The 115,343-nt window shown below is 71.6% G+C and carries 88 protein-coding genes and 1 pseudogene; 43 read left to right on the forward strand and 46 right to left on the reverse strand.

The window, feature by feature from the left end; all coding sequences use genetic code 11:
* Window positions 1-66 precede the first annotated feature (66 nt).
* The 3 genes from J4557_RS38250 to J4557_RS52560 all read left to right on the forward strand — a co-directional run bounded on the left by J4557_RS38250 (window position 67) and on the right by J4557_RS52560 (window position 3,011).
* The gene (locus J4557_RS38250) at window positions 67-462 is read left to right on the forward strand and encodes a DUF302 domain-containing protein (RefSeq protein WP_208271698.1); all 396 of its coding nucleotides are present in this window, start codon (window positions 67-69) and stop codon (window positions 460-462) included.
* A 168-nt stretch (window positions 463-630) separates the two neighbouring features.
* Complete coding sequence (locus J4557_RS38255) at window positions 631-2,790, forward strand: MMPL family transporter (RefSeq protein WP_208271699.1); 2,160 nt, start codon at window positions 631-633, stop codon at window positions 2,788-2,790.
* Window positions 2,791-2,843: 53 nt separating this feature from the next.
* Entirely contained in the window at window positions 2,844-3,011 is a 168-nt protein-coding gene (locus J4557_RS52560) for a DUF8730 family Cys-rich protein (RefSeq protein WP_504740041.1), read from the forward strand.
* Between the two features lie 106 nt (window positions 3,012-3,117).
* Here J4557_RS52560 and J4557_RS38260 read toward each other — a convergent pair whose 3' ends face one another.
* The gene (locus tag J4557_RS38260; RefSeq protein WP_208271700.1) at window positions 3,118-3,336 is read right to left on the reverse strand and encodes a hypothetical protein; all 219 of its coding nucleotides are present in this window, start codon (window positions 3,334-3,336) and stop codon (window positions 3,118-3,120) included.
* A 153-nt stretch (window positions 3,337-3,489) separates the two neighbouring features.
* The gene (ctaD, locus tag J4557_RS38265; RefSeq protein WP_208271701.1) at window positions 3,490-5,139 is read right to left on the reverse strand and encodes an aa3-type cytochrome oxidase subunit I; all 1,650 of its coding nucleotides are present in this window, start codon (window positions 5,137-5,139) and stop codon (window positions 3,490-3,492) included.
* Between the two features lie 365 nt (window positions 5,140-5,504).
* Between ctaD and J4557_RS38270 the strand changes: the two genes are divergently transcribed.
* A complete protein-coding gene (locus J4557_RS38270; RefSeq protein WP_208271702.1) occupies window positions 5,505-5,747 on the forward strand; it encodes a hypothetical protein in 243 nt (80 codons plus the stop codon).
* Here J4557_RS38270 and J4557_RS38275 read toward each other — a convergent pair.
* A complete protein-coding gene (locus tag J4557_RS38275) occupies window positions 5,744-6,532 on the reverse strand; it encodes an alpha/beta fold hydrolase (protein WP_208271703.1) in 789 nt (262 codons plus the stop codon). The genes J4557_RS38270 and J4557_RS38275 overlap by 4 nt on opposite strands.
* Window positions 6,533-6,659: 127 nt before the next feature.
* On the opposite strand from J4557_RS38275, the gene J4557_RS38280 reads away from it, so the two are divergent.
* From J4557_RS38280 to J4557_RS38295, 4 genes are all read left to right on the forward strand, one after another.
* Window positions 6,660-7,535, forward strand: coding sequence for a LysR family transcriptional regulator (locus J4557_RS38280; RefSeq protein WP_208271704.1), 876 nt, complete (start codon window positions 6,660-6,662; stop codon window positions 7,533-7,535).
* A 267-nt stretch (window positions 7,536-7,802) separates the two neighbouring features.
* Window positions 7,803-8,789, forward strand: coding sequence for an aldo/keto reductase (locus J4557_RS38285; protein WP_208271795.1), 987 nt, complete (start codon window positions 7,803-7,805; stop codon window positions 8,787-8,789).
* 368 nt (window positions 8,790-9,157) lie between these two features.
* Window positions 9,158-10,378, forward strand: a complete 1,221-nt coding sequence (locus J4557_RS38290; protein ID WP_208271705.1) for a hypothetical protein — start codon at window positions 9,158-9,160, stop codon at window positions 10,376-10,378.
* A 28-nt stretch (window positions 10,379-10,406) separates the two neighbouring features.
* On the forward strand, window positions 10,407-11,132 hold the full coding sequence (locus tag J4557_RS38295; RefSeq protein WP_243777020.1) for a hypothetical protein: 726 nt from the start codon (window positions 10,407-10,409) through the stop codon (window positions 11,130-11,132).
* Between the two features lie 156 nt (window positions 11,133-11,288).
* On the opposite strand, the gene J4557_RS51240 is transcribed toward J4557_RS38295, so the two are convergent.
* Window positions 11,289-13,760, reverse strand: coding sequence for a LuxR C-terminal-related transcriptional regulator (locus J4557_RS51240; RefSeq protein ID WP_279576329.1), 2,472 nt, complete (start codon window positions 13,758-13,760; stop codon window positions 11,289-11,291).
* Here J4557_RS51240 and J4557_RS51920 point away from each other — a divergent pair.
* Window positions 13,753-14,205 carry a dihydrofolate reductase family protein gene (locus J4557_RS51920; protein WP_208271707.1) on the forward strand — a complete coding sequence of 151 codons (453 nt, stop codon included), beginning with the start codon at window positions 13,753-13,755 and terminating at the stop codon, window positions 14,203-14,205. The genes J4557_RS51240 and J4557_RS51920 overlap by 8 nt on opposite strands.
* A 342-nt stretch (window positions 14,206-14,547) precedes the next feature.
* Here the strand turns inward: J4557_RS51920 and J4557_RS38310 are convergent, their stop codons facing one another.
* The gene (locus J4557_RS38310) at window positions 14,548-15,438 is read right to left on the reverse strand and encodes a carbohydrate kinase family protein (protein ID WP_208271708.1); all 891 of its coding nucleotides are present in this window, start codon (window positions 15,436-15,438) and stop codon (window positions 14,548-14,550) included.
* A 25-nt stretch (window positions 15,439-15,463) separates the two neighbouring features.
* Window positions 15,464-16,498 carry a class I mannose-6-phosphate isomerase gene (locus J4557_RS38315; RefSeq protein WP_208271709.1) on the reverse strand — a complete coding sequence of 345 codons (1,035 nt, stop codon included), beginning with the start codon at window positions 16,496-16,498 and terminating at the stop codon, window positions 15,464-15,466.
* Window positions 16,499-16,771: 273 nt separating this feature from the next.
* Here J4557_RS38315 and J4557_RS38320 point away from each other — a divergent pair, with 273 nt between their 5' ends.
* The gene (locus tag J4557_RS38320; protein WP_208271710.1) at window positions 16,772-17,746 is read left to right on the forward strand and encodes a LacI family DNA-binding transcriptional regulator; all 975 of its coding nucleotides are present in this window, start codon (window positions 16,772-16,774) and stop codon (window positions 17,744-17,746) included.
* A 117-nt stretch (window positions 17,747-17,863) separates the two neighbouring features.
* Here J4557_RS38320 and J4557_RS38325 read toward each other — a convergent pair whose 3' ends face one another.
* Complete coding sequence (locus tag J4557_RS38325) at window positions 17,864-19,108, reverse strand: M24 family metallopeptidase (protein ID WP_208271711.1); 1,245 nt, start codon at window positions 19,106-19,108, stop codon at window positions 17,864-17,866.
* A 107-nt stretch (window positions 19,109-19,215) separates the two neighbouring features.
* Here J4557_RS38325 and J4557_RS38330 point away from each other — a divergent pair, with 107 nt between their 5' ends.
* Window positions 19,216-21,966, forward strand: a complete 2,751-nt coding sequence (locus J4557_RS38330; RefSeq protein ID WP_208271712.1) for an ATP-binding protein — start codon at window positions 19,216-19,218, stop codon at window positions 21,964-21,966.
* 112 nt (window positions 21,967-22,078) lie between these two features.
* Here the strand turns inward: J4557_RS38330 and J4557_RS38335 are convergent, their stop codons facing one another.
* Complete coding sequence (locus J4557_RS38335) at window positions 22,079-23,527, reverse strand: sialidase family protein (protein ID WP_208271713.1); 1,449 nt, start codon at window positions 23,525-23,527, stop codon at window positions 22,079-22,081.
* Window positions 23,528-23,840: 313 nt separating this feature from the next.
* On the opposite strand from J4557_RS38335, the gene J4557_RS38340 reads away from it, so the two are divergent.
* On the forward strand, window positions 23,841-24,302 hold the full coding sequence (locus J4557_RS38340; RefSeq protein ID WP_208271714.1) for a DUF1003 domain-containing protein: 462 nt from the start codon (window positions 23,841-23,843) through the stop codon (window positions 24,300-24,302).
* A gap of 69 nt (window positions 24,303-24,371) precedes the next feature.
* On the opposite strand, the gene J4557_RS38345 is transcribed toward J4557_RS38340, so the two are convergent.
* The gene (locus J4557_RS38345) at window positions 24,372-25,142 is read right to left on the reverse strand and encodes a phosphotransferase enzyme family protein (RefSeq protein WP_208271715.1); all 771 of its coding nucleotides are present in this window, start codon (window positions 25,140-25,142) and stop codon (window positions 24,372-24,374) included.
* Window positions 25,143-25,585: 443 nt separating this feature from the next.
* Here J4557_RS38345 and J4557_RS38350 point away from each other — a divergent pair, with 443 nt between their 5' ends.
* The 3 genes from J4557_RS38350 to J4557_RS38360 all read left to right on the forward strand — a co-directional run bounded on the left by J4557_RS38350 (window position 25,586) and on the right by J4557_RS38360 (window position 31,721).
* Window positions 25,586-29,830, forward strand: coding sequence for an NACHT domain-containing protein (locus J4557_RS38350; RefSeq protein WP_208271716.1), 4,245 nt, complete (start codon window positions 25,586-25,588; stop codon window positions 29,828-29,830).
* Between the two features lie 126 nt (window positions 29,831-29,956).
* Complete coding sequence (locus tag J4557_RS38355; RefSeq protein ID WP_307800448.1) at window positions 29,957-31,456, forward strand: serine/threonine-protein kinase; 1,500 nt, start codon at window positions 29,957-29,959, stop codon at window positions 31,454-31,456.
* A gap of 82 nt (window positions 31,457-31,538) precedes the next feature.
* Complete coding sequence (locus J4557_RS38360) at window positions 31,539-31,721, forward strand: hypothetical protein (RefSeq protein WP_208271718.1); 183 nt, start codon at window positions 31,539-31,541, stop codon at window positions 31,719-31,721.
* 186 nt (window positions 31,722-31,907) lie between these two features.
* On the opposite strand, the gene J4557_RS38365 is transcribed toward J4557_RS38360, so the two are convergent.
* Complete coding sequence (locus J4557_RS38365; protein ID WP_208271719.1) at window positions 31,908-32,270, reverse strand: SH3 domain-containing protein; 363 nt, start codon at window positions 32,268-32,270, stop codon at window positions 31,908-31,910.
* Between the two features lie 446 nt (window positions 32,271-32,716).
* Window positions 32,717-34,786, reverse strand: coding sequence for a DNA translocase FtsK (locus tag J4557_RS38370; protein WP_208271720.1), 2,070 nt, complete (start codon window positions 34,784-34,786; stop codon window positions 32,717-32,719).
* A 609-nt stretch (window positions 34,787-35,395) separates the two neighbouring features.
* Here J4557_RS38370 and J4557_RS38375 point away from each other — a divergent pair.
* Window positions 35,396-37,165, forward strand: a complete 1,770-nt coding sequence (locus tag J4557_RS38375; RefSeq protein WP_208271721.1) for a glycoside hydrolase family 15 protein — start codon at window positions 35,396-35,398, stop codon at window positions 37,163-37,165.
* The gene (locus J4557_RS38380) at window positions 37,162-37,644 is read left to right on the forward strand and encodes a hypothetical protein (RefSeq protein ID WP_208271722.1); all 483 of its coding nucleotides are present in this window, start codon (window positions 37,162-37,164) and stop codon (window positions 37,642-37,644) included. The genes J4557_RS38375 and J4557_RS38380 overlap by 4 nt, the downstream gene beginning before the upstream one ends.
* Window positions 37,645-37,708: 64 nt before the next feature.
* Here the strand turns inward: J4557_RS38380 and J4557_RS38385 are convergent, their stop codons facing one another.
* From J4557_RS38385 to J4557_RS38405, 5 genes are all read right to left on the reverse strand, one after another.
* On the reverse strand, window positions 37,709-38,581 hold the full coding sequence (locus J4557_RS38385; protein WP_208271723.1) for an alpha/beta fold hydrolase: 873 nt from the start codon (window positions 38,579-38,581) through the stop codon (window positions 37,709-37,711).
* A complete protein-coding gene (locus J4557_RS38390) occupies window positions 38,581-39,942 on the reverse strand; it encodes a dihydrolipoyl dehydrogenase family protein (protein WP_208271724.1) in 1,362 nt (453 codons plus the stop codon). The genes J4557_RS38385 and J4557_RS38390 overlap by 1 nt, the downstream gene beginning before the upstream one ends.
* A gap of 149 nt (window positions 39,943-40,091) precedes the next feature.
* Entirely contained in the window at window positions 40,092-40,859 is a 768-nt protein-coding gene (locus J4557_RS38395; protein ID WP_208271725.1) for an SDR family NAD(P)-dependent oxidoreductase, read from the reverse strand.
* A 7-nt stretch (window positions 40,860-40,866) separates the two neighbouring features.
* Complete coding sequence (locus tag J4557_RS38400; protein ID WP_208271726.1) at window positions 40,867-41,892, reverse strand: alcohol dehydrogenase catalytic domain-containing protein; 1,026 nt, start codon at window positions 41,890-41,892, stop codon at window positions 40,867-40,869.
* A complete protein-coding gene (locus J4557_RS38405; RefSeq protein ID WP_208271727.1) occupies window positions 41,889-42,506 on the reverse strand; it encodes a VOC family protein in 618 nt (205 codons plus the stop codon). Before J4557_RS38405 ends, J4557_RS38400 begins: the two co-directional genes overlap by 4 nt.
* Window positions 42,507-42,678: 172 nt before the next feature.
* On the opposite strand from J4557_RS38405, the gene J4557_RS38410 reads away from it, so the two are divergent.
* Genes J4557_RS38410 through J4557_RS38420 form a run of 3 tightly spaced genes read left to right on the forward strand, consistent with a single transcriptional unit; the run spans window position 42,679 to window position 45,598 of the window.
* Window positions 42,679-43,329: a muconolactone Delta-isomerase family protein gene (locus J4557_RS38410; protein WP_208271728.1), complete on the forward strand. Its 651-nt coding sequence runs from the start codon at window positions 42,679-42,681 to the stop codon at window positions 43,327-43,329.
* A gap of 41 nt (window positions 43,330-43,370) precedes the next feature.
* On the forward strand, window positions 43,371-44,882 hold the full coding sequence (locus J4557_RS38415) for an MFS transporter (protein WP_208271729.1): 1,512 nt from the start codon (window positions 43,371-43,373) through the stop codon (window positions 44,880-44,882).
* Window positions 44,879-45,598, forward strand: a complete 720-nt coding sequence (locus tag J4557_RS38420) for an SDR family oxidoreductase (RefSeq protein ID WP_208271730.1) — start codon at window positions 44,879-44,881, stop codon at window positions 45,596-45,598. The genes J4557_RS38415 and J4557_RS38420 overlap by 4 nt, the downstream gene beginning before the upstream one ends.
* Before the next feature lie 4 nt (window positions 45,599-45,602).
* Here J4557_RS38420 and J4557_RS38425 read toward each other — a convergent pair whose 3' ends face one another.
* From J4557_RS38425 to J4557_RS38435, 3 genes are all read right to left on the reverse strand, one after another.
* Complete coding sequence (locus J4557_RS38425) at window positions 45,603-48,410, reverse strand: AAA family ATPase (RefSeq protein WP_307800449.1); 2,808 nt, start codon at window positions 48,408-48,410, stop codon at window positions 45,603-45,605.
* Between the two features lie 111 nt (window positions 48,411-48,521).
* A complete protein-coding gene (locus J4557_RS38430; protein ID WP_208271732.1) occupies window positions 48,522-48,938 on the reverse strand; it encodes an STAS domain-containing protein in 417 nt (138 codons plus the stop codon).
* Between the two features lie 131 nt (window positions 48,939-49,069).
* Window positions 49,070-50,113, reverse strand: coding sequence for an alpha/beta fold hydrolase (locus tag J4557_RS38435; RefSeq protein ID WP_208271733.1), 1,044 nt, complete (start codon window positions 50,111-50,113; stop codon window positions 49,070-49,072).
* 396 nt (window positions 50,114-50,509) lie between these two features.
* On the opposite strand from J4557_RS38435, the gene J4557_RS38440 reads away from it, so the two are divergent.
* Window positions 50,510-53,272: an ATP-binding protein gene (locus J4557_RS38440; RefSeq protein ID WP_208271734.1), complete on the forward strand. Its 2,763-nt coding sequence runs from the start codon at window positions 50,510-50,512 to the stop codon at window positions 53,270-53,272.
* A gap of 290 nt (window positions 53,273-53,562) precedes the next feature.
* A complete protein-coding gene (locus J4557_RS38445) occupies window positions 53,563-54,906 on the forward strand; it encodes an epoxide hydrolase family protein (RefSeq protein ID WP_208271735.1) in 1,344 nt (447 codons plus the stop codon).
* Window positions 54,907-55,168: 262 nt separating this feature from the next.
* Here the strand turns inward: J4557_RS38445 and J4557_RS38450 are convergent, their stop codons facing one another.
* Entirely contained in the window at window positions 55,169-55,555 is a 387-nt protein-coding gene (locus J4557_RS38450; protein ID WP_208271736.1) for a cupin domain-containing protein, read from the reverse strand.
* A 324-nt stretch (window positions 55,556-55,879) separates the two neighbouring features.
* Window positions 55,880-56,575, reverse strand: coding sequence for a type 1 glutamine amidotransferase domain-containing protein (locus tag J4557_RS38455; RefSeq protein ID WP_208271737.1), 696 nt, complete (start codon window positions 56,573-56,575; stop codon window positions 55,880-55,882).
* A 626-nt stretch (window positions 56,576-57,201) separates the two neighbouring features.
* On the opposite strand from J4557_RS38455, the gene J4557_RS38460 reads away from it, so the two are divergent.
* Window positions 57,202-58,203: a DUF8094 domain-containing protein gene (locus tag J4557_RS38460; RefSeq protein ID WP_208271738.1), complete on the forward strand. Its 1,002-nt coding sequence runs from the start codon at window positions 57,202-57,204 to the stop codon at window positions 58,201-58,203.
* Window positions 58,204-58,393: 190 nt separating this feature from the next.
* Here J4557_RS38460 and J4557_RS38465 read toward each other — a convergent pair whose 3' ends face one another.
* Window positions 58,394-58,540: a hypothetical protein gene (locus J4557_RS38465; RefSeq protein ID WP_208271739.1), complete on the reverse strand. Its 147-nt coding sequence runs from the start codon at window positions 58,538-58,540 to the stop codon at window positions 58,394-58,396.
* A gap of 424 nt (window positions 58,541-58,964) precedes the next feature.
* On the opposite strand from J4557_RS38465, the pseudogene J4557_RS38470 reads away from it, so the two are divergent.
* The 6 genes and pseudogenes from J4557_RS38470 to J4557_RS38490 all read left to right on the forward strand — a co-directional run.
* Window positions 58,965-59,681: pseudogene (locus J4557_RS38470) on the forward strand (aldo/keto reductase); the annotation flags it as partial.
* A gap of 58 nt (window positions 59,682-59,739) precedes the next feature.
* Entirely contained in the window at window positions 59,740-59,862 is a 123-nt protein-coding gene (locus tag J4557_RS52285; protein WP_372442579.1) for a hypothetical protein, read from the forward strand.
* Window positions 59,863-59,984: 122 nt separating this feature from the next.
* Window positions 59,985-61,775 carry an IlvD/Edd family dehydratase gene (locus J4557_RS38475; RefSeq protein WP_208271741.1) on the forward strand — a complete coding sequence of 597 codons (1,791 nt, stop codon included), beginning with the start codon at window positions 59,985-59,987 and terminating at the stop codon, window positions 61,773-61,775.
* Complete coding sequence (locus tag J4557_RS38480) at window positions 61,762-62,772, forward strand: C-terminal binding protein (protein ID WP_208271742.1); 1,011 nt, start codon at window positions 61,762-61,764, stop codon at window positions 62,770-62,772. The genes J4557_RS38475 and J4557_RS38480 overlap by 14 nt, the downstream gene beginning before the upstream one ends.
* 53 nt (window positions 62,773-62,825) lie before the next feature.
* Window positions 62,826-64,655, forward strand: coding sequence for a glycoside hydrolase family 15 protein (locus tag J4557_RS38485; protein ID WP_208271743.1), 1,830 nt, complete (start codon window positions 62,826-62,828; stop codon window positions 64,653-64,655).
* Window positions 64,652-66,019, forward strand: coding sequence for a glucose-6-phosphate dehydrogenase (locus tag J4557_RS38490; RefSeq protein ID WP_208271744.1), 1,368 nt, complete (start codon window positions 64,652-64,654; stop codon window positions 66,017-66,019). The genes J4557_RS38485 and J4557_RS38490 overlap by 4 nt, the downstream gene beginning before the upstream one ends.
* A 17-nt stretch (window positions 66,020-66,036) precedes the next feature.
* Here the strand turns inward: J4557_RS38490 and J4557_RS38495 are convergent, their stop codons facing one another.
* Window positions 66,037-66,858, reverse strand: coding sequence for an SMP-30/gluconolactonase/LRE family protein (locus J4557_RS38495; RefSeq protein ID WP_307800457.1), 822 nt, complete (start codon window positions 66,856-66,858; stop codon window positions 66,037-66,039).
* Window positions 66,859-67,202: 344 nt separating this feature from the next.
* On the opposite strand from J4557_RS38495, the gene J4557_RS38500 reads away from it, so the two are divergent.
* The 4 genes from J4557_RS38500 (at window position 67,203) to J4557_RS38515 (ending at window position 72,204) form a co-directional block, all read left to right on the forward strand.
* Window positions 67,203-68,459, forward strand: a complete 1,257-nt coding sequence (locus tag J4557_RS38500) for a M20 family metallopeptidase (protein ID WP_307800450.1) — start codon at window positions 67,203-67,205, stop codon at window positions 68,457-68,459.
* Window positions 68,452-69,339, forward strand: a complete 888-nt coding sequence (locus tag J4557_RS38505) for a GNAT family N-acetyltransferase (RefSeq protein WP_307800451.1) — start codon at window positions 68,452-68,454, stop codon at window positions 69,337-69,339. Before J4557_RS38500 ends, J4557_RS38505 begins: the two co-directional genes overlap by 8 nt.
* Window positions 69,336-70,448: an o-succinylbenzoate synthase gene (gene menC, locus J4557_RS38510; protein WP_208271747.1), complete on the forward strand. Its 1,113-nt coding sequence runs from the start codon at window positions 69,336-69,338 to the stop codon at window positions 70,446-70,448. Before J4557_RS38505 ends, menC begins: the two co-directional genes overlap by 4 nt.
* A gap of 91 nt (window positions 70,449-70,539) precedes the next feature.
* Window positions 70,540-72,204, forward strand: a complete 1,665-nt coding sequence (locus J4557_RS38515; RefSeq protein ID WP_208271748.1) for a PucR family transcriptional regulator — start codon at window positions 70,540-70,542, stop codon at window positions 72,202-72,204.
* Here the strand turns inward: J4557_RS38515 and J4557_RS51925 are convergent.
* From J4557_RS51925 to J4557_RS38555, 8 genes are all read right to left on the reverse strand, one after another.
* Entirely contained in the window at window positions 72,151-74,259 is a 2,109-nt protein-coding gene (locus J4557_RS51925) for a prolyl oligopeptidase family serine peptidase (protein WP_208271749.1), read from the reverse strand. The genes J4557_RS38515 and J4557_RS51925 overlap by 54 nt on opposite strands.
* Window positions 74,256-75,509 carry an erythromycin esterase family protein gene (locus tag J4557_RS38525; protein WP_208271750.1) on the reverse strand — a complete coding sequence of 418 codons (1,254 nt, stop codon included), beginning with the start codon at window positions 75,507-75,509 and terminating at the stop codon, window positions 74,256-74,258. The genes J4557_RS51925 and J4557_RS38525 overlap by 4 nt, the downstream gene beginning before the upstream one ends.
* Before the next feature lie 29 nt (window positions 75,510-75,538).
* Complete coding sequence (locus J4557_RS38530) at window positions 75,539-77,398, reverse strand: ABC transporter substrate-binding protein (protein ID WP_208271751.1); 1,860 nt, start codon at window positions 77,396-77,398, stop codon at window positions 75,539-75,541.
* 189 nt (window positions 77,399-77,587) lie between these two features.
* A complete protein-coding gene (locus tag J4557_RS38535) occupies window positions 77,588-78,511 on the reverse strand; it encodes an ABC transporter permease (RefSeq protein ID WP_243777023.1) in 924 nt (307 codons plus the stop codon).
* Window positions 78,508-79,458, reverse strand: a complete 951-nt coding sequence (locus J4557_RS38540; protein WP_208271752.1) for an ABC transporter permease — start codon at window positions 79,456-79,458, stop codon at window positions 78,508-78,510. The genes J4557_RS38535 and J4557_RS38540 overlap by 4 nt, the downstream gene beginning before the upstream one ends.
* A 64-nt stretch (window positions 79,459-79,522) precedes the next feature.
* Window positions 79,523-81,622: a dipeptide ABC transporter ATP-binding protein gene (locus J4557_RS38545; RefSeq protein ID WP_208271753.1), complete on the reverse strand. Its 2,100-nt coding sequence runs from the start codon at window positions 81,620-81,622 to the stop codon at window positions 79,523-79,525.
* Window positions 81,623-81,794: 172 nt separating this feature from the next.
* The gene (locus tag J4557_RS38550; protein ID WP_307800452.1) at window positions 81,795-82,838 is read right to left on the reverse strand and encodes a dipeptidase; all 1,044 of its coding nucleotides are present in this window, start codon (window positions 82,836-82,838) and stop codon (window positions 81,795-81,797) included.
* Window positions 82,835-84,220 (reverse strand): serine hydrolase domain-containing protein, encoded by a 1,386-nt coding sequence (locus J4557_RS38555; RefSeq protein ID WP_208271754.1) that lies wholly within the window; start codon window positions 84,218-84,220, stop codon window positions 82,835-82,837. The genes J4557_RS38550 and J4557_RS38555 overlap by 4 nt, the downstream gene beginning before the upstream one ends.
* Before the next feature lie 442 nt (window positions 84,221-84,662).
* Between J4557_RS38555 and J4557_RS38560 the strand changes: the two genes are divergently transcribed.
* The 3 genes from J4557_RS38560 (at window position 84,663) to J4557_RS38570 (ending at window position 87,920) form a co-directional block, all read left to right on the forward strand.
* A complete protein-coding gene (locus J4557_RS38560) occupies window positions 84,663-85,112 on the forward strand; it encodes a hypothetical protein (protein ID WP_208271755.1) in 450 nt (149 codons plus the stop codon).
* Window positions 85,112-86,818 carry a tetratricopeptide repeat protein gene (locus J4557_RS38565; protein ID WP_208271756.1) on the forward strand — a complete coding sequence of 569 codons (1,707 nt, stop codon included), beginning with the start codon at window positions 85,112-85,114 and terminating at the stop codon, window positions 86,816-86,818. Before J4557_RS38560 ends, J4557_RS38565 begins: the two co-directional genes overlap by 1 nt.
* A gap of 523 nt (window positions 86,819-87,341) precedes the next feature.
* Window positions 87,342-87,920: a GNAT family N-acetyltransferase gene (locus tag J4557_RS38570; protein ID WP_208271757.1), complete on the forward strand. Its 579-nt coding sequence runs from the start codon at window positions 87,342-87,344 to the stop codon at window positions 87,918-87,920.
* A gap of 44 nt (window positions 87,921-87,964) precedes the next feature.
* Here the strand turns inward: J4557_RS38570 and J4557_RS38575 are convergent, their stop codons facing one another.
* Window positions 87,965-88,105 (reverse strand): hypothetical protein, encoded by a 141-nt coding sequence (locus J4557_RS38575; RefSeq protein ID WP_208271758.1) that lies wholly within the window; start codon window positions 88,103-88,105, stop codon window positions 87,965-87,967.
* A 228-nt stretch (window positions 88,106-88,333) separates the two neighbouring features.
* Window positions 88,334-88,750: a winged helix-turn-helix transcriptional regulator gene (locus tag J4557_RS38580; RefSeq protein WP_208271759.1), complete on the reverse strand. Its 417-nt coding sequence runs from the start codon at window positions 88,748-88,750 to the stop codon at window positions 88,334-88,336.
* Window positions 88,751-88,835: 85 nt separating this feature from the next.
* On the opposite strand from J4557_RS38580, the gene heR reads away from it, so the two are divergent.
* Window positions 88,836-89,627: a heliorhodopsin HeR gene (heR, locus tag J4557_RS38585; protein WP_208271760.1), complete on the forward strand. Its 792-nt coding sequence runs from the start codon at window positions 88,836-88,838 to the stop codon at window positions 89,625-89,627.
* A gap of 394 nt (window positions 89,628-90,021) precedes the next feature.
* Here the strand turns inward: heR and J4557_RS38590 are convergent, their stop codons facing one another.
* From J4557_RS38590 to J4557_RS38605, 4 genes are all read right to left on the reverse strand, one after another.
* A complete protein-coding gene (locus J4557_RS38590; protein WP_208271761.1) occupies window positions 90,022-90,948 on the reverse strand; it encodes a hypothetical protein in 927 nt (308 codons plus the stop codon).
* 331 nt (window positions 90,949-91,279) lie between these two features.
* Window positions 91,280-91,456: a hypothetical protein gene (locus J4557_RS38595; protein WP_208271762.1), complete on the reverse strand. Its 177-nt coding sequence runs from the start codon at window positions 91,454-91,456 to the stop codon at window positions 91,280-91,282.
* 212 nt (window positions 91,457-91,668) lie between these two features.
* Window positions 91,669-92,094, reverse strand: coding sequence for a PH domain-containing protein (locus tag J4557_RS38600; RefSeq protein WP_208271763.1), 426 nt, complete (start codon window positions 92,092-92,094; stop codon window positions 91,669-91,671).
* A 581-nt stretch (window positions 92,095-92,675) separates the two neighbouring features.
* Window positions 92,676-93,299, reverse strand: coding sequence for a TetR/AcrR family transcriptional regulator (locus tag J4557_RS38605; protein WP_208271764.1), 624 nt, complete (start codon window positions 93,297-93,299; stop codon window positions 92,676-92,678).
* A gap of 76 nt (window positions 93,300-93,375) precedes the next feature.
* Between J4557_RS38605 and J4557_RS38610 the strand changes: the two genes are divergently transcribed.
* Together J4557_RS38610 and J4557_RS38615 are read left to right on the forward strand one after the other, a co-directional pair.
* On the forward strand, window positions 93,376-94,203 hold the full coding sequence (locus tag J4557_RS38610) for an SDR family oxidoreductase (RefSeq protein WP_208271765.1): 828 nt from the start codon (window positions 93,376-93,378) through the stop codon (window positions 94,201-94,203).
* 19 nt (window positions 94,204-94,222) lie between these two features.
* Window positions 94,223-95,416 carry an NADH:flavin oxidoreductase gene (locus tag J4557_RS38615; RefSeq protein ID WP_307800453.1) on the forward strand — a complete coding sequence of 398 codons (1,194 nt, stop codon included), beginning with the start codon at window positions 94,223-94,225 and terminating at the stop codon, window positions 95,414-95,416.
* Between the two features lie 114 nt (window positions 95,417-95,530).
* On the opposite strand, the gene J4557_RS38620 is transcribed toward J4557_RS38615, so the two are convergent.
* Both J4557_RS38620 and J4557_RS38625 read right to left on the reverse strand, forming a co-directional pair.
* Complete coding sequence (locus tag J4557_RS38620; RefSeq protein ID WP_208271766.1) at window positions 95,531-96,640, reverse strand: glycoside hydrolase family 5 protein; 1,110 nt, start codon at window positions 96,638-96,640, stop codon at window positions 95,531-95,533.
* Window positions 96,641-97,322: 682 nt separating this feature from the next.
* Window positions 97,323-98,921 (reverse strand): MFS transporter, encoded by a 1,599-nt coding sequence (locus J4557_RS38625; protein WP_208271767.1) that lies wholly within the window; start codon window positions 98,919-98,921, stop codon window positions 97,323-97,325.
* A 78-nt stretch (window positions 98,922-98,999) separates the two neighbouring features.
* On the opposite strand from J4557_RS38625, the gene J4557_RS38630 reads away from it, so the two are divergent.
* On the forward strand, window positions 99,000-99,641 hold the full coding sequence (locus tag J4557_RS38630; RefSeq protein ID WP_208271768.1) for a TetR/AcrR family transcriptional regulator: 642 nt from the start codon (window positions 99,000-99,002) through the stop codon (window positions 99,639-99,641).
* Window positions 99,642-99,902: 261 nt separating this feature from the next.
* Here the strand turns inward: J4557_RS38630 and J4557_RS38635 are convergent, their stop codons facing one another.
* Complete coding sequence (locus J4557_RS38635) at window positions 99,903-102,227, reverse strand: thiamine pyrophosphate-binding protein (RefSeq protein ID WP_208271769.1); 2,325 nt, start codon at window positions 102,225-102,227, stop codon at window positions 99,903-99,905.
* Window positions 102,228-102,356: 129 nt separating this feature from the next.
* Here J4557_RS38635 and J4557_RS38640 point away from each other — a divergent pair, with 129 nt between their 5' ends.
* Complete coding sequence (locus J4557_RS38640) at window positions 102,357-102,833, forward strand: Lrp/AsnC family transcriptional regulator (protein ID WP_208271770.1); 477 nt, start codon at window positions 102,357-102,359, stop codon at window positions 102,831-102,833.
* 142 nt (window positions 102,834-102,975) lie between these two features.
* Here the strand turns inward: J4557_RS38640 and J4557_RS38645 are convergent, their stop codons facing one another.
* From J4557_RS38645 to J4557_RS38655, 3 genes are read right to left on the reverse strand one after another with little or no spacing between them, the layout of a single operon-like run.
* Window positions 102,976-103,362 carry a Rid family detoxifying hydrolase gene (locus J4557_RS38645; RefSeq protein ID WP_208271771.1) on the reverse strand — a complete coding sequence of 129 codons (387 nt, stop codon included), beginning with the start codon at window positions 103,360-103,362 and terminating at the stop codon, window positions 102,976-102,978.
* 44 nt (window positions 103,363-103,406) lie between these two features.
* Window positions 103,407-104,906 carry a carboxylesterase/lipase family protein gene (locus tag J4557_RS38650; protein WP_208271772.1) on the reverse strand — a complete coding sequence of 500 codons (1,500 nt, stop codon included), beginning with the start codon at window positions 104,904-104,906 and terminating at the stop codon, window positions 103,407-103,409.
* On the reverse strand, window positions 104,903-105,853 hold the full coding sequence (locus J4557_RS38655; protein WP_208271773.1) for an MBL fold metallo-hydrolase: 951 nt from the start codon (window positions 105,851-105,853) through the stop codon (window positions 104,903-104,905). The genes J4557_RS38650 and J4557_RS38655 overlap by 4 nt, the downstream gene beginning before the upstream one ends.
* Window positions 105,854-106,061: 208 nt before the next feature.
* Here J4557_RS38655 and J4557_RS38660 point away from each other — a divergent pair, with 208 nt between their 5' ends.
* Window positions 106,062-108,872: a helix-turn-helix transcriptional regulator gene (locus tag J4557_RS38660; protein WP_208271774.1), complete on the forward strand. Its 2,811-nt coding sequence runs from the start codon at window positions 106,062-106,064 to the stop codon at window positions 108,870-108,872.
* Here the strand turns inward: J4557_RS38660 and J4557_RS38665 are convergent.
* Entirely contained in the window at window positions 108,817-110,976 is a 2,160-nt protein-coding gene (locus J4557_RS38665; protein ID WP_208271775.1) for an FUSC family protein, read from the reverse strand. The two genes, J4557_RS38660 and J4557_RS38665, sit on opposite strands and share 56 nt — an antisense overlap.
* Before the next feature lie 352 nt (window positions 110,977-111,328).
* Here J4557_RS38665 and J4557_RS38670 point away from each other — a divergent pair, with 352 nt between their 5' ends.
* Window positions 111,329-112,690, forward strand: a complete 1,362-nt coding sequence (locus J4557_RS38670) for a wax ester/triacylglycerol synthase family O-acyltransferase (RefSeq protein ID WP_208271776.1) — start codon at window positions 111,329-111,331, stop codon at window positions 112,688-112,690.
* Window positions 112,691-113,614: 924 nt separating this feature from the next.
* Here J4557_RS38670 and J4557_RS38675 read toward each other — a convergent pair.
* Both J4557_RS38675 and J4557_RS38680 read right to left on the reverse strand, forming a co-directional pair.
* Window positions 113,615-114,286 carry a DUF4389 domain-containing protein gene (locus J4557_RS38675; protein ID WP_208271777.1) on the reverse strand — a complete coding sequence of 224 codons (672 nt, stop codon included), beginning with the start codon at window positions 114,284-114,286 and terminating at the stop codon, window positions 113,615-113,617.
* A complete protein-coding gene (locus J4557_RS38680) occupies window positions 114,276-115,175 on the reverse strand; it encodes a universal stress protein (RefSeq protein WP_208271778.1) in 900 nt (299 codons plus the stop codon). Before J4557_RS38680 ends, J4557_RS38675 begins: the two co-directional genes overlap by 11 nt.
* Window positions 115,176-115,343 lie beyond the last annotated feature (168 nt).

Consider the following 115,343-nt stretch of genomic DNA (forward strand, 5'->3'; position numbering starts at 1 on the left):
AGGGCGGGTGCACGAGCGTTCGCGACCGCCTCACCGGTTCACTGACGAGAACAGGGAGCAGCGTCCATGTCCTACGAGCGGTCCGTGAAGCTGGAGGCGTCCTTCGAGGAGGCGGTGAACGCCGTCCGGGCGGCTCTGGCCGAGCAGGGCTTCGGCGTCCTGAGCGAGATCGACGTCCAGGCCACACTCAAGGCGAAACTCGACCAGGCCATCGAGCCGTACCTGATCCTCGGCGCGTGCAACCCGCCGCTCGCCCACCGTGCGCTGGAGGTCGACCGCTCGATCGGGCTGCTGCTGCCCTGCAACGTCGTCGTCCGCGCCGAAGGCGACCACGTGATCGTGCAGGCCATCGACCCCGGCACCATGGTCACCCTCACCGGCCTGGACGCCCTGACCCCCGTCGCCGACGAAGCCGCTCAGCGCCTCGAAGCGGCCCTCGACTCCCTGAAACGGAGAGGGTGACCGACCGCCGGCCCTGGCGGTCGAGATCTCCCTCGGGTCCTGTTCCATGGGGCCTCGCTCGCAGGGAGCCTTTCATGGGCCTGACCTGCGCTTTTGTATACCCCCCTGGGTATCTTGTAGGCTGCGGAGTGCCGGGTACCCCCGGGGGTATATGCGAAGGAGATGAGCATGCTGACTGCCCGATCGGCACCGCGACCCGCGGATGCCTCCACCGCCGGCGCACCGCCCGGAGCGCTCGGCCGGCTGGGGACCTGGGCCACGACCCATCTGCGCGTGGTGCTGGTGCTGTGGCTGATCCTGATCGCGGTCCTCGGCGCGTTCGCGCCCAAGGTGACCTCCTCACTGGCGGGCGCCGGCTGGCAGGCCAACGGGTCGGAGTCGGTCCAGGTCCGCGAACTGGCCCAGCGGCACTTCGGGGGCAACGCCTCATCGGCGCTGCAGGTGGTCGTCACCGCGGACAGGCCGGTCTCGGATCCGGCGGCGCAGAAGGTGATCGCGAAGGCGACGGATCTGCTGGAGAGGGACCCGCGGATCTCCGGTGTCGTCGCCCCCCAGCAGGGTGCCACCATCAGCCGTGACGGAAAGGCGGCGATCCTCCTGGCGGGGGCCGGCGCCGGCCCCAACGACATGGTGCGCGCCGCCGACGACCTGAAGAAGCCCCTCGCGGCCCTGTCGGGCGGCGGAGTCACGGTCAACGCGACGGGCTCATCGGTCATGTGGGGCGACTTCAACACCGCCAACCACGACGCGATGATGCACTCGGAGATGGTCTCGTGGCCGGTGACGATGGTCATCCTCGTGCTGGCCTTCGGCTCCCTGGTCGCGGCCGGGCTCCCGCTGCTGCTGACCATCGCCGGGCTGGCGGCCTCCTCGGGCGCCCTCGTGCTGCTCAATCATCTGACGCCGACGTCGATCTGGGCGATGAACTTCGCCATGATGTTCGCTCTCGCCCTCGGCATCGACTACGCGCTCTTCCTCGTCGTCCGGTTCCGTGCCGCGCTCGCACGGCACGGCGACCCGGTCAAGGCCGTCGCCGAGACCATGGACACGGCGGGCAAGGCCGTGGCCCTGTCCGGTCTCACCGTCCTGGTCAGCCTTTCGGCGGTGATGCTCGTGCCCGCCCCGGCCTTCCGGTCGATGGCGCTCGGCATCATGCTGGCCGTGGTCTTCGTCCTCGGCGCGACCCTCACCCTGCTGCCGGCCGTTCTGGGCCGTCTCGGGAAGCGCGTCAACGCCGCGTCACTGCCCATCGCGCGGCCCGGCGGCGACGGATCCTCCCCTCGCTTCACCGCCTGGGGCGAGCGCCTGTGGCGTCACCCCTTCCGCTACGGTGTGCCCGCCCTGCTCGTCCTCGTCGCCCTCGCGGCTCCGGTCATCGGGCTGCGCACCGCCATGCCCTCCATCACGGTGGTGCCCGAGGGCGACTCCTCCCGCGCCGGCTACGTGGCCGTCCAGAAGGCGTTCGGCGACGGCGCCCCCGGCACCCTGCAGATCCTCACGCCGACCGCCGACGCCCCGCAGACCGCCCGGCAGGTCGCCGGCCACGGCGGCATCGCGGGCGTCATGCCGCCGGTGCAGGCCGCCGACGGCAGCGGGCTCACCATGATCCAGGCCGTGCCCTCGGCGGACCCGTCCGATCCCGCGCTGGCGGGCACCGTCGACGCCCTCCGCCACGACCTGCCCGCCTCGGCGCAGGTGGGCGGCGCCGCCGTCGAGAACCTCGACCTCCAGAAGACCCTGAACGACAAGACACCGCTCGTCATGGGGGTCGTCCTCGTTCTCGGCTTCCTGCTGCTCCTGGTCACCCTCCAGGCGCCGCTGGTGGCACTGCTGGGGACCGTGACGAACCTCCTCGCCACCGCGGGAGCCTTCGGAGCCGCGCGCCTGATCTTCCAGGACGGCCACGGCGCCGGCCTGTTCGGCTTCACGCCGCAGGGCTTCCTCGACGGCTGGGCACCGGTGTTCTTCTTCGCCATGATCTTCGCGATCGCCATGGACTACACCGTCTTCCTGCTGTCCACGGCGAAGGAGCACTACGAGAGGACCGGCGAGCCGCGCGCCGCCGCGATCGGCGCGATCGGCCACTCGGGCCGCGTCATCTTCGCCGCGGCCGCCGTCATGGTCGCCGTCTTCTTCACCTTCGCCCTGTCCGGCCCCCTGCCCCCCAAGGAGATGGGCATCGTCCTCGGTGTCGCCGTCCTGCTCGACGCCGCGCTCGTGCGCCTGATCCTGCTGCCGGTGCTGCTCCGGCTCACCGGCCGCGCGGCCTGGCACACACCGCGCTGGCTCAAGCGGATCCTGCCCGACATCCACTTCAGCCACGGGTAGAACCGGGCTCCGACCACCAGCGATTCACCTCGACACAGCAAGGAGAGAACACCATGTGCCAGAAGGCCGTGTGCCCCAAGTGCCGGAAAGCCACCTACCGCGGCTGCGGAAGGCACGTCGAGCAGGTGCTCGCCGGAGTTCCCGAGTCCCAGCGCTGCACATGCACCAAGGGCACCGCACCTGCCGGGAGCCTCTGGAAGCGGCTCACCGGCCGTAGCTGACCCGGCGCATCGTCCGCCGGCAACTGCCCGACATCGAAAGAAGGCCGGACGCGCCCCCACGGCACCCGTGGGGGCGCGTCCGGCCTTCTGCCCCGTCCCGCCGGAGTCAGGTGAAGGCGATACCGAGCACGAGAACCACCAGGGACACCGCGATCAGGAGCGGCGCCCAGCTCCCGAGGCGCGCACCGTCCCAGTGCACGCCATCCCACGGGGCGGCGTGGCCCGCCGGGTGACGGTCCTCCCGCCCGCGCAGCAGCGTCAGCCGGACCCGCGCCACCACCAGGACGACGGGGGCGGTCAGGGTGATCAGCGCGACGGCCCTCACCCAGCTCCCCGCATACGCCGCGGCCACACATTCCAGGGCAAGGAACGCAATAGAGCACATCCAGAACGCCGGCATTGTTCTGAACATTCGTCGCCCTCCGGGAATAGAGAATCGAGATCGCCTCGGCGACCCTGCACCGTGCGGACAGCGGGGTCAGACGCGCTGGATCTCGGGCACGCTGTGCGGATGATGCAGATCGAACGCCGGCCGCTCGGACCGGATCTGCGGGATCGAGTTGAAGTTGTGGCGCGGAGGAGGGCACGAAGTGGCCCACTCCATGGAACCTCCGTAGCCCCACGGGTCGTCCACCTCGACGAACCTGCCCCGCTTGTAGGTGATGTAGATGTTGAACAGAAACGGAATGATCGAGATGCCGAGCAGGAAGGAGAATATCGACGACGCCGCGTTCAGCCCTTGGAATTCACTGGGATAGTCGGCGTACCGGCGCGGCATTCCCTCGACACCCAGCCAGTGCTGGACGAGGAACGTGCCGTGGAAGCCGATGAACAACATCCAGAAGTGCACCTTGCCGAGCCGGTCGTCGAGCTTCTTCCCGGTGAACTTCGGCCACCAGAAGTAGAAGCCCGCGAACATCGCGAACACCACGGTGCCGAAGACGGTGTAGTGGAAGTGCGCGACCACGAAGTAGGTGTCCGACAGCTGGAAGTCCATCGGCGGGGAGGCGAGGATGACGCCGGTCAGGCCGCCGAACAGGAACGTCACCAGGAAGCCCAGCGACCACAGCATCGGCGACTCGAACGTCAGCTGCCCTCGCCAGATCGTCCCGACCCAGTTGAAGAACTTCACCCCCGTGGGCACGGCGATGAGGAAGGACATGAAGGAGAAGAACGGCAGCAGCACCTGGCCGGTGACGAACATGTGGTGCGCCCAGACGGTGACCGACAGGCCCGCGATGGTGATGGTCGCGAAGACCAGGCCGATGTAGCCGAAGACGGGCTTGCGGGAGAACACCGGCAGGATCTCCGTCACGATGCCGAAGAAGGGCAACGCGATGATGTAGACCTCCGGATGCCCGAAGAACCAGAACAGGTGCTGCCAGAGCAGCGCGCCGCCGTGCGCCGGGTCGAACACGTGCGCGCCGAGCTTGCGGTCGGCCTCCAGGGCCAGCAGCGCGGCGGCGAGCGGCGGGAACGCCAGCAGGACCAGGATCGAGGTCAGCAGGACGTTCCAGGTGAAGATCGGCATCCGGAACATGGTCATGCCCGGGGCGCGCATGCACAGGATCGTCGTGATGAAGTTGACCGCGCCCATGATGGTGCCGAAGCCCGACATGGCCAGGCCCATCACCCACATGTCGCCGCCGACGCCCGGCGAGCGGACCGCGTCCGAGAGCGGGGCGTAGGCGGTCCAGCCGAACGACGCGGCGCCGTTCGGGGTCACGAAGGCCAGCACCGCGATCAGGCTGCCGAGAAGGTACAGCCAGTACGCCAGCATGTTCATCCGGGGGAACGCCACGTCCGGCGCGCCGATCTGCAGCGGCATGATCACGTTCGTGAAGCCCGCGAACAGCGGCGTCGCGAACATCAGCAGCATGATCGTGCCGTGCATGGTGAAGGACTGGTTGTACTGCTCGTTGCTGAACATCTGGAGGCCGGGCTCGAGCAGTTCGGCGCGGATGGCCATGGCCAGCAGTCCGCCGAGCAGGAAGAAGCAGAACGACGTGATGAGGTACAGATATCCGATCTTCTTATGGTCGGTCGAGGACAACCAGTCGGCGGCCAGCCGGCCTTTGCTGGTCCGGTGGACCGGAGCAGCCGTGGGGGCAGTTTCTATTGTCCTCATATCCTCGCCAGGTCCCTTGACGGAAATCTGTCTCTTCGGCCGGGAGGCGGTACTCGCGAACCGCGTGTTCACCGCGGACGAACCCGCGCCCGGCGGAACCGCCGCGGCGGCTCACGGTCCCGCTGATCAGTTCCGCGCGCTTCCTGCCACAGATTTACCAGATGGGGACTCGAAGGCAACGCCCCGGCAGGTAAACAGTCATGCTCGATTGAGCATGGACCTGCCTTGCGACATATTTCGCAATTGGTGGCACAGCGGATCGCGCAGCCGGGGTCGGGCGGCCGGCGATGGTCAGGTGCGGGATACCGCGGACCGGGCGTTGTCACACCATCCGTGACTTCCTGCACCCCGGGAGCCAGCCGCCGATGCGCGCCCACCCGACCCGCCCGAACGGCTGCTCGGCGACGTCGACGGTGCCGACCGCCTACGTCCTTCTCCACGCCGCCGCCTTCGAGGCGACCGTGAGCACCCTGGAACTGCTCGAAGTCGTCGCGCTGACCATGGTGGACACCTTTGCGGCCGGCGGGCCGGCGGGCCGACCGCGGGCGGGTGGGCGACAAGCCGCCTATCACCTGACTGTCACCAAGATCGTGATTGAGTACGGCTAGCCCAAGGCCGGAGCCATCTCGCTCAGGGCGGTGCGAAGGACCGTGTTGAACGCCTCCGGGCGTTCCTCGTGGGGCATGTGGCCCGCGCCGTCGACGACGTAGAGGCGGCCCTGGGGCGCCAGGCCGGCGAGGGTCCGCGAGACCTCCAGCGGGAACTGCGTCTCCAGGCCGCCGTGGACGAACGCGGCGGGCAGGTCGAGGCCGGTGACGATCGGCCGGGGATCGAACCCGCCCACCTCGGTGAACAGGGCGTCGATGAACGTCCCGGAGGCAAGGATCCGCTCGACGGTCCGGGCGTGGACCCGCGGGCCCGCCGCCGGGCCGTACCAGGTGGGCACCCACTCGGCGGCGGTGGCCGCGCGGTCGGCCGCGAGCCGGACGCGCAGGTCGGCCAGCTCGGCGGCCATGCCGAGGGTCGGCCAGTGGCCCGGTCCGTCGACGGAGACGATCCCGCCGAGCCGCCCGGGCGCCGCCTGTGCGGCGAGGACGACGAAGTGGGCGGCCACCGAGCTGCCGACCAGGACCGGCGTGTCCAGCCCGAGGGTCTCGACCAGGGCGAGGACGTCGGTGGCGTTGCCGGCCAGCGTGTTACCCGACCGCGGGCGATCCGAGCGCCCGCAGCCGCGCCAGTCGACGGTGATGGTGCGGTGGTCGGCGGCCAGGTCGGCGACCTGGGCGTCCCACACCCGTCCGCTGGTGCCCCAGCCGTGCAGGAACACCAGGGGGCGGCCCGTGCCGCGGTCCTCGTAGTACAGGCGGCTCCCGTGGACGGTCGCGTACGGCATGACGTGCTCCTCGCTGCGCGGTGGTGATCGCGTTGACGTGCCCAGTCCACCGCGGTGGACCGTTCCGACCAAGACGCGTTCCGCTCGTACACTCATCAAGGATCGTTATGGGTCGGGGGGTGGTGGGATGGAGCTGCGGCAGATCCGGTACTTCCTCGCGGTCGCCGAGGAACTGCACTTCGGGCGGGCGGCGGAACGGCTGCGGATCGTCCAGCCGACCGTCAGCCAGCAGGTGCGCCGCCTCGAGCGCGAGTTCGGCATGGAGCTGTTCGACCGCACCACCCGCTCCGTCGCGCTGACCGCCGCAGGCGCCGCCTTCCTCCCGCACGCACGGGCGATCCTCGCGGCCGAGCAGGCCGCCGCCGAGACGATGGCCGGGCTGCGCGCCGAGCGGAGGCCCGTGTTGCGCATCGGCACCAACGTCGGCCTGGGGGCGCGACTGGAACGGGTGCTCGCCGCACTCGCCGACCGCGCCCCGCACATCACCGTGGACCTGGTCAGCGCGGCCCCCGCCGAGCGGCTCCAGCGGGTCCGCGACGGCGAGCTGGACGCCGCCTTCGTGCGCGGCGCGGACCGCAGCCCAGGGCTCGACCTCGTCCCCGTCTGGCACGACCCGCTCGTAGCGGCGCTGCCCGCCGCGCATCCGCTGGCCGGACGGGACACGGTCGCGATCGCCGGTCTCGCCGCACTGCCGCTGCGCCTCACCACCCGCGAGGCCAACCCGCACCTGGTCGACCTCGTCATCGGCGCCTGCCGTGACGCGGGCTTCGAGCCGATCATGGGCCCGGTCTTCACCACCGACCAGGACACGCTCGCCGCGATCGCGACAGGCAGGCCGAGCTGGACGGTCTTCTACGCCGCCCAGGCCGAGATCCTGCCCGCCCCGCGCATCGCGTTCCGCCCCCTCGACCCGCCGCTGAGCGCGCAGACCTACCTGGCCGTGCGACCGGCCGCGTCCGCACGCCGGCTCGCGCCGCTGCTGGAAGCCTGCCAGGGCCTCTGAAGGCCCGCGGACGGTCGCCGGCATCGCGCCCGAATACGGCCGCCGGACCACCGGCCCGTGCCGGGGGTGATCGACGTCGGAAGGTCACCGCAGCGGCCTGTCACCCGGCGTCCGGCGCCATCGAGCGTGCACGCCGCCCCGGCCGATCGCCGTGGACACGGCGAGCGCAGGCCCACCGGGCCGCGCAACCGGCGAACGGCGGTTGACCTGGAGCGCACACCAGGTCACAGAATCCCCGTGAACACGATGGTGGAAGGAATCACGCGCATGAAATACCGGATGATCGGAACGGACCCGGCGACACGTCGTGAGGTGAGCGCCCTGAGCCTGGGGGCGATGCGGTTCGGCACGTCCACCGACGAGGCGACGTCACTGGCGATCCTCGATCGCTATGTCGAGGCCGGAGGCACCTTCATCGACACCTCCAACAACTACGCGTTCTGGGCCAACGGCGGCCAGGGCGGAGACAGCGAGGCGCTGCTCGGGCGGTGGCGGCGGAGCCGCGGTGTCGGCGACGAGATCGTCATCGCCACCAAGCTGGGCGCCCGCCCGCTGGCCCCCGGCACCAGCTTCACCGACAACCCGGAGGGTCTGTCGGCCAAGGCGATCCGCGAGGCGTCGGAACGCAGCCGTGAGCGGCTCGGCGTGGACAAGCTGGACCTGCTGTACGCCCACATCGAGGACCCGCGGGTGCCCTTGCGGGAAACGGTGGAGGGCTTCGCCGACCTGGTCGCCGAAGGCACCGTCGGGCTCCTGGGAGCCAGCAACCACTGGACCTGGCGGGTGGAACGCGCCCGCGCCCTGGCCGCGTCGGCCGGCCTGCCCGGCTATGAGGTCCTTCAATACCGGCACAGCTACCTGAGGCCGCGGACCGACCTGCCCAGCATGTTCTCGGCCGACGGAATGCCGGGCGGCGCCGGCGGCGACCTGCTCAGCTACCTTCGGGAGGAGCCCGGTCTCACCCTGGTGGCCTACTCCCCGCTGCTGGTCGGCGCCTACACCCGCCAGGACAAACCGCTGGACGCCGAATTCGACCACCCGGGCACGCCCGCGCGGCTGGCGGCCTTGCGCGAGGTGGCGGAGGAGACCGGAGCCTCACTCAACCAGGTGGTGCTGGCCTGGCTGATCGGCGGGGACCTCCCCGTGATCCCGCTGGTCGGCGCGTCCTCGGTGGCCCAACTCGACGAGAGCCTGGCCGCAGTCGACCTCGAACTGACCCCTGAACAACGCACCAGGCTGAACACGGCAAGGTAGCGGCAGGCCGCCCATCGAGAAATCCTCGTGGCCACCCCAGCGGCGGCGCTTCGACCTCACGAAGACGCAGTGGACGGTGCGGGCGAAAGGGCAGCTCATTGCTCTTCGGATGTTCAGTTGGGCGGTCTGGTCCGGTCGGGTGATCGGCGGAGGCGGCGGCTTCCGAGCCCCCGTGAGCGCGATGGTCTGCAGGAAGTCGCAAGCCTCCGAGAAGCGCACACCGTTCGGCCAAGGCGCTGCCGACTGAAGGGTGATAATCTTTCGTGCACTATCGTCGGGAAGGTCATGGAACGGGGCGAACGGACCGGCAGGCATCCGGTCGGCTCTGCGGGTTCGCGTCCCAGAGCGTGAATGGCGGGTACAGCTCAATGTACACGACAGGACCAGCAGAGGCCTGCCTCGAGGATGCGAACAACATCCTGGTCGCTCCTTCAACGTTGCGAGACCATGACTTGATCCGGGACTTTTTCGGTTCCACGATCACGCACAAGGACCTTGCTTCCGGTTCCCACGACCTCGCACATAAGAACGTCTACCTGTGTGGCGATGTATCGGGGATGAACGGCCGCCAGTTGCATGCCGCGGCCCGGGTGTTCGTTATCCGGGAGCTTTCACACGGATACGACGATGAACCTTGGACGTTCGTCGACCCCGGCCAGGTTCCCATCCGGGTCCACGGCGCCGGCGTGTACTATCGCCGCTTCTTCGGCCTCGACTCCGATCATTTCGACCGGATCCGCGCGGAGCATGCGTTCCAGTCCCTGACGGAGTCCACCAAGCCTGGAACAGCCCATCGCAGCGGAATCTATCTGACGCCGGTCACGCGAAACGGCGACGAGCTGCATTTTCGCCTGCTCCGGTGCTCCACGAACCTCTCGGGGCCGACCGAGGGCTTTCGCCCGACCGACACGCGCATCGTCGAGGCGCTGAACCGCGAGGCCGCCGCCGTCTTCCGGAACCATGCGCCGCTCAATCACGTCCTCGCTCAGATCTACCACAACACCCCCGCCACGGAGGAGCGCAAGCAATCCAAGGCCAAGATCTCGGCCCATGCCGACAAGACCAAGGACATGCCCGTCAACGGCATCATGGCCTTCTGCACCTTCTACGACCGGCTCGACAAACTGGAACCCATGCCCGAAGACGCCTTCGACTACGGCGTAAAGGGTGTCAGCGGGCTGACCAAGCTCCACTTCCGCCTCAAGAATCCGACCGGAGAACGCGATGCCGTCGCGTTCCCCTCGCAGTTCACCGTGACTCTGCATCCCGGCTCCGTGTTCTTCATGCCGCTGTCCACCAACCGCCTGTACACGCACGAGATCCGGGCCTCGATGCTGGACGCCGACCTGCTCCCGACCCGCATGGGCTACGTGGTGCGCTGTTCGAGTGCCGAAGCCGTCCACAAGAACGGCTGCACGTTCCTCAAAGTGGACGGAGATCTGGTGAGGCTGGAGCCGCCCACACCGGCGGGCATGAACGAACTGCGTCGACTGTACGCCGAGGAGAACAAGACCTCGTCCTTCATTGATTACGGCGACGCCTTTTTCTTCAGCATGAACACGGGAGACTACATTGCCCCCCGGGCCTAGCATCTCGAATGAGATCCTCTCGTACGCCTTGCCGGCCGAGGAGGACCTCTTTGCGGAGCTGACCGCGTCGGCTCGCTTGGAGGATGTGGGGAAGGGCCGGCGTGGCGCCGTGCTCGCCAGGACCGACGAGGCGAATTGCGTGCCTCTCGTCCGCACCACCACCCGATACGGCAACCCGACGCAGCGTTTCCGGGCGGTGCACGAACGGCTGGCGCAGCGGATTCAAGAGCACGCGGCGCTTCCGGTCGGCTTCAACAACGCTCTCATCGAGAGCTACACGAACGCCTACAGAACCATGGGCAGCCATTCCGACCAGGCCCTCGATCTGGCCGACGGGTCGTTCATCGCCGTCTTCTCGTGCTATCAGCATGCCGAAGCGAAACCGCCGAGAAAGCTGATCTTCGAATCAAAGGGCGCCGGCGGAGAGAAGTTCGAGATCCCCCTTGCCCACAACGGTATCGTGGCGTTCTCCACCGACTCGAATCGGCGACTCAAGCACAAGATCGTGCTGGACCCGTCCGCCCAGACGACGGGCAACCAATGGCTGGGCGTGACCTTCCGGACGTCGAAGACCCTCATTCGGTTTCGCAACGGGCAGGCCTACCTCCCGCAGAGTGCGCGCCTCACGCTGGCCGACGATGAGCAGAAGAGCGAGTTCTACCGGCTACGGCGCCGTGAGAACAATGAAACGGACTTCGTCTATCCCGTGCTGACGTACACCATCAGCGGGAGCGATCTGGTGCCGCCCGTCTGACCTTGATCGTCAGGAACGGAAGTCGGGCTGCTCGGCGCGGTCTACGGCGAACTCGGCGTCCGCCCGGTCGAACGCTACCGCCGCGCCCTCGGCGATGCCCGACCTGCTCGCGGTCGTCCGGGCGCTCGCAAGGCCGCCGTCCGGGCGAGGCAGGGATCAGCGGTCGAGGAGGCCGCACTCGCGGGCGCGGGCGGCGGCCTCCGTCCGGGTGGCCACGCCGAGCTTGGTGAGGATGCGCGCCACGTGGGTGGCCACGGTGTTGGCGGAGATGAAAAGCTCCGCGGCGATCTGCGGGTTCGACCGGCCGCGGGCGAGCACCCTCAGCACGTCCAGCTCCCGGCGGGTCAGACCGTGGCCGTTGCCCGGGGCGTCCGCGACGTCGCCGAGGCGCCCCCGGGACGCCAGGTCGTCAATGCGGGCCAGCAGCGGCGCGGCGCCCAGCCCGGCCGCGAGGGCACGGGCCTCCCGCAGCCGGGACCGGGCGCCCGGACGGTTGTTGGACGCGAGCGCGGCGGCCGCGCCCTCCGCCAGCACGACGGCCGTCTCGTAGGGGTTGCGCAGAGCGCGCCACGCGTCCGCGGCCCCGTCCCAGGCAGACAGCTCACCGGGCGAGGTCAGCGCGTGGAAGGTGCGGCGCTGGGCACTGATCACCGGGGTTGCGGCCGGCAGGGAGTCGAGCATGCGGGCCAGTTCCCCGAGCCGGTCCGCGGTCTGGTCCGCGACCTGCCGGTTCCGCGGCGCCGCCGTCCGCCGGAGCCGCTGCGCCCGCGCCCCGAGCACCGCGAGCCGCGCCGTGTCGTGCGGCGGCCAGACCTCCGCCGCCGGCAGGTGCTCCCCCACGATCCGGTCGGCGGCCTCCGGGTCGTCCCGGCCGAGCGCGTGGGCGATGCGCAGCAGGGCGAACCAGGACGTCGCCTCGACCGCGCCGGACGTGTGCCGCACGAACTCGGTCAGCTGGCGCAGCAGCGTCTCGAACCGGCCGGTCTCGCCCCGCCAGTGCATCACGTCGGCGGTGACGAGGCGCAGGTAGGCCGTGTAGAGCGGGGGCGGTGCCAGGGCGAGGGCGTCGCCGACGACCTCCAGCGCCTCGTCCCAGCGTCCGAGCGAGCACAGCGGGACGGCGCGGACGGTGGCGAGCATGCTGCCGCGCGACCGGCCCTGGCCGAGCCGCTCGGCCGCCCGCTGCCCGGTGCGGGCGAGCGCGGCCGCCTCCTCGTAGTGGCCCGCGCCCGCGAGGTGGCTCGCCTCCCATTGGAAGGTGGTCAGGAACGTGTGCGCGTCCCCCGCGGCCTCGGCGGCGCGGCGCGCCTCGGCGAACGTGCGGCGCGTCCGCTCCTGGTGACCGTCCAGGCCGTGCAGCGCCGCCAGGACGAGCAGCGCGGGTGCGCGCAGCGCGTCGGCGCCGAGGCGTTCGGCGATGTCGAGGGCCTCGGCCGCCTGGCGCCGGGCGTCGCCGGCGTCGCTCGCCATGAAGTCGGCGAACGCCGAAGCCGACAGCAGGCGGCTGCGCAGCGGATCCGCCGACCCTGGCGGCACCAGCTCGACCGCCCGGCGCAGATCCTCGCGCCCCGTTCCGTCGAGCCGGCTCCGCAACCGGCCGCGCAGGCCGAGCAGCCGCGCGACGCGCTCCGGTTCGGCCGCCGGGTCCAGCTCGTCCAGCGCGGCGGTGCCGTACGCCACGCCCGCGGCGGACCTGCCCGCCGCGAACGCCGCCGCCGCGGCGCGCTCCAGCACGGCCGTGCGGTTCGCGCCGACGAGCCCGGCCGCGTCCGGCACCTTCTCCCACTGCTTCAGGACCAGCTCCAGCAGGTGGAGCTCCTCGTCGTAGGCGTTCTGCCGCGCCGCGAGGCCGGCCGCGTCCCAGGCGGCGGGCAGCGCCCGCGCGAACTCGCCCGCGGCCGTCCAGTGCTCCGCCAGGGCCGTGCCGCCGCCGGCGCGTTCGGCGAGCTCCTCGGCGCACCGGGCGTGCATGCGGCGCCGCCGGTCCGGCGGCAGCGCCTCGTACACCGCCTCGCGGATGAGGTCGTGCCGGATCGCGTACCCGTCCTCCCGCGCCACCACCAGGTCGCGCCCGGTCAGCTCGTCGAGGGCGGCCCGGAGGCGGTCCCCGGACTCGCCGGCGACGTCGCGGACCAGGTCGTCGGGGAGGTCGGCACCCGCGACCGCGAGGGCCTCCAGCGCCTCCCGGGCCGGCCCCGGCAGATCGGTGATCCGGGCCAGCAGCAGGCTCCGCAGGTCGCCGGACGGTGCCTCGCCCGCGTTGCTCAGCGCCTCGACGAACAGCGGGTTCCCGCCGCTGCGCCGGTGGATCCGCGCGCTGCGCGCCGTGTCGGGCGCCCTCCCGTCCACGGCCGCGAGCAGCGCGGCGACATGCCCCTGCTCCAGCGGGCCGAGGACGATGCGCTCCACCGCGCCGCCGCGGCCGAGCTCCGCGAGCATCCGCCGGTTCGGATGCCCCGCGGCCGGCTCTCCCGTGCGGACGGTCCCGACCAGCAGGACGGCGCCGTCCGCGAGGTTGCGGGCCAGGTAGGCGAACAGCTCGCGGCTCGACGCGTCCGCCCAGTGCAGGTCCTCCACGACGACCACGACGGGCCGCGCCTCGGCCACCCGGCACAGCAGGGTGAGCATCTCCTCCAGCAGCCTGGTCGGCCCCTACCGCGCGGGCGCCGGCCCGAGGTCGGGCAGCCAGTCGCCGAGCGCGGTGCCCGCCGGCGGCAGCAGCGCCGCCACCGGCGCCAGTCCGAACCGGCGCACCAGACCCCGCAGGACGGCGACGAACGGCACGTACGGGGCACCCTCCGAGCCCAGCTCCAGGCACCCGCCCCACACCACCAGGGGACTGCGCGCTCAGGAGGGCGGCGACATCATCGTCCTGGCCAGCACCAGCGTCATCCGCGCCCTGATCGAGGCCGACGAACTGGACCGGCTCAGCATCACCCTCTGCCCCGAGCTCGTGGGCGGCGGCGCCCACCTGTTCAACGACGCGACGCCCCGCTCGTCCTGGTCCCTGACCAGCACCGCCGCCACCGAGAGCGGCGCCCTCTGCCTCATCTACGACCGCGTCGACGCCTGACGGGCGGAGACGGTGGCCTGCGAAGGCAGATCGGGAATGGAGGAGCCCCGCGATGTTCGGTCATCGCGGGGCTCCTCGCCCGCGGAGGGTGCATCCCGTCGACGGAGCCGACGTTTGTCAGGTGCGGTGGCCGGCCGTGGGGTTCAGGAGCAGGGGCGACGCCGAGTTCGTGGCCGGCCCAGGGTCAGGCGCGTCGCCCGCCGTCGATCGACATCGCGATCCCGGTGACGTAGGTCGCGGCGTCCGAGCAAAGCCAGACCGCCGCCCCCGACACCCCCGAACGCGCGGGCCGAAAGGACGGCCCGCGCTCTCGTGCCGGCCGCCCGCCGGCGCGGGCCCGCCTCACAGGAACGCTTTGAGCTCTTCCTTGGTCGGGGGGTCCGCGCCGGGGCGGGTACAGGTGATGGCGGCCGAGGCCAGCGCGTCCGCGAGGGGGCCTGACAACGTTGTCTCGTCGGCTCGGGTCAGGGCGCCGGGTTCCAGCAGGCCCGCGGACAGGAGGCCCGACAGCAGGCCGGACATGAACGCGTCGCCCGCGCCCACCGTGTCCGCGACCTCGACCGGCGGGGCCGGGCGCTCGAACCGGCCGGACGCGGTGACGGCGACACAGCCGCGCGCGCCCCGCGTGACGACGACCAGCGCCGGGCCGAGGCCGCGCCACCGGTGCGCGACCTGCACAGGGTCCTCCGCGGGATAGAGCCAGGCGAGATCCTCGTCGCTGGCCTTGACGACGTCGCTGAGCCCCACCTGGCGTTCGACCCGCAGCCGCTCGCACGCCCGGTCGCCCAGCAGCCGCGGCCTGATGTTCGGGTCGTAGCTCACCACGGGCGCCGCGGCCATCGCCGCCTCGACCGGTGCGGCGGCCATCGCCGCGGCCAGGGACCCGGCGTGCAGGACGGCCGTGTCCGGCGGCAGTTCCAGGGCGGGCACGTCCCAGGAGATCGCGAAGTCGTAGGACGGGACGCCCGCGCCGTCCACCGTCACGACGGCGAGCGGCGTGAACGGCGCCGGATGCACGGACGGCGCCACCCCGGCGGCCGTCAGGTGCCCGGTGACCAGGCGACCGAAGGCGTCGCCGCCGAGGGTGGTCACGAGCGTCACGGGGCTGCCGAGCCGGCCGAGCCCGACGGCGATGTTGGCGGGACCGCCGCCGGGATCCGCGCGGAAGCGCCGCCCGCCGGACTCCGCCACGAGATCGACGAGAGCCTCGCCGACCACCACGATTCCAGTCATCACGCCTCCTCGGCGACACGAGCGATCACGGCGCCGAACCGTCCGCCACCGGAGGCAGGCACCGCAGGACCTCGACGTCGCCGTGCACCGTCGCGGGCCCTGCCCCGTAGGGGACGAGGACGGTCCGCCCGGCGCCTAGCGGGACCATGCCGTCCGCGCCGCGCAGTTCGCCGGAGCCGTGCAGCACGATCAACACCGCGAAGCTCGGATCCAGTTCCGCGCCCGCGCCGACGAGCTCGGCGCGGAAGAACGGGTCGGCGCCCTCGGGCCACACCCGCCGCACGCCGGGCCGCGCCTCGGGCAGCTCGGACGGACGCCGGACGAGCCGTCCGACCTCCTCGGCGCCGTGGCCGCGACCGTCGACGCACCGCACGGCGGTGTCCCAGCCGAGCCGCAGGTCGGCGTCCGCGCCCGCAGGCAGGAAGCCCTCCCACTCGATCACGATGCTGAAGTCGGTCGGCTCCTGGACCTCCACGAGGAAGACCCCGGCGTCGATGGCGTGCGGGAGCCCGGCCGGGATCAGCACGGCATCGCCCGGACGGACCGCTACCTCGTTCATCGCGCCCAGCAGCGCCGCACCGTTCTGCGTGCGGATCCACTCGCGCAGGCGGTCGTCCCCGACGTCCTCCCGGAAGCCGAGGTGGACACGCCCCTCACCGCCGTCCGGCACGTCCATGACCAGCCACGCCTCGGTCTTGCCGAACACGCTGCCGAGGTGGTCGCGCGCGAACTCCCGGGTCGGGTGGACGTGCACCGGAAGCCGCTGCCCCGCGTCGAGCAGCTTCACGAGCAGCGCCGGAGACTCCCCCCACGCGCGCACATGCTCCGGCCCCAGCCATCCGGCCGGGTCCTCGGCGATCGCCGTGCGCAACGACCGCCCGTCGGGCAGGACCGTCAGCCCCGCGTCGCCGCCGAACCGGCTGGTCGCCGAGCCCACCCAGTCCTCGGGACGGTACTCGTCGGGCGGCGGCGCACCACGGAAACGACCGATACCGGCGCCGCCCCGGTAGAAGTGCCGGGGCTGGTTGGCGGGCAGGGCAACGGGGCGGAGCTCAGGCATTCGTCCTCATCCGGGGGGCGGCTGGCGTCACGCCTACGATCTCCGCGACAAGACAACGTTGTCAAGAATTCAGGAGGGCAGATCGGCGAGTCGGCCGAACCAGCACCGCTGACACGCACTCTGGCTCGCAAGCAGGCTGATAACGTTGTCGCGGGCGCTGCGATCGCGCGGTGAGCCGCCAGGCGAGCCGGAACGACGCAGCACCCGTGGAAGGAAGGCCGCCAGGGCCTGACGCCAAGGGCGGGTGCGATGAAGAGACCTACGATCTCGGATGTGGCGGCCGTCGCCGGGGTCAGCCCGAAGACGGTGTCCCGCGTGATCAACAACGAGCCGAACGTGCGTCCGGAGCTGGCCGAGCGGGTGCTCGCCGCCATCGGCGAGCTGGGATTCCGGCGCAACGCGATGGCGAGTTCGCTGCGGTCGGGCCGGGAGACCGCGACGATCGGGCTGATCATCGAGGATCTGGCCAACCTGTTCTACTCGACGATCGCGGCGGAGGTGGCGCGGGTCGCGCGGGCGCACGACACCCATCTGATCACCGTCAGCTCGGAGGAGGACCCCGAGCTGGAGCAGCGCCAGTTCGCGCAGCTCTGCCAGCGCCGGGTGGACGGGCTGGTCATCGTCCCTGCGGGCGCCGACCACTCCTACACGCGGCCCGAAGCGGAGATGGGCATGCGGATGGTCTTCCTGGACCGTCCGCCGTCGGGCGTCCTCGCCGACAGTGTCCTCGTGGACAACGAGGCGGGCGCTCGGGCGGGGATCGCGAGCCTGCTGGCGGACGGGCACCGCCGGATCGGCGTGGTCGTCGACTCTCCGGCGATCCACACGGCGCGGGAGCGGCTTGCCGGGGTGCGGACGGCGCTGGCGGGCGCCGGCGTCCCCTACGACGACTCCCTGGTGCGGGTCGGTGTCAGCGATCCGGACGGAGCAGCCCGCGCGGTCGCCGCCATGCTGGACGCGAACGATCCGCCGACCGCGTTCTTCACCGGCAACAACCGGATCACCGTCGGCGCCGTGCGGGAGCTGTACCGCCGGGGTTCCGGCGCGGCGCTGATGGGTTTCGACGACTTCGAGCTGTCCGCGCTGATGCCGCGGCCGCTGACCGTGATCGCCTATGACGTGCGGGAGCTCGGCCGCGCCGCCGCCGTCCGGCTCTTCGAGCGGATCGGCGGCGACGCGTCCTGGCCGTCCGAGATCACGATCCCCACCCGCCTCGTCCAGCGGGGCGTCGAGCCGGGCGCCACCTAGGGGCGCCCACCCGGGACGCAATGGGAGACGCCGGTGCGTTGCGGCTGGACGGACCGCACTTCCCCGACTGATGCGCCGGCGTCTCCCATCGGCCCGGGTCGGTGAGTCCCGCCCCTCCTACCTCGCGCTGTGCAGCAGGGTGGTGGTGAGGGAGTTCAGCTCGACGGCGCCGTCCGGGCCGACCACGACGGTGCCGCCGAGGTTGGCCAGGCGGCCGTTGATGACGCAGTTCGGTTCGAAGGCGAACGCCATGCCGGGAGCCAGCGGCAGGTCGCTGCCGATGGTGGGCACCTCGCCGATCAGGCCGTACTCCGCCGCCTCCGGCAGGTTGCGCATGCCGCTGCCGAATCCGCAGACGGTGCCGTACGGGTCGAGGCCGTGGACGAGCGGGTGCACGTTCCAGCCGCCCGCCGCCTCCATGGGCTGTTTCATCGCCTCGACGACCTGGCCGAAGGTGTTGCCGGGCCGCAGCGCCTTCAGCCCCGCCTCGTAGGAGGCGCGGGCGACCTCGGCGGCCTCCTCGACGTCGGGATGCACGTCGCCGACGGCGATCGCGACCTGGTGCTGGGACTCGCGCATGCCGTACGTGCAGAAGACCTCGGCCATGATCACGTCGCCGTCCTCGATGACGCGCGGGGCCTGCGGCCGGTAGGACCACGCCGGCGGCCCCCAGCAGGCATAGCCCGGTCCGGACTGGATCAGCATGCCGGGCGCCGCCGCTCCGAGCCGGAACCCGGCGGCCATCCCCGCGGCGTAGACGTCGGCCTCGGTCACGCCCGGCCGGGCCTCCTCCAGCATCGCCCGCGCCATCGCCTCGCCGATGCCCGCGGAGTGCCGCAGCACGGCCAGCTCCTCGTCGGACTGGGCGATGGTGCGCAGCAGGAAGCTCAGCCATACCGGCTTGAACGTCGCCTGCGGCAGCTGCTCCAGCACGCTCGACCACAGCCCGTACGGCATGATCGGGTTGAAGTGGAACGGCGGGTACGGCTCCAGGCCGATCACTCCGACCCTGGCGCGCTCCAGGCCGTGCTCCTTCAGCACCTCGACCACGCCGGGCGCGTGCTTGGCGACCCGCATGTCGCGCGGCGCGGTCCAGCACGCCTCGCCGCGCCGCCGCGCCTCGATGTGGTCGGCGACGTGCATCGGCGACCAGACGAGCGAGATCGGGTCGGCGTCCCGGGGGAAGACCACGATCGCGCCGGGCCGCTCGTTGGTGAAGTACACGTCCGGCGCGAACGGGGCGGGGCCGCTCGACTCGTGCTCGCCGTACACCACGAGCGCGTCGACCTGCTCGGCGTCCATCAGCTCGCGCGCCAGCGCCCATCGCCGGTCCCGCTCGGCCAGGGAGTAGGTGGGGATCATCGTTGGCCTCCTTGTCGTCACCGGTCCGACGGTAGGAAGCGGAGCGAGCGGAGGAATCGGTCATCTGACTGGACCGGGGATCAACCGGTCTAGGTATGTTGACCTCCATGCTCTACGGGCGGGCCGAGGAACAGGCCGCGATCGAGAAGCTGGTGGCCGGCGCCCGGGACGGGCGGAGCGCGTCGCTGGTCGTGTCCGGACCGGCGGGGATCGGCAAGTCCGCGCTGCTCGAACACGCGGCGACGGCGGCGGACGGGCTGCGGGTGATCCGCGCTCAGGGGGTGGAGTTCGAGGCCGAGCTGCCCTTCGCGGGCCTGCACCTGCTGCTCGCACCGGTCCTGGACCGGATCGGACGGTTGCCGGGCCCGCAGGCCGGTGCGCTGGCCGGCGCGTTCGGGCTCGCCGCCGAGGCACCGAGCGACCGCTTCCAGGTCGGGCTGGCGGTGCTGTCGCTGCTGGCCGAGCTGGCGGAGGACGGTCCGGTGCTGTGCCTGGTCGACGACGCCCAGTGGTTCGACCGCGCCTCCGTCCAGGCGTTGACCTTCGCGGCCCGGCGGTTGCACCACGAGGGGGTGCTGCTGCTGTTCGGGGTCAGGGACACCGGCGTCCCGCCCGAGCCCGCCGGGCTGCCCGCCCTGCACCTGTCCGGGCTGGACGGCGACGCCGCCACGGCGCTGCTCGACGACCGCGCCCCCGGCCTGGCGTCCCGGGTGCGGGCGCGCATCCTCGCCGAGACCGAGGGCAACCCGCTCGCCCTCATCGAGCTTCCGCGCGCGCTCACCCCCGAGCAGCGGGCCGGGGAGCTGCTGCCGCTGTCGTACAACTTCGGTGCGCTGCCGCTGACCGAGCGGGTGCGGGCCGCCTTCAGCGCGCAGGCGTCCCGGCTCGGCGAACCGGCGTCGACGCTGCTGCTCGTCGCGGCCTGCGAGGAGACCGGCGAGCTCGACGTCGTGTTGCGCGCCGCGCAGTCCCTCGGCGCCGGCCCCGCGGCTCTGGAGGAGGCCGAACGGTCCGGGCTGCTGGTGGCCTCCGGTGCCATGCTGGTGTTCAGGCATCCGTTGGCGCGGGCCGCCGTCCTGCAGGGCAGCCCGCTGGTCCGCCGGCTCGCCGCGCACAGCGCGCTGGCCGAGGCGCTGGCCGTCTCCGCGCGGCCCGACGCCGGCGACCGGATGGCGTGGCATCGGGCGGCGGCGGCCACCGGCCCGGACGAGCAGGTCGCGGCCACGTTGGAGCGGGCCTCGCACCGGGCCGCCGGCCGCACCGGTTACATCGCCCAGGCCGCGGCGCTGGAGCGCGCCGCCGAGCTGACGCCCGGCGCCTCCGCGCGGGCCCGCCGCCTGCTCGCCGCCGCCGAGGCCGCGGTCGCCGCCGGGGATCTGAGGCGGGCCGCCGCCATCGGGCGCCGGGCGGCCGCCGAGCCGGGCGAGGACACGCTCGGCCCCAGGATCGGCCGGCTGCGGGCGGCGGTCGAGTTCGAGCTCGGCTCACCGCGGACCGCGGCCCGCGTCCTCCTCGACGCCTCCACCGGAACGTCCGGTCCCCTGGCGGTCGAGATGCTGATCGACGCCGTGCGCAACGGCTACTTCGGCGGCGATCCCGACCTCGCCCTGGAGGCGGCGGCCCGGCTGCGCAGGGCCGCCGGGGAGTCGCCGTTCGCCCTTGGCCTGGACGGGCTGGCCCGGCTCATGACCGGCGACGTCGCCTACGCCGTCCCGCGCATGCGCGCCCTGACCCACCACGCCCTCAGCGGACCGGATCCGGCACTGGGTCCGGGACAGCGCCTGGTCGCGGGCGCGATGGCGCTCATCACCGGCGACGACGACTCCGCCATGGAGGTGTTCGGGCCGCTGGTGTCCGAGGCGCGCGATCAGGCCGCGCTCGGCTTGCTCCCCATCGCGCTGGAGCACCTGTCGATCGCCGAGTTCTTCGCCGGCCGCCTGCGCGACGCCGGGGCGCACGCGCAGGAGGGCCTGGTGCTGGCCGACACCACCGGGCAGACCCACCGCCTGGACCATCTGCACTGCATCCTGGCCTGGACGGCCGCGCTGAGCGGCGACGAGGACCGGTGCCGCGACCTCGCCGACGCCGCCATCGGCCGCGCCCTGGAACGCCGGAACATCCGCTCCGCCGCGTGGGGGACCCTGGCGCTGGGCCTGCTCGACATGGGGCTGGCGAAGTACGGGCAGGCGCTGGACCGGCTGGACGCCGCAGCCCAAGGGCCGGTGGGCACCCACTACGCCGCGACGTACTTCGCTCCCGACCAGGTCGAGGCGGCCGCGCGCACGGGTCGTCCCGACCGGGCCGCCGGACCGCTGCGGCGGTTCCAGGCCTTCGCCGCCGCGTCGCACCGACCGTGGGCGCTGGCGGTAGCGGAGCGCTGCACCGCCCTGCTCACTCCGGGCGAGGCGGCCGAGGAGCACTTCACCGAGGCGGTGCGGCTGCACGGGGACGGCGGGCGGCCCTTCGAGCACGCCCGCACGGAACTGCTGTACGGGGAGTGGCTCCGCCGAGCCCAGCGCAAGGCCGAGGCCCGCGCCCGGCTGCGGTCGGCGCTGCGGACCTTCCAGCGGCTCGGCGCCCGTCCCTGGGCGGCCCGTGCCGGTGCCGAACTGCGGGCCACCGGCGACGCCGAGGCCACCGCGGCGGGCGAATCACCGCTGGACCGGCTCACCCCGCAGGAACTCCAGGTCGTCCGGCTCGCCGCGCAGGGAATGACCAATCGCGACATCGCCGCGCAATTGTTCCTCAGCTCTCGCACCATCGGTCACCACCTCTACAAGGCCTACCCCAAGCTCGGCGTCGCCGGCCGGGGCGAGCTGGCCCGGCTCGTGCACGCCGAGGAATCCCCCGGCCGATGAACGAGAACCGGGCCGGCGGGTGCGGGCCGGGACGTCCCATGAGCCCTGATCACGGCCGGACCGCGGGCGACCCGCCGGTGGCCGGGGCCTCCGGCGGGTCGCGTCGGGCGGGTCAGTTGTAGAAGGTCGCGCTGTGGATGTCCACCGGGTTGGCGGTGTCGCCGGTGGCCACGCCGTAGACGGCCACGAAGGCGGAGCCGGTCGAGACCAGGCCCGTGTAGTCACCGAGCATCCGGCCGGAACTCGTCGACGGGACCGTCCGCGCGTCGAACGGGCCCTCGACGTGCCGCTCGCGCCACGCCCCGGGCTTCGTGCAGTCGCTCGCGCAGGTCACAGCCCAGACGTCGGTGGGCAGCGTGGCGGCCGAGGTGTTGTTGCGGAAGTCGTAGTACGTGACCGCCAGGGTGCCGCCGGGAGACACGGCGATCGCCGGGACCGCGGCCGAACCGGTGGGGGTCTTGTCCACGCGGACCGGACTGGACCAGGTCTTGCCGTCGTCCGCGGACCGGGCGTACGCGACGTGGAAGGTGCCGTCGGCGTCCTGGGTCGGCCAGACCGCGTTCACCACCTTGCTGTTCGGCTGGGCCGCCAGCAGCGGCAGCGTCGCGTTGCGCACCGGGTCGCCCGAGTTGTCGGGGTCCGGGATCTTGGTGCCCACCGCGAAGGGGGCCGCCACGTCCAGCGTCGGCGCCGACCAGGTGCTCCCGCCGTCGGTCGAGCGGACGACCTGGGTCGCGGCGGTGGTGTTGGTCTCCTGGTGCAGGCCCATCACCAGCGTCCCGTCGGCCATCGGGACCAGCTCGGTGCCGATGGCGCCGCTGTTGGTGGGGAAGTCGTACACCTTCTTCGTCGTCCAGGTGCGGCCGTCGTCGGTCGACTTCGCCATGTAGACCGGCTGGACCCAGTCTCCGTTCGACTGGGTGTCGACCCGGTCCCACACCGCGTAGACGACGCCCGGGTGGTACGGGTCGGCGGTGATGGACGGACGGTCGTTGAAGAACTCGGGGTTGTCGTCCCGCTGCAGCGTCGCGGGAGCCTCCCAGTGCTTGCCGCCGTCACCGGACCGCGACACGAGGATGGCCGTCACCTCGCCGGTGCGCGACAGCGAGAACGACGCGGCGATCGCCGCACCCGACGGCGTAACCGTGATCCAGTGGTCGGTGGTCACGTCGTAGTCTCCGCCGTTGGCCGCGGTTCCGCCGTTGCAGCGGGAGAACGCGGGCTGGTCGGCCGACGGGTGCCAGGTCGCGCCGTAGTCGTCGGACACGGCGGTGACGGCCCCGTTGCTGCCGTACCGGTTCCACCTGTCCTGCTGGTACACCGTGACGAGATGCCACGGCCGCTTCGGGTCCCGCGCCACCATGGGCTGGACCTCGGTGTTCGGGTTGAGCACGTAGCCGTCGCCCGCGGGCAGGCCGCAGCCCGCCGGCAGCGCGCTGGTGCCCGAGACGGGCACCACGCTGGCGGGGTCGGAACCATCGGCTAAGGCGGGCTGAGCCGCAGCGATGCAGGCGAGCACGGTGGCCACCGCGGCCACCACCGACCTGGGACGTCGTTTCAACGGTGCCTTCCTCACTTCGGGGGTGTCGCCGCAGGGGGCGCCGGGACGCGCGGAAGCCGCCACCGGCGCGTTCCCAGCGGCGCCAAACGGCACGACCGACCCTACAGTTACAAGATCAAAAATGTGGCGCGGTCGGCAGACCCGGCGGCGCCTCCGCACCGCCTGTCCGGATCCGCGGCCCACGCCTTCGAGGCGATGGCGGGCATCCGGACCCCCTGCCGGATGGCGGTCATACGGCGCCGGTTTCGGACAGAATGCCCGTCTTTATGGGATAGTTCGGCGTCGGTAGGGGGTCGTGATCGGGGAGGGTGCGATGGCCGGTGCCAAGGACTCCAGGACCGGTCTGCGTCACGAGCGGGTCGTCTTCTCCAGGACCAGGCAGCGGCTCCAGGACCGCGTCGCCGACCGGATCACGGCGTTCGCCGGATCGATGCTCTTCGTGTACCTGCACGTCGCCTGGTTCGCGGTCTGGATCGTGCTGAACGTCGCGGGATGGAGGTTCGATCCCTTCCCGTACGGGCTGCTGACCCTCGTGGTGTCGCTGGAGGCGATCTTCCTGTCGACGTTCGTCATGCTCAGCCAGAACCGGGAGGCCGCGCGCTCCGACATCCGTTCCGAGATCGACTTCGAGACGAACGTGCTGTCGGAGGTGTGGCTGGAGGCGGTCGCCGACAGGCTCGGCATCGACGTGGCCGACGTCCACGCCACCGCTCGGGAACGCATCGCCGAGGCCAAGGCGCGCCAGGAGCAGGCGGTCGAGAAGACCGCCACCTAGCGGTACTCGGTCATGACGTCGGCGTCGTGCAGCCTCCGATGCACGGCCGGGGCGGACGGTATGGGACCGCTATTCGAACAGATGGCGGTTCGAACGGCTCCAGGCGAGTCGGCGGTCGAGTTCTTCTAGCAGGCCTTCGCGGACCCACGTGGCCTGTGGCTCGTGTCCTTGGGAGGCCAGCCGGCGCACGAGGTCGATGTTCTGCCGTTGTCTGTCGATCACTGCATCCACGATGCCGAGGGGCGTGGTGAGGCCGTAGGCGGTGCAGAACCGCTCCAAGCGCCGGCGCCGATCGGGCACCTGTGGGAAGTGCAGCCATCGCAGGCATTCGGCGTCATCGCGGAACGGGGCGACGTATTGCAGCGCGTAGGCCACATCGTGGAGGCGTGGTGCGGGGCCGACGAAGTCCCAGTCGATGATCCCCACCGGGTGATCGCCCCGCCACACCACGTTCCACGGACCGAAGTCGCCATGGCAGACGACTTGGCCCTCACCGAGGGCGCTCGGGCCGGAAGCCCAGACCGCCTGTTCCGGCGGCGAGAAGCCCACGGTCGCGTCGTGGTAGTCGCGCAGCAGCCGGGCGAAGACGGACAAGCCCCGGTCATCGGCCACCTTGGCCCAGCCCTGGGGCCCGGAGTCGCCGTCGATGAAGGTGAGGACCTCCCGCCCCTGCTCATCCACCCCTAGGGGCCTGGGTGCGTAGGGAAAGCCCACCGCTTCCAGATGTTCGAGCAGGGCGTGCACCGTCGCGGTCCAGGGCTGCACCGGCCGACGAACGGTGTCTCCGACCCGTACCACCTTCCGATGGGGACCGTCCTGCAACACGTCCTCACTCACCATGCGCGGGACGTTACCGCCTTACTGCAACCCCCAAGGCTGTTCCGTAACGCGGACTGCCTACCTGGCAGCACGAGTTCAACACCGTCCACAATCGGGTGGGCGCCCGCCTCGGCAATCTGGCGCTGAGCGGCAGCCCCGGCCGCACTTCTCCATCATTACGGGACAACCTTTAGAGTCCCATCACACCGCGTGTCGCCAGGCAAACTCGAACCCAGAACACGGGTGTCCCCAGAGTGGCTCGCCGGAGGAGTCCGCATCGCCTGACACAATGGCTGGGGCCGTCTCCTTTTAACAGAACAGCGATGGGCGCCGACCGCGAGAGGAATGTCCATCACGGCGGCTACGATGACGCACCGATATCGTCGTCATTTCCCTGACGGACGCCTGCTGGCCAGTTGCGGAAGAACGCCCTGGCCGCGGCGGATTCCTGCCAGCATGAGGGAATGAATCGGTCGTTGTGGCTCGTCGCGGTGACGGGCGGGGCCCTGGTCGTTGCCAGCACCGCGTACCTGCTGACGGGCGGTTTCTCCCTCGGCGACGCGGACAAGGTGTCCAGCGTCGTGGGCGCAGCGGCGGGCGTGGTGTCGCTTGCCATGGCCTTGGCGGCGCTGAGGCTCCCGCAGCGACGGCAGAGGGATCCGACTGAGACGCTCGACATGCTGGCGAACGTGGTCCGCAAGCAGTGGACGTCGGAGTTGGCGAGATTCGGGCGGGACGTCAGGGAGCCGATGGCCATCCCGCTGTCGGTGCGCGGTTCTCATGGGGAGCCCCTGCGGGAGGCCGGCCCCGCGGCGCTCGGCGACCTTTCGGATATCGGAGAGATCTTCCAGCGCCGGGTGCCGCCGCGTTTCGTCATCACCGGGCCGCCGGGATCCGGCAAGACGACGGCCGCGATCCTGTTGCTGCTCGATCTCCTGGAGCGCCGGGAGCGGTCCGGGCCGGTCCCGGTACTGGTCTCCATGGCGACCTGGGACCCTGCTCGGCCGTTCGAGGACTGGCTGGCCGTGCAGATCTCCCGCACGTACGCCCTCTCCCCCGAAGCCGCCCGCGAGCTCGTCGGCAGGCGGATGGTCGTCCCGATCCTGGACGGGTTCGACGAGTTGCCCGCGCAGAAGGCCGGTCAAGCCCTGCGCCGGATGAACGCGGGACTGCACGGGGACGACCCACTGGTGATCACCGCGCGGGAAGGCGCTCTGGAACGGGCCGCCCGCAGCAGGCAGGGCGAGGTCCTCCAGCACGCCACCGTCCTCCGGCTGGAGCCGGTCGGCCCTGCGCAGCTCGTCCGGCATCTGGAGCGCGTCCTCCCGCAGGAGCGCTACCCCGGCTGGGTCCGGTGGCGCGAGCAGCTTCTCGGCGAGTCCGGCGGCGCGCTCGAGCGTGCGCTGAGCCGGCCGGGGAACGTCGGCCTCGTCCGCCGGGCGTACCTGGACGCCCGGCGTCCGCTGCCCGACCTCGGCGCCCTGACCGAGTCGGAGATCATCGAGCGGCTGCTCTCCGACTGGATCGACCGGCTCTACCCGCGCGCGGGGCGGGAGCGGCCGTGGCTGAGCACGGTCGCCCGGGAATGGAGTGACGGATTCGCCTGGTGGCGCCTCTACCAGTCGGTGCCGCGCTGGGCACTGGTCGTGCCGGTGGGCGTCCTCCATCTGCTCGTCCTCGGTGTTTTGCGAGCCTGCTTTGGGGCGTCGGCCGCGACCGGTGACCTCGTCTCGGGCGCGGCGTCGCTGGAGTGGCTGGCCCTGCTGGTCGCAGCGGGCTTCTGGGACGAGTTCGCCGACGTCAGACGCCCCGCGCCGGAGACCACCCGGCCGGTCGCACGGCTGCGCCGGGAGGTTCTGGTCCGAGGCGTCGCCGCGATCGTCATCGGCGTCGCCGTCGGGCTCGTGACCGCATTGTTGGGGGCGGACGCCGGCGTCCGAGGGGGCGTCTTCCTGGGGGTCGCAACGGCCTCCTTCGTGATGGCGGTCTCCTCCGTCGGGCTCTACGCGGTGGCCGTCGCGCTCCTCGCCGTCGAAGCGAAGCTGCCGTGGCGGCCGCTGGCGCTCCTGGAGGGGGCCCGACGGCTGGATGTGATGCGCGCGGCGGGCGGCGCCTACAGGTTCCGGCGGCAGGAGGTCCAGGACCTTCTCGCCGCTACCGGGCCGGAGCAGCGGCGGGGAGCGGAGTTCGAGGGCCGGCCGGACGAACCCACAGAAACGTCCAACGGGGCAGGGGCCACCGCGACACAGCCGGACGGCCCCGCCTCCGCGGGCAGGGAGCATCCGAGTGCGCAGCCGCGACACTCCGGACCGGCCGCGGGAACGCTCGACCGGCCGGCTCCCGACGTGCCGCCCCAGTCTTCGGCCGGACCGGCGCAGGAGACCCCGCACGTAGGGGAACGTCCGGGCCCGCGGGCCTACGAGACTGAGAGGCCGCCGGTTCCACCGCCGCCCCCGGATGGTGACCGTCCGGTGTCGCGGCGCGAGCGCCTCGACGTGTTCGCGCGCGAGGCCGTCCTGCGTGAGATGCTCGTCCTGCCGGAGATGCTGCGCCGCGTCGACCAGCGCAACCCCGTCGCCTCCCGGGCGAGGCTGCGGACGCTGGCCGCATCGCTGCTCGACCACGACCCGCTCGCCGTGGAGGCACCCGCCCGCGATCGCGGGCAGCGGTTCGACGAGGCGCTCGATGCCTTCGAGAAGGCGGCGGCCCTGCCGTTCCTCAGCCGGTTCGTCACCGCCTACGTCATCGCCGCAGGGGCGGCGGGCGCCGCATTGGTCGGGTTGTTCGCGGCCCAGCACTGGTGGTCGTGGGCACCCGACGCGACCTTCGCCTCGTCGGTGGTCCTGCTTCTCTCCGTGTTCCTGTGGCTGTCGTTCCGCAGGAACGCGGCGCAGCGCCGGGCACTGCGGTCGCGCGATCCGGCCGAGTGGCTCCAGTTGGACGAGCTACCGCACCTGAGGCTCGCTCTGGACCGCACCTACAGGGACTGGATCCGGGCCATGGCCCGGGACGGCCTGCTGCCGATGCTGACCGAGCGGCTCGGCGAGGAGCCGCCCGCGTACACGACCGAGCTGCACGGCCTGGAGCTCGAACCGCTCAGCGGAACCGACGACCGCGACGATCATTTCGTCGAGACCGACGCCAGCCGCCGCGTCTCCCTGCTCATCGACGAGCTGAGCAGCGCCAGCATCGGACTGAGCGGCGCTCGCGGCGCGGGCAAGAGCACGGTGCTCCGACACCTGTGCGACCCGGAGCGGCATCCGGACAACGATCTGCGGCTCCTCGTCCACGCTCCGACCGCCTACGACTCCCGCGAGTTCCTGACGCACCTGTTCGTCCGCGTATGCGAGCGGGTCGTCGGGAGCCAGGGCCCTCCGCCCGCGCCCCTCCGGCGGCTCCGGATGCTGGTGATGCGCGTGCTCCCCTGGGTCTGCGCCGGCGCGGGACTCGCACTGATCGTCGGGACGCTCTACCGAGGGCGGATGCGCGCCCTGGCGGACCGTCTGCCCGACAGTGCGCGGACATATGTGCTCGCGGGCGGCGGCCTGCTGATCCTGTCGGGCCTGGCCGTCGCACTGGTGGTGAACCGCAGGCCGCAGCTGCGGAGAATGACACGCGCGCAGGTCGCCGCGCACGCCCACCTGCGGCGGCTGCGCTACCAGCAGGCGGTGACCCGGACCGCGGTCGGCGAGACGGCGATCCCGGGAGGCTCCAAGATCGGCGGGCAGCTCGCGGTGCAGCAGACCGAGCAGGCCCAGAGCCTGCCCGGCCTCGTCGCCGGGTTCCAGGAGCTGCTCACGATGGTCGGCACCGAGCGCCGGGCCGGCCGCAACAAGGTCGTCATCGGGGTGGACGAGCTCGACAAGATCGCCACGGCGGGCGAGGCGGAGCAGTTCCTCAACGACCTCAAAGTGATCTTCGGGGTGCCCGGCTGCTACTTCCTGGTGACCGTCTCGGAGGACGCCCTGGCCGCGTTCGGACGGCGCAGCCTGTCGGTCCGCGACACCTTCGACAGCGCCTTCGACACGGTCGTGGAGATCCCGCCGCTGCGGGGCAGGGAGGCTCTGGACCTGCTGAGCCGGCGCGGCGTCCCGCTCCCGGTGCCGTACGTGTGGCTCTGCCATGTCATGACCGCGGGGCTGGCCCGCGACCTCGTCCGGTCGGTGCGCGGTCTCGCCGCCGTGGCGGCCGAGTGGCGTGAGGAGCCGTCGCCGGACGGGTCCCGGCAGGAGCTGGAGCACCTGGCCCGCCAGATGATCGCCGAGGACGTCGCGGCCGTCATGGAGGCACAGCTGCGCGGGGCGGCCGCCGATGCCGAGGGGACGGTCGCCCTGCTGGAATGGCTGGCCGCGTGTGCCGACATGCCCATCACCTCAGCCGACATCGAGACGGGCATCGCCGCGATGCCGACGGGCGAGCTGAGCTTCGCGGCGCGGACCTTCGCCGCGCAGACGAGGACGTACCTGGCGATCACCGCGATCCTCGTCCGGCTGTTCGTCGAGCACCCGAAGAAGACGGCGGAGTGGTTGCGCGACCAAGCCGAGCGGCCGCGGGACCAGCATCCGCTCGATCGGCTCGCCGAGATCAGGGGGCTCATCGCGAACCACCCGCAACTGGCCTGGCACGCGGTGCTCAGGCTCCGCCGCGAGGTCGCGTGGCCGGTCCCGCAACCGCCCCTCGACCTGGCCGCCGCCCCGCCGCCAGAGTGAGCGTGAACCGGCAGTCGTTCTGCCGCACGACGAGAGCACCCTCGGCAAGCGCCCCCTTCCACCGAGCCTGCGCACGCGGGATCATCGGATCGACGACTCGGTGCACCATGCCGGCAAGGACTCAGAGTGGATCCTCTCGCCCCTGACGACCCGCGGACCATCGGCCGATACTCACTGACCGCGCGGCTCGGATCGGGCGGGATGGGAACCGTCTACCTCGGCCTCTCACCAGGCGGACGCCCCGTGGCCGTGAAGGTCATCCGTGCCGAGTACGGCAACGATCCCGAGTTCCGGCGCCGGTTCGCCACGGAGATCACCGCGGCCCAACGCGTGGGCGGGTTCTACACCACCCACGTCGTGGACGCCGACCCTTACGGCGACCCGCCCTGGATGGTCACCGCCTACGTCGACGGCCCCTCCCTCTACCGGACGGTCATCGACCAGGGCCCGCTCTCGCCGGAGCGAGTGGCGCGCCTCGGCGCCGGCCTGGTCGAAGCTTTGGGCGCCATCCACGGATGCGGCCTCGTCCATCGTGACCTCAAGCCCAGCAACATCTTGATCGCATCGGACGGCCCCCGGGTCATCGACTTCGGCATCGCCCGCGCGCTCGAGGTCACCTCCGCTACCACCACCAGCGCGATCGTAGGCACCCCTGCCTACATGTCCCCCGAGCAGATACTCGCCGACCGGCAGATCGGCCCGCCCAGCGACGTCTTCTCCCTGGGATCGGTCCTGGCGTATGCCGCGACCGGGACGGTTCCCTTCGGCGTCGGCCACCCTCAAGCAGTGCTGTTCCGGATCGTGCAGGACGAGCCGGCCCTGTCCCAGGTCCCCCTCGGCATCAGGGACATCGTCGCCGCCTGCCTCGCCAAGCGACCAGCGTCGCGCCCGACTTTGGGCGAGTTGCTGACCGCCTTGAGCGCCGATGGCGACACCGTCACGGCGAACCGGCCGCCACGTCCGGCCGCAGAAACGATCGACCGGTACGTCACGCCGACCAGTACCCAGCCCAGCGGCGAACCTTCCCGCTTCGCCATCCCAGGAGACAGCGAACTACCGGCCGATCTCCGCAACCTCGTTCGGCGGGCCCGCAGCCGCACCATCGACGCCATCGACCGCCGCCGAGCAGCACTTGAGGTGGCCGAAAGAGATTCGGCGCTCGGAGTCGCACTGCTCGGCGAACTTGCTAAAGATCGCTCCGTTGAGCCCTTCCATCGCCGGCTGGCCGCCAAGACAGCGAGCGACTGGGACCTGCGGCAGGGCATCGCGCTACTCACCGAACAGGCCCGCGACAAGCGCGATGAAAGCCACGACCGGCTCGAAGCGGCCGGCGAGGTGGCCGGTGTCGACCAGGCCATAGGAGTCGCGCTGCTCCTCGAGCAGTGCCGTGACCCGGCACTCTCACCCAGCGCCAGGCGTGAAATCGCCAAGAAGCTCGCCATATTCGACATGGACGCGGCGATGACGATTCTCACCGAGCAGGCACTGGACGCGGCCTTCGACCGAGACGACCGCATTCGTGCTGTCGCCGAGGCCCGAGCCTTGGACTACACCCGCGGATCGGCACTGTTGGAGCGGTTGACCGACAACCTTCGCGACGGAAAAGACGGCCCCCACCGCACATGAGGCATGCGTCGGCCGTGGTGGCCGAGCCCGAGGAGAAGCCTGGCCCGGCGCCGCGGTTGAGCAGGAGCTGGTCGGCAGGCTGGTGGCCCAGGCCCGGGAGCAGCGCCTCGGCCTGACCGGCGAGGGCGGGTTGCTGCGGCAGCCGACCAAGCGGGTGCTGGAGTCCGCGCTTGAGGGCGGGACCAGCGGCCATCTGGGCCGGCCCCGGGACGCCACGTTCGAGCCGAAGATCGTCCGCAAGCGGCAGCCGACGCCGCGCGGCTGACGGTCAGAGAAGCGTCGCAAGACGACTCGACTCTCAGCGCGACGCTGCGCACCGCAGGAACGTGCAGGGGACGACGCTGGAGGCCCGCCGGACACGCGGTCCGTTCGGACCCCGTGTCCGGCGAGCCTCCGCTAGTTCGACCCGTTGTGATGAGTTCGGCGCGGCCGCCGAGAGCCGGGTGCGGCGTCAGCAGTGGCGCGGCTTGGCGCCCAGGAGCTTGATGTAGTGCGCGGACACGTAGCCGACCCCGTCCCAGTTGGCATTGTGGGTCGGGTCCAGCCGGTACCAGGTGGTGTTGCCGAAGACGCCCTGCCCCTTGACGTAGCACTTGAGCGCGAGGACGGCGCCCTTGTTGTAGTAGCCCTCCCGGAACGACTTGGTGCTGGGCTTGCTCCGGATCGCCAGGTGCGGCGAGGCGGTGACCCTGCCCTTCACGTAACCGGGTCCCCCGCCGGCCGGTGTGAAAGTCTCGGCGTGCGCGGCCGACAGCACGGCGCCCCCGGCGAGAACCGCGCTCGCGGTGGCCGCCACCGTCACCAAACGCTTCATCGTGATCCCCCTCGACCTCTGGCGGTGGCCCCCCTGGCCGTCCGCCTCTCAGTAGGACCAACTGGCTGGCGTAAAAGTTCGGGCGACATCGCAACTGGCCGAGTGGAAACGCCAGCCTCCAGCGATTACGCCGGGCCCGTAACCGTCACATCGGCCTGCCGGATTCCAGGCTGCCGCCTCGCCCCGCCAGGGCCTCCTTTCAACGAATCAAGCATCCGCGCCGTCGGTGTGTCGACCAGCCACTGCAAAGGACCGGGCGCATCCTCTGTCAATTCCAGAAGTGCCCTGCATAGAGGTCGGAAGGACTCCGTACGAACCAGGCGCTGGAGCGGACGGCGTGAGCCGCGTGGTAAGCCGGTGTGTCGTTGCGGTTGTGACCGCCATTCATGTAGCCCGGGTCCGGGGCCGGCATGTCCAGTCAGCTTCCGGCGCGCTGTTCAGGTCTATCAGCCGTTCCGCCTTGGTGAACCTGAGAGGATGTCCTCCCGGTAGACGGGGGACGCCTGGTTCTTACAGTGCTCGACGATGCCGTGGATCTCCTTCTCCGACACGTGAGCGTTCTGGATGCGCATCGGATTGCTCGCGCCCATCGGCAGGAACAGCGCGTCGCCCTGCCCGACGAGCCTCTCGGCGCCCGGCTGGTCGAGGATCACGCGGCTGTCAGCCAGGGACGACGTCGCGAACGCCAGCCGGGACGGCAGGTTGTTCTTGATGAGCCCGGTGACGACGTCCACCGAGAGGCGCTCCGTCGCGAGGACGAGGTGGATGCCGGCGGCTCGGGCGAGCTGGGTGATGCGGACGACCGAGTCCTCGACGTCGCGCGGCGCGACCATCATCAGGTCGGCGAGCTCGTGGACGATCACCAGCATGTAGGGGTAGGCGGCGTAGACCCGGTCGCTGCCGGGCGGCGCGATCACATCTCCGGCCTTCACCGCCTCGTTGAAGTCGTCGATGTGCCGGAACCCGGACGCGGCGAGGTCGTCGTACCGGCGGTCCATCTCGCCGACCACCCACTCCAAGGCCTCGGCGGCCTGGTTCGGATCGATGATGATCGGCGTGATCAGGTGCGGGATGCCCTGGTACGTCGTCAGCTCGACGCGCTTGGGGTCGATGAGGATCATCCGCACCTCGTCCGGCGTCGCCCGCATCAGCACCGACGTGATCAGCCCGTTGATGCACGTCGACTTGCCCGCGCCCGTCGCACCCGCGATCAGGATGTGCGGCATCTTCGCCAGGTTCGCCACCACGGTGCGGCCCTCGACGTCCTTGCCGAGCCCCACCACCATCGGGTGGTGCTCGTTGGTCGCCGCCGGGGAGCGCAGCACGTCACCGAGGCTGACGATGTCCCTGTCGGTGTTCGGGATCTCCACGCCGATCGCCGACTTGCCGGCGATCGGGGAGATGATCCGCACGTCCGCGCTCTTCACCGCGTACGCGATGTTCCTCGTCAGCGCGGTGAGCTTCTCGACGTTCACGGCCGGGCCGAGCTCGATCTCGTAGCGGGTGATCGTCGGGCCCCGGGTGAACCCGGTGACCTGCGCGTCGACGTCGAACTGCTCCAGCACGCCGGTGAGCGCGTTGACCACCGTGTCGTTGGCCTTCGTGCGCGGCTTGGTACCCGGGCCGCGAAGCAGCAGGGAGGCCGGGGGCAACTCGTAGCTTCTCTCGTCGGGCAGGAGGCCGAGTGCGCGTTGAGCGAGGCTCCGGAGCCGGGCAGGGACGGTGTGGGCGAGCGGTCTGGCGGAGGGGTCTTTGGCCAGCAGAGTGAACAGGTAGTCGTCCACGCTGTGGGGGATGGCGGGCCGCAGGCCGCTGGCGGCGGGCGGAGGTTTGTGCAAGTGCTGGCCCATGATGGCGAGCAGGTTGTCTCCGGGGAACAGCACGCGTCCGGTGAGCAGGCGGAACAGGGTGGCGCCGAGGGCGTAGACATCGGCCGCGGGGCTGGTGGTCTGCCCGTTGGCCTGTTCCGGTGCCATGTAATGAGGGGTACCGAGCACCAGCCCGGTCGCCGACAGACCGGCGGTGGCCCCTTCCAGACGTGCTATGCCGAAGTCGCACACCTTGACCCGGCCCTGCTGGTCGAGGATGAGGTTGGCGGGTTTGACATCGCGGTGGATCACCCCGGCGGCGTGCGCGGCCGCCAGGCCGTCCGCGGCTTGGGCGCAGTACTCCAGCGCCTGCTGCACCGGCAGGCCGCCGGGGTGCTGTTCCATCAGCGTGGCCAGGTCCGGACCGGGCAGCAATGGCAGCACCAGGAACGGCTGCCCGTGATGGTCACCGATGTCGTGGACGTCGGCGATGTGCGGGTGGCTGAGCCGCGCGGCGGCCCTGCCCTCTCGGCCGAATCGGGCCAACGCGAGCCGCGCCGCTTCGCCGGTCCCGTGCACCAGCATGGCCTTCACTGCGACGTGCCGGTCCAGACGCAGATCCCTCGCCTGCCACACCTCGCCCATCGCCCCCTGGCCCAGACGTCTGACCAGCAGGTACCGACCCGCCAGTTCCTCACCGGCCCGCACCCGGCCCCCTTATCAGCGCGCGTCGGGCACCGGGCCCAGACCTTCGAGCGTCGACCAGGTTTCCCCAACCTGCATACCGGAGCCCCCGAGGGGCGGATTCCGTGTGAGGAAGGCGGCACCCGAAAAGACGAGTAAAGCAGTATGCGCACCGTACTGGGGCCACGACATCGCCTTCGAAGGCCGTCTTACCGCCGCCCCCGATCGACCGCAGCAAGACCGACACGCCGTTGCTCGGCACACCCCCCAGCGCTCTCCCGCTGCGGCAAATCTTTGGCCGGGGCGGCGGCAGCCTGCTCACGCAGATCGATGTTGGAGGGTGTCCAGCCGAGATCTCGTCCAGAGGACGTGTCCGGTGGGTCATGCGTCGGTGAGCACCACGCCGTGTCTGCAGGAAGACGGCCCTAGTGATGCTGGCGAGCCTGGGTATGTCGCTGATGAAGGCGGTGCTGTGGGGTATGGGGCGAGCATCGGCCCTCTGCGTCTGCGCCGGGGGCGTGGCGGCGCCAAAGCATGTCGGTGGGCGAGTTGATGCTTGGGGGGAAGGTGGTGATGGGCGCGTCTCCAACGCGGCGAGGCACCATCCGGTCGCCGGGGCGCCGTGAAGACTACGTGCCGCTGCGTGACTACGCGGCGATCGGCGATGGCCGAACCGTCGCTCTGGTAGCGACCGACGGGTCGGTGGACTGGCTGGCGATGCCGGACCTGGATTCGCCCACGGTGTTCGCCGCCGTCCTGGACGCGCGCCGCGGAGGGCGTTTCGCGCTGGAGCCGACGGTGGCGTACCAGGCCGAGCGCCGCTACCTGCCGGAAACGAACGTGGTCGAGACGACGTTCACGACCGATCGAGGGGTGGCCCGGATCACCGACGCGATGGCGCTGCCCGATACGAGCCTCTCCCCGCTTCGCGAACTGCAGCGCCGGATCGAGGGGTTGTCGGGAAGCGTGCCGATGCGCTGGTGCCTGTCGCCGCGTTTCGGTTACGGCGCGGGTGCGCGCATAGGTCGGCGGTCAGGTGTACCCGTGGCCTCGTCAGGAGCGGATGCGCTGGCGGTGCGCGCGTGGGAGGCCGGGGAGCCGTCCTGCACCGAGGAGACGATCAGCGGCGGTTTCGAGACCCGGCCCGGATCCCACGCGTTGATCGACGTGTCGTTCGCCCACCAGGATCCGCTGGTCTTTCCCGCACGGGCCGAGTGTGAGGCGCGCCTGGAACGTACGTGTGCGGAGTGGCGGCGATGGCTGGACGGGCGCGCCTGCCGCGGGCCCTGGCGGGAGGCGGTCGCGCGCAGCGCGCTGGCGCTGAAGCTGCTGGTGTTCGCCCCGTCCGGCGCGGTCGCGGCGGCGGCGACGTCCTCGCTTCCCGAGCAGATCGGCGGCGAGCGCAATTGGGACTACCGCTTCTCCTGGATCCGGGACTCCGCGTTCACCTTGGACGCCTTCCTGGGACTGGGGTGCCCGCGCGAGGCTCGCGCCTACTTCTGGTGGCTGATGCACGCCACGCAGCTGACCCACCCGCTCCTGCGCGTGCTCTACCGGCTGGACGGCGGCGCGCACGTACCCGAACGGACGCTGCCGCTGGAGGGCTATCGCGGGTCGGCGCCGCCTCGGGCCGGGAACGCCGCCGCCGGTCAGTTGCAGCTGGACACCTACGGGGAGCTGCTGCAGACCGCGTGGCTGTACGCGACGGCGGCCGGACGGCTCGACACCGACGTCGCGTGGCGCCTGGCCGAGATGGCCGACCTGGTGTGCCGCACCTGGCGCTCGCCGGACGCCGGGATCTGGGAGGTGCGCAGCCCGCCGCGGCATTTCACCCAATCGAAGATGATGTGCTGGGTGGCGCTCGACCGTGCCGTGCGCCTGGCCGACAAAGGACTGATCCCCCGCGGCCACGCCGACCGCTGGCGGCGGCAACGGCAGGCGATCAGGGACTTCGTCGAAGCCCACTGCTACAGCGACCGCCGGCGCAGCTACGTCCGCGCCGCCGGCGGTGAGGACGTGGACGCGAGCCTGCTGCTCGGCCTGCTGCACGGCTATGCCGACCCGCGCCAGGCACGGATGCGCGGCACGATCGAGGCCATCGGCCGCGACCTCCTCCACGGCCCCTATGTCCAGCGCTACGGCGGCGAGGACGGCCTGCCCGGCACCGAAGGCGCGTTCCTGGCCTGTTCCTTCTGGTACGCCGAGGCGCTGGCCCGCTGCGGCCGCCTCGAGCAGGCCGCAGAGCTGATGGACCGGCTCGTCGCCCTCGCCAACGATGTCGGCCTCTACAGCGAGGAGATCGACCCGGTCACCGGCGCGTTCCTGGGGAACATGCCGCAGGCGCTCAGCCACCTCGCCCTGATCAGTGCCGCCTGCGCGATCAACGAGCAGGACCAGCGGTGAGCGTGTGGGCCGCCCTGGCGGGCGGGTTCGCCGGCACCTTCGTCCTGACCACCATGGTGCGGGCGGGCAGCGAGCTGAGGCTCACCCGGATCGACCTCCCGTTCCTGCTCGGCAGCGCCTTCACCACCGACCGCACCCGCGCGAAGGCACTCGGCTACCTGTTGCACTTCGTCTCCGGGCAGCTGTTCGCCCTCGGCTACTACGCGCTGTTCGTCGCCATCGATCACAGCGGCTGGTGGCTTGGGGCGATCTTCGGGGTCGCGCACGCCCTGTTCGCCGGCACCGCACTGGTCAGCATCCTGCTGCCCCTCGTCCACCCCCACATGGCCACCGACGTCACCAGCGCCCCCGACGTGGCGCTGCTGGAGACACCCGGCTTCCTCATGCTCAACTACGGCCTCGCGACACCCGCGGTCAGCCTCGTCGCCCACATCGCCTACGGCACCCTGGTCGGCGGCTTCGTCTCGCTGTCCCAGTAGGGCAGGGAACCTTCCGCTCGTAGCCGCCGCCGGTGCCCGCCTCCGGGACGTACGCCACGTGGCTTCACAACCGCGGGTCGTCGTCCACCAGCTCCTCCAGGAAGGCCCTGATGTGCCCGGCGGCCTCGTCGGCGCAGGTGTCGAGGACGAAATGGCCGCCGTCGAGCAGGTGCACCTGGGCGTCCGGGAGGTCGGCTCGGTAGTTGTCGGTCTCCTGCACCTGGAACGACGCGTCGTGACGTCCCCAGAGGACCAGCGTGCGGGGGCGGTGCTCGCTCAGCCACCGCTGCCAGACGGGATACGCCGCCACGTTCGTGCGGTAGTCGTAGAACAACTCCAGCTGGATCTCTGCCTGCCCCGACCGGCTCAGGAAGGCGTGCTCATCGGTCCACAGATCCGGGTCGTAGCGGTCGATCGCGGGATCGGTGCCGATGTGCCGAGTCCGGGTGGCCGCGAGGGAGAGGAAGTTCTCTCGCAGCGCCGGTTCGTTCGCGGCGCGGTCGTCCCAGAACGCGCGCCGGGTCCGCCACAGCGGGCCCAAGCCGCCCTCGTGCGCGACGGCGTTCTGGATGATGAGCGCGTCCAGCCGGTCGGGGCGGGCCAGGGCCATCCGGAACCCGACCGGGCCACCGTAGTCCTGCACGTAGAGCGTGTAGTGCTCGATGCCCAGGGCGTCGACGAACCGGGCCGTCACGTCCGCGAGGTGGTCGAAGGTGTAGGCGAAGTCGGCGGGCGCCGGTGCGCTGCTGTGCCCGAAGCCCGGATAGTCGGGCGCGATCAGCCGCCACCGGTCCGCCAGGCACTCCAGCAGCGGCTCGTACATCCGCGACGAGGAGGGAAAGCCGTGCAGCAGGAGGAGGACAGGGGCTCCGGCCGGGCCGGCCTCGCGGTAGAAGACGTCGAGGCCGGCCACGGTCACCGTGCGGTAGCGGGGCATCAGGGTGCTTCCTGCTGGTTCGTCCGTCCGGCCGCGGCGATCCGGCCGTGCAGGCCCTTGACGGCGGCGACGTAGATCTCCGAGAAGGTGGGGAACGGCTGGATGGTGTCGCGCAGCACCTCGACCGGGACCCGGGCGCGGATCGCCACGGTCGCCTGCTGCAACCACTCCCCCGCCTCGGGGCCGAGCGCGTAGGCGCCGGTGAGCACCCGGCCGTCGCTGAGGAGCGTGAGGAAGCCGTTGGCCTCCGCGTAGGCACGGGTGTAGGTGGCGGTCTTGGCCACCTCGGAGATCGGGACGGTGGCGCTGAACCGTGCCTCGGTCGCGCCCACCGACGCGGCCTGCGGGTCGGTGAAGACGACGCGCGGCACCGCCGTGTAGTCGGCCTCGCGGGGGTCGCCGAGGATGTTGTCCGCGACGACCTCGCCCTGGTACTTGCCGACGTGGGTGAGCATCCAGAGGCCCGTGGCGTCGCCGACGACCCAGATCCCCTCGGCGGCGCGCAGCCGCGCGTCGACCGGTATGCCGTGGTCCCCGGCGCTCACTCCGACCGTCTCCAGGCCGATGTCGTGCACGCGCGGGCGCCGGCCGGTGGCGACGAGCAGCTTGTCGCCGCGCAGTTCCCGGCCGTCGTCGAGGGTGAGGACGTAGTCCTCCCCCTCCCGCCGGGCGCCGACGGCCGCCGGGCCGAGCACGACCTCGATCCCGTCGCGGCGCAGCACCTCGCCGAGCGCCTCCCCCAGCGGTGCGGGCTCGCGCGGCAGGACGTGCCCGCCCTGCCCGGTCAGGACGACCTCGCCGCCCAGGCGCCGTACCGCCTGAGCCATCTCCACACCGACGGGGCCGGCGCCGAGGACGAGGAGCCGCCGCGGGACCGCCTTCATGCCGGTCGCCTCGCGGTTGGTCCAGACGCCCGACAGCTCCCGCAGCCCGGGAACGGGCGGGATGATCGGGGCCGCGCCGGTCGCGATGACGACGTGATCGGCGGTGTGGCGGGCACCGTCCACCTCGACGGCGCCCGGTCCGGCGAGCCGGCCGACGCCGCGCAGCAGGTCGATGCCGCTGGAGGCCAGCCACCTCTCCTGGCCCGCGTCGGAGTAGTCGGACACCATGAAGTCACGCCAGGCCAGGGCCTTCTCTGCGTCGACCTCGGCGGTGGCGAGCGCCTCCCGCGCACCGTGGACCGCTTCGCCCGGTCGCAGCAGCGTCTTCGAGGGGATGCACGCCCAGTAGGAGCACTCACCGCCGACCAGTTCCCGCTCCACCAGGGCGACGCGCAGACCGCCCTCGGCAAGAGCGCCGGCACAATGCTCCCCCGGCGATCCACCGCCGATCACGATCACGTCATAGTCGTTGCTCATTGCTCTGCCTTCTGTTCGTTTCGGAGCGGGACATACCGGCCCCCGGTGCTCGCACCGGGGGCCGGGGATCACCGACCTCGGCGATGCCGGCGGCGGCTCATTCGCCGCCGGCATCCGGCTTCGTGGACGCGCGTTCGCGCAGGCGCGGGCTACCAGGTCTGGTCGCCGGCGCGCACCAGCATCTCGTTGACGGCGACCCGCCGCTCGCGCGTGACGATGTAGCAGATCGCGTCGGCGATGTCCTCCGGCCGCAGCGCTTCGATGCCCGCGACCTGCCGGCGCGCCGCGTCCCGGACGGTGTCGCTGAGATGGTCGACCAGTTCGGTGTCCGTGGTGCCGGGCTCTACGACACTGACCCGGACACGTTCGCCGACCAGTTCCTGGCGGAGCGACTCCGCGAACCCGTTGAGGCCGAATTTGGTCAGGTTGTAGACGCTGCTGCCGGGCCGGGCGACCCGGCCCGCGGTCGAGCTGATGTTCACCAGGTCCGCCACCTGCCGCGGGGAGGTCGAGGCCGCGTAGATCAGGTGCGGGAGGGCGGCGTGGGTGACGTGCAGCAGAGCCGTCACGTTGAGCGAGACCATGCGGTCCCACTCCTCCAGGGTGGTGTGCAGCGCCGGGTTGAGGAGCATGAGCCCGGCGTTGTTGACCAGGACGTCCAGGCGGCCGAGCCGGTCCAGCGTGCTCTGCACCGCGTCCTCGGCGCGGTCCGGGTCGGTGATGTCGGCCTGCACCGCGACCGCGTGGCCGCCCAGCTTCGCGATGTCGTCCGCGACCTGGTCCAGCTGGTCGCCGCGGCGGGCGACCAGGGCGACCGCCGCACCCTCACGGGCGAGGCGGCGCGCGGTCGCGGCGCCGATGCCGCTACTGGCACCGGTGACCAGCGCGACGGCTCCGTCCAGCGGCTGATCGGACATGACTGCCTCACTCTCTGGTGTCGAGGACGGCACGGAACCGGGCCTCGCCGGAGACCATGCGGTCATACGCCTTCGGGGCCTCGCTCAGCGGGAACACCTCGTTGTGGGAGCGGACGCCGTGCTCGAGGGCGAACCGCAGGTTGTCCTCGTTCTCGATGGCCGTGCCGGTCACGCTGCCGAACACGGTGCGGCCGCCGAAGATGAGATCGGTCGTCGCCACCTGGATCGGATCGGGCGCGGCTCCGACGACGACCAGCTGGCCCCGGGGCGCGAGTCCCGGGATCAGAGGCGACATCGAAGCGCCCGACGCCGCGGTGGCGACGATGACCGCTGCTCCCCCGAGCGCCTGCAAGGCGGCACCCGGATCGGCCGCGGTGCTGTCGATGTAGTCGTGCGCGCCGAGTTCGGCCGCGAGCCGCGCCTTCCCGGTGCCCCGCGCGATGGCGACGACCCGGTGGCCGAGTGCCCGGGCGTACTGGACACCGAGGTGGCCGAGGCCGCCGATGCCCTGCACCGCGACGAGCGAGCCCGGGCGGGCCGGTGCCGACAGCAGCGCGTTGTACACGGTCAGGCCCGCGCACAGCAGCGGCGCGCCGGCCGCCGCCTCCAGGTCGGGCGGGATCCGCACCAGGCCGGTCGCCCGCGCGTACGTCACCTCCGCGTACCCGCCGTCGACGCCGGTGCCGGTGCGCGGCTGGTCGGAGCAGTTGACGAAGTCTCCGCGCCGGCAGAAGTCGCACGCGTTGTCCTGGCCGCCGAGGAACCCCACGCCGACGCGCTCGCCGACCCGCCACGCCGGGCCGACGCCGTCGCCGACGGCCTCGATCACCCCGATGATCTCGTGGCCGGGAACGACCGGGGCCGAGGGGTCGGGCCGCCGCCCCTCGACGGCGAGGACGTCGGTGTGGCAGACCCCGCAGGCCTCGACGCCGATCCGCACCTGGCCCGGCGGGGGCTCGTGCCGCCGGCGCTCGACCATCTCGAACCGTCCCCGGCCGGTGACGGTGACGGCACGGTAGGCGCCCGTGGTCATGACGGCAGCCCGGTTCCGGCCTGCTCGCGGACCATGTAGTCGGCGTACCAGTCCGGCCAGTCCGGGTCCTCGGCGCCGATGCGCGCCTCGTGCTCGCCGTGCGCGGCGGCGGCCCGGCGCAGCGCCGCCGCCAGGTCCGCGGCCGAGGAGAACGCGGTGACCGCCGGGTCCAACCGTCCCGGGAGGCGGGTGGTGATCTCCTGCAGGACCCAGCCGTTGCCGTCCGGGTCGCTGAACGACAGGAACGAGCCGTAACTGCCGCGCTGCGGGTCCGGACCGGGCACCCGGGCGTCGGTGCCGGCGTGATGGAAGACGCCACCGGCGTCGTGGAACACCTCGCTCGGCGCGGCGCCCAGCCGAGCGAGTTCCTCGTGCGCGGCGGTGATGTCGTCGACGATCAGGTGCAGGCCCTGGGCCGAGCCCGGCGCCTGCGCGGTGACCGAGGTCCCGAAGATGACCGACGCCGGCGACCCGGGCGGAGTCACCTGCACCACCCGGAAGTCCGCGCCGGTCGCGACGTCGGCGTCCAACCGCCAGCCCAGCCCCGTGTAGAAGTCCTTGGCCCGGTCCACATCCGAGACCGGCACCACCACGACCTCGAGCTTCATGTCCATGATCTACGCCTCCTGCGTTCGATGGGGATCTCCACAACGCAACGCTCGCGCGACCGGCCGCCCGGTCGCGCCAGGGAGTGTCCCTGGGTCCCGGGGAGCCAGGGACACTCCCTGGCGCGAGGACCTCCCGCCGGGCCGACCGTGGAAGGACCGACGAAAGGGAAGGTTGGTCATGGAAAGCGAGTACCTGGTCGAGATGACAACGCACGTGCCCGAGGGCACGCCGGCGCACGAGGTGGCCGACGTTCGGGCGCGGGAGGCCGCGAACACCCGCGAGCTGGCCGCCCGGGGACGGGTCCTGCGCCTGTGGCGTCCCCCGCTCGGGCCGGGCGAGTGGCGCACGATCGGGCTGTTCACCGCCGACGGCCCCGACGACCTGGAGCGGACGCCGGCCTCGATGCCCCTGCGCGTCTGGCGGACCGACGAGGTCACAGAGCTGGCCGCGCATCCCAACGACCCCGGACGCGGCGAAGTGCCGCGCGCGGCGGGCGGTGCGGAGTACCTCGTCACGTTCATCGTCGATGTGCCGGACGCGGCGAGCCCGCGGATCGTCGACGAGATGCTCGCCCGCGAGGCGGCCCGCGCCCGGGAACTGGCCGCGGAGGGCCTCCTCGCCCGCCTGTGGACGCTGCCGGGCCGGGGCCGCAACCTCGGCCTCTGGCAGGCGGTGGAAGCCGGCCGGCTGCAGGAGATCCTGCGGGCGCTTCCGCTGGCCGACTGGCTCACCACCGAGACCGTGCCGCTGACGCGCCACCCCAGCGACCCGGCCGTCGCCGAAGAACCCCCGGCTTCCACCGGCTCGGCCGGCACCCCGGCGGCATGACCCCCCTTCATGCACACCACGTTCCCCAGGAGGGAAGGACCATGACCGCAGACCTCAACGCGGGCACAGCGGGCCCGGGCGCCGCCGTGGCACCCGTCCGGCTGCGCACCACGGCCGGTACGGCGCTCATCGCCGCCACCGTGCTCGCCTCCATGGTCGGCTTCCTGGACGCATACATGATCAACGTGGCCGTACCCGCGATCGGCCGCGACCTGCACGCGAGCGTCGGCGAACTGCAGTGGGTGCTGACCGGCTACCTGATCACGGTCGCCGCGCTGCTGCTGCTCGCCGGTGCGCTCGCCGACCGTTTCGGACGGCGGCGGGTCCTGGTGGCCGGACTCCTGGTGATGCTCGTCGCGTCGGTGTGCTGCGCCGCCGCACCTACGGCGCCGGCGCTGATCGCGGCCCGGCTGGTACAGGGCGCAGGCGGAGCCCTGGTCGTGCCCAGCAGCCTCGCGCTGCTCAACGGGACCTTGCGGGCCGCCGACCGCGCTCGCGGCATCGGGATCTGGGCCGGCATCTCGACGCTCGGCACCACCGTCGGGCCCTACGGGGGCGGGTGGCTGATCGACCATGCCTCGTGGCGCTGGGTCTTCCTGCTCAACCTGCCGCTCATCGCAACCGCGCTGTGGGTGCTGCGCCATGTTCCCGCAGGCACCGGCGCTCTACGGCCCCTGTCGCTGGACATCGTCGGCGCGCTGCTCGCCGTGGTCGGCTTGGGGGGCGTCATCTACGCCCTGACCGCGGGGCCGGAGTCGGGGTGGACGACCGCGCCCGTGGTGGCATCCGGAGTGCTCGGGCTGGTGTGCTCGGCAGCGCTGGCGCCCGTCGAACGGCGCCTGCGACGGCCGATGCTGCCGACATCGCTGTTCCGGTCGCGGCCGTTCACCGCGATCAATGCGGCGACCGTGCTGTTCTACGGCGCGTTGGCCGCCGCGGCCTATCTGGTCGTCCTGCAGTGCGAGCTCCGGCTCGGCTACAGCGCGACCGCGGCCGGAGCGGCGCTGATCCCCGAATCCGCGGTGTTCCTCCTGGTCTCCCCCCTGGTCGGCGGCCTGGTCGCCAGGGTCGGGACGCGGTGGCCGATGGCCGTCGGCATTCTCGTGGTGGCCGGCGGGTTCTGCTGGTTGTCGGCCGCCGGGCCCGGCGAGCCGTACGCGCGGGCGATCCTGCCCGGCGCGGTCCTCTGGGGCCTCGGGATCGGGCTGACCGTCGCCCCGCTCACCGCGGGCGTGCTCGCCGCCGTCGACGACGGCGACCTGGGCGAAGCGGCGGCCGTCAACGACGCCGCGTCCCGCGTCGGCGGCGTCGTCCTGGTCGCGCTCGTCCCCGTCCTTCTCGGGGCCGGCGGCGCACACGACCTGGCCGGGCCGCTGGCCGCGCATTACCGGTTCGCGATGCTCGTCATGGCCGGCCTCGGCGCGGCCGGCGCCGTCCTGGCCGCCGTGTTCGTCCCGAGCCGCCGCATCACCGGACGGCACACCGCCCCCGCTCCGCGGCTGCACGCCTGCGCCGTGCCGGAGCCCACGACGTCCGCAAGGAGAGAGCAGTGAACGATCTTTCGGCGAGCACCGTCGTCATCATCGGTGGCACCTCGGGCATCGGGCTGGAGACCGCGCGGCGAGTGCACGCCGTCGGCGGGAAGCTGGTCATCACCGGCCGTGACCGGGAACGACTCCGCTCCGTCCGGGACGAGCTCGGATCCGCGACCGCGGTGCTCGACCTGGGCGACGCCGAGGGGCCGGCCCGGTTCTTCGGCGAGCTGCCCGCACCGGTCGACCATGTGCTGGTCAGCGGAGGCGGCCCGTTCTACGCCCCGATCGCCGAGATGGACTTCGACCGGGCACGGGACGTACTCGACGAGCATCTGCTGGGATCGCTGCGCATCGTGCGGGAGTGCGCGGCACGTGTCCGTCCCGGCGGATCGCTGACCCTCATCAGCGGCACCCATGCCCGCCGCCCCGGCGCGGGGTTGAGCCTCGCGGCCATCGCGGCCGCCGCGCTGCCCGCCATAGCGGCGAATGCCGCCCTCGAGATCGCCCCCGTCCGGGTCAACGCGATCGCCGCCGGGTTCGTCGACACCCCGCTGTCGGCTCGCCTGCTCGGCGACGGGCTGGAGCGGCGCCGGGAGCAGCTGCGCGCCACGCTCCCGATCCGCCGGGTCGTCGGACCGGCGGACGTGGCCGCGCTCGCCCTGCACCTCATGGCCAATACCGCCCTCACCGGGGCGACCTACGACGTCGACGGCGGCCAGCAGCTCATCCCCTGAGCCTTCACTGCGGTACGGACTCGGGCTCGCCCCCGAGGTCGGCGTCGCGGAGCTGCCTGCGGGAACCGATCCCGAGCTTGGTGAAGATCTTGCGGAGGTGCCACTCGACCGTGCGCGGGCTCAGGAACAGGCGGGCGCCGACCTCCGGGTTCGACAGGCCGTCCCGGACGAGGAGAGCGATCTGCCTTTCCTGCTGCGTCAGTTCCGCGTTCGCCGGGACCTCGTTCTTGCGCTTGCGGACGCTCTCGCCGGTGGCGAGGAGCTCGCGGCGGGCGCGCTCGGCGAACGCCTCCATCCCGATCGCCGCGAACATCTCGTACGCCGTGCGCAGGTGGGTCCGCGCCTCGGCCCGCCGGCGGTTCCGCCGCAGCCACTCGCCGTACAGCAGGTGGGCGCGCGCCAGCTCCGGGCGCAGCAGCGTCCGCTCCAACCGCTCGATCGCCTCGCGGTAGAGGCCGTCCGCGTCGGCGCCCTCGCTCAACAGCGCCCGGCAGCGGGCCAGCACCCCTTGTGCCCAGTCGGTGCCGCACGGCTCCGTCGCGTCCGCCAGCTCTTCCAGCGCACCGTGGGCGGTCGTGCCGTCTCCGGCCCGCGCCGCGGCCTCGACGAGCTCGGGCAGCACCCACTGGACGGTGCACATGTCGGCGCCGCTGACGCTGGACCGGGCCGCCGGCAGCGCCTCCCCGTAGCGGGCCAGTCCGTTGTAGAGGATCGCCGCCGCCCACTGGGCGACCACGACCCCGTTCAGCTGGCCGTCCGCGCCCGCCCATCCGATCGTGTCGGCGATCAGCGCCTTCGCCCCGGTCTCCTTGCCCTGCATCGCCATCAGCACGAGCTTGGTGTGCTGCGCGATGGGCATGCCCGTCGCGGCGGCGACGGACTCGGATTCGGCGACGATCCCGGCCGCCGCGGCGAACTCACCGGCGAACAGGGTCATGATCCCCAACGATGCCAGGTAGATGGGGAGCACGGTGAGCGCACCGGCCGCGCGGACCACCTCGGCCGCCCGGGCGTACGTCTCGTGCATCGCCCGGTCGTCCCAGATGACGCAGCTCACACCGCAGGCCGCCCAACCCCACTTCAGCAGATCCTGCACGGGATAATCCCGGAGCGCGGCCATCGCCCTTCGCAGTGTGGGCAGTGCGGCACTACGGCCTTCAGTGACCAGCAGCGCGTAACCCTCGAGGACGAGGGTCAGGGGCCGCGGACCGTTTTCTGGAGGGGGGAGTCTCCGCAACGCCCGCGAGATCGCCATGACGCTGTCCCGGTCCCCGGCGGCGAACGCCGCGGTGCCCCACGCGAGGAGATAGGTCTCCCGCGCGAGGTCCAGATCGTAGGGTTCGAGCCGTTGTGCGGCCGCCAGCATCATCGGCGGCGCCTCGTTGTTGAAGCCGGCCGCGAACGTGATGTGCCCTCGGACCAGGTGAGCCCGCACGCGTTGGAAGTCGTCTTGGGCATTCCGGTCGGCGATGTGGACGAGCCTGCGTGCGGCGTCGAGGTCGCCTGCCCGGAGGCTCGCGTCCGCGGCCGCCAGGGCGCGCTCGGTGCGCTGCGAGGTCTCGGTCGTCAAGGCCACCGACCGCTGCAGGAACGCCGCCGCCGCGGCCAGCCCGCCCCGCGCCTGCGCACGGCCGGCCGATCGCTCCAGTTCCGCGGCGACCGCCTCGTCCGGTCCGGCGGTGGCGGACGCGAGGTGCCAGGCCCGGCGGTCCGGGTCGGCCTGCGGATCGGTGACCTCCGCCAACGCCGAATGCACCGCTTGGCGGTCCTTCTGCTCCGCCGACCCGTAGACCGCCGACCGTACGAGCGGATGACGGAAGACCACGCGTACGTCGAAGACCAGCAGCCCGTCCATCTCGCTCAGCAGAGCGGTCGACGGCGCGATGCCGAGCCGTTCGGCGGCCCGCCACACCAGGGCGATGTCGCCGGTCGGTTCGGCGGCGGCGAGCAGCAGAAGCAGCCGGGCCCGCTCGGGGAGACTCCGGATCCGGTCGAGGAAGCTCTGCTCGATCCGACCGGGCAGGGGATCGGTGTTCAGCAGACCGAATCCGCCGGCCACCTCGGTCAGGCTCAAACCGCGCGGCAACTCCAGCAGAGCGAGCGGATTGCCCTTGGTCTCCGCGATGATCCGATCGCGGATGCGCCGATCGAGCCGGGCCGGGGTCACCGAGTCCAGCAGGAGGTGGGAATCGGCGCTGTTCAGACCGGTGACCTCCAGTTCCGGGAGCCCGAGAAGCTCCTGGGAGCGCTCCCGTGAGCCGAACACCAGCGCGACCGACTCGGCCAGCAGCCGACGCGCCACGAACCCCAGCACCTGTGCCGAAGACCGGTCCATCCACTGCGCATCGTCCACCACGCACAGCAGCGGACGCTCCTCCGAGGCGTCCGACAACAGACTCAGCACCGCCAGCCCCACCAGGAACCGCTCCGGAGGCGCCCCCGCCCGCATGCCGAACACCGTCTCCAACGCATCGCGCTGCGGAGAAGGAAGAGCACCCAACCGGTTCAGCAACGGCGCGCACAGCTGGTGCAACGTCGCGAACGCCAACTCCATCTCCGATTCCACACCCACCGCCCGCAACACCTGCGCGTTCCCCGCCGCCACACCCCCCGCATACTCCAGCAGCGCCGACTTCCCCACTCCGGCCTCACCGTGCACCACCAGCACGCGGCTCTCACCCGTACGAACAGCCGCCACCATCTGATCGAGTTGAGCGCACTCCGACCCGCGCCCGAGCAACCCGACGCCGTCACCGCGCCCGGCGCCCCGCCTACCTGAAGCCACCACCCACCCGCCTTCGTCGCAGTTCACTCTGCATACACCCCGGTCGAGCCGGAGCCAAGCGATAACTCCAGAACACCCCATTGTTCACGTACGGCCGCCTTACCAGAAGACAGTGATCTCGACGGCCGATGGGCGCCGCTACGGTTCCTCTCCGGGCATCTCCCAGCCGACCAGGCGCATGGCCCTGCGGGCGACAGCCGGAACCTCGTACATCCACAGGGACCGGCCGCGGCGGATCAGTTCCTGTTCGGCTTGGCGGAGGAGCAACAGGTTGCCGACGTCGATGAAGTCGAGACCGCCGAGGTCCACGTGCAGGTCCTGGGCACTGGAGGCGATGGCGGCCTGCAGGGCGGTGGCGAGCAGGTCGCGCCCGGAAAGGTCGGCCTCGCCCTCCAGGTGCATCAGCAGCGGGCTCGCACGCGTGACGATGCGCAGGAGCCCGTCCCTGACCTCGGAGATGCCCGGAAGGGGATCGGGCAGGCCCAGGGCGGTCGCCTCGAAGGCGGCCTTTTCGGGTGAGAGCGGCGGCGTGTGGAGATCAGCGTAGGGAATCATGCTCACCAGTCTTCTCACCGTCCCATGACCTCGCGCCGGGGGAAGTCCCTGGCCGATGCCCGGGCATCAGCCGACAGGGGCATCCCCAGGACCGCCCGACTCCCCAGGGGTCAGACTGCTTCCTGCGCCGTTCAGCCGCTCACGGCAAGGCGGTCGGCGTCGATGACGGCCTGAGCGAATCCCTCCGGATCCTCCTGCGGGACGTTGTGGCCGACGCCGAACTCCCGGTGGTCGTAGGGGCCGGTGAATCTACTGCGATACGCCGAGCCGCTTCCTGCCGGGGTGAACGGGTCGTCCCTTCCGTCGATCGTGATCGCGGGAACGGAGATCGCCGGAGCCCGCTGCAAGACACGTTCCAGGTCGGCGTACTCCGGCTCACTCGGCGCGAGGCTCAGGCGCCAGCGGTAATTGCCGATGACGATGGGGACGTAATCGGGGTTGTCGAACGCCGCCGCGGTCCGCTGGTACGTCTCTTCGGAGAAATTCCATGTCGGCGAGTTGAATTTCCACACGAACCGGCCGAAGTCGTAACGGTATCGGGTCAGTCCCGTCACGCCCCGCTCGGTGGCGAAGTAGTACTGGTACCACCACGCGTTCTCCGCCATGGGAGGCAGCGGCTCGAGATTGGCGGCCAGGTTCGTGATCAGGTAGCCCGTGACGGACACCAGGGCCCTGCAGCGGTGCGGCCACAGGGCGGCGATGATGTCGGCGGTCCGGGACCCCCAGTCGTAACCGGCCAGGATCGCCTTGCGGATGTGCAGCGCGTCCATCAGCGCGACGATGTCGAGCGCGAAGGCGGCCTGGTCGGCGTTGCGCGGCGTCTCGGCGGACAGGAACCTGGTCGTGCCGTAGCCCCGGAAGTACGGCACGATCACCCGGTAGCCCGCCGCCGCGAGCAACGGCGCGACGTCGACGTAGCTGTGGATGTCGTACGGGAAGCCGTGCATGAGGATGACCGGCCGACCGTTCGCGGGCCCGGCCTCGGCGTACCCGACGTTCAACACGCCCGCCTTGATCTGCTTCACCGGGCCGAAGGACCCGCGGGTCGCACGCCTCGCCGGCGCCGGCGCACCGAGCGGTCGCCCGGCGGCCGGGTCGGCGAGACCGAAAGGAGTGAGCGCCGCCGCGCCGGCGGCGACACCCAGGAAGTGCCGTCGGTCAGGGGTGAAGTCCATGAGGGGCCTCCTTAGGCCGGGTTCGCTGCTTCGTCCCGCCAGGCTTCGATCCCTGGCTTGGGCCGGTACCACCATCGGATCTCCACCGGGCTCATCGCGCCCGTGACCGTCCCTGGCACGGGCCCTGGGACGCATGGCGGTGCACGCGGGCGACGGGACCGGTTGTCCACCCACGGCCACCGGCGCCGATCGCCCTCCGGCGCCTTGCCGACCAGCACGCCCCATGTAAAGATCAACCGTTGTCCGTGACTTCGCGATCCGATGGGTCGAAGGAGCAGGGAGGCCCTGTGGGGGACATGGCGAGCCTGACGTCGGCGGAACGGCACCCTGCTCTTCGGCGGACGCGGGAGCGCACCGCCAGCCACCGTCCGCCGGCGCCCGCGGCCATCACCTGACATGAGCCGGGATCGGCGGCTCCGCCGCAAGACTCGTCTGGTCGACCGCCAGGACGAGCGGGAAGTGCTCGCCGAGTTCCTCAAGGCCGTTCGGGGCGGAGAGAGCCGCGCCCTGGTGCTCCGCGGGGATCCCGGGGTGGGCAAGACCGCGCTGCTGGAGTACCTCGGCGAGCAGGCCACGGGCTGCCGGGTCATGCGCGTGGCGGGCGTCCAGTCGGAGGTGGAGCTGGCGTTCGCGGGCGTTCATCAGCTCTGCCTGCCGATGCTGGACCGGCTGGACCGGTTGCCGGCTCCTCAGCGGGACGCGTTGCAGGTCGCCTTCGGGCTGGCCGAGGGCCCTGTGCCGGAGCGGTTCCTCGTGGGACTGGCGGTCCTCAGCCTGCTGTCGGAGGCGGCGGAGGAGCAGCCGCTGATCTGCGTGGTCGACGATCAGCACTGGATCGACCGTGCTTCCGCGCTCTCGCTGGGATTCGTCGCGCGGAGGCTGGGAGCGGACCCCGTCGGAATAGTGTTCGGAACCAGAAGTCCCAGGGACGAGCTGGCCGGCCTGCCCGAGCTGCATGTGACCGGTCTGCCGGAGGCCGATGCCCGGATCCTGCTGGAGTCCGCACTGCACGGGCCGCTGGACGAGCAGGTGCGCGACCAGATCGTCGCCGAGACGCGCGGCAATCCTCTGGCGCTGCTGGAACTGCCGCGCGGCCTCACCCAGACTCAGCTGGCGGGCGGCTTCGGGCTGCCGGGCGTCGTGTCGCTGTCGGCGCGGATCGAGGACAGTTTCCGCCGCCAGCTGGAGGCGCTACCACCCGAGTCGCGCCGGCTCCTGCAACTGGCGGCGGCCGAACCCTCCGGCGACACCTCGCTGGTATGGCGCGCCGCCGATCGGCTCGGGATCGCGATCCAGGCCGAGACGGCGGGGCTTGCGGAGTTCGGCGCGCAGGTGAGCTTCCGGCACCCCATGCTGCGCTCGGCCGCCTACCTGTCGGCCCCCGAGCACGACCGCCGCGCGGCGCATCTCGCCCTCGCCGAGGTCACCGACCGGACGATCGATCCCGATCGCCGGGCCTGGCACCTCTCCCAAGCCGCGACGGGACCGGACGAGGAGCTGGCGGACGACCTCGAGCAGTCGGCGATGCGCGCCCAGGCACGCGGCGGGCTCTCGGCGGCCGCGGCGTTCCTGCAGCGCGCGGCGGCGCTGACCGTGGACCCGTCCCGTCGTGCCGACCGCATGCTGGCGGCGGCACAGACCCACGTGCAGGCGGGCGAGTTCGGCACGGCTCTGGAACTGCTCGCGATGGCACGGGTCGATCCGCTCGACGAGCTGCAGAGCGCCCGGATCGACCTGCTGTACGCGGAGATCGACTTCGCCTCCGGGCTGGGCGGCGAGGCCCCGGCGCTGCTGTTGAAGGCGGCCCGGCGCCTGGAGCCCCTCGACGCCGATCTGGCTAGCGACACGTATCTGACGGCGTGGCTCGCCGCTCTCCTCGCCGGCCGGTCGGCGACCTCAGCGGATCTGGCCGAGGTGTCGGCCGCCGTCCAGGCCCGCACGCCGCCGGCGCACCCGCTGGGGCTTCCCGAGATCCTCCTCTCCGCCCTCACCCTCCTCGTCACCCGGGGGCCCGCCACGGCCGCGCCCGTCCTCCGGGAGGTGGTGGAGCGCTTCACCGCGACCGGCATCCCCGCCAAGGACGATCTGCAGTGGGGCTGGTTCGCCCAAGCCACCGCCAGCGCCCTGCTGGACTACACCCCCTGGCGCACGATCCTCGAACGGCAGGTCCATGTCTGCCGCGAGGTGGGCGCGCTCGACCGCCTTCCGGTCATGCTGGGGGCGCTCGGAACGGCGACCGTGTGGAGCGGCGACTTCGCTGCGGCCGAGCTGCTGGACGCCGAGGCCGACGCGGTGTGCGAGGCGACGGGCAGTCCCGCCGCCCCCTACACGGCGCTGGCACTGGTGTGCATGCGGGGCGACGAGGCCAACGCCGTCCCGCTGATCGAAACGGTGATCAGCGAGGCCACCGCGGGCGGGCAGGGCATCGCGGTGGCCTATGCGAACTGGACGGCCGCCATCCTCTACAACGGGCTCGGCCGGTACGGCGAGGCGCTCGCCGCCGCGACGGCGTCCAGCGAGGACGCCCCCGGCCTGTACGTCTCGCTCTGGGCACTGCCCGAACTCGTCGAGGCCGCGGCGCACAGCGGCGAGACCGGGATCGCACGAGACGCGCTGTCGCGATTCGCCGCCGCCTCCCGTGCGGTCGGGGCCGATTTCGGATTGGGGCTCGAGGCCCGCTGCCGCGCGCTGCTGAGCGAGGGCGAGCTCGCCGAAGACCTCTTCGCCGAGGCGATCGAGCGGCTCGCCCGCACCCCGCTCCGCCCCGAGCTCGCCCGCGCCCACCTGCTGTACGGCGAGTGGCTCCGCGGCCAGGACCGTCGCGCCGATGCCCGCACCCAGGTGCGCACCGCCCACGAGCTGTTCGCGGACCTGGGCATGGCCGCGTTCGCCGAACGCGCCCGGCGCGAACTGCTGGCCACCGGTGAACGTGTACGGCATACCGTCGAGGCCGCCGGTGCCCTGACCGCCAAGGAGGCCCTCATCGCCAGGCTGGCGCGTGAAGGCCGCACCAATTCCGAAATCGGAACCCAGCTGTTCATCAGCGCCCGCACGGTCGAATGGCACCTGCGCAACATCTTCAGCAAGCTCGGCATCGCCTCCCGCCGGGAACTCGGCGCCGCTCTGGCCGAGCAGAAGCGCGCGTTGCCGTCGGCATAGCCTTCGCCCTTCGACCGGCGTCGAGAACGGGCTGAGCCGTTCGGCGGAGGACGGCGCAGCCGCCGTGCCCTGCCCAGGAGGAGCCGGTCCAGGAGGGCCCGAGGACGCCCCAGTAGGGGCCCAGGGACGGCCAGGGTGGCCCCAGGGACGCTCACCGGCGCAACGCACCCCATCGCCACGCGACCGTGATCAGTGTCAGGACGCGGCCGGCCTGCCCAGCGGAGGCACGGGGCCTCGCGTCAGGTTCGGCGGTTCGAACCACGTCCCCACCCCCCTTCACAGGAGTTCCCATGGCCACGAACGAGAAGAGCGACCAGATCAGCACCGACCGCCGCGTGTTCCTGGGGCTCGCCGCCGGGGTCGCCGTCGGCGCCCAGCTCGGGATGCCCGGGCGGGCTCTGGCCGCAGCGCCCGATCCGGCGGCGGCCGGAGCCGCCCTCGACCTCGACGAGCAGGCCACCGGCGTCCGTCCCTTCCGCATCAGCGTCCCGCAGAAGGAGATCAACGACCTCCGGCGGCGGCTGAGGGCGACGCGCTGGCCGGACAAGGAGACCGTCGGCGACCGGTCCCAGGGTGCCCAGCTCGCGAAGCTCCGCCCGCTCGTCGAGTACTGGGCCACCGGCTACAACTGGCGCGGTGTCGAGGCGAGGCTCAACGCCCTCCCCCAGTTCATCACCCGGATCGGCGGGCTGGACATCCAGTTCGCGCACATCCGCTCCACGCACGCCGACGCCCTGCCCCTGCTCATGACGCACGGCTGGCCGGGCTCCATCATCGAACTGCTGAAGGTCATCGGACCGCTGACGAACCCGACGGCCCACGGCGGGCGCGCCGAGGACGCCTTCCACCTGGTCCTTCCGACCATGCCCGGCTACGGCTTCTCGGGCAAGCCGACGACGACCGGCTGGAACCCGGCCCGGATGGCGAAGGCGTTCCACGAGCTCATGCTCCGGCTCGGCTATCCGCGGTACGTGTCCCAGGGCGGCGACTGGGGCGCGATCATCTCCGAGGTCCTCGCGACCCAGGGCCCCAAGGGACTCCTCGGCATCCACGTCAACATGCCCGGAACCGTGCCGGCGGACGTCCTCCGGCACCTGCGCAACTTCGACCCCGCACCCGCCACGCTGTCGGCCCGCGAGAAGATCGCCTACGACCGGCTGCTGCACTTCTACCGCGACGGCTTCGGCTACGCCGCGATGATGAACCAGAGCCCGCAGACGATCGGCTACGCCCTCGCCGACTCCCCGGTCGCGATGGCGGCCTACTACTACGACAAGATCGCGGAGTGGACCGACAGCGGCGGCGAGCCCGAGAAGGTCCTCACCTACGACGAGATGCTCGACGCCATCTCGCTCTACTGGCTGACCAACACCGGGGCATCGTCGTCCCGGTCGTACTGGGAAGGCGCACAGGCCGGCGGCGGCCCGTTCAACGCCGTCGACATCCCCACTGTCCCGGTCGCGGTCACGGTGTTCCCCGGCGAGATCTACCGCGCGCCACGGAGCTGGGGTGATCGGACCTTCGGCAACCTCATCTACTGGAACGAGGTCGACAAGGGCGGCCACTTCGCCGCATGGGAGCAGCCGCAGCTCTTCTGCCAGGAGATTCGTGCGGCCTTCAAAACGCTTCGCTAGGTAAGTTGTCGCCTGGGGCGCTCGCGGGCGCCCCAGGCGCGGAGACGCACGGCGGCCTGCTCGTCTCCCCCGCAGGAAAGCCACAACATCGCGACGCGCATCCGCCCACCGTCACCGCCGCATCGGTAGACCGCTCATCGGGAGGAGGCTGCGTCTGCGACGCCGGCCACTCCACTTCATCGACGCGGACCACGGCGAGACTTTCGCCGATTCTGATCGACTGGCTTTCTGCGCCTGGTCGCGAGGGTCTTCCGAGAACGGCTCACCGGCGCCGCGGGTCGTCTTCGGGGTCTACGTAGTCGAGGCTGATCGGTCCCATCGCCGTCACCTGAGTCACGTACTCGCCGGATCGCGCCCAGTGGAAGTGAGGCGTGCCGCCGGGCAGGACGATGACCGCTCCCGGCGGGTACGCCCGCAGTTTCCCGGCGTCGAACCTCTCGCCTAGGCCGATGTAGAACACGCCGGACACAACCGTGTAGACACGGTCCTCGTGGTGCCTGTGGGGCATCAGCCTGACGCCGGACGGCACCTTGACCCGGACCACGTACGGTGCAGGCTCCGCCGGACGACCCACGACGACGGCGAGGCGGGCCGTCGGCGGGAACGCAGGAAAGGGCCTCCAGTCGATGTCCTCGGGCAGAACCGGCATGAGGACCGCCTGGTCGTCCGGCTGGTGAGTGTTCATCGTCGCGAACCTCCGCCTCGAAGAGGGACTGCCTCCGCCCGGGTGCCGGCTTCCCTCCAGGGCACGGCCCACTGCACCAGTGCGATCCCGGGCCCGGCTCGGCCCACGTTCCGACCGTGATCACGTCTCAGCGTGGGTCGGGCTGCCGTCTTCCTCGGGCCAGACCTTCGACATCTGCAACCGGGTCAGGCCCGGGAGCAACAGCGACGCAGCCCCCGCTGCGCCCGCGACCGGCCTCGGCCAACTCCACACCATCGGCAGGGGGACCTTGGCCGGTCGCGGACGCCGTCACACGAGGATCTTCAGCAGTCGGTCCGCCAGGATCTGGGCCGAGTGGGGGTTCTGCCCGGTGATCAGGTTGCGGTCCTCCACCATGTACGGCTCCCAGATCGGGCCGCGGCTGAACTCGACGCCGACCTTCTCCTTCAGCTCGTCCTCCAGCAGCCATTGGCATCGGGAGGCCAGCCCGACGGCTTCCTCCTCCTCGTTGGTGAAGGCGGTCACCCGGTAGCCCTTGAAGGGCGACTCGCCGTGGATCCGGGTGGCCAGCATCGCGGACGGGGCGTGGCACACGATCGCCAGCGGCTTGCCCGAGGCGAGCGCCGCCGTCAGCAGCCGACCCGCGTCGGCGTCGAAGGCGAGATCCTGCATCGGGCCGTGGCCGCCGGGCAGGTAGACCGCGTCGTAGTCCTCCAGGCGGGCGTCGGACAGCTTCAGCGGCCGCCGCATCACTTCGGCGGACCGGATGATCTCCTCCAGCTCGAGAGCCCCCTGCTCACCGCCCGCCATCGAGGGACGCAGGCTCATCATGTCGACGTTCGGCGTCGTCCCTCCGGGGGTCGCCACCACGACCTCGTGGCCGGCGTCCGTCAGCGCCTTGTAGGGCATCGCGAACTCCTCGGCCCAGTAGCCGGTGGCGTACCTCGTTCCGTCCTTCAGCACCAGGTACGTCGCCCCTGACACCACGAAAAGCACCTTCGCCATCACGTTCTCCTTCTCGTACCCGCCCACGTGGGCGGAGCTGTTCGAAGCACCGGCACTGGTGGCCGTGCGGCTCTTCCGCTCTCTCGTGCCTGATTCGAGGCTCGCCCTCCGGGGGCCGACGTCGCGCCCGTGAAGAACCCTGGCCGACTCCCCTGGGACGGGGGCCAGGCCGACACCCGGGTCACTGGCCTCCAGACGACCCGGCTGGTATCGCCGATGAGCTACCTGGACCACGGGTGGGTCCTGCATGGGCCGACGGCGCCAGGCCAGGCTTGGGAACGCGTCGATGACCTCGCTGTGAGCCGCCGAGGGCTGCGTACCCGCCAACCGACGGCGTAAGCCGATGGTCTTCTGGAGCAGTTGGAAGACCACGAAACCCGACACGGCCCGGCGGACCGACCGGACCAGCACGGTGTACTGACCACGAACGCACATCGATGCTTGCAAGCGATCGGGCGGCGGGGTGAACAGTTGGCCGGCGTCGTTCATGGGCTCGGTGTGGACGACGAGGACCGGTTCGTGAGGGAGCCCGCGAGGCCCCGCCCGGTTGCGACCTACTCCAACACGCGCACTGTCATCTCTGGAGGCCGTCGACCACGTGCGGCCCGGCAAGACCGGAGCACGAGATGCCAGACACGAAGCAGCCGCCGAGGGTTCGACTCCATGTCCTGATGGGGGCCGCCGTCCTCGGAACGCTCGCCACCGGATGCGGCGCCAGTGCCGCCGACGGGCACGAGCACACGACCGGCCCCCGGACCTCGCCGAGCCGGCAGCCCGCGGTCACGGCGGTGACCGAAGCGCAGGCAAAGGCCATTTTCGCCAATTACCAGAAGGTCAACAACCGGGCGAACGCGCAGGTCTCCGACGCGCTGCTGCGCTCCAACGAGACCGGCCCCATGCTCGAGGTCGATCTGGCGGGCAACAAGCGGATCCGGGCCAAGCAGGAAAAGAAGATTCCCGCTTTCTTCTACCGGAACGCCCACTTCTTCATCCCGCACACCACGGGCCCCGCGTGGTTCGTCGTCACGGCGACGTCGACCGAGGGCGGGGAGACCGAGATGCTCGTGTTCGTGGACACCGGAGGCGGCTCCTACAAGGCGACCGCCGGCCCATGGCTGGCGAAGGGCCAGAAGTTCCCGGTGATCGCCCGCAACGCCGACGGCTCGGCGACGGCCGTCACGACGGGAGCCGCCCTCGGTGTCGGTACCAAGGTCTCCGACTACCTGAGCGCGGCGGCGCTCGGCAAGCATCCCGCCGGGCTCGCCCCGGGGCCGCTCACCTCGCAGCTCGGCAAGAGCTGGGCCAAGTCGGTGAACAGGACCAACGGCGGACACCGGTGGTCGGGAGGGACGGGCTGGAAGGCCCGCCCCCAGCCCGTCTACGCGCTCAAGACGGCCGACGGCGGAGCTCTGGTCGTGAGCATCTCCATCCAGTCGGAGACCTACACGGCGATACGCCCCGATGTCTGGTTCCGGCCCGACCAGGTCTTCTTCGGGCTGGGCCCCGAGCGCTACTACACCCGTTTCTCGGGTGACCGCCTGTGGGAGTTCGCCACCCACGTCCCGCCCACCGGCCCGGCCTCCGTCCTCGCCAGCGCCACCCACGCGATATCGGCGACCGGTAGCTGACGGCGGCACGTCCGGCCGTCTCGTGGCCGGCGTCCTCAGAGCAGCACGTCATCTACCAAGATCTGGGCTGCGGGGAGCGTCAGGAAGGCGGCGGACAGGACGTGGAGGTTGCTGCCCTTCTTGGCGCGATCTACCGAATGAACTCGGGGTTTGCGATACCGGGTCGAACCGGTGGCCTCTTCGGTGTGAATCACCGGCCATGTCGGCCGTGCCGCCGGACCACGACGATCCGCGCGACCACGAGCACGAGCAGCAGCACCACAACCCCGATCGCGATCAAAACCTTGTGGAGAGTCGTAATGTGAGCGGCCAGTTCACCGGCCAACACTTCCATCATGAGCAGCATCCTTCCCGCCGAGCACTTCTTCTACCTCGGCATCTCCCGCCGCCCAGTGCCCACGAGTTTTTGGCATCATTTAGTACTTTCGTGATGTTTCTTGGTGCAGATCGGTGCAATCCGTGCAGACGACAGGAACTCCGATAACGTTCTGCCGACCCCGGATCTGTCGCGTGCGTCCCGCATACGCGTGAGTGATCTCGCGACCGCTCCCGATACGTCACCGAAGCGACCGAGCCGCGGCTCGGAAGGCTTTGTGACCCTGGACGGCACGCCCATGCCGATCGCCCGGCCGGCCCTCGGGGAGCATTCCGGCCCGATGACCTGCCGTGTTCGGGCTGTGGCGGGTTCCGCGGAGCAGCTCGGGTAGGTGGCGCCGCAGGTGGGACTCACCGGAGGGCGCAAAGGATGGAGACGGTAGAGCTTGGCCGCACTCGGCTGCGCGTCACGCCGATCGCGTACGGCACATGGCAGTTCGGCCGGGGAATGGGGCGAGGTCGACGAGCGGTCGGCGATCGAGAGCATCCACCACGCCCGCGGCCTGGGCGTCAACATCTTCGACACCGCACAGGGATACGGGTTCGGGACCGCGGAACGCCTGCTGGGGAGGGCGCTGGCCGGTGAGATGGACCAGGTGGTCATAGCCACCAAAGGTCGGCTGCGCATGGACGGCGACACGCTGGTCCGCGATTCCAGCCCGACATGGATCCGGCGCGGTGTGGAGGAGAGCCTGGACGCGCTGGGGATCGACCCCATCGACCTGTATCAGGTCCATTGGCCCGACCCGAGGACACCGCCGGCGGAGACCGCGGCGGCGCTGTGGGACCTGGTCGACGAGGGGCTCATCGGCCATGTCGGTGTCTCGAATGTCGACGCCGGGCAGTTGCGTGCCTTCTCGGCCGAACGGCAGGTCGAGGCACTGCAATCGCCCTACCGTCTGCTCCTGCGCGATATCGAGGCCGATGCGCTGCCCTATGCCGCCGAGCACGACCTGGGCGTACTGGCCTACGGCCCCTTGGCGCACGGGCTCCTGGGCGGCAGGCTCACGGAGGACACGACCTTTCCCGCGAACGACTGGCGGTCGGCCAGCCCGGATTTCACCGGGGACGCGTTCCGCCGCAACCTGCGGGTGGTCGACGAGCTTCGTCGCTTCGCGCAAGAGCCGGGGAGCCACCGTCGGGCAGCTCGCGGTGGCGTGGGTGCTGGCGCACCCCGCCGTCCAGGTCGCCATCGTCGGCTCCCGGCGCAAGGCCAACCTCGAGCAGACCGTCGGCGCGCTGGACGTCCGGCGCCCACCGGTGCGCCGGGGACGGTGTAGGTGATCTTTGCCGTTGTTTTCGCACGTCGATCGGATATCGGGCCGGGTGCCGGGTAGCTCTGCGCGCAGGAGGGCGTCGTGCCGGACTCGTCACGCGAGCGTCCGGACGAGCCGGCGAGGAGCGTCATGCCACCGACGGAGCACGTCAAGGGGAAGCTGCGCAGCCAGGCCTGGTGGGACGATCCGGCCAACCCGGAGATGACCGCCCTGTACCTCGAACGCTTTCTCAACTTCGGCCTCACCGCCGCAGAACTCCAGGCGGGACGGCCGATCATCGGCATCGCCCAGACGGGCAACGACCTCGTCCCCTGCAACCGGCACCATCTCGACCTGGCCGACCGGGTCAGGGACGGCGTCCGCGACGGCGGCGGCATCCCGTTCGAGTTCCCCGTCCATCCCCTGCAGGAGACCGGCAAGCGCCCCACCGCGGCGCTGGACCGCAATCTCGCCTATCTCGGGCTTGTCGAGGTGCTCTACGGATATCCGCTGGACGGAGTGGTCCTGACGACGGGCTGCGACAAGACCACGCCCGCGTGCCTGATGGCGGCGGCGACGGTGAACGTCCCCGCGATCGTCCTGTCCGGGGGGCCGATGCTCAACGGCTATCACAACGGCATGCGGACGGGCTCGGGGCTGGTGATCTGGCGGTCGAAGCGGCTCCTGGCCGCCGGGGAGATCGACTATGAGGAGTACATGTCGCGCGTGTGCGCGTCCGCGCCCAGCATCGGGCACTGCAACACGATGGGCACCGCGCTGTCGATGAACAGCCTGGCCGAGGCGCTGGGGATGTCCCTGCCCGGTTGTGCCGCGATCCCGGCCCCCTATCGCGAGCGGGCGCAGATGGCCTACTACACGGGCCGCCGGGCGGTGGACCTGGTGCGCGAGGACGTGACACCGCGCAAGATCATGACGATGCGGGCCTTCGAGAACGCGATCGCGGTCGCCTCGGCCATCGCCGCGTCGACCAACGTCCCCATCCACATCAACGCCATCGCGCGGCACGCCGGGGTGGCCCTGTCCAACCACGACTGGCAGCGGGTCGGCGCCGACGTCCCGGTCCTGGCGAACACCGCCCCTGCCGGGGAGTTCCTCGGCGAGGACTTCTACCGCGCCGGCGGCGTCCCCGCGGTGATGCGGTCGCTGCTGACGGCGGGGCGTCTGCACGGCGACGCGATGACGGTCTCCGGCCGCACCATCGCCGAGAACCTGGACGGCGTCCCACCCGCCGACCCCGCGGTCATCCGCCCCTTCGACGACCCCGTCGCACCGCGGGGCGGGCTTCTCGTCATGTCCGGGAACCTGTTCGACTCCGCGGTCATGAAGACGTCGGTCATCACCGACGACTTCCGGGCCCGCTACCTTCCAGAACCCGGTGAGCCGCAGACGGTCGACCTTCGCGCCATCGTCTTCGACGGACCGGAGGACTACCACGCCCGCATCGAAGATCCCGAGCTGGACATCGACGACCGCTGCATCCTCGTCATCCGCTACACGGGACCCATCGGCTATCCGGGTTCGGCCGAGGTCGTCAACATGGAGCTCCCGTCCGCGGTCGTCCAGCGGGGCGTCGCGTCGCTTCCCACGCTCGGCGACGGCCGGCAGAGCGGCACGTCGGACGCACCGTCCATCCTCAACGCCAGCCCCGAGGCCGCGATCGGCGGCACCCTCGCCATCCTGCGCACCGGCGACCGGATCCGCATCGACCTGGACAACGCGCGCGTCGACGTCCTGCTGCCGGAGGAGGAGATCGCCGCGCGGTGGGCCGAGCACGCACCGCCGGCCTTCGAGAACCAGACGCCGTGGCAGGAGATCTACCGCTCCACGGTCGGGCAGCTGGACAGCGGGGGCTGTCTGGAACTCGCCGTGCCGTACCAGGACCTCACCAACACCAAGGGGATTCCGCGTGACTCGCACTGACTCGAACGGCACGATCCTGATCGCCGACTTCGACTTCGGCGACGTGGACATCGAGCGCGCCATCATCGAGGACGCCGGATTCCGTCTCGTCGCCGCGCAGTGCAAGAGCGAGGACGAGGTGATCGAGAAGGGCCGGGACGCCGACGGCGTCCTGACCCAGTACGCGCGGGTCGGTTCCCGCGCCATCGACGCCCTCACCCGCTGCCGGGTGATCGCCCGCTACGGAACGGGCGTCGACATCGTCGACGTCGACGCGGCGACCCGGCGGGGCGTCCAGGTCACCAACGCGCCGAACGAGTGGTGCGCCGAAGAGGTCGCCGATCACGCCGTCGCGCTCTGGCTCGCCGCCGCTCGAAAGATCTGCCCGTACGACCGGGCGACGCGGCAGGGCGAATGGCACTGGAAGACCGGACGGCCGATCTGGCGGCTGCGGGGGCGGGTGTTCGGGCTGCTGTCCTTCGGCGCCATCGCGCGGCTCATCGCCGAACGCGCGCAGGCGTTCGGCGTCGAGGTCTGGGCATGCGACCCGTTCATCGACGAGGCCGAGATCCGCTCGCGCGGCGTGCGGCCGGTGTCCTTCGACGACCTCGTGGAAGGCGCCGACTACCTGGTGGTCCAATCGCCGCTCACCCCGCAGACGCACCACACCTTCGACCGCGCGACGCTCCGCCGGATGAAGCGGACCGCCATCCTCGTCAACACCGCACGCGGGCCCATCGTGGAGGACGCGGCGCTCCACCAGGCCCTGGCCGAGGGGTGGATCGCCGGCGCCGCTCTGGACGACCTCGAAGAGGAGCCCGCGAAGCAACGCGACTGGCGTCCGCGCAACCCCCTTCTCGAGCTGCCCAACACGATCATCACTCCGCATGCCGCCTACTACTCCCAGGAGGCCGTCAGGACGGTGCGGCGCATCGCCGCCGAAGAAGCCGTGCGGGTCCTGACGGGGCGGCCTGCGCGTTTCCCCGTGAACGACGTGATGGCCGGCTCCCAGTCGTAAGGCCCTTCGGATCGGCCCGACGCCCGGACGGAATTGAGGAGGAGACGTTCGCCATGCTCGATCCAGACCCGCCCTTCCGGGCGGTCCGCCGCGAGGACGGCTACCAGCGGCTGGAGGATCTGGGCCTGATCGGGGACGGCGCGACGGCGGCGCTCGTCGGTTCGGACGGCTCGATCCCGTGGCTGTGCCTGCCCCGCTTCGACAGCGACCCGCTGCTGTGCGGCCTGCTGGATCACGAACGCGGCGGCCATTTCGCCCTCACGGTGGACGGTCTGCGGGAGGCCCGCCAGTACTACGAGCCCGACACCGCGGTGCTGGTGACCGAGATGCGCGGCCCGACGGGCCTGGTCAGGGTCACCGACGCGCTGGGCCTCCGCGCGGACGCGGACCTGTCGGACGACGCGGGCGCGAGCCGGGGCGAGCTCGTCCGGTCCGCCGTCGTCCTGGACGGGACCGTCCGCCTGCGGGCGGAGCTGCGGCCCTGGGGCGGTGCGCAGACCCGCGCCCTCGCCAGCGGTCTGGAGGTGACGGCGCCCAGACGGCGGGACCTGCGCCTGCACCTGCGCTCCAGCCGGCCGCTGACCGGCCTAGATACCGTGCACGACCTGGAACAGGGCGATCGTCTCGCCATGACGCTGTCCTGGGGCCGCGTCCATCGCCACCATCGGTTCGAACCTGAGGCGGTGCTGCGGGACACCGCCGAGGCATGGCGCCGCTGGATGCGGAACTTCGGTTACGCCGGTCCGCAGGAGCCGCTGGTCCGGCGCGCCACGATCACGCTGAAACTGTGCGACGACTGGATCAACGGCTCGATGGTGGCGGCGCCCACCTCCTCGCTTCCCGCGCCGATCGGCGGGGTCCGCAACTGGGACTACCGCTACGCCTGGATCCGGGACGCGGCCTTCACCGTGTTCGCGTTGCGCCGCGTCGGATTCGGCTACGAGGCCGACGCCTTCCTCGGCTGGGTCCTGGACGCCTTCGAGAGCGGCCGGCGGCCGCGGATCATGTACACCCTCCGCGGCGATCCCGTCCCCGACGAGGTCCAGGATCCGGGCCTGGAAGGCTACCGGCGGTCCGCTCCCGTGCGGTGGGGCAACGGCGCCGCCGACCAGCGCCAGCACGACATCTACGGCGAGGTCCTGGACTGCGCCGACCAGTGGCTCCACGGCGGCGGCGATCTGCAACCCGCCCTGTGGTCCCGGCTGGCGGAGCTGGCCCGGACCGCTCAGAGCGCGTGGCGCCAGCCGGACCAGGGCATCTGGGAGGTGCGGAGCGAGGGCCGGGTCTTCACGTACTCGGCCGCGATGTGCCAGGTGGCCCTGGACCGGGCCGCGTCCATCGGTGAGCGGCTCGGCCTGCCCGGGCCGCTCGCCACCTGGCGCGACGCGGCCGACGAGCTGCGCCGGCTGATCCTGGAGCGGTCCTGGGACGAGGACGCGCAGAGCCTGAGCGAGCACCTCGACGGCGGCGGCGGGCTGGACGCGAGCCTGCTCGCGCTCCCCCTGCGGAAGGTCGTCCCGGCCGACCACCCGCGGATGATCGCCACGACGGACGCGGTCGCCGATCGCCTGTCCGCCGGCGACGGCCTGCTGTACCGCTACCTGCACGACCAGTCGCCCGACGGCCTCGCCGGCGACGAGGGCGCCTTCCTGCTGTGCAGCTTCTGGCTGGTCGAGAACCTCGCGCTGCAGGGCCGGGTCGAGCAGGCGGAGGACCTGTACGCCTCGCTGTGCTCCCGGGCCAGTCCGCTCGGGTTGCTGCCCGAGCAGATCGACCCGTCGTCGGGCACGTTCATGGGCAACTTCCCCCAGGCGTTCAGCCACATCGGTGTCATCGCCGGCGGCGTCACGCTCGCCCGGGCGAGGGAAGGGCGGACAGGGTGATCGAACGGCTCGTCGTCTTCGGCGCCACGGGAGACCTCAACGCCCGCTACCTGCTGCCGGGTCTGGCCGCCCTGCGCGCGGCCGGGCACCTCGGCGACGGTTTCCGGCTGGTCTGCGCCGACCGGAAGGACTGGGACGACGAGGGCTTCCGCGGCTGGGTGGCCGAGCAGCTCGACCGGCACGCGGGGTCCTCCCCCGCCGACGCGAGGAGATGGGTCGCCCGAGCCACCCGCTTCCAGCGAGCCGACGCCACCGACCCCACCGACCTCGCCTCGCTCATCACCGGTGACGGGCCGGTCGCGCTCTATTTCGCCCTCCCCCCGGCGGTGTTCCCCGGTGCCGTCACCGCCCTGCGCGGCGCGGGTCTCCCACCGGGCAGCCGGATCGTCCTGGAGAAGCCCTTCGGCGAGAACCTGGCCGACGCGCAGGAGCTGAACCGGCTGCTGTCCGAGGTCGTCCCCGAGCAGGCGGTGTTCCGCGTCGACCACTTCCTCGCCATGACCACCGTCCAGAACCTGCTCGGCAGCCGCCTGGCCAACCGCGTGCTCGAACCCCTCTGGAACAGCGCGCACATCTCCGAGATAGAGATCGTGTGGGACGAGTCCCTCGCCCTGGAAGGCAGGGCCGGCTACTACGACGGCGTCGGGGCGCTCAAGGACATGGTGCAGAACCACCTCCTCCAGGTGCTGTGCCTGGTGGCCATGGAGCCTCCGCTCAGCCTGGGCGAGCGCGACCTGCGCGACCGGAAGATCGACGTGCTGCGCTCGGTGCGCCCGCTCACCGACGAGGACGTTCTGAGACGCACTCGCCGGGCGCGCTATCTCGCCGGCCGCATCGGTGACCGCAGGGTCCCCGCCTACGTCGACGAGGACGGCGTGGACCCGCGGGGGCGCACCGAGACCTTCGCCGAGGTGGAACTGCAACTGGACAGCTGGCGCTGGTCCGGCACCACCTTCCGGCTGCGCAGCGGTAAGGCGCTCAAGGACGACCGCAAGGAGGTCGCGGTCCGCTTCCGGCCCGTCCCCCACCTGCCCTTCGGCCATAGCGGAGAGGCTGTGCCCAACGTGCTCCGCTTCGGACTCGACCCGGAGAGCGTCACCCTGGCGCTCACCGGAATCGGCTCCGGTCCGCAGACCCTCACTCCCCTCACCATGACCGCCCAGATGGAGCCCGCCGACCTCCCCGCCTACGGCCGGCTGCTACTGGACGTCCTGCGGGGCGACGCCGCCCTGTCCATCCGGGGCGACGAGGCCGAAGAGGCATGGCGGGTCCTCACCCCGGTCATGTCCGCCTGGTCCAACGATCTCGTGCCGCTCGAGGAGTACCCGGCCGGGTCCGGCGGCCCCGCCCCCAGGGACGGGTAGGCGAGCGGCGATGGCGGTCAGCCCGCGAACTCGCGTACCGGCCTGCCCTTGACGCCCACCATCGCCCGGAACAAGGACCCGGCAGGCGAATCGTCGCCCGCAGGGAGACCCTCACGGGAAGTGGAGATGAAGAGCTCGTCCAGGCCCGGACTACCGAAGGCGCACGCGGTGACTCCCCGCACCGGCACCTCGACCACCTCGTCCAGGGCGCCGCCCGGCGTATACCGGCGCACGGCCCCGCCCTGGTTCAGCGCGACCCACACCCCGCCCTCCGCGTCCACGGTCAGGCCGTCCGGAGCACCGTCCTCAGGCGGGATCGACGCGAACGTCCGTCTCCCGGTCAGGCCCCCCGCCCCGTCGAAGTCGAAGACCACGACCTCTTGCGTGGCCGTGTCGACGTAGTACGCCAGGCCTCCATCCGGGCTCCAGTCCAGCCCGTTCGAGATCGTCACGCCGTCCAGCACCACGACCGTGGAGCCGTCGGGATCGAGCCGGTAGAGGGCACCCGCACCCGCCGTCTTGCCGTAGGCCATGGAACCGCAGTAGAAACGGCCCTCCGGGTCGCACCCCCCTTCGTTCATGCGGACGCCATCATCGCTCCACAGTTCCGGCAGCACCGTTATCGCGCCGTCGGCGTCCTCGAGCGCGAAGCCCCGCTCGACCGCGATGACCGCACCGCCCCCACGCCGAGGCCGCAGCGCCGCCGCGACACCGCCGACATGCCGCCGGCCGACCGTCCCATCGGCCCCCAGCGACATCACGTCACCGGCCAGCATGTCCACCCATCGCAACTCTCCCCAGCGCGATGACCAGACCGGCCCCTCCCCGTGAAAGGTCACCGGATCAGTGACCTGTTCAGCAGACGACAAAGCCCTGCACCTCCGACAACTCGGCGAATCGAAAGAATCCGACCCCGTGCAGCCGCATCACCGCTCCCCTACCCGAGCAGCGCAGTGGCATCGCGCTTGCCGAGAACTATGTCCGCACAGGTCAAGCAGCACGCTCGTTTCCCGCCGCGACGCTGGCGGGCCGGAACGGACGTCGGCGCCCGAGGTCGGCCCATGCCCCTGCCCGGATTCATCGCCGCGTCCCAACCGCGCGCGCCGACGTTGGCCGACAGGACAGGTTCGCCCGCGGTGCGGCTCGCGATGCTTGGGCGATGCGTCGACCGGAGGTGTCCACCGTGACAGAACGCCGTGCCGCGGCGAACCGCGACCTGCGACGGGCCGGGGCTCGGCCCGCGGCCCGCGATCAGGCGCGCGAGGCCGCGTTGATCGCCGACATCGAACGGCTGGTGTGCTGCGAATCCCCGTCCGACGATCTGGCCGCGGTCGCCCGCAGCGCGGAGGTGGTCGCCGAGATCGGCGCCCGGCACCTGGAGGCCGAGGCGGAGCGGGTCGTCATCGACGGGCGCACCCATCTCCGTTGGCGTTTCGGCGCCGAACCGCGCGTCCTGCTGATCGGCCACCACGACACGGTGTGGCCGATCGGCTCGCTGGAGACGCACCCGTTCCAGGTCCGCGACGGGGTGCTGCGCGGACCGGGATGCTTCGACATGAAGGCGGGGCTCGCGATGGCGTTCCACGCGCTGGCGGCGCTGGACGACCTGGACGGCGTGACCCTCCTCGTCACCGGCGACGAGGAGCCGGGGTCGCCCTCGTCACGGCGGCTCATCGAGAACGAGGCGCGGCGGTGCGCGGCCGCACTGGTGCTGGAAGCCGCCGGGCCCGGCGGGGCCCTGAAGACCGAGCGCAAGGGCGTCTCGCGCTATGAGGTGCTGGTGCGGGGAAGGGCCGCGCACGCCGGCCTGGAGCCGGAGCGCGGCGTGAACGCGGCGGTCGAGGCGGCCCACCAGATCACGGCCGTGGCGGCGCTGAGCGATCCCGCGCTGGGCACGACCGTCACGCCGACCCGTCTGGAGGCGGGCACCACGGCGAACACCGTTCCCGGATCGGCACGCTTCGACGTCGACGTCCGGGCAGGGTCGGCCGCCGAGCAGCACCGCGCCCACACGGCGATGCAGGCCCTGCGGCCGGACCTGCCGGGCGCCGCCGTGGAGGTCAGGGGCGGCCCGAACCGACCGCCGCTCCCGGCGGCGGCTTCGAAGGACCTGTTCGAGCGGGCGCTCCGGCTCGCCGACGACCTCGGGGTCGGCCCGCTCGCCTCGGTCGCCGTCGGCGGCGCCTCCGACGGGAACTTCACCGCGGGTGTCGGCACGCCCACCCTCGACGGGCTGGGAGCGGTCGGCGGCGGCGCGCACGCCGATGACGAGCACCTGGTCGTGGCGGAGTTGCCGAAGCGGACGCGGTTGCTCACCGCGCTGGTCGCCGAACTGCTGGCGGCGGAGAGTTGTCCGCCCGGACGAACCGGGCCCCGCCGTCCGGTGCTCGCGGACCATCCGCGGGACGGGGCCGGCTGCGAGCATGGCCGGCGTGACTGATCTCATCCGCGACCGTCGCGAGTCCCCGCCCGTCGACGCGGCGTGCGCCGCGGCCGAGGCCGCCGCGCACGCCGCGGGCGTCGGCATCCGCCCGCTGGACGCGGTCGGCGAGCTCGAGGCCGTCCGCCGCCTGTACGAGCACATCTGGCGCACAGGCGAGAACAACCCTCCGGTGACGGCCGACCTGCTGCGCGCGATGACGAAGGCGGGCAGCTACGTGAGCGGCGCCTTCGACGACGGGGAGCTGGTGGGAGCCTGCTTCGGCTTCTTCTCCCCGCCGGCGCGCGAGGCCCTGCACAGTCATATCGCCGGGGTGCTGGCGCACGTGCAGGGACGGAACGTCGGTTTCGCGCTGAAGCTGCACCAGCGTGCCTGGGCGATGCTGCGCGGCGTCGGCGAGATCTGCTGGACCTACGATCCCCTGGTGCGCCGCAACGCGTACTTCAACATCGCCAAGCTGGCCGCCGATCCGGCCGAGTACCTGGCGAACTTCTACGGTCCGATGGACGACGACATCAACCGCAGCGACGCCACCGACCGGGTCCTGGTCCGGTGGCGGCTGGAGGCGCCCGAGGTCAAGGCGGCCTGCGACGGCGGGCCCAGGACGACCGATGCGGGGGCCGCCCGCGCGGCGGGGGCGTCCGTGGCGCTGAGCGCCTCCGCCGCGGGCGGCCCGGTCGCCGGACGTGCCGACGCGCGCACCGTGATCGTCGGCGTCCCCGGCGACGTCGAGGCCCTGCGGGCGAGCGACCCGGCCTGCGCCGCGGAGTGGCGCGCGGCGGTACGGGAGGTGCTCGGCGGGCTGATCGCGGACGGCGCGCGGGTGCGCGGATTCGACCGGACGGGCTGGTACGTCCTGGACAGGCGGGAGACGGAGTGAAGCTCACCGGAGTCGAGATCCGCACCATCGAGGTGCCGCTCGTATCGCCCTTCCGGACGTCGTTCGGCACGGAGACCGTGCGGCAGGCGCTGCTGCTCCGCGTCGTCACCGACGAGGCCGAGGGATGGGGCGAATGCGGCGCCGGGACGGCGCCCCTGTACTCCTCGGAGTACACGCACGCCGCCGCCGACGTCCTGAGCCGTTTCCTGGTGCCGGCGCTGGCCGGGGTGCCGGACCTGGACGCGCACAAGGTCGCCCCGGCCCTGGCCCCTTACAAAGGCCACCGCATGGCCAAGGCCGCGTTGGAGATGGCGGTCCTGGACGCGGACCTCCGCGCCCGCGGCGTCGCTCTCGGCCACGCCCTCGGCGCCGTCCGCGACACCGTGCCGTGCGGGGTGTCCGTGGGGATCACGGAGTCGATCCCTGCCCTGCTCGACACGGTCGCCGGATACCTGGACGCGGGCTACCTGCGGATCAAACTGAAGATCGAACCGGGCTGGGACGTCGAGCCGGTCCGTGCCGTGCGCGAACGGTTCGGCGACATCCTGCTGCAGGTCGACGCCAACACCGCCTACCAGCGCGGTGACGCCCGGCACCTGGCCCGGCTCGACCCGTTCGGCCTCCTCCTGCTGGAGCAGCCGCTGGCGGAGGACGACCTCCTCGGACACGCGGACCTCGCCACGCGGATCACCACACCGATCTGCCTCGACGAATCGATCGTCTCCGCCCGCGCCGCCGCCGACGCGCTCGCGCTCGGAGCCTGCCGGGTGGTGAACATCAAGCCGGGCCGCGTGGGCGGTTACCTCGAGGCCCGGCGGATCCACGACGTCTGCGCGGCGCACGGCGTCCCGGTCTGGTGCGGCGGCATGCTCGAGACGGGACTGGGGCGCGCCGCCAACGTCGCGCTCGCCGCGCTGCCCGGGTTCCTGCTGCCCGGCGACACCTCGGCGTCCGACCGCTACTACCGGACCGACATCACGCCGCCGTTCCGCCTCGAGGACGGGCACCTCGCCGTGCCGACCGGACCGGGACTCGGAGTCACCCCGATCCCGGACGTCCTGGACGCCGTGACGGTCACGACGAAATGGGTGTCGATTCCCGCAGGATGATTCCCTTTTGTTCGATCCGACAGATCGGATAGCGTGATTTCGTCATGCAGAACGAACGACGACCTCCACGTGCCGCGCTAGCTTCGGGCGCATGCCCGCACCCGTGACCGGCCTCCCGCGAGCCAGCCTCGCGCGCGTCCTGGAGGAGCTCGGAACCACGCTGCTCGACGTGGTCTGCGGCGATGTCGAACTCGCCGGCGACATCGGCGGCGTCGTCATCCACGACCCGCTCGACGAGCCGGAGCCGCCGGACAACGCGCTGGTGCTGGGCGTCGGCCTGCACGACCCCGCCGACATCGCGCGGGTGGTGACCCGGCTCGGGCGGCGCGGCGCGGCCGGGCTGGTGGTCCGCGCGCCCGTGGCACCCGATGAACGGCTCGCCGCGGCGGCGCGCGAGTCGGGGGTGGCGGTCCTCGCGTTCGCCCGGGGCGCGTCGTGGACGCACCTGGCGGGGATGCTCCGGAGCCTGACCGCCGACAGCGGCCTGCACGACACCGACGCCCACGCGTTCGGCCGGATCCCGTCCGGCGATCTCTTCGCGGTCGCCAACGCCATCGCCGCGCTGCTCGGCGCGCCCGTCACCATCGAGGACCGCAACTCGCGCCTGCTGGCCTTCTCGAGCCGGCAGGAGGACGCGGACCTGTCCCGGGTCCAGACGATCCTGGGCCGGCAGGTCCCGGAGCGGTACACCCGCATCCTGGAGGAGCGCGGGGTGTTCCAGGCGATCTACCGCAGCGACGGCCCCGTCTTCGTGGCGCCGCTGCCGAGGACGGGCGACGCGGACCAGCCGCCCGCGCTGCCCCGCGCGGCGATCGCGGTGCGCGCCGGGGACGAGATCCTCGGCACGATCTGGGTGATGGTCCCCGAGCCCCTCAGCGAGGAGCGCGGCCAGGCGCTCTACGAGGCGTCCAAGCTCGTCGCGATGCACATGGTGTGGCACCGCGCCGACGCGGACATGGAGCGGCGGCTGCGGGCGGAGTTGCTGAGCACCGCCCTCGAAGGCGGGCCGCAGTCGCTGGAGGCGGTCCGCCGCCTCGGCCTGAAGGACGAGCGCGCCGTCGTCCTCGCCCTCACCGTCGTCGGTTCGGCCACCGAACATCCCCTGCCCGCCCAGCTGGCCACCGAGCGGAAGCGGCTCGCCGACGCCTTCGCCATGCACCTGTCCGCCATGCACCCGCGCGCCGCCGCCGCGCTGATCGGCGACGTCTCCTACGGCATCCTCCCCTTTCCGCAGAGCCGGCAGGAGGCCGAGGAGCGCGCGGTCCTGATCGCCACCGAGTTCCTCGCCCGCGTCGGGTCCCGCCTGCGCCCGCTCATCGGGGTGGGACGGCTCGCCCCGGACAGCTCGTCGCTCGCCCGATCGCGCTCGGGGGCCGATCGGGCGCTGCGCGTCCTGCGGTCCGGAGCCGCCGGGCAGCAGGTGGCCCGGCTGGACGACGTCCACGTCGAGGCGCTGCTGCTCGAACTCGCCGATCTCGTTCCACGCGGAGACCTCCCCAGCGGCTCCATCGCGCGCATCGCCGTCTACGACAAGGAGCACCAGACCAGTCTGGTCGACACGCTGCGCGCCTGGCTCGACGCCTTCGGCGACGTCGCGGTGGCCTCCGCCGCGATGTTCGTGCACCCCAACACGTTCCGCTACCGGCTCCGGCGCGCGGCCGAGGTCGGCGGCATCGACCTCAACGACCCGAACGCGCGCCTCTCAGCCATGCTGCAACTGCGCCTGATGTCCATCAGGTCGGTCCCGGACGACTGAGACGCCCCGCAGGCCGAGCGTCTTGACCAGGAACGCCAACCATTCGGCGTCCTGCGCGACCGCGACGTCATGGGAGGTCGCCGCGCCGTGGCCGGCGTTGTCGAAGACGTGCAGCAGGATCGGCGCCTCCCCCTCCTGGGCGGCCTGCATCCGTGCGGCGAACTTGCGCGCGTGCCAGGGCCGGCACCGCGGGTCGGTGGCCCCGGCCTGGATGTACACCGCCGGAAAGACACCGGGGCCGACCAGCTCGTACGGTGACAGCCGCAGGAGCCGGCGCACCTCCGCCGGATCGTCCGGGTCCGCCCAGGCCTTGCGGATGACGAAGTCGAGATAGGGGTCGCGGGTGCCGCCGATGAGGTCCAGCAGGGGCTCCCGCGGCAGCACGGCACGCCACAGGTCGGGCCGCGTGGTGACGGCGACTCCGCACATGAGTCCGCCGTCGGACCCGCCGGTCAGCGCGAGCCGGCCGGCGGTCGTGACGCCCTCGGCGATGAGGTGCTCGGCGACCGCGACGAGGTCGGCGTCGCGGACGTGCCGCTGCTCCCGATGCGCGGCGCGATACCAGTCCCGGCCGAACTCGCCGCCCCCGCGCAGGTACGCCTGGACGAGGACGCCGCCGGCGGCGACGAAGGCCGCCATGTCCGGCTGGTACTGGGGCAGGAGGGGCACGTTCGCCGCGCCGTATGCGGAGATCAGCGTCGGCGCCGCGCGCGTCGGGTCGCTTCCGGCCGGGCGCACCACGTGGTACGGGACCGCGACGCCGTCAGGTACGACGGCGCACCCCGCTTCCAGCTCGGCGTCGAGGGTGACCGCCGGGGCCGACAGCGTCTCGAGCTCCGCCTCGCCCGGACGGTGCCGGTAGACGCCCCAGGAGCTCGTCAGCGTGGAGAAGGCGAAGACGAAATCGTCCGCGGGAGCGCCGAGGGCCAGGGCGGTCAGCGGGAAGAAGGGGGCGGCGAGCGCCCCGCGGCCGGGGAGGGGGACCTCTCCGGTGGTGGCGCCCGAGCGATCGATGATCCGGACCCTGGCGAACGTCCGGTCGAACTCGCTGAGGTACAGGTGCTCGCCGACCGGGAACAGGGACCGCAGCACCGTGTCGCCTTCCGGGACGAGCTCCGTCCACTCCGCCGGGTCGTCGGCGTCCGCCGCGTCGAGCGGGATGGCGACCACCCGCCCGCGCGGGGCGGCGACATCGGTCACGGCGATGTAGTGGTCGCCGACGATGTGGCCGGCGACCGTCCCGGGGCAGTCGGTGACGAAGGGACGCCACGCCGCCCCGGGCTCCGACAGGTCGCGAACCGCGACGGGAATGGGGCTGCCCACTCGGTGGCTCGCGACGGCCCACCGGCCGTCCGGCGAGATCTGGACGAGCGTGTACTCCCGGGAGCCTTCCCCGACCGGGATCGGCTCCACGGTGGTGTCCGGCGTGCCGAGCCGGTGGAAGAAGACCGCCTGCCGGAACTCCCGCGGTGAGCCGGTGAGGGCGAAGAAGTAGAAGCCGCTGCTGTCGGGCAGCCACGTGACACCGCCGGTCCACGCGCTGTGCAGGACCTGCTCCGGCGCGCCGTCGAGCACCCGCCCCGAGGCGACCTCGATGAGCCGGATGCTGTTGTGCTCGCTGCCGTCGGCGCAGATGCCCAGGGCCAGGACGCGGCCGTCCGGCGCCGGGGCCAGCCAGGACAGGAACGCCGGGTTCTCCTCGCTGCCGAACCCGGCCAGGTCCGCCACCGGCCGTCCGGCGCCGAACGGCCGGTCGGCGACGACCACCAAGGGCGCCGCGCCGTCCGGCGGGGTCACGGCGCGGAACCAGCGGCCGGCCGCGCATCTCGGCAGGGCCGGGCGGGACCCGCCGTGGTACGCCTGGACCAGGTCCCGGACGGCCGCCGGGTCCTGCCCGTCGTAGATGACGGCGGCGGCGAGCTCGGCTTGCCGCCACTGCCATCGCCGCACCTCGTCGGTTTCCCGCTCCAGCCAGCGGTACGGGTCCGGCACGCGGACGCCCGCGACGTCCGCGACGACCCCGACCGTGCGAGTGGGCGGATAGGAAAGGGTCACGGTGCCTCCGTCTCCTCGTGGTGCGCGGACTGCTTTGCGCCCGGCCCCGCGCCTGTGTCTGGCCCCGCGGTTGCGTCGAACTCCGCGCGGAGCCGCTCGAACGCACCGGGGACCCGGGTGACCCGGCGGACGTGGATGAACGCGTCGTAGGCGGCCGGGAAGTCGTCGACGGGATCGAGACCGCCGTTGGCGAGCGTGCCGTCGGCGCCGTCGAAGAGCCCGCTCGGCGCACGATGGAGGTCCACGACGGCCACGGGTGGGCCGATGCGGTCCAGCCGCGCCTCGATGCAGTTCGGCGGCAGCCTCCGCGTTCCCAGGGAGACGTCGCAGTCGAACGGGCGCGGGGAGCGCTGGGTGAACCGGACCTCCGGACCCGAGCCGTAGGTCATCCCGATGACGGCGAGGTCGGCTCCCAGGGAGGTGGCGAGCAGGCCGCCCATCATCGGCCGGCCCAGCAACGGCGAACGCCGGACGTGCGCGTTGTGCGCGCTCACGACGATGCGCCGCTCTCGCCGGAGGATCCAGCTCACGGTCTCTGCCATGAACACGTCCCGCGGGAACGGCCCCGCCGGGGGCGCGTCCAGCTCCTCGACGAACGCCCGGAGCGAATCCGCGCACCGGCGCACGACCTCGTCGTCGAGCGAGCGCGCACGCTCCCCCAGTCCCCGGAGACCTTCGAGCAACCGGGCGCGGGCGGCGCCGGGCATGGCCTCGAAGCGCACCGCCGCCTCCGTCCGGCCTCCCAGATCGCTCAGGCGGAGGAGCTCCTCGTCACCCGGGAGTCCCGGCATCCGGTCGAGGCAGGCGCGGACCGCCGGCCCGGGTGACGTGGACGAGCCGGGAAGGTCCATCCCGTAGAAGGCGACCTTCGCCGAGCTCGCGGAGTTCCAGCGGCGCATCCAGCGCAGCTGCCGCCGCACCGGCTCGCACTCGCCGAACCGGTAGGTGATGCCGTCGCGGGCGATGGCCTCGACCCGTCCCGGTCCGCCATGGATCCACTCGTCGACGGCCAGTCCCTCGGCGAAGCCGGACTCCATCACGAAGCCGGTGAACCCGAGCTCCCGGACGAGGATCCGGAACAGCCGGTGCTTGAGCTCGTAGAACTCGGTGATGTTGTGCGCGCCCTCGCCGACGGCCACCACCCGGGCGTCGCCGACCAGGTCACGCACCGTCTCGACATCATCGGGGTCGACGGCGTCCGGGTCGATCCGGCGGATCGGCCGGGCGAACGCGCCCACGTCGGGGATCACGGGTGCTCCTTGAAGCCGGTGGGGTCGGGCTAGCCGTGGAAGTACCACTGCTCCGGCGCGTACAGGAAGCTGAGCAGGGCCTTGAACGACGCCGGCGGACCGGACAGGGTGTCCTTCCACACGACCAGGGTGTGGGGGGTCGGGAGGAAGAGCACGGGCAGGTCCTCGGCGAGGCGGGTCACCTCGGTCGACAGGACCTTCGCGTCCGCTCCGAACGTCGAGGCGTCGATCAGCTTGTCCGCCTCGGCGTCCTGGAAGCCGCCCAGGTTGAAGCTGCCCCCCGTGTTGAACACCGTGTTGCTGCTCGGGTACCCGGCCGCGAGGTACAGCGATCCGTTGTCCTGCATCGCCCACTCGTTCTTCTTGGCGGGCGCGAAGGTGTTGCCGTAGTTGGCGTACATGTAGTTGAGCGCCTTGGTCACGATCTTGACCTCGATACCGAGCCTCTTGGCGGCCGACGCGAACGCGACGTCGCGGGCGCCGACATAGGCCGGGGTGTTCGCGGAGGCCAGGGTGAAGCTGATCGTCTGCCCCTGCGGAATTCCGGCGCCGCACTCCCCCGGCCCGGTGCCAGGGCGCACGCAGGTGGTGGATCCGTCCGGCACCACCTTCCAGCCGTTGTCGGTGAGCAGCTTCTCGGCGGCGGCGGGGTCGTGCGGATAGGGCGGGTTGTCACCGAAACGGGGCGGGTAGGGGGAGTCGCTGCCCGCCGTGCTGTAGTTCAGGGAGCCGGCACCGTTGTAGATGCCCCTGCTGGCGATGTAGCCCCGCTGGTCGATCAGGCGCTGCAGGGCCTGCCGGACGTACGCCTGCGAGATGACCTTGCCGAAGTTGTCGACGGTGTTCTTGAAGTTGATGGTCAACGAGTCGAACCTGGCGGGCGCAGGGGCACCGTAGACGTTGTATCCCTTGGCCTTCAGCGCGGGTATCTGGGCGATGAAGCCGGAGTCCAGCGTGCCGACGGTCAGGTTGCCGGCTTTGAACTGGTTGAGCACCGCGGCGGCCGACGTGAACGCCTTGAAGTCGATCTGGTCGAGCCGCGACGTGCCCGGGCCGCTGTAGGACTTGTTGGGGACCAGAGAGAACGAACCGGTCGTCGAGTCGAAGCTCTTGAGGCGGTACGGGCCGTTGACCACCTGCCAGAGCGGGTTGCTCGCGAACGTCGACTGGGCCCCGGACTCCTTCGTGAGGTACTTGTAGATCGCCGTCGCGTTCTTCGGCTTCGTGTAGTCCAGGTGCGGCCCCCCGGCGCGGGCGATGTTCCACTGGGTGGACGGCATCACGTACAGCAGCGTCAGCATGGAGAGCAGGTACGACGGGTTGTACGCGGTCTTCAGCCCGAGAGTGAGCGTGTCCGGCGTGGTGGCCTTCGCGGTGACTCCGTCGGGGAACTGGCCCGGGGTGTAGAAGCTCCAGTTGGCCGGGCTCTCCGCGAGCGCGGCCTTGAGCAGGGCGAGGGAGAAGACGACGTCCCCGGCCGTGACCGGCGCGCCGTCGGACCACTTGTAGTGCTTCATCTTGATGGTCACGGTCTTGCGGTCGGGGCTGTAGGCGGGGTCCTCGGCCAGGCTCGACCCGGCGTCCACGATCTTGTCTCCCTCTCCGCTGGGCCGGTAGAGGGAACGCCACATCAGCCCGCGGCCGATGACGGTCCCGTTGGCGGACGCCGGCGGGTAGGGGTAGATGAAATTGGGGCTGAGGCCGGGGGTCAGCGCGACCGTGACCGTCCCGCCGTTCTTGGGGTGGCCCGCTTGTTCCGGCAGGGTGTCATAGCTGCGGGCGGCGTCCTTCGTCGCGCTGCCCGCGCCGCTGCATGCCGTGACGAGCACGGCGACCAAGGCGAGCGCCACGAAGATGCGTCCTCGCTGCTTACCGGACACTTGCGTCATTGAAGGCTCCCTGCATGTGGGGATGGAGATGCGCCGAGGGATGAGGAAGGGAAGGGAAGGCGATGCGGGGCCGAGCCTCCGCGATGTGGGTCGACGATGCCTCACCGGCATCCGGTGCCGGTTCGGTGGACCCGACGATTTCCGGCGCCCGCATCCGTCGCGCCGCACAGGCCGGGCTGCGTCCGTCCCTCAGTCGGCCCGTCTTCCGACCGCGTCCCGGAGCGCGTCCGCGAGCAGGTTGAGCGCCAGCACCGTGAGGACGATGCAGCCGCCGACGGGGTAGATCAGCCACCAGTAGCCGGCGGAGATGTAGGTGACGCCGCTGGCGAGCTGGCTGCCCCAGTCCGCGGTGGGGTACGTCAGGCCGAAGCCCAGGAATCCCAGGGCGGCGACGACGAGGATCGCGTCGGCGACCTGGAAGGTGATGTTGACGATGATCACGCCGAGCGCGTTCGGGATGAGATGCGTGAGGATGAGCCGCCGGCGGGACGACCCCATCACCCGTGCGGCCAGCACGAACTCCCGTACCCGCAGCGTCAGCACCTCACCGCGGACCAGCCGGGCGGAGACGAGCCAGGAGAACCCGCCGATGACGAGGCTGAGCGACAGGGCGTTCGCGTGGAACCGCGCCGACAGAATCAGGACGAAGAACAGGAAGGGCACCGAGAGCATGACGTCGACCAGGCGCATCAGGAACCCGTCGACCACTCCCCCCGCGAGTCCGGCGACGGCGCCGTAGACGGTGCCGATCGTGGTCGCGAAGAGCGCGGCGAGGAGCCCGATCTGCAGGGACACCTGGCCGCCCTCCATCAGCCGTCCCAGCACGTCGAACCCGTTCGTGTCCGTCCCGAGCGGGTGTCCCGGGCCGGGGGGCAGGGCCGCGTTGAGCGGGTCCACGGCGGTCTGGTCGGTGCGGTAGAGCAGCGGGCCGAGGAAGCAGGCCCCGGCGAGGAGGACCAGCAGCAGCCCGCCGGTGAGACCGAGCGGGTTCCGCCGCAGGCGGCGCAGCACCGACCGCGCCAAGACGGGATGTCCCGCCTTCGTGACCTCGGGCTCGGACCCTGCCGCGGCGTCCGTCGCGGTGGTCATGGCGTCCACACGTCGTGAGGTCATTTTCTCAGCTCGATTCGGCGGTCGGCGACCGCGACCACGAGGTCGGCGACTAAGTTGCCGGCCACGGTCAGGACGCCGCCGATGAGGGTGTAGGCGAGGAGCACCGGGTAGTCCTCGCGTTGCAGGCTGTTGAGGAACAGCAGTCCCAGGCCGGGATAGTTGAAGAGCGACTCGACGATCAGGTTCCCCGCCAGGAGCGTGGGGACGAGCGTGCCGACCAGCGTGATCAGCGGCAGGCAGGCGTTGCGCAGCAGGTGGCGTACCAGGATCAGCCGCTCGGGGAGTCCCTTGGCCCGCGCGACCCTGATGTAGTCCTGGCCGAGTTGGTCCAAGGCGGACGAGCGCTGGTACTGGGAGAAGATCGCGACGCTGGTGGCGGCGAGCGTGATGACGGGAAGCGCCATGGCCCGCGGATCGGTGAAGATCACCCATGGCGAGTGCGACTGGGACGCCTCGGCCGGGAAGATCGGCAGGGACTGGCTGAAGACGGCGATCAGTATCAGTCCGAGCAGGAACGACGGCGTCGCGTAGAGCACGTACGACGCCGCCGTGGCGACCCGGTCGATGACGCTGTTGCGCCTGACCGCCTGCAGGATGCCGAGCGGGACGGCGATCAGGAGCGCCAGGACCAGGCCGGCCAGCGACAGCATCGCGCTGCGGCCGGCGTTGCGCTGCAACAGCGTCCCCACATCCGCGTTCAGCTTGTAGGACCGCCCCAGGTCCGCGTGCGCGAGCTGGTCGAGGTACCTGACGTACTGCACGACGACCGGGCGGTCGAACCCGTGTGACCGGTTGAAGTCCGCCACCGCCTCGGGCGAGGCGCGCTGCCCCAGGACGACGCGCCCCGGGCTGTCGGAGACGACGTGCAGGAGGAAGAACACCACGGCGGAGATCCCCAGCAGGACGAGAAGCGAGATCGCCACGCGCCGGACCACGTACCAAGTCATCTGTGCGAATCCCCTCTCCGCGAGATATGCGAGCATGTCCCTGCCGGTGCGTACCTGGAATGTGTCATCGCGTCGTCGGCTCCGCTGACCGCTTCGGCTGCAACGGGTAGTGGCAGGCGACCTGGTGGGTGCCGGTGACCGGCTTCAAGGGAGGCTCCGTCTCGGCGCACAGATCGGTCGCCAGCGCGCACCGGGTGCGGAACCGGCAGCCGCTGGGCGGATCGATGGAACTCGGCAGCTCGCCTCGCGCCCGCGCACCCGCCTGCGGACGCCGCGCCTCCGGGTGCGCCTCCGGGACCGCCGCGAGCAGCCCCGCGGTGTAGGGATGCGCGGTGGCGCCGTACACCTCCTCGGTGGTGCCCGTCTCGACCAGCTTGCCCAGGTACATGACACCGACCCGGTCCGCCAGGTACCGCACGACCGCGAGGTCGTGTGAGATCACCACACTGCTGAGCCCGCGTTCGAGCTGGACGCGGCGCATCAGGTTGAGGACCTGGGAGCGGATGGAGACGTCCAGCGCGCTGACCGGTTCGTCGGCGACCAGCACCTTCGGGTCCAGGGCGAGCGCGCGGGCCAGGCCCACCCGCTGCCGCTGCCCTCCGGAGAGCTCGTGGGGGTAGCGCTCCATGACGCTCGCGGGCAGGCCCACGTCCCGCAGCAGCTCGCGGGCGCGAGCGGTCCTCTGGGTGCGCCTGCCGACGCCCTGGATCGCCAGGGGCTCGCGCAGGATCGTGCCGATGCGCATCCGGGGGTCGAGTGAGGCGTTCGAGTCCTGGAACATCATCTGCAGCCGAGTGCGGCGCGGCCCGAGCGCGCGTGCGCTCAGCCCGGTGACCGGCTCGCCATCGAAGATCACCTCGCCGGAGGTCGGCCGGTCCAGGGCCACGAGCATCCTGCCCAGGGAGGACTTGCCGCAGCCCGACTCTCCGACGAGCCCGAACGTCTCGCCGGCCGCCACTTCGAAGCTCACGCCGGAGACCGCCTTCACGGTGCGGCGCCCGCCGAAGAGACCCGCACCGCCCGCCGGGTACTCGCGCTCGAGGTCGACGACGCGCAGCCGTGGCACCGCCCCTCGTTCGGCGGGGATCGCCGGCGGGGCGGCGAACCGCGCGCGGACCGTCGCCGCCGGGCCGGTGGGCGGATGCCAGCACGCATGGGCATGGCCGTCCTCGTCCGCCGTCGGTGCCGGGTGCTCCTCACGGCACCGATCCGTCGCGGCGTCACAACGCGGCGCGAAAGGGCAGCCGGCCTGCGCCACCGTCAGGTCCGGCGGCGCGCCCGGGATGCTGAAGAGCTCCTCGCGCCGGTCGTGGGTCAGCGACGGGATCGAGGACAGCAGCGCGTGCGTGTAGCGGTGCCGCGTCCGGCCGAAGAGCACGGGAGTCGGCCCGGACTCGGCCAGGCGACCGGCGTACATCACCCCGACACGGTCGGCATGCCGGGCGATCACCCCCATGTCGTGCGTGATGAGGATCATCGACATGCCCAGCCGGGCCTTGAGGTCGTCGAGGAGGTCGAGGATCTCCGCCTGGATCGTGACGTCGAGCGCCGTGGTCGGCTCGTCGGCGATGACGACCCGCGGCTCGCACACCAGCGCCATCGCGATCATCACGCGTTGCCGCATGCCTCCCGAGAGCCGGTGCGGATGGTCGTCCATCCGCTCGGCCGGCCGCGGCAGCCCGACCAGGGCGAGCATCTCCTCGGCGGTCCGGCGCGCGGCCCGCTTCGACGCGCCGTGGTGCAGACGCACCGGTTCGGCGACCTGCTCACCGATCCGCCGAGTCGGGTTCAACGCCGTCATCGAGTCCTGGAACACCATCGCGATGTCGTTGCCGCGAACCGCCCGGTACCGCGCGGCGGGAAGCCCGACGAGCTCCTCGCCGCCGAGGTCGATCGATCCGCCGGTCACCCGGCCCCCGGCCGGCAGCATGCCCATGATCGCGAGACCGGTCATCGACTTGCCGGACCCGGTCTCACCGACGATCCCCAGGGTCTCACCGCGGTCCAGTACCAGGCCGACGTCCGAGACGGGGCGGACGACCCGATCGCCGCGGCGGATCTCGACCGACAGATCGCGGATCGTCAGTACCCGGTCGCCGTTCGCGGGACCTCGCGCGTTCTCGGAACCATCGGCCGTACGCGCGGCAGCGCTTTCCTTAGCCACCCGACGATAGTGGGCCGCGGGCCCCTGGTGGCGTTCGTCGTGCGCTTCGAACATTCAGGACCGCGTTCGTCCGGCCGCACGAAGTGATCATCTGAGGTCAGGGCGGCGGGAAGCGCACGAAACCGCCTGAGCCGCGCACACCGAAATGCGCGCTCCGCGCGCGGGGCGCGGCTCAGGCGGTGGCGAGGGCGGCGGGCCAGCCGAGTTCGGTTCGGAGCAGTCGCCGCACGTTCTCACCGAGGACCGCGACGATGTCGTCCTCCGGCCAGCCACGACGCTGCAGTGCCTCGGTCACCAGCGGCAACCCGGCCGGCCCCTCCAAACCGGGCAGGTACGCGTCGGCGGGCACCCCCTCCACGAAGGCGTGTTCGCAGCACGGAGGAGTGGTGTCGGCGAGCACCTCCTTGATGAAGTCGGGGCCGAGGCCGACGTGCTCGACACCGGCCACGCCCGCGACGTGCTCGATGTGGTCGATCAACCGGTCGATCGAGTGGTCGTGTTCGTGGAGGTACGGAGCGAAGAAGTTGACGCACACGATGCCACCACCTGCGGCGATGCCATGGATCTGTTCGTCCGTGAGGTTCCGGTGGTGGTCCAGGAGCGCCCGCGCGGAGGAGTGCGTCGCGATCACGGGCCGCGACGCCAGCTCCAGGACGTGCTCGACGCCGGCGGCACCCAGGTGGCTGACGTCGAAGAGCATGCCGATGCGTTCCATCTCGGCCAAGGCCGCGACCCCGGCGCGAGTGAGCCGGCCGCCGGTCCGGTCCTCCCCGCTGCCGTCGGCCAGTGCAGCGCGGCCGAAGTGCGCCAGGGACGCGATCCTGACGTCCAGCCGGAACAGCGTCTCCAGCAACTCCACGTCCTCGCCCACGCCGGGAGCGCTCTCCAGCGCCAGGACCAGGGCGATCCGGTCCTCCGCGTGGACGCCGTCGACCTGCGCACCATCGCTGCACAGAGCGACGGCGTCGGAATTGCCGGCCGCGAGCCGGTGCGCCGCTTCGATCATGCGAAGCGTCCGGCGCAGTGCGCCCTCGGGGCGGTACGGGTCCTCGATGAACACCGGAAGCGTCAGGAGGTTCACCCCGCCGGCCCGCAGCTGCGGCAGCCAGCGCTCTCGGAAGAACGCGGCCCAGCGGTGAACCGGCCGGGCGACCACCGCGCACAGCAGGTCGTTGTGCATGTCGGCGACGAAAGCGCGCCGGTGCAGGTCGGTCACGGCGACACGCGCCTGTCGGCGCGGCCGGTGTGCAGGTACAGCGCGCGTCCCTCTCCGTCGTCACCGAGAAACGCGAGCGGCGCACGGACGCCGCGCTCGGGCTCGACCGGCAGCAACGCGTCGCCGCGCCAGGCGACCAGCTCCGTCCGGTACGGCGCGTCGCCCAGCTCGGCGGTGATTCCAGTGGGAGTGCGCTCCAGCCAGAGCCGCCCGTCCGCGTCCCGGCTCACCGCGGTCTCGCACGTGCTCGACTTGTAGGTGCCGACGTACCGGGGCGCGTTCAGCGCAGGCGCGGCCGGATCGGGCATCGGCTGCGCCGGCGGTTCGACACCGCCGAGCTCGCGGAGCACACGGCCCCCGATCTCGGCCTGCACCGGCTTCGGCGAGCCGCCGTTGGTGAGGATCGCCACCGCCACGTCGTGCTCTGGCACCGCGCGCAGGAACGCCGACTGGCCGATGGTGTTGCCGTCGTGGCCGAAGACCGTGCCGCCCGGGAGGTCGAAGAGCTCCCATCCCAGGCCCCAGCCGGTGCCCAGGTCGATGTCGGGCAGTCCGACCTGCGGCTGCTGCATGGCCCTGACGCTCGCCGGGCTCACCACGGAGCCGCCGTCCGGGCCGACCCCGCCGGCGAGGTGCATGCGGGTGAAGGCCAGCAGGTCGCGAGGTCTCATCGCCAGCATCGACCCGGCCGGCGCGTTCGAGCGCGCCAGCGCCCATACGCCGGCCGGGCCGGGCCGGGCACCCGGCGTCCGCTCGATGTGCCCCACCGCCGCGCGGTGAAGGATCGCCTCGTACGGATCATTCGCGGCGTGAGCCAGGCCCAGCGGCGTGAACAGGTGCGTCCTCATGCAGGCGTCGAACGGCTTCCCCCGCACGACCTCGACGATCCGGCCCAGCACGCAGTAGGCGGCGTTGTTGTAGGAGAACATCTCGCCGGGCTCGAACAGCTGCGGCACCTGGTGCAGGACGCCCAGGTACTTCTCGAGGCAGTCGTCGCCCTTGCCCGTGTCGGTGAAGACGTCCCCCTCGAACCCCGCGACGTGGCACATCAGGTGCCGCACGATGATCCGCTCCGCTGCCCGCTCGTCGCCGATGCGGAACTCGGGCAGATAGGTCCGCACCGGAGCGTCGAGGTGCAGCATCCCGTCGTCGACCAGCTGCATCGCCAGCGTCGCGGTCAGCACCTTCGTGATCGAACCGATCTGGAAGAGGGAGTCGACCGTGGCCTCCACGCCCGTGACCGTGTTCAGTACCCCGGCCGCGGCGTCGACCGTCTCGCCGCCGGCGCAGACCGCCACCGCCGCCCCGGGCACCCGGTTCTCGGCGAGCAGGTCCGGCAACCGGTATCGCAGCCACGCGCCGATCTCAGCCAGCTCCGGCACTGGTGTCCTCCTCGCTCGACTCCGGACGAGCATAGAGCTGGAGGGAACCGCGCTTTTCGTCCGTTGCCACCACGAGCGACCCGCCGGTTCGTGGATCCGACCAAGCCCTGCGGACCGGAGAACGGAACGATGGCCGACCAACCAGCTCGGTCTTCGTTCGGCGGCTCGGCCAAGGCAGGTCGGGTGCACAGGCGATCGGCCGGTTGCCAGCTCACGATCCGGACGTTCTCGGCTGGTCCTCTGGGCGGGCGGCGCGTCACCCGAGTGGCCGCAGACACTGGACATCGCGGCACTGCTGGACGGCGGTCGGCGTCCGGTGCGGCCGAGACGGATGCCGGTGAAGGTCCTCAAAGTCGAGGTCGCCGCTCCAACAGCGGCCCAGTGGCAGACAGCCGTGCGCGTTCGTGTGACACTCGCTTCGTGCTCCTTGAGGGAGGGTGTCGTGCCGCGGTGGGAGAAGGTCACGATCGCCACGGTTCTCCCTTTGGCCGCCGGGGCTCTGGCTTGGTGGATGTGCACGATGGTCGGTGTCGACCTGAACGCCGCCGGGATCGTAGTGAGTCTGGTCGTGCTGGTGCCCGGGACGCCTCTGGTCATCTGGGCCGGTCAAACGGAGGCTTCTCCCACCCAACGGCCCCGCCCGGTGCCCGCGACCATCGGCGACGTCCCACGCGAGCCCAGGGCGTTCCAGCCGCGTGCTGATCTGCTGGCGCGCATCGAGGAGGTGCTCCGCGAGGGCGGAGCCGCGGCCGTCTGCGCCCTGGTCGGGGCGAGGGGCGTGGGAAAGACCCAGATCGCCGCAGCCTATGCCAGGGACCGCGCCGACGGGGAGTGCCCGTCGCCTGGCTGCATGCCGAAACTACGGGGCAGTTGGCCGCATCGCTGCACCTGATGGGAGCCGAGCTTGGGCTCCGGGGCGCAGCCGATGACTCCTCGGCGGTCGTCCGCAAGCTCAGGGCCTGGCTTGAGGAGCGGCGGGAGCCCTACCTGGTGGTGCTGGACAACGCCGACGACCCCGACGCCCTGACCCCCTTCCTGCCCGCCCGGGGCGGCGCCCGGGTGCTGATCACGACGAATGACCTCGCCTTCGAGCGGATCGCGGCACCGCTGCCGGTCACCCGGTTCACCCCTGGTGAGGCACGCCGGTACCTGCACGATCGGGTGGGTGTGATCGGCGACGCGGAGCCGGTCGATGAGCTCATCGACGAGCTGGACCGGCTTCCGCTGGCCCTGGCGATCGCCGCCGCGGCGCTCGTCGGCCCGCCGCGCATCGGCTGCGCCGCCTACCTGAGGCGGGTCCGCTCCACTCCTGTGGAGGTCCTGCTGGACAGACCGAGAGGCGAACCGTATCCGCGCGGCGTCGGGCAGACGATCATGCTGGCGCTGGACGGCGTCGGCCCCCATGCCCGGAGGCTTCTCGGTGAACTGGCGGTACTTTCGCCGTCGGGGGTGAGCCTGGAGCTCCTGGGGCCAGAGGCCTCCGGTGCACTGGCCGAACTGGGCGCGGTGTCACTGCTGGCCTTCTCGCAGGATGGATCGACCGTGCTGGCGCACCGCCTGGTACGCCGGGCGGTCCGGGACGAGGCCGCGCGTGACGGTGGCCTGGCATCGCTGATCGAGACGGCCGCCCTGCGGCTGATGTTCGTCGAGCGGATCGCCGATGAGGACACTGGCCGGAAGCTCCCCATGATCCTCGCGGTGGACGAGCATGCCGCCGCCCTATGGGAGTCCTTGAAACCGCTTCTGGATGAGGACGCCGCAGGAGCCCGCGCCGCCGCCGAAGCCCTGTCCAGGATCCGCCATGTGATCGCGGAGCATCTCCTCTACGTCAATGACGGGACTCGAGCCGTCCCGGTCGCGCAGACCGCCGTGGAAGGGCGGGAGCGGGTCCTGGGCCCTGACCACCCCGAGACCTTGGACGCCGTCTACACGCTGGCGCACGCTTACGAGTTCGCAGGTCAGGCGGTCACGGCCGTGGACCTGTTCGCGGACCTGGTCGCTCGGTGGTCCCGGATCCGGGGCGAGGACGCGACCGAGACGTTGCGGGCCCGGGCGGGGCTGGCTTCGGCGCTCAGCACGGCCGGCCACGCGGACGAGGCGGTCGAGCTTCTGGAGACCGTCGTCGCCGCCCAGTCGCGGACGCTGAGCCCCGACCACCCCCACCTTCTCGGCTCGCGGTTCTTCCTCGCCTCCGCGCTGGTGGAGACCGGGCGGCCAGACCGGGCGGCGGAGCTGTTCGAGTCACTCGTCGCCGACAGGGCGGAGGCGCTGGGCGCCGACCATCCTGAGGCTCTCGTTGACGAGGGGCGGCTGGCGTGGGCCTACCTCCACGCGGGACGCTTCGAGGAGGCCATCGCCGTGTACGAGCATGTCGTGCCGCGCCAGGAACGTGTCATCGGGGCTGACCACCCCGACACCTTGATAACCGTGCACGGTCTGGCGTCCGCCTACGAAGCCGTCGGGCGGACAGCGGAGGCGCTGACCCGCTACGAGCACGTCGCGCGCAGATTGGAGGCCGTCCTCGGGCCCGACCAGCCCCTGACGCTCAGCGCCGCCCGCGGCTTGGAGCGAGCCCGCCGGCTCGCCACCCCCAACTGACTGTCGTCCCCTCCGTCATCGGCAGTCCCATCGCCATCGCGAACGTCTTCACCGTGCGCATGCACGCCCAGCGCGTCTTACAACGCGTCCTACAACGCGTGGCCGACGCGGGCTCCCGCCGCGCACCGGACGTGGGACTCACCGAAGTAGAGCGCCAAGCCCTGACCGAGGTCAGCCGAACGGCTTCCCGCCCTGGTTCAGCCACCGCACCATGGGCTTCCACGCCTTCGGCACCCTCAACCCCACATCATGACCGTCAGCCCCGGCTACTTCACGGACTGCTGGACGACTCCCGGACATCTCGGCGCCGACCCCGCCTCCTCGGCCCACCGCGACCGCGTCCGCCACCGGCGCGCGACCGTCGGCCCGCCTCACGGCGGCGTCGACGACGCCGCCGTGGCCACCCGCAGTGGTCACAGGCCCCTATTTTCAGGGAATACGCGACGGCCAATTACGCGAGCTCACCAGTCTGTCTTTGGCGCTGGAAGCTGTCCGCCCCAGCGTCGCCTGACAGGATTTCAATATGGAGCAGCCCTCGGTGTCGCTGGACCAGATCAGGCTCGCCGACTGGGACGCCGTGCACTCCTGGGCTTGCCTGGACGAGGTCTGCCGCTTCCAGTCCTGGGGACCGAACACTGAGGAGCAGACGCGGGCCTTCGTGGCGGCTGCGGTCGAGGCGTGGTCGCATGTGCCCCAGAAAAGGTTCGCTCATGTGGCCCGTATCGGAGGCGAGGCGGTCGGCATGGGCGAACTGCATGTGCGGAGCTTCGAGCAACGCCGAGGCGAGATCACCTATGTCGTGCACCCGCGTATGTGGGGTCATGGTGCGGGCACGGCGATCGGGAGGGAACTGCTCTCACTCGGTTTCGAGCGCCTGCGACTTCATCGGATCTTCGCCACCTGCGATCCACGGAACCTCGCCTCGGCGAGGGTCCTGGCCAAGCTGGGCATGACCTGGGAGGGGCGGCATCGTCACACCACGCTGATCCGGGACGGATGGCGGGACTCCGAGATCCTCGGCATCCTCGAAGACGAGTGGCGCGCGGGCCTGCGCCCTGATGACCTCCGTGCGGCCGTTGACGACCGGCACACCGCCCCGTAGGCAGGGCGCCATGGCGCCGCCGTTCGGGTACCGGCGAGCTCTGATCAACGCTTTGCGCCCGCGGCCGCACGCGGATTCACCGGCTGGAGCCCGTCGCCCCGGGCAGTCCCAAGGAGCGCGGAGTCGCCTTCGATGCGCACGCTGCCGTCGGTCAGGGCCTGGTTGGGGGTCTTGGCGCGGGTCATCAGCGCGTGAATTCCTTGATCGTCATCCTCTCGATCGTAAGATCGGAGGCGGGGTGCGAGCCGATGCCGACCGTCAGGGCCCGTCGGTGATCTGTAGGCGGAGGGTGAAGTCGCCCATGCGAACCTCGTAGCCGACCGTCGTTCCCCCCAGCCGCCTATGGCCGGGAGGTGTGCGCGAAAGGCCATCACCACCGACTCGGGGGGCGACCTCGCCGTCGCGGAGTTCGGTCATGGTACGGGCGCCCAGTGGCCGAGCGCGATCAGTGCCGCTTCGAGGTCGCGTCCGTAGTCGGTGAGCTCGTAGACGACTGCGCGCTCGGGGTGCGGCAAAGCGCGGCAGGTGGCCAAGCCTGACTCCTTGAGCTGTTCGACGCGGGCCGACAGGATGTTGGGCGGGATGGCGGGCAGGCCCTTGCGCAGGTCGGTGTAGCGCTGGGGGCCGAGCGACCCTGTCCGCCGCAACCGGCCACGTCGAGCAAGAGTCGGGCAGGTCCGCTGCGTTTCCTGCTCAGAAAGGCCGACTTCACCGATCCGTACGCGCACCTCTGGTACGCGAAGGCCGTCACCACCGGCGTCGCCGAGGCCGGAGCGGGCGGCTGGATGACCGATTTCGGCGAGGACCTGCCGTCCGATGCCAAGCCGCACTCCTCCGGCGACCCGGGACGCGCTGACCCTTCCGGGAAAGGTCCCATGAGCGGGCTTGGAGAGTCCCTTGGTACCCAGCGGGTAGGTGACCGAGCGCAACCTCACTCGCCCGGGAGAATGCATGGATCGGCGTCAGCAACGGAGCCTGCGGGGCGGCAATGCGGTGGCCGCCGTGCTGCACACCGCCCAGGCGGTCTTGATCGTCGTGCTGGCCACCGATTTCTCCTTGCCGGTCACCGCGGCCTATCTGTCCGGGCCGCCAGGAACGGCTCCGCAGGACAGGGTGGTGCTGTTCGACCTGCCGACCGGCCTGGCCGTGGCCGTCTTCCTGGCTCTGTCGGGGGTCGCGCATCTACTCGTCTGCACGGTCTGGTGGCGGCGCTACCTCCTCGACCTCGAACGGCGGCGCAACAGCGCCCGCTGGGTGGAGTACTCCCTGTCCGCCTCGCTGATGATCGTGCTGATCTCCCAGCTCGTCGGCATCGCGGACGTCGCGGCACTGATCGCGATCTTCGGCGTGAACGCGGCAATGATCCTTTTCGGCTGGCTCCAGGAGAAGTACGAGGAACCCGGCGCTCACGGGTGGCTGCCGTTCACCTTCGGCTGCATCGCCGGGACCGTGCCCTGGATCGCCATCGTCATCTACACGATCGCGCCGAAATCACCGTCGCAGGCCGAGCCGCCCGGCTTCGTGTACGGGATCATCGCCTCGTTGTTCGTCCTCTTCAACATCTTCGCGCTGAACCAATGGCTGCAGTACCGCGCCAAGGGACGCTGGGCCGACTACCTCTTCGGCGAGAAGGGTTACATCGTGCTGAGCCTGACGGCAAAGTCGGCCCTGGCCTGGCAGATCTTCGGCGGCACCTTGGCCGGCTGAGATCAATGAGGATCCGACGGGCTTACAAGGGCCCACGGCCTTTACATTGTAGATTTCGAACCCTTCGGGCGGACGTCCCAGCTTTCGACCGTCGAGACAGCGATCGCCGCCTCCACAAGGTCGGGACGTATCACTCAGGCGGCTCACCAACCTCATTTGGCTGATGCGGCTGCCCGCCGCCCCCAGCGCCTCCACCGGTGTTCGCGTGGCGCTGAGGGCGAGGCCGACCATGGCCACGGTCTGCACAGGGGCGGGTCAACGCGTGCAGGTTCTGCATGGGCGCCGGGTTCGACTCGAACTGGCCTGGGCCGGAACGCCGCATTGGGAACTCGCGCGCTGCGGCGGGTGGCCGACGCCGTGGCGCTTCCAGCCGCCCCCGTCTTGGCGCAGGTTCCTAGGACGCCATGTAGTCATCGGTGTAGGCGAGGATGGCGTGTACCTGCTCGGCGACCCGACGAGGGCAGAGTTCGCCGCGCTCGTCCGGTGTTGCCGGGCGAGGCGGGGCGGCGAGTTTGACGCCCGGGTGGCCTTCGCGGTGCGAGCAGGGCTCCTCGCGCGGCGTGAGGTCGACGGTCGCCAGTGCCTTCCGGTAGAGCGCGACGATGCCGGGGGCGGTGGAGCTCCAGTAGCAGTGCTTGGCGAGCAGGCAGACGGCGATCGCCAGGCGGGGTCGTTCGGCTTCGGGGGCAGCGGCGAGCAGCCGTCGCGCCGACCAGATCGCCGCGCTCTGTGCCTGCTGGTCGACCTGGCTGCGCCGCTGCCGTTCCAGGTCGGTGATCAGGGCGTCGAACGCGGTACGACCGTCGGCGGTGAGGTAGCGCGCGTCGAGGTGGTCCGTCTCGGGAACGCCGAACCGTTGGCGGAGAGCGGATCGCAGTGCGGAGGCCGTGTCGGCCGCCAGGAGCGCGAGGTGGCCCGGGCAAGCGGCGGCCTCGGCGGTCCCCCGGGCGCCCGGGGCGCCGATCATTTCGATCAGAGCGGCCATCTCCTCCGGATCGTCGGCGTCGGCGAGTTCGGGATGTTCGTGCCCGCCCGCACAGCCCGCGGCGGTGAGCGCCGCCTCGGCCCGCTCGGCCGCCTCGGCCAGCGCCGTGACCAGTTCACGGTCCGCGATCTTCCAGTGCACGTACCAGCGGCTCGCCCACAGCGCCGCCAGCATGGCTCGACCGTGCGGCCCACCCGGGTCGGCGCTCACCTCGCTGCCGATCCGGCCGAGCAACTCGGGCGGATCGGCGTAGGGGTAGCCGTGTGCCATGGAGGCGATCTCGCTTGCCAGGCTCGGGTAGTCGGTGGTGTCCACCAAGGGGCTCCGGTTCGTCACGACGGTGATTCGATCTTGAGACGGCCCGGACGAGCACCGAGTTCCGGCCGACTGCACCGCCGCCGTCAGTCTGTAGGTTGTGGTTCGACTCCCAACGCGAACACGACCAGGGAAGACACTCGTACTCGGGGAGCAGGATCGGACGCGCCTCCGACCTCCTTCGGGCGGGCGCGGCGCCATTGTTCGGTTAACTCTTTCAGGGGAGACGACTCAGGGCTCGAAGCCCATTTGTTCGCGCGGCCAACGCCCTGGCCGACCGGCCGCCGGCCTCCGTGGCGGCGGACCGTCGCTTGGGGCTCGATGGTCGTCGACGCTGCATGGTGCCGGGCACTCACCAACCGCCCCACAGCACGTGGATGGCGGTCCCTTCGCCAGCGGCGTGCGCGACCGTGGGAAGCACGCTGGTGTGGGTGCCGACGATCAGCACGATGCCGGAGTGCCTGAGCATCGCCTTCAACTCCCCCACAGCCAGCCCCAGCATCGCCGCGCCATGCCGCAGGTCGTGCAACCGCACCTGCGGCGACCGGTACCCGGCCAACTAGCGCGCCGGGTTCGGTGGAGGCTCTATGGGCTGACGCGAGTTCGACGTCCGGTGCTCTACCACCCGCGGCCCCGATATCGGGCGACGACTCGGGGAGGAACGACCTCCGCACTGGTCAGAAGCCGTCCGCTCGTCCACGTTTGCGGAGCGGCGGGTCCTCCGCTGGGCGGCGCCGGGTTTCAGTCACGGAACCCGGTCAGGCGCGCATAGAGCCTCGCCAGGCCAGGCGGGGTGTAGGGCGGGGGTATGGAGTGGCGCTCCCCGGCGGCCGGAGGCGCGAACACTCCGACCGGGTAGAAGAAGATCCGGCGTTCGGCGTCGGCCGTGCGCAGGTACACCTCCCAGTAGCGCAGCGATGCGTGCAGGGAGATCTCAGTGACGTCGTTCCAGGCGTAGCGCCAGCGTCGCAGCGCACCCACGATCGTGACGCCCTGGTCGTCGACGATGGCGCGGCTGCGCAGCGCGGCGACGGCCGTCACGAGGGCCGCGGCGAGGACGGCCAGAAGGATGATCGCGCCGAGCGTCTCCAGGTACGACAAACCTCGGAGCAGTGCTCGCCCCAGAAGGCCGGCACTGACGGCCAGGAACACCACCAGCACTGTCATGATCGACAGATAGCGGTAACAGCGCACGGTTCGTCGTTCCATACGGCAGATGTCTAGCAGCTTCGGAGCCGGTCACACGAACCCGAAACCCGAGGTCGGGACCTCGCGGCCAAGAGCGACCTCCTCCCTTCCCGGGTGAGTCGGCGGCCCCTTTGACAACACCGTCGCCCAGGCGTTCTGAAGGCGATTGCAGCATCATCCGGCGGCAACCGCCTCGCGGCGGTCTGTCCTTGGGAATGATCAAGCCCTGTGTCGAGCCCGTCCCCTGCACGGACGTGGTTTTCGGCAGGCGCGACCGGCCGCCACCTCGGGTGACATCCGTCCAGACTGCGTCCCCCGCTTCGTGCGGTGGCTGATGTGCGCCCAGCCGTGCTGAATGCCGTTCATCCTGCTGACGCACAGCCGCACCCAGCGGCCGTAGACCATGTACCACTCGTGGCAGTGGCACGACTTCGAAGGCGTCGCGGGGCTTCCACCGGCTGGCACAGTCGCCAGGAGGTGCCTGCTGGGCAGAAATCTCATGCCCCTGAAGCGCCGTCGATCAACGAAGTCGGCAGTTCGGCGGTGCCGTCCGGGGAGGGTCAGGAGGCTTTCGGGGGCCCGGGGGCGGTCAGGCCTGCGGTGAGGAACGAGATGACGGTGCCGGTTTCGGGTGGCGTGCTCGCGGTGGCGGGTGTGGGGGTGAGCGGGTGCCCGTAGATCTCCAGGAGGAGGGTGAAGGCCAGCCGCCACCGGTCGGCGATTTCGCGTGCCGGCAGTTCGGGCATGGCGCGTGCGAGCATCACCTCGAACGGCACCTGGCTGAACCAGGGGGACACGCTCGACGGCCGTAGGCCAGGGAGCACGAAGCGGGCCAGCAAGTGGCACAGCATGCGGCCCTTGGCGGTCGTGGACAGCTCCTCGAACGGCTCGACGATCGCCGCCACCAGGTCGTTGACCTCGGGGCCCGGTCCGCGATCGGGGTCGGTCGCCGAACGCTCGGCGATCGTCTCCAGCCGCTCCGCCCATAGGGGCAGCAGTTCGCGTTCCAGCAGTGCGGTGACGAGACCCTCGCGCGATCCGAAGTGGTAGTGCACCGCGCCCGGGTTCAGCCCGGCCGCGGAGTTGATCGCCCGGACCGACACCTGCTCGGCCCCCTTCTCCAGGAAGAGGCGTTCGGCGGCGTCGAGGAGCCGGTCGCGGGTGGTCGCGGAGACGTCTGGCATGGCCTCATTGCATCACATATGCTGCAATCAGAATTCAATCACTGATTGAAAGTCGATTGAAGGGACGTCTGGGATCATGGGAACGTTCGCCGTGACGGGATCCGCCTCGGGCATGGGCGCCGCGAGCGCCGCGCTGCTGAGGGACGCAGGGCACACCGTGATCGGTGTCGACCTCCACGACGCGGACATCGTGGCCGACCTCGGCACGGACGAGGGGCGGCGCACGGCGGTCCAGGAGATCCTGGCCGCCGCCGACGGCGTGCTCGACGGCGTCGCCGCCATCGCCGGGGTCGGGCCGAACATGCGCGATGCGGCCGCCGTCATGTCGATCAACTACTTCGGCCCGGTGGCGCTGCTGGAGGGCCTTCATCCGGCGCTGGTGCGTTCGGGCGCCGGACGCGCCGTGGTGATCGGGTCGAACTCGGCCACGACCGTACCCCTGATCGACGAGGACCTGGCGGAACTCGCCCTCGCCGGCGACGAGGACGCCGCCCGCGAACGCGCCCGCGCCGCGCAGAGCGCCATGCCCCCGGAGATCATCGAGATGGCGCCCAGCATCGGCGCCTATGCCACGTCCAAGTTCGCCCTGGCCCGCTGGGTGCGCCGTACCGCCGTCCAAGCCGATTGGGCGCGGCGCGGAGTGCTGCTGAACGCGATCGCTCCCGGTGCCGTGCTCACGCCGCTCATGCTCGGATCGACCGGCGCGGCCGCCGAGATGGACCCCGACGAGTTCCCGACGCCGATGCCGCTGGGCGTCTTCGGCCACCCGGAGGACATCGCGTTCTGGGTGCACCAGTTCCTCAAGCCGCAGGCCCGTTTCACCACCGGAGCGGTCCTGTTCGTCGACGGCGGCACCGACGCCGCCATGCGCCCCGACGCCCAGCCGACGGCGATGACCTTCTGATCCCCGCGAGGAGGACGACGTGACCACCAACGATGTGACCACCACCGAAGCGAGCATCCCGGACGTGTTCGAGCCCGCCCGGCTCGGGCCGCTGACCCTGCGCAACCGCATCATCAAGTCCGCCACCTTCGAAGGCATGACCAAGGGCGCGCTGGTCTCCGACGACCTGATCGAGTTCCATCGCCGGCACGCCGCGGGCGGCGTCGGGATGACCACGATGGCCTACTGCGCGGTGGCCCCCGAAGGGCGCACCGAGCGCGACCAGGTCTGGATGCGCCCCGAGGCGCTGCCCGGCCTGCGCCGCCTCACCGAGGCCGTGCACGCCGAAGGCGCCGCGGCGTCCGCCCAGATCGGACATGCCGGGCCGGTCGCCAACGGAAGGTCCAACGGCGTCCCCGCCCTGGCGCCGTCCGCCTCGTTCAGCCCGATGAGCATGCAGCGGATCCGCAGCGCCACCGCCGCCGACATCGAACGCGTCGCCAACGCGCACGGCGAGGCCGCGAAGCTGGCCGTCGAGGCGGGCTTCGACGCGGTCGAGATCCACCTCGGGCACAACTACTTCGCCAGCTCGTTCCTCAGCCCGAAGATCAACAAGCGGCGGGACGGGTTCGGCGGCTCGCTGGCCAACCGCGCCAAGGTCGCCCTCGGCGCCGCGCGCGCCGTCCGCGACGCCGTCGGCGACCGCGTCGCGATCCTGGCCAAGCTCAACATGGACGACGGCGTCCCGGGCGGGTTCTGGCTCGATGAGAGCCTCCAGGTCGCCCGCTGGCTGGAGCAGGACGGCAGCGTCGACGCCCTGGAACTGACCGCCGGAAGCTCCCTGCTGAACCCGATGTACCTGTTCCGCGGCGACGCACCCGTCCGCGAGTTCGCCGCGACGTTCGGCCAGCCGCTGCGCCTGGGCATCAACCTGGTCGGCGACCGCTTCATCCGCGCCTACCCCTACCAGGAGGCGTTCCTGCTGGACAGCGCCCGCCAGTTCCGCGCCGCACTGGACCTGCCGCTGGTGCTGCTCGGCGGCATCACCCAGCGCTCCACCATGGACCTGGCCATGGCGGAGGGCTTCGAGTTCGTCGCCATGGCGCGCGCACTGCTGCGCGAACCCGACCTCATCAACCGCATCCAGAAGGAGCCGGCCACCCGGTCACTGTGCATCCACTGCAACAAGTGCATGCCGACGATCTTCACCCGGACCCACTGCGTCCTCGCCTGACCGGCCACCCGCCCGCCGTGCACGTGAGCCGTGGAGCGGCCCGGCCGGCCCGGGATCCGTCACCGGGCCGGCCAGACCTGATCGCACGGCCTTTTTCCTGGAACTGCCGGCGGGTCAGAAGAGCAGGTTGACCCAGGAGCGCCAGCCGTCGTTCGCGTCGACCATGCTGAACGGGCCGTTCCCGCCCTCGGAGTAGTACTCCCACCAGGCGTAACCGAGACCCTTGGACTTGTAGAGGGCGACCTTGTCCTTGATGTACTGGTCATGGCCGGTAAGGCCGTTGCCGATACCGAACTCGCCGATCCAGATCGGGAGCCCTTCGGCTTGGGCCATGTCGAGCTGGACCTGCAGATGGGAGGCGAGCGCGGTCTTGTTCGCCGGGTCGTAGCCGGTCGACCCGTCGGAGGGATTGGGAACCAGCCCGAGCCCGGTGTCGTCGTCGTAGCCGTTCGTGTAGCCGCTCTCGGGATCACCGTTGTAATAGTCGTGGACGGACCAGATCAGGTTGCTGCGGTTAGTCGGAGTGAACGACGAAAACGACGAGGCGGGCACCTTCGCGTCGCCGTACGACGGTTCCAGCATGATGTTGGTGGCGCTGTCCTTGGCCCGGATCGCATCGACGATCCGGGTGTAGTCGGACAGCAGCCGCGCGGACTTCGTGGACGAGCGGAACGGCTCGTTGACCGGGTCGTACGCAGCGACCGCGGGCTCGTCCCGGTACCGGTTGGCGATGGTCTGCAAGAAGCCCAGTCCGTTCTCGACGACCGCGTCCAGGCCCTCGACGGAACCGTCGTCCGTGGGCGTCACCCGCGCCCACTGCGGCACGTGCTCCTGGCCGTCGGGGCTCCCTGACATGTGAACGCAGTCGAGAATGACGTACAGCCCGGCGGACTTGGCCCGCGTCACCGCCGTCGCGAGGGTGGAGAACGCCGTCTCGTTCCATTCCCCTTCGGTCGGCTGGAACATGTCCCAGAACAGGACCATGCGGACCGAGGTGAATCCCTTCGCCTTGATCGAGTCGTAGGTCGCCTGGTCCCAGGTGTCGGTGTCGTACGCGTCCCAGAGCGGCTGGATGTTGGGGCCGACAAGCTGATGCGGGGTTCCGGCCGGGTCGACGAACGCGTGTGAGGACGTGGCGTGCAGCCGCGTCGTCACGGCGGCGTCCTGGAGGGCCGGCAGGCGGGCAGGGGCGGCTTCGGCCGTTCCGGCGGCTCCGACCGTCATGAGAAGCGTGGCTAAGGCGAGCCCGACCGATCGGCGCATGGGCGTCCTCTCTCTCCAGGGGATCGAATTCGCAGGGATCCTATGCCGGGCTTCCCCAATCCGGGCTCCGGAGCGCAAAAGCGTTGAAACGCTCTTGTGAACGTCGCGGCCCGCCCGGCGCGAATGTCGTCGGGCGTCAGCGAACCGCGGTCGAAGACCATCAGCGTGCGGCCGCCGCCGCGCAAGCGCGCACCGAAGCGGGCTCGGAAGGATCGGGCCCTTCTTTGTTCACCAAGGCCGTGGGCGGCAGTGCCGCGATGAGTGGGAGAACGCTCTCGATGCGAGCCGGGCGTGGTGACGCCGGATCGGCCACGAGCGGCCGGTGGCTTTGACGACGGGCGACCGCATCGGCGTCCAGGGCGAAAGACCTGGGCGAGGTGAGCCGCGATATCGCCGCCGTCCATCTACCGACCGAGACGGTGTGGGGGTCGGGGACGTTCCACACAAGTGCGGCGGGGCAGGGAACGACCTCTCGCAATGCCGTGCGAGTTCGGGCGAGGGTGTCGGACCCATCGCCGTGCGGCGCGGCCGAGGCCATCAACGCTCTCGCTCTCTTCCTGCGCCTGGCCGGAGACGGCCGGGAGCCCCGCCCGGTGGGCGGGGCTCATTGGCGGGCGGCCGGTGGCCGCTTCGCTCTCGGCGGTCAGCGGGCCGACAGCACGGAGGCCTCCGGCTCGTGCTCGGGCTCTGACGGGACGGGGCGGCGGCCGGGAAGGATCAGGGCCACCAGGACGGTCCCGACGGCCAGGATGATGCCGCCGACCAGGCTGGCCTGCGCGACCGCGTGGGCGAAGGCGCTGTCGGCGGCCATCACGAGGGCGTGGGCCTGCTCGGGGCCGCCCGCCGGGTTCCGTCCGACCTGCTCCGCCACCCCCAGCGCGCCGCCGATGGAGTCCTTGGCGGCGTCCAGGGCGGCGGGCGGCAGGTGCCCGGCGAGCGCGCCGCCCAGCCTGTCCTTGTACGCGGTGGCCAGGACGGAGCCGAGCACGGCGATGCCGAGCGAGCCTCCGAACTCCAGGGCCGTGTCGTTGACGCCGCCGCCGACGCCGAGTTCGGCTTCGGGGAAGGCGCCCATGATGGTGTCGGTGCAGGGCGACGCGCTCAGCCCGATGGCCGCGCCCAGCAGGAGCAGGGTCGGCAGGAAGTCGGCGTAGGTCGAGCCCGCGTCCACCCGGGTGAGCAGGAAGATCGCGGCGGTGCCGAGCACCATCCCGGCCACCACGACGGGCTTCATGCCCAGGCGCGGCGTCAGGCGTCCCGTCACCACCGCGCCGGCGAACACCGCGCCGGCCAGCGGCAGCAACCGCACCCCGGTCTCCAGGGGGCCGTAGCCGAGGACGAACTGCAGGTGCTGGCTGCTGTAGTAGATGGTGCCGAAGGCGCCCAGGAAGAACAGGAGCACCGCGATCACCGCTCCGCTGAACGCCCGGTCCCGGAACCGTCCCAGGTTCAGCAGCGGACGCGGGTGGTGCAGTTCCCACGCGACGAACGCGGCCAGCCCGGCGGCGGCGACCACGGCCGCGGTGACGGCGGCGGTGCCCCATCCGTAGTGCGGCCCCTCAATGATCATGTAGACGAGGGAGCCGACGGTGACCACCGACAGCAGGCCGCCGACCAGGTCGAGCCGTCCCATCGCGGCGGCGCGCGACGGCGGCACCAGCGCCAGCACGGCGACGGCGGCGACCACCGCGATCGGCACGTTGATCAGGAACGTCGAGCCCCAGCCGTGGCCCTCCAGCAGCCACCCGGCCAGCAGCGGGCCGGCGGCGATGGCCAGCCCCGACGTCGCCGACCACGCGGTGATCGCCCGTGCCCGCTCCCCGCGCGGGAACATCGCCACCAGCAGCGACAGCGTCGCCGGCATGACCACCGCCGCGCCGACCCCCATCACCGCGCGCGCGGCGATGACCGCCGCGGCACTGTGCGCCATGCTGCCGGCCACCGAGGCTCCTGCGAAGACCACCAGTCCGGTGACCAGCGCGCCGCGGCGGCTGTACTTGTCGCCCACCGCGCCCAGCACCAGCATCAACGCCGCGTACGGGACCGTGTAGCCGTCGATCACCCATTGCAGGTCGCTGCTGCTCAGGCCGAGATCCCGCGTCATGTCCGGCGCCGCGACCAGCAGGGACGTGTTGGCCATCAGCACCATCAGCAGGCTCAGGCACAGCACCACGAGCGCCCACCACCTGCGGGCGTAGGGCGCTTCCATCCGCTTCACCGGCGTCGAGGCGATCCCTCGCATCGGTCTTCCCTCCCACGAAACTTGCTCATCCATGTGCAAATTTAGATACGTGCACACCGATGTGCAAGTATGGGAGGCATGGCGAACCTCACAGAGGGCACTCCGCAGCGCAGCCACGCGCGCTCCAACCGCGCCCGCATCCTGGCCGCCGCCCGCCAGGAACTGAGCCGCGACCCGGAAGCGAGCATCGAGGACATCGCCCGCGCCGCGGGAGTCGTCCGCCGCACCCTCTACGGGCACTTCAAGAGCCGCCAGGCGCTGATCGCCGCACTGGCCGAAGAGGCCCGGCACGCGCTGGAGCAGGCGTTCACCCGGGCCCGCCGACCGGACGCCGACCCTGCGACCGCCATGGCGCGGATGACCCTCGCCGTCTGGGAGGTGGGCGACCGCTACCGGATGCTGATCTCCCTGGCCCGCCGGGACCTGGGCGAGGAGGGCGTCCGGACCGTCCTCAGCCCGGCCCGCGAGGAAACGATCTCGATCCTGAACCGCGGCCAGCGCGAGGGCCTCTTCGCCGACCACCTGCCCGCCCCCGTCCTCGCCCAGGCGCTGGAGGCGTTCCTGCTGACCCTCGTCGAGACCAACGACTCCCCCGGCTGGACCGACCCGACCGGCCAGGCCGCCGCGACCGCCGCCCTCATCGCCACCGGAATCCCGCCCGCCGACGCCGCCGACCGCGTCCGCGCGATCATCGGCCAAGGCAGCCCCACCACCCCCTGAAGCCCCTGCCCGCCGCCCAGCCCGGCCGCAGCGGGCGGGTGCGGGAAACCGTCCCGGCGGGCATGGGTGTGCCCCTCGAGGCCTCCCGGGCGATGCGGCAGTGATGCCGCAGGGCGCAGTTGATCAACGACCGGCATCAGCCCGAGCCGCCTCTCAGACCGGCGGGGATCAGGGGCGCCGTGCTGGGCGTACGTCGGGTCGGGTGTGGGCCGATGGGTGGGCTGGCGTGCGGCTCATGTGCCGCCGCAAAGGGGCTGTGTTTCAGTCGACCAGGTCGAGTGCGGCGCAGACGATGCTCTCCGCGTCCAGGCCGTGGTGCCGGTACACGTCCTCCAGGGAGCCCGACTGCCCGAACTGCGTCACGCCCAGCCCGGTGGTGGCCACCCGGTTGATCGTGCCCAGGAAGGACAGGGTGTGGGGGTGACCGTCGAGGACCGTGACGAGCGGTGTCGCGCGGTCGGCCGGGAACGCCTCGTCCAGGATCCAGGAGTCGGCGTCGTCATTGCCCTGCCGCGCGCGCACCGCGCGATAGAGCAGGTCGGCGCTCGTCACACAGATCACGTCCGTCCCGATTCCCATGGCCTCGAGTCGTCGCGCGGCGTCCAGCGCCTCGGGCACCACGGCGCCCTGCACCGCGATGGTGACGGCCGGGGCCGCGGAGCGCACGAGGGCGTATGCGCCCGCGACGACCTCCCGGCGTCGGCGCTCCCGGGCGTCGGCGTCGGCGGGCACCGCCGCCAGGCTCTGGTCGACCGGACGGGTGGACAACCTGAGGTAGGCGGACCGGCCGTCGGGCCTCCCGAGCCGGGCGAGCGCCGCCAGCAGCACCCATTCGGTGTCGATGGCGAAGGCCGGTTCGTACGCGACGCAGCCGGGCTGCTCCAGACCGATCGACGGAGTCTTGATCGACTGGTGCGCACCGCCCTCGGGAGCCAGCGACACGCCGGACGGCGTGCCCACGAGGATGGACTGCCCGCCCGCGTACATGCCGTAGGACCACGGCTCCAGTGCCCGCTCGACGAAGGGGTCGTAGACCACGCCGATGGGCAGCAGCGGCTGACCCCACCGGCTCCACGACGCACCGAGTTCGCCGAGCAGGCTCACCAGGTTGACCTCGGCGATCCCCAGTTCGATATGGCGCCCGGCCGGGGTCTCGCGCCAATGCAGGATGGTGTCGCCGTCGTCGGCGAACCAGTCCTGGCGCTCGCGCGGTGACCACACCCCGACCTTGTTCACCCATCCGCCCAGGTTCGTGCTGGAGCTGACGTCGGGGCTGACGGTGACGATCCTGCGTGCCGCTTCGGGAGCCTGGCGCGTCAGGTCGAGCAGCACCCGGCCGAGCGCGGCCTGGGTCGTGGCGGTTCCCGAGGGCGTCCGGCCGATGTCGGACGGCAGGTCCGGCGGCGTCGCCTGACCCGCCTCGACGCGATCGAGCCGCTGCGCGGTCTCGGCGCACCGTGCGCCGGCGGCGCTGCCCTCGGGGAATCTCCGCCAAGGGTCGTCGTAGTCGCAACCGGTCCTGTCCGCGAGCTCGCGCATCTGGGCATCGGTCAGCAGGGCCGAGTGGTTCTGCGGATGGCCCCTGGTCGCCAGGCCGTAGCCCTTGATCGTGTAAGCGAAGATCACGGTGGGGCGGGTGTCGTCGATCGAGGAGAACGCCTTGTCCAGGTCCTCCAGGTCGTGGCCGCCGAGGTTGCCGATCGCGGCGAGCAACGTGGAGTCGTCGACCTCACGGACGAGCGCGGCGACGGCGGCGGCGTCCGGACCGTCGCCGGCGAGCCGGTCCCGCAGCTCACCGGCCCCGCATCGCAGGAGGCGCTGGTACTCGGGGTTCGGCATGCCGTCGATCCGGCGTCGCAGCGCCTCACCGCCGGGCCGGTCGAAGAGCCCCTCCAGCAGCCGCCCGTACTTCAACGTGATGGTCTGCCAGCCCGCCGCCGCGAACATGCCCTGCAGCTTGTCGGCGGCGATGCCGGGCACGACCCGGTCGAGGGACTGCCGGTTCAGGTCGACGATCCAGACGAGCTCTCCGAGCTCGGCGACCGCCGGATCCAGCACCGCCTCCCATACCGCGCCCTCGTCGAGCTCGGCGTCGCCGAGCAGGGAGTACTGCCGGCCCGTGCCGACCCCGCCGAACGCGGCGTCGACGTAGCGACGGGTGACCGCGCCCCAGACCGGTGCGGTGGCGCCGATGCCGACCGATCCCGTCGAGTAGTCGACCGGGTCGGGATCCTTCGTCCGGCTCGGGTAGCTCTGCAGACCGCCGAACTCGCGGAGCCGGGGCAGGTACGAGGCGTCGAGCCTGCCGAGCAGGTAGTTGATCGCGTGCAGCACGGGCGAGGCATGGGGCTTCACCGACACCCGGTCCTCGGCGCGCAGGTGCCCGAACCACAGCGAGGTCATGATCGACACCATCGACGCCGACGACGCCTGGTGCCCTCCGACCTTCAGCCCGGACGGGTTGGGCCGCACCCGGTTGGCATGGTGAACCATCGCACTGGCGAGCCAGAGCACACGGTCCTCGACCTCGCTGAGCACCGCGTACCCGCCGTCCGCCGGCATCCGACCCGCCTCTGGATTGCTCATCTCACGTCCTCGCCGCGCTGAACCTGCCAAGGATTCAAGCAACGACCTGCTGTTATGCTCAAGCAGCGACTTTGAGATTGAGCAATCTGCCCAAAAACGAGCCGGTCCCCCGGGAGAACGTGAAGCATCATGCTCAACCCCGAGCCCGTCGATCCCGTCGACGCCCGCATCCTTCTCGAGCTCTCGGTGCATCCGCGGGCGACCACCGTCGCGGTCGCGGACCAGGTGGGCATCGCCCGCAACACCGCTCAAGCCCGGCTGACGCGGCTCGAACGCAACGGCGCCCTCGGCGCGTTCGAGCGGCGGATCTCCCCCCGATCGCTCGGCTACCCGCTGAAGGCGTTCATCACCGCCCAGGTGACCCAGCGCAGGCTCGACGACGTCGCGACCGCGATGGCGGCCATCCCGGAGATCCTGGAGGTCGACGGCGTCTCGGGATCGACCGACCTGCTCATCCAGGTCGTCGCGGCTCACGCCGACGACCTCTACCGGATCGCCGGCCAGATCCTCGCCATTCCGGGCGTCGAACGAACCAGCACCGCACTGGTCATGCGCCAACTCGTCGGCTACCGCATCACTCCCCTGCTCCAGCGCCTCACCGGGTAGCCCCGCCCGCGCATCCTTGACCGGCCAGCGTCTCCCGCACGACTTCGAGGTCGTGTCCTGCGCGCAGCGGGGTCTTTCAGGTCGCGTGCATGGCATCCGGAGCCGGAGGGCGGACGGTCCTGCCGCCCTCCGGCTCCGGGGCTCAGGCCGCCGGCACGGCCAGGGCGTCGATCTCGACGAGGACGCCGGGCGGCAGGGTCATGTACACGGTCGTGCGGGCGGGGAAGGGGGTGCCCACGAAGGCGGCGTACGCGTCGTTCATGGCCGCCAGGTCGGCGGGGTCGGTGAGGTAGACGCGGAACATCACGACGTCGTCGAGGGTGGCTCTGGCCGCGTCGAGGACCGCGGCGACGTTGCGCAGCGCCTGGGTGGTCTGCTCGGCGACGGTGGCGCCGACGACGGTGCCGGTACCAGGGTCGTAAGGGAGCTGGCCCGACACCTGGACGAGCGGGCCCCTGCGTACGCCTTGGGAGAGCGGGGCGTCGAGGCTCGGCGCGTGGTCCGTGCTGATGATGGTTCTGCCGGTCATGGCGATGGCCTCCGTTGGCTTGGGCGGACGGGCGGGATCGGGCTTCAACGCCATGCCTGGAGTTCCTCGCGGTGCGGGTCGTCCACAAGGGTCCATTCGTCGTCGATGTGCATGGTCGTGCGGCGTTCGGTGTCGTAGCGGTCCCAGCCGGGGTCACCGGTCGCGGCGAAGGACACCCAGGCCGCGTGCATGCGGGTGGCCAGGTCCGTCGGCGGCTTGTCCGGTCCGAGGATGGCGGCGGGGCCGTGGAGGGAGGGCAGTCCGGTGACGTCGAAGACGAACGGCAGCTCGACGGCGTGGGTCGCACCGAGTTCGCCGCCCAGGGCGTTCGAGCGCCAGGCGAACGAGTAGCGGTAGGTGGCGCCGGACGTGTGCGCGTGCGCGTCGGCCAGTCGCCGGGTTCCGGCGCCGAAGAGGGCGTCGCCCATGATGGCGGAGCGCAGTTCCCCGGCGGAGGCGCGTGGCCTGGCCTTGCGGTAGGTCTCGACGAGCTGCGCCGGTCGCGGATGCGAGCGCGCGGCGGTGGCGTCCACGTCCGCCGGCGTGGAGGTGGACAGGTTCCCAAAGGGCGCCAGGTAGAGGTTGCCCTCCTCGGTGTTGGTGCCCACCAGCAGGTCGACGTCCGCGTCTTCGCCCGCAGCGACGGCCTCGGCCGGTTGCCGGTCGAGCACGATGCTGAACGGGCTCAGCCCGATCAGCGGGTCGGTGTGCGTCTCGGTTCGCAGATCGATGCCCGACAGTTCGCCCGTGACCTCGACGAGCCGCCGGTCGGGGATGGCGGCGAAGGCGTCGGCGTGCGGCTCGACTCCGAGGGCCCGGGCGGCGGCGCGGGTCACGCGGGCGGCCTGTTCGGGTGTGAAGGCGCCCAGGCCGCTGCCGCTCTGCACGATCGCGCGCCGGAACAGCCGCCGACCGGCGGACGCGGCCTCGGGCGATGTCAGCATGCCGCCCACGATCGTGGCGCCCGCGGACTGGCCGAACAGCGTGACGCGGTCGGGGTCGCCGCCGAAAGCGGCGATGTTCTCCCGCACCCAGCGAAGAGCGGCGATCACGTCGAGCAGGCCGCGGTTGGCGGGCGCTCCGGGCAGGTCGAGGAACCCCTGGACGCCCAGCCGGTAGTTCAGCGTCACGAGGACGACTCCGTCGCGGGCGAAGGCGGCGCCGTCATAGATCTCCGAGCGGGTGGAGCCCGCCACGAAGCCGCCGCCGTGCACGAACACCATCACGGGCAGGCGCGCGCCGCCGGCCTCCGGGGCCCAGACGTTGACGGTCAGGAAGTCCTCGCCGGTGATCCAGCCCGGTCCGAAATACGGGGTCATGTCCACGTCGCCGAGCCTGCGTTCGGCCTGCGGCGCGGTCGGGCCGGGCATGGTGGCGTCCCGCACTCCGTCCCAGGGGGCGTGCGGGCAGGGAGCGGCGAACCGGGAGGCCCCCGCCGGAGGCGCGGCGTACGGGATGTTCAGGAAGACCGCCGTCCCGTCGCGGCGCAGGCCGCGCACGGCGCCCTGCGCGGTGGCGACGACCGGTTCTGCGTGCTGGCTCATCGGGCGTCCTTCGGGGTCTCGGTGTGCGGTGCGAACGGCGCCCATCCCTTGATAGCGAAGCCGCTCCCGTCGCGGACCACCTCGGCGGCGCCGTGGCCGCCCAGGTGCGCGGGGACGACCAGGGCGTTGTGGTCGGCGGCCCAGGACAGGAACCTGCGGCGGGTGGCGCGGGCCCCGGCCGGGTCCTCGCAGAAGCAGCTGTTCGCGTCCGGCTCGACGAACTGGACGGGGCTGTGCAGCATGTCGCCGACGAACACCGCGCGGTCCGCGCCCGATTCGAGCATGACGACGGACGACCCGGGGGTGTGGCCGGGCGCGGCCTCCAAGCGCAGGTTGGCGTCGATGGTGTGGCCGTCCTCCCACAGCCGCGTCAGGCCCGCCTCGTGGACGGGTGCGACGCTGTCCTCGAACACGTTCTGGTTGCCCCGGCCGAGCCGCGGCTTGTGCTCGTTCGCGGGGTTCCAGAAGTCGAAGTCGGCCTTGGGCATGAGGTAGGTGGCGTTGGGGAAGGTGGGCACCCAGGTGCGGCCGTCCAGGTAGGTGTTCCAGCCGACGTGGTCCACGTGCAGGTGGGTGTTCACCACGACGTCCACGTCCTCGGGCCGCACGCCCGCGCGGGCCAGGTTGTCCAGGAAGTCGGTGTCGAGACGGCTCCAGACCGGCGAGTAGGGCCGGTCCTTGTGGTTGCCGACCCCGGTGTCGATGAGGATGTTCCTGCCCTCGCTGCGCAGCAGCCAGGTCTGGATCGCCGAGTTGACGGTCCGTGTCTCGGAGTCCACGAAGTGGGGCTCCAGCCAGGGCGCGTGCTCCTCCCACGTACGGGGCGAGCTTTCGGGGAAGAACGTGTCGGGCGTCATCTCGACGGATCCGTAGTACTCCCAGACCCGCGTGATCGTGACATCGCCCAGAGTGATCTCATCCGAGCGTGGCGAGGGAGCGGTGCGCATGGGCACTCCTTGATCAATAGAGGTGAGGGTGCGGTCGAGAACCGCCGCTCGCTCCATCGTGCGCGGACGCCGGGGCGGGCGGTATGCGTCAGGTGACTGCACCGGCCGCGGGCGCGCGCGACCGCGGCGAGGGAGCAACACCGAGAGGTACGCTGGCCTGCGATGACGCTGCGCCTCGGGGAGTGGGCGGCTGTTTGTGGAGGTTCGCTTGGACGAGCGGCCGTCGGGTTCACGCGGCACTGCGGCACCGACCGGAGGGGGCGGCGTTCACGGCTCCGCGGAGCGGGACGGGGCGTCCCGCGACGCGATCGTCGGGCGGGACGCCGTGATCGAGCGGCTTACCGCCCTGGTGGCGGACCTGTCCGGCGGCGGACGGGCCCTGCTCCTCTCCGGGGCCGCGGGGACGGGCAAGAGCACCCTGCTGGACGACGCGGCCCGCCGTGCCGCGGCGGCGGGCCGGCGGGTGCTGCGCGCGGCCGGTCACGAATCCGAGCAGGACCTGCCGTTCGCGGCTCTCCACCAGCTTCTGCGGCCGGTGCTGACCGAGGCCGGCGACCTGCCGGACAGGCAGCGCCGGTCGCTGCTCGGCGCCTTCGGGTTCGAGCCCGGCGACGCCGACCCCCTGCTGACGGGCGTCGCCGTCCTGACCCTGCTGTCCCAGGTCGCCGAACGGGCGCCCTTGCTGGTCGTGCTGGACGACGTCCAGTGGATCGACGCGGCGTCCGCCGACGTCCTGTCCTTCGCGGTCCGGCGGCTGGACGACGACTCGGTCGCGGTGCTGGCCGGCGGGCGCGACAGCGACGATCACGCTGCCGGCCGGGGGCCGGCCGGAGGCTTCGACCGGGGCGTTCCGAAGCTCGTGCTGGGCCCGCTCGACCGGGCCGAGTCCCGGCGGCTGCTCGACCTGCGCTCGCCCGGTCTGGCGGCCGGGCTGCGCGAACGCGTCCTCGATGAGGCCGCGGGGAATCCGCTGGCCCTGCTGGAGCTGGCCGAGGCGGCGCGGGGCCGTCGCGCCGGCGAGGCGCAGGGGCCGCTGCCGGTGGGCGAGCACCTGGCGAGGATCTACACCGCGCGTCTCGCGGAACTGCCCGAAGCCGGCCGGCGCGCCCTGCTGCTGCTCGCCGCCGCCGACGCGGCCGATCCCCCCGACACCGTGCCGGCGCTGCTGCCCGATCCCGAGGACAAGGCGTGGACCGCCGTCGAAGAGTCCGGTCTGATCCGCAGGGAGGGCCGGCACATGCGGTTCCGGCACCCGCTGATCCGCTCCGCGGTCTACCACGCCGAACCGCTGGACGCCCGCCTGGACGCGCACCGCGCGCTCGCCGGCGCCCTGCGCGACGAACCGGACCGCCGCGCCTGGCACCTCGCCGCCGCGACCCTCCACCCGGACGCCGAGGTGTCCGCCGCCCTGGAGCGGACGGCCGAGCGGGCGCGCCGGCGCGGCGGCCACGCGGCGGCGGCCAGAGCGCTCGCCCGCGCGGCGGAGCTGCGCCCGGACCGCGAGGACGGCGCCCGCCTGCTGGCGGACGCGGCCGGCCTGGCCGCCTTCACCGGGGACCTGCCCTGGGTCGAGGAGCTGGCCGCCCAGGCCCGCGCCCGGACCGGCGACCCCGCCGTGCGCGCCACCGCCTCACTGCACGCCGGACGGCTGGCCGCGCTGACCGGGCGGCACGCGGGCGCCTTCGCCGGCCTCGCCGCGATCGCCGCCGACCTGGCGGCCGCGGCCCCGGCCACCGCGCTGGACGCGCTCGCCACCGCCGCCGTGCTGCGCTTCTACTCGGGCGAGGAGTCCCAGCGGCGGGAGATCGAACGGATCCTGCCGCGCCTGCCCGCCGGACCGCTGCGCGAGTGGACGCTGGCCGTGTCGGACCCCTTCGGCGGCGGCCGAGCGCTCGCGCCCCGGCTGCCGGACCTGATCGCCGCTGCCTGGGGACGTCCCGAACGGTCGACCGCCCTCGCCATCGCCGCCTGGATCCTGGACGAGACCCCCTTGGCCGTCCGCACGTTCGACGAGGCCGTCCACGCGTGGCGCGCCGCCGGCCCCCTCCCGGACGGTCTGGGCGGCGTCGTCGCGATGGCCTACTTCGAGAACGGACGCTGGGAGCAGGCCCGGACGGTCTGCGCCGAACTCGCCGCGCTGCCCGCCGCGCCGGTCCTCGACCACGCGGTCGCGTGTGCGCGCGCTGTCGACGCGATGGTGCTGGCCGCGCAGGGCAACGCGGCGGCCGCACGCGCGCTCGCCGGCGAGGCGCTGCGCCTGGTGGACCCGCTGGAGAGCCGGTCGGTCGCCGTGTACGCGCACCGCGCCCTCGCGAGCGCCGCCATCGCCGACGGCGACCACGAGACCGCCTACGAGTACGCGCGCACGGTCTTCGACGCGGACGGCGACCCCGTCCACTACCACGCCTCGTACCCGGCGCTGGCCGAACTCGCCGCGTCCGCCGCGCGCAGCGGCCACCACGCCGACGCGATCGCGATCATCGAACGCTCCGCTCGCACGCTGGCCGGCAGCGGCTCGTCCCGCCTGCGGGCCCTCGTCCACCGCGGCCGTGCGCTGCTCGCCGAACCCGAGCACGCCGAGCCGGACTTCCAGGCCGCCCTGGCCGAACCCGCGCTGGAGCGCTGGCCCTTCGAGCACGCCCAGACGCTGCTGGAGTACGCGGAATGGCTGCGGCGGCGCCGCCGCATCACCGAGGCGCGGCCGTTCCTCACCGCGGCCAACGACACCTTCCGCAGGCTGGGAGCGCGGCCGTGGGCGGAACGCGCACAGTCCGAGTCTCGAGCGGCCGGTCTGGACACCGACTCGGCCGTCCCCGGCGCCTTCGCCGGGCTCTCACCGCAGCAGCAGCGGATCGTCCGTCTCGCCGCGCGCGGGCTGAGCAACCGCGAGATCGGCGAACGCCTCTTCCTCTCACCGCGGACCGTCGGCTCCCACCTCTACCGCACCTTCCCCAAGCTGGGCGTCACCGCCCGCTCCCAGCTACGGGACGTGGTCGACGCGGCGGGCGGCCCGGTCTGATCGCCGTCCGGTGGCGAGCGCGGCGGTGACCCGCCGCAGGGCCGCCGAGGGCCCGCGCCAGTTCGGCCGTCGCCTCCTCCATGCGGCACAGGTGGAACAGCGCGCGGTCCCCGGTGGGCGTGTGATCCCGGGGCCAGCGGGGGTCTGCGGCAATCCGCTCCAGCGTGCGCGAGTGGCCGCCGGTCGCGGGCCACGCGCCAGCCCGCAGCAGCCGGATCGCCTCGTCGAGGTTGCCCCGGACGCGCTCGGCCGCCTCATCCGCACACCCCGCCCCGCCCGGCCGAGCGGGGCGTGCCCCTACCGCCGTGACGGCGGCGAGGCTGCGAGCATGGTAGGCGCACGACTCCAGCAGCGCGAGCAGATGCCGGGCGCCGGCGCGATGCGTGCGGCGCGGGTTCAGCGGGTGGACGAGCGGGCGGAGGGAGCCGCGCAGCTCCTCCAGGGCCCGGTCCAGCTCACGGGTACCGAGCGGCGTGACGCCCCGCGGTGGGCGCGTCCGCTGAAGGGCGCGCAGCACCACGAGCGACCGCTCCCCGCCGGCCCGGCGCACGGTCGTGGGAACCACGAGCGCCCCCGCCAGCACTCCGCACATCACGCCGAGGGCGGTCTCCCGGACCCGCACCGCGAGAAGCTCGGTGGAGAAGACACCGAGCAGAGCGAAGACCGTGACGATCATGCAGGTGATGAAGAAGCTCACCGCCCAGTACGCGTCCGGCGGCGTGCAAAAGATGCCGAAGACGCACACCAATGACACGCACAGGACGACCGGGACGCCGCCGACCCCGGCGACCGCCGGCCCGCAGGCCACGCCCAGAACGGTGCCCAGCAGACGTTGCAGCCCCTGGACCAGGACGTCCCCGGAGCTCTCGGTGTTGACGAAGACCGCCCACGCGGACAGCACGGCCCAGTACCAGTGCTCGGAGGACAGCGCGCTCGCACCCGCCACGGCGCCGGCCGCCGCCGCAGCGACCTGCACGGCCCGCCACGTCGTAGCCGGCCTCAGCACGCCGCGCCCAGGAGACGCGCCCTCGGCCTGCGGCGCCGCGCCGCTGATCACCGGACGGCACGGACCGTGTTCCGGAGGATGGATCGCACCGTCGCCGGCCGGTCGGAGCCCGGCCACGGCACGCATCAGTTCGCCGATCGCATCGTGGACGTCCAGCAGCGCGGCCGGTGTAGCGGGTCCCAGGCTCAGCCGGTCGTGAGCCGCATCCAGGCCACCCCCGTCACGCCCGTTCCGTGTCCGGGCCAGATGGCCGTGGACGGCCCGCAACTCCAGCACCAGATGTTCCCGGAGGCGGGAGGACGCCGCCGGGTCCGCGGCGGACCGGACGGCCAGCACCGCCAGCCGCTGCGCGGCCACCTCGGCCTGTGCGATCCGCCCCGGCTCCCCGGTCCCGCCCGGCACGCGGGGGCCGAGGACGTCCGCGATCATCAACGCGCTGCGGTGCAGCCGGACGATCCTGCGCTCCAGGGCTCGGGCCGCGCGAACGTCGTCCCGGCCCGCTCGTACCAAGTCGATCGTGCCGAGCACCACTCGCCCCAGCTGGGTGCGGAACGCGCGCCGCAGCCGCCGCAGCGTGCCGCCGGGGCTCGTACGCAGCAGCCCGAAACGCACGAGCGCGTCGGCGGCGAAACCCACGGCCACGGCGGCGTACAGGCCTGGCAGGTCGCTCATCCGCGCGCCGAGGAACTGGGGCAGGAAGTAGGCCATGAAGGCCAGGATCCCGAGTGCCTGCCCCCGCGCCCCGTACCGGCGGACGTACACCGCCCAAAAGATCAGCAGGACGAAGACACTCCCGGCCGGCACCGGATAGGGCGCCAGCGCACCCCCCATGAGCAGGACGATGGACACCACGGGCACCGCTGCGGCGACCACGAACGCCTGATCCCGGGCAGCGCCGTCACCGAGGGCCAACGCGACGGTGAAGGGGGCGAAGCAGCCCGCGACGAGCAACTCGGCGGGCGCGCCCGAGAGGCCCAGGCCGGCCAGGGTGAGCGCCACGCCGATGACCGCCCTGAGCGCTGACAGCGTCCGCACGAGCCCGGGATCGCCGGCCTCCAGCCGATCCCGCACACGTTTCGCCGGCAGCCGGACGGCCATCGATTTCTCCGTTCGTCGAGTCCTCCCCCCATCGTGCGGACACGCAGCCCCGCCAAGGCATCCGACACATGACTGCACCGGTGGCGGTGCGGTTAGGTTGAAATGGGTGATCGTGTCGCCGGCGTCCTCGGCCTGCACGGCGTCCGAGAGGCTGCCCACGCTCAGGCAGCGGTCCACTGACCGGCCGTCCTCTCCTCTCCCCAGCACGGCCTGGCTCCTCGGCAGGGACCAAAGTCTCCGGCTCCGGGGCGCTTCGGGCACGTCCTGTCGGGACGAACGCCGGTGGGCACCGGCACCGGCAGGGCGTTGCCTTGAAAGGGGTCCATACCGAGGACGGTGAACGATGCAACGCATGAACGCGCTGGACGCCGGGATGTTCTTCGCCGAGAACGACACGACGCCCCTGCAGATCGGAACGGTCATCATCTTCGAGGGCCCCGCGCCCGACCACGCGGACCTGGTGAAGCAGGTGCTCGCGAGACTTCCGCTGGCGCCGCGCTGCCTCCAGCGCGTCCGCACCGTCCCGCTGAACCTCGCGCACCCGGTGTGGGTGGACGACCAGCGCTTCGCCGTCGAGCACCACGTGCGCCACACCACCGCGCTGCCCGCACCCGGCGGTGCGCGCGAGCTGCACGAGCTGGCGGCCCGCGTCATGGCCCGGCCCCTCGACCTCACCCGCTCCCCCTGGGAGATCTGGCCCGTTGGCGGGCTGGAGGGCGACCGCTGGGCGGTGATCTGCAAGATCCACCACTGCATGGTCGACGGCCTCGCCGGCATCGACCTGCTGACCGTACTGCTGGACGCCGACTCCGCCTGGTCGCCGGCGGAGCCCGAACCGTGGGCTCCGGAACCCGAGCCCGCCTCCCGTGCACTGGTCCGTGCCGGCGTCCTGAATGCTTTCGCCGGCTACGGCCGGCAGGCCGTCCGGCTGTTCTCCCCGGCCCTGCGCGATTCGGTGTCGATCGCCCGGGCCGTCCCCTCGTACGCCGCTCGCCTCGCGCGCCCAGGCACGCCGTCGCTCAACGGGCCGACCGGGCCGCACCGGCGGTGGTCGCGGGCGCACGCCGGGATGGACGAGATCGACCGCATCCGGCGCGACCTCGGCGGATCGGTCAACGACGTCGTGCTGGCCGCGGCGGCGCGCGGCTTTCGCGATCTGCTCGCCGCGCGCGGCGCCCTGACCGCGGACTCCGCCGTCCGCGCCCTCGTGCCCGTCTCCGTCCGGTCGCCCGGCGAGCGCGGCGGGCTCTCCAACCGGGTCTCGGCGGCGCTCGCCGACCTGCCGTGCGGCGAGCCCGACCCGGTCCGGCGCCTGCACCTGCTGAGGGAGCAGATGGCGGGGATGAAGAAGGGCGGCCGGGCCACCGCCCCCGAGTGCGCCATCAAGCTCATCGGCGGGGCGCCCGCACTGCTGGCCGTCACCGCGCACACCGCGCTCCGGCTCCGCCAGCCCCTGATCCAGACGATCGTCACCAACGTCCCCGGTCCGCAGTTCCCGCTGTTCGGGATGGGCCGCAGAGTGCTGGAACTCGCCCCCTACATCCCCATCGCGGCCGGGGAGCGGATCTCCATCGGAGTCGTCTCCTACGACGGCGCGCTCACCTTCGGCCTCACCGGCGACCGCGACGCGGTGCCCGACCTGGACGTCCTGGCCGCGGGGATCCGGGCCGGCATCGACGAACTCCTGCAGGCATCGCATTCCACCGCGGCCTAAGAGGTCGTCAAGGAATCAGCGGCCGAGGCGGCCGATGGCGCGCTCGACTCCGAACCCTCTGCTCGCATCCCGCAGCGCCGCCCCGGCGGGCGGTCAAAGCCGCACCGGCTCTGGTGAAGTCCCCCTGCCGGTCAGATCTCGGCCGGCAGGGGCCTCCACCGCGAGTCGCTGCGCACCTGGGTGCGCCAGCGTCAGACCCAGGCCCAGGCCCACCTGGCCTATGCCGAACGCGAGGAGCTCAAACGACTGCGCCACCAAGACCGGCGAAACAAGGGCATGGTCAACCAGTTCTCGTACATGGCTTGCGCTACACTCGGCCAATCATTGCCAGAATAAGAGGTGATCGGACATTATCATTCGGCGCGGCGACGAAGTGATCGTCTCCTGCGAGCCGGCGAGCGCGCGGGTGGCCGAAGTGGATTCGCGCCACATCATCATAGAATGGCCGTGGCGAGCAATTGATAATTCCTCGAAATTTCGATGGAACGGCCAGTTCGCCCTCCCAAGGGGCGGTTCCCCTCTGGCGTGGATCCCCTACCGCCTCGAACCGCCGGCTTCCGCCCTCCACGCAGGAGACGTTTGCACGGTTTCCACCCCGCCGACACGTCTCTACGTGGGGCACTACGAGGAGTACGACCCTCCGCGCAATCTCGGCTGGGCTCCCGCGCCGACCGCAGGAATCTATGTGGTACCGCTGGAGACCAAGGACGTGGAAGACGCGGGCTGCATGCTCTACCTGGGCGGAGCCGATCCCATTCACGTGGAACCGGTTCATGACTAAGCCCGGATACACCGAACCAGCCCTCCGCTTGTTCCGACGACGAGCCGGCGCGGGCATCGTGACCGCGTTGCCGTAAGTGGATCGCGCTTCACGCCGGCGGGCCGGCTCCCTTCAATCGGGAACCGGCCCGTCCTTCGCGCCGGTCACACCGGCTCGGGGGTCACCGGGCGGGAGTCCGGCTCGGCGCCGCCCATGTCGAGCCGGAACGGCGGGTACCGGTCGGTCATGAGGAACGCATAGCCCGCGACCCTGAGCGTCCACCTCGCGATCCCCATCACCAGATCGAAGAGGCCCCGCGGGTACCTGCCCGTGAACAGCAGCGCCACGGCGGCGATGAGGACCAGCAGAGCGTCGAGCCCGGGAGTGTCCCAGCCCCAATGCTCGCCCCCGCTCCCGCCGATGAGCAGCGAGACCACCAGGTAGTGCGGGATCGCCAGCAGCCACCACTTCACCAGGACCAGGCCGCGCGAGAGCCGCTCCGGAGCGTCGATCGAGAGCCGGGCGGGATAGTCCGGGTCGTCCCGGAGCGTGAAAGGCGGATACCGGTCCGTGCCCAGCGCGCCGTACCCGTAGAACGCGACCCGCCAGGCCCAGCGCAGCACGCCGACGTTGAAGTCGAAGATCGGCCGGGGGTAGCGGCCGGTGACCAGGATCGCGAAGAAGGCCACCACGGTGAGCACCGTGAAGGCGATCCCGAGGAAGAAGAGCACGATGTAGTGCGGGATCAGCAGCAGCCATTTCACCAGCCACAGCCACCGCGAGGGCCTCTCGTCCAACCGGCCCTCGACGCGGACCGGCGTTCGTTCACCGTTCATCTCGTCCTCCCTGCGTGAGCCGCTCTCGATCCGGTGCGCCGGTTCGGCGGGGAACCACCGCGACCGGGCACTGCGCGTGGTGGACCGCCCCGTGGCTGATCGACCCGAGCCGCGGCGCGCTCCAGCTGCGCGCGTGCGCCCCGGTGACCACGAGGCAGGCGTTGCGCGAGGCGTTGGTCAGCGCGACCACGGGGTGCTCGATGAGGACCTCTTCCACCACGTCGACCTGCGGGTACTTGGCACGCCACGGGGCGATCACGGACGCGATCTCCTTGCGGAGCTCCGCGTCGACCTTCTCGTCCTCGGGGGCGTACCCCGCCTCGACGTAGGTCGGGTACATCAGCCATGCGTGGACGACCCGCAGGCGGGCACCGCGCAGGGCCGCGACGTCGAAGGCGTAGCGGAGCGTCGTCTCCTCGTCCTTGGTCAGGTCGAGGCCGACGACGACCTCGCCCCGGTCGTCGGTGTCGCCCCGGACGACCACGAGCGGGACGGTGGTGCGGGCCGCCATCCGCAGGCTCGTCGAGCCGAGCAGCATGCTGGCGAAGCCACCGTGCCCGCGGTTGCCGAGCACGAGTTCGTACGCGTTCTCCGACTCCGCCATCAGCGCCTTGGGCGTGGACTCGGCGGCCAGCGTCGTCGCGGTCTCCAGGTCCGGGCGGCGCTGCCGGACCCGCTCGCGGGCGTCCTCGAGGACGCGCCGGCTGAGCCGCGTCATGCGCTCGACCGTCTCCGGAGGCGTGAACAGCGGCGCGCGGTACGGGCGGCTGTCCACGGCGTGCACGATGTGCAGGGGCCGGTTCCGGCGTACGGCTTCGGCGACCGCCCAGTCGAGGGCGCGGTTCGCGCACTCGGACCCGTCGACGCCGACGACGATCGATTCGGTCATGTCACCCTCCTCGGTGAGCGTCGCGGGCTCCGGTGCCCCCGCGCTTCGCATGCGGTTCCTCGATCAGGGTGGCCGGGCGCCGCTGCGGCCCCCCAGGGGCGTAAGTCCTCAGTTCGGGCCTCGACCGGCTGGAAACCCTCCGCACCCGTGCGCGCCGGTCGCGGCCAT

The sequence above is a fragment of the Actinomadura nitritigenes genome (genome assembly GCF_017573545.1).
Lineage (GTDB): Bacteria > Actinomycetota > Actinomycetes > Streptosporangiales > Streptosporangiaceae > Spirillospora > Spirillospora nitritigenes.

Excerpts from the sequence above, each read along its gene's own strand:
- J4557_RS38250 (WP_208271698.1), top strand. The coding sequence starts at position 67 with ATGTCCTACGAGCGGTCCGTGAAGCTGGAGGCGTCCTTCGAGGAGGCG.
- J4557_RS38255 (WP_208271699.1), top strand. The coding sequence starts at position 631 with ATGCTGACTGCCCGATCGGCACCGCGACCCGCGGATGCCTCCACCGCC.
- J4557_RS52560 (WP_504740041.1), top strand. The coding sequence starts at position 2,844 with ATGTGCCAGAAGGCCGTGTGCCCCAAGTGCCGGAAAGCCACCTACCGC.
- ctaD (WP_208271701.1), bottom strand. The coding sequence starts at position 5,139 with ATGAGGACAATAGAAACTGCCCCCACGGCTGCTCCGGTCCACCGGACC.
- J4557_RS38270 (WP_208271702.1), top strand. The coding sequence starts at position 5,505 with ATGCGCGCCCACCCGACCCGCCCGAACGGCTGCTCGGCGACGTCGACG.
- J4557_RS38275 (WP_208271703.1), bottom strand. The coding sequence starts at position 6,532 with ATGCCGTACGCGACCGTCCACGGGAGCCGCCTGTACTACGAGGACCGC.
- J4557_RS38280 (WP_208271704.1), top strand. The coding sequence starts at position 6,660 with ATGGAGCTGCGGCAGATCCGGTACTTCCTCGCGGTCGCCGAGGAACTG.
- J4557_RS38285 (WP_208271795.1), top strand. The coding sequence starts at position 7,803 with ATGAAATACCGGATGATCGGAACGGACCCGGCGACACGTCGTGAGGTG.
- J4557_RS38290 (WP_208271705.1), top strand. The coding sequence starts at position 9,158 with ATGTACACGACAGGACCAGCAGAGGCCTGCCTCGAGGATGCGAACAAC.
- J4557_RS51240 (WP_279576329.1), bottom strand. The coding sequence starts at position 13,760 with ATGCTCACCCTGCTGTGCCGGGTGGCCGAGGCGCGGCCCGTCGTGGTC.
- J4557_RS38310 (WP_208271708.1), bottom strand. The coding sequence starts at position 15,438 with ATGACTGGAATCGTGGTGGTCGGCGAGGCTCTCGTCGATCTCGTGGCG.
- J4557_RS38315 (WP_208271709.1), bottom strand. The coding sequence starts at position 16,498 with ATGCCTGAGCTCCGCCCCGTTGCCCTGCCCGCCAACCAGCCCCGGCAC.
- J4557_RS38325 (WP_208271711.1), bottom strand. The coding sequence starts at position 19,108 with ATGATCCCCACCTACTCCCTGGCCGAGCGGGACCGGCGATGGGCGCTG.
- J4557_RS38330 (WP_208271712.1), top strand. The coding sequence starts at position 19,216 with ATGCTCTACGGGCGGGCCGAGGAACAGGCCGCGATCGAGAAGCTGGTG.
- J4557_RS38340 (WP_208271714.1), top strand. The coding sequence starts at position 23,841 with ATGGCCGGTGCCAAGGACTCCAGGACCGGTCTGCGTCACGAGCGGGTC.
- J4557_RS38345 (WP_208271715.1), bottom strand. The coding sequence starts at position 25,142 with ATGGTGAGTGAGGACGTGTTGCAGGACGGTCCCCATCGGAAGGTGGTA.
- J4557_RS38350 (WP_208271716.1), top strand. The coding sequence starts at position 25,586 with ATGAATCGGTCGTTGTGGCTCGTCGCGGTGACGGGCGGGGCCCTGGTC.
- J4557_RS38365 (WP_208271719.1), bottom strand. The coding sequence starts at position 32,270 with ATGAAGCGTTTGGTGACGGTGGCGGCCACCGCGAGCGCGGTTCTCGCC.
- J4557_RS38385 (WP_208271723.1), bottom strand. The coding sequence starts at position 38,581 with ATGCCCCGCTACCGCACGGTGACCGTGGCCGGCCTCGACGTCTTCTAC.
- J4557_RS38390 (WP_208271724.1), bottom strand. The coding sequence starts at position 39,942 with ATGAGCAACGACTATGACGTGATCGTGATCGGCGGTGGATCGCCGGGG.
- J4557_RS38395 (WP_208271725.1), bottom strand. The coding sequence starts at position 40,859 with ATGTCCGATCAGCCGCTGGACGGAGCCGTCGCGCTGGTCACCGGTGCC.
- J4557_RS38400 (WP_208271726.1), bottom strand. The coding sequence starts at position 41,892 with ATGACCACGGGCGCCTACCGTGCCGTCACCGTCACCGGCCGGGGACGG.
- J4557_RS38405 (WP_208271727.1), bottom strand. The coding sequence starts at position 42,506 with ATGGACATGAAGCTCGAGGTCGTGGTGGTGCCGGTCTCGGATGTGGAC.
- J4557_RS38410 (WP_208271728.1), top strand. The coding sequence starts at position 42,679 with ATGGAAAGCGAGTACCTGGTCGAGATGACAACGCACGTGCCCGAGGGC.
- J4557_RS38415 (WP_208271729.1), top strand. The coding sequence starts at position 43,371 with ATGACCGCAGACCTCAACGCGGGCACAGCGGGCCCGGGCGCCGCCGTG.
- J4557_RS38430 (WP_208271732.1), bottom strand. The coding sequence starts at position 48,938 with ATGATTCCCTACGCTGATCTCCACACGCCGCCGCTCTCACCCGAAAAG.
- J4557_RS38435 (WP_208271733.1), bottom strand. The coding sequence starts at position 50,113 with ATGGACTTCACCCCTGACCGACGGCACTTCCTGGGTGTCGCCGCCGGC.
- J4557_RS38440 (WP_208271734.1), top strand. The coding sequence starts at position 50,510 with ATGAGCCGGGATCGGCGGCTCCGCCGCAAGACTCGTCTGGTCGACCGC.
- J4557_RS38445 (WP_208271735.1), top strand. The coding sequence starts at position 53,563 with ATGGCCACGAACGAGAAGAGCGACCAGATCAGCACCGACCGCCGCGTG.
- J4557_RS38450 (WP_208271736.1), bottom strand. The coding sequence starts at position 55,555 with ATGCCGGTTCTGCCCGAGGACATCGACTGGAGGCCCTTTCCTGCGTTC.
- J4557_RS38455 (WP_208271737.1), bottom strand. The coding sequence starts at position 56,575 with ATGGCGAAGGTGCTTTTCGTGGTGTCAGGGGCGACGTACCTGGTGCTG.
- J4557_RS38460 (WP_208271738.1), top strand. The coding sequence starts at position 57,202 with ATGCCAGACACGAAGCAGCCGCCGAGGGTTCGACTCCATGTCCTGATG.
- J4557_RS38465 (WP_208271739.1), bottom strand. The coding sequence starts at position 58,540 with ATGATGGAAGTGTTGGCCGGTGAACTGGCCGCTCACATTACGACTCTC.
- J4557_RS38475 (WP_208271741.1), top strand. The coding sequence starts at position 59,985 with ATGCCACCGACGGAGCACGTCAAGGGGAAGCTGCGCAGCCAGGCCTGG.
- J4557_RS38485 (WP_208271743.1), top strand. The coding sequence starts at position 62,826 with ATGCTCGATCCAGACCCGCCCTTCCGGGCGGTCCGCCGCGAGGACGGC.
- J4557_RS38515 (WP_208271748.1), top strand. The coding sequence starts at position 70,540 with ATGCCCGCACCCGTGACCGGCCTCCCGCGAGCCAGCCTCGCGCGCGTC.
- J4557_RS38530 (WP_208271751.1), bottom strand. The coding sequence starts at position 77,398 with ATGACGCAAGTGTCCGGTAAGCAGCGAGGACGCATCTTCGTGGCGCTC.
- J4557_RS38535 (WP_243777023.1), bottom strand. The coding sequence starts at position 78,511 with ATGACCTCACGACGTGTGGACGCCATGACCACCGCGACGGACGCCGCG.
- J4557_RS38540 (WP_208271752.1), bottom strand. The coding sequence starts at position 79,458 with ATGACTTGGTACGTGGTCCGGCGCGTGGCGATCTCGCTTCTCGTCCTG.
- J4557_RS38565 (WP_208271756.1), top strand. The coding sequence starts at position 85,112 with ATGGGAGCCGAGCTTGGGCTCCGGGGCGCAGCCGATGACTCCTCGGCG.
- J4557_RS38570 (WP_208271757.1), top strand. The coding sequence starts at position 87,342 with ATGGAGCAGCCCTCGGTGTCGCTGGACCAGATCAGGCTCGCCGACTGG.
- J4557_RS38575 (WP_208271758.1), bottom strand. The coding sequence starts at position 88,105 with ATGACCCGCGCCAAGACCCCCAACCAGGCCCTGACCGACGGCAGCGTG.
- J4557_RS38600 (WP_208271763.1), bottom strand. The coding sequence starts at position 92,094 with ATGACAGTGCTGGTGGTGTTCCTGGCCGTCAGTGCCGGCCTTCTGGGG.
- J4557_RS38605 (WP_208271764.1), bottom strand. The coding sequence starts at position 93,299 with ATGCCAGACGTCTCCGCGACCACCCGCGACCGGCTCCTCGACGCCGCC.
- J4557_RS38610 (WP_208271765.1), top strand. The coding sequence starts at position 93,376 with ATGGGAACGTTCGCCGTGACGGGATCCGCCTCGGGCATGGGCGCCGCG.
- J4557_RS38620 (WP_208271766.1), bottom strand. The coding sequence starts at position 96,640 with ATGACGGTCGGAGCCGCCGGAACGGCCGAAGCCGCCCCTGCCCGCCTG.
- J4557_RS38625 (WP_208271767.1), bottom strand. The coding sequence starts at position 98,921 with ATGCGAGGGATCGCCTCGACGCCGGTGAAGCGGATGGAAGCGCCCTAC.
- J4557_RS38630 (WP_208271768.1), top strand. The coding sequence starts at position 99,000 with ATGGCGAACCTCACAGAGGGCACTCCGCAGCGCAGCCACGCGCGCTCC.
- J4557_RS38635 (WP_208271769.1), bottom strand. The coding sequence starts at position 102,227 with ATGAGCAATCCAGAGGCGGGTCGGATGCCGGCGGACGGCGGGTACGCG.
- J4557_RS38640 (WP_208271770.1), top strand. The coding sequence starts at position 102,357 with ATGCTCAACCCCGAGCCCGTCGATCCCGTCGACGCCCGCATCCTTCTC.
- J4557_RS38645 (WP_208271771.1), bottom strand. The coding sequence starts at position 103,362 with ATGACCGGCAGAACCATCATCAGCACGGACCACGCGCCGAGCCTCGAC.
- J4557_RS38650 (WP_208271772.1), bottom strand. The coding sequence starts at position 104,906 with ATGAGCCAGCACGCAGAACCGGTCGTCGCCACCGCGCAGGGCGCCGTG.
- J4557_RS38655 (WP_208271773.1), bottom strand. The coding sequence starts at position 105,853 with ATGCGCACCGCTCCCTCGCCACGCTCGGATGAGATCACTCTGGGCGAT.
- J4557_RS38665 (WP_208271775.1), bottom strand. The coding sequence starts at position 110,976 with ATGGCCGTCCGGCTGCCGGCGAAACGTGTGCGGGATCGGCTGGAGGCC.
- J4557_RS38670 (WP_208271776.1), top strand. The coding sequence starts at position 111,329 with ATGAACGCGCTGGACGCCGGGATGTTCTTCGCCGAGAACGACACGACG.
- J4557_RS38675 (WP_208271777.1), bottom strand. The coding sequence starts at position 114,286 with ATGAACGGTGAACGAACGCCGGTCCGCGTCGAGGGCCGGTTGGACGAG.
- J4557_RS38680 (WP_208271778.1), bottom strand. The coding sequence starts at position 115,175 with ATGACCGAATCGATCGTCGTCGGCGTCGACGGGTCCGAGTGCGCGAAC.